We start from the raw sequence: 88,974 nt of genomic DNA, 5'->3' as shown, positions 1-88,974 counted from the left end.
TCACGGAAGATGTGCACCGCCTCGGACTCCAGCGCGTCCAGGTGCGAGAGGGCGTACGGAACCTCCGTGCCCTCCTCGGTCTCGGCGACGGTCGTCGTCATGCCAGTCCCCTCTCGGTGAGCAGCGCGTGGACCGCGGCCGCGGACTCCTGGACGGTCTGGTGCTGCGACTCGATGCGCAGGTCGGGCGACTCGGGCTGCTCGTAGGGGTCGTCCACACCCGTCAGCCCGGTCAGTTCGCCGGCCGCCTGCTTGGCGTACAGGCCCTTCACGTCCCGCACGGAGCACACCTCGACCGGGGTCGCGACGTGCACCTCGACGTACGGCGCCCCGCTGTCCTGGTGGCGCTTGCGCACCGCCTCGCGGCTGTCGGCGTACGGCGCGATGACCGGGACCAGCGCCTTGACGCCGTTGCGGGCGAGCAGTTCGGCGAGGAAGCCGATGCGCTGCACGTTGGTGTGCCGGTCCTCGCGGCTGAAGCCGAGACCGGCCGAGATGAACTCGCGGATCTCGTCGCCGTCGAGCACCTCGACGCGGTGGCCCTCCTCGCGCAGCCGGCCGGCCAGCTCGTACGCGATGGTGGTCTTGCCGGCACTCGGCAGACCCGTGAGCCAGACGGTGGCTCCGGTCGTCACCTGCAACTCCTCGGTCGTCGTCATCAGTGCAGCCCGCACTCGGTCTTGGCCCGCCCGGCCCAGCGGCCGGCGCGCGCGTCCTCGCCCTCGAGCACCCGGCGGGTGCAGGGGGCGCAGCCGACGGACGCGTAGCCGTCCATCAGCAACGGGTTGGTCAGAACGCCGTGTTCGGTGACATAGGCGTCCACGTCGTCCTGGGTCCAGCGGGCGATCGGCGAGATCTTGACCTTCTGCCGCTTCTCGTCCCAGCCGACGACCGGGGTGTTCGCCCGGGTCGGGGACTCGTCGCGGCGCAGTCCGGTCGCCCAGGCCACGTAGTTCCTCAGGCCCTGCTCCAGCGGCTGCACCTTGCGCAGCTTGCAGCACAGGTCGGGGTCGCGGTCGTGCAGCTTCGGGCCGTACTCCGCGTCCTGCTCGGCGACCGTCTGACGCGGCGTCAGCGTGATGACGTTGACGTCCATCACGGCCTCGACGGCGTCGCGGGTGCCGATGGTCTCCGGGAAGTGGTAGCCGGTGTCGAGGAACACCACGTCGACGCCGGGCATCGCGCGGGAGGCGAGGTGGGCGACCACCGCGTCCTCCATCGACGACGTCACGCAGAAACGCCTGCCGAAGGTCTCCGCCGCCCACCGCAGGATCTCCAGGGCGGAGGCGTCCTCCAGGTCGCGGCCCGCCTGCTCGGCGAGCGCCTTCAGGTCGTCGGTGGTGCGTTCTTCCGTCACCGCGGTCATGTCTGATCTCCCCCTGCTTCTGTGCGAAGGCCCCGGGCCAGCAGCCCGAGGAACTTCAACTGGAAGGCCCGGTTGCACGCGGCGCATTCCCACGCGCCGTGGCCCTGCTCGCCGGGACGCAGGTCCTCGTCGCCGCAGTAGGGGCAGTAGAAGGGGGCGGCCCGCTCGCTCACGACAGGGCCTCCTCGGACGCGCGCGCGGCCCAGGCCGCGAACCGCTCGCCGTCCTCGCGCTCCGCCTGGAACCGCTTCAGGAGGCGCTCGACGTAGTCGGGCAGCTCCTCCGAAGTGACCTTCAGGCCGCGCACCTTGCGGCCGAACCCGGCCTCCAGGCCGAGCGCCCCGCCGAGGTGCACCTGGTAGCCCTCGACCTGCTCGCCCTGGTCGTTGAGGACCAACTGCCCCTTGAGACCGATGTCCGCGACCTGGATACGGGCGCAGGCGTTCGGGCAGCCGTTGAGGTTGATGGTGATCGGCTCGTCGAAGTCCGGGATGCGGCGCTCCAGTTCGTCGATCAGCGACGAACCGCGCTGCTTGGTCTCGACGATGGCGAGCTTGCAGTACTCGATGCCGGTGCAGGCCATGGTGCCCCGCCGGAACGGCGACGGCTCGGCCGTCAGGTCCAGCGCGTCCAGGGCCTCCACCAGCGGCTGGACCTGCGCCTCCTCGACATCGAGGACGATCATCTTCTGCTCGACGGTGGTCCGCACCCGGTGCGAGCCGTGCGCCTCGGCCACCTCCGCGATCTTCGTGAGGGTGGTTCCGTCCACGCGGCCGACGCGCGGGGCGAAACCGACGTAGAAACGGCCGTCCTTCTGCCGGTGCACACCGACGTGGTCGCGCCAGCGGCCCGAGGGGTCGGCGGGCGCGGGGCCGTCGACGAGCTTGCGGCCGAGGTAGTCGTCCTCCAGGACCTGGCGGAACTTCTCCGGACCCCAGTCGGCGACGAGGAACTTCAGGCGGGCGCGGTTGCGCAGCCGGCGGTAGCCCCAGTCGCGGAAGATGCCGACCACGCCGGCCCACACCTCCGGGACCTCCTCCAACGGCACCCAGGCGCCGAGCCGGACGCCGAGCTTGGGGTTGGTGGACAGTCCGCCGCCGACCCACAGGTCGAAGCCGGGGCCGTGCTCGGGGTGCTCGACGCCGACGAAGGCCACGTCGTTGATCTCGTGCACGACGTCCAGCAGCGGGGAGCCGGAGATCGCCGTCTTGAACTTGCGCGGCAGGTTGGAGAACTCCTTGCTGCCGATGTAGCGGTCGTGGATCTCGTCGATGGCCCAGGTGCCGTCGATGATCTCGTCCTCGGCGATCCCGGCGACCGGCGAGCCGATGACGACACGCGGGCAGTCGCCGCACGCCTCGGTGGTGGACAGCCCGACGGCCTCCAGCCGCTCCCAGATCTCCGGCACGTCCTCGATGCGGATCCAGTGCAGCTGGATGTTCTGCCGGTCGGTGATGTCGGCGCTGCCGCGCGCGAACTCCTGCGAGATCTCGCCGATGACCCGCAGCTGCTGGGTCGTCAGACGGCCGCCGTCGATGCGCACCCGCAGCATGAAGTACTTGTCGTCCAGCTCCTCCGGCTCCAGCACGGCGGTCTTGCCGCCGTCGATCCCGGGCTTGCGCTGGGTGTACAGGCCCCACCAGCGCATCCGCCCGCGCAGGTCGCTCGGGTCGATCGAGTCGAAACCGCGCTTGGAGTAGATCGTCTCAATGCGTGTCCGCACATTGAGACCGTCGTCGTCCTTCTTGAACTGCTCGTTGCCGTTCAGCGGAGTGAAGTGCCCCGCGGCCCACTGACCCTCGCCGCGGTGACGGCTCACCTTGCGGCGGGAAGTCGCGGCGGCAGGGTTCTGCGGGGAGGCGGCCATGGTGATTACGTCCTTCGGGACAGGCGGAAAGCGGCTCTGGCCTGCGCGTACACGCGCATGGGCATACGTGCGCGTCTTTGCGCAGGGAAAGAGGAGATGTCAGAAGATGTCGGGCGGCTCTGAGCTGTCAGCTCGCCGGACAGATGGCGCTGGACATGCGGCCGAGGTCGACGTGCCGCCGACTCACCAAGGCAATTCCAGTTCCGGACATGACGGAAGCGTGGCATGGCGATCTGGACACAGTCCAGCTTCGTCCAAGATGCGGACACCCTTGTCCCGACAGGCGAGACAAGGGTGTCGTCGATCACACCGTGCGCGCGGACTCTTGTCCGCGCAGGTCAGACGCGGTAGGCGCCGGGCCACGGGCCGGGAGCGGCCACCTCGGCCTGCTCCTCGACCTTGGTGTCGAAGAGCTTGAAGCCCCTGCGCTGGTAGTTGTCCATGGCGTGCTCGCCGTCCAGGCTGCAGGTGTGCAGCCAGACCCGCTTGGTGCGGTCACGCCCCGGCCAGCGGTCGGCGAGGTCCCAGGCGCGGGCGGCGCCGTACGACAGCAGGTGCCCGCCGATCCGGCGGCCCCGGAAGGCGGGGATCAGCCCGAAGTGGACGATCTCCACGACCCCGTCGTCCTGCGCTTCCAGCTCCACGTACCCGGCGGGCGTGCCCCGGTCGTAGGCCACCCACGTCTCCACGCCGGGCCGCACCAGGTGCTCCTCCCACCGGCCGTACGTCCAGTCCAGCCGGTCGGTCCAGCGGATGTCGCCGCCGACCGAGGCGTAGAGGAAGCGGCTGAACTCGGGGGAGGGGACCTCGGAGCGCACGATCCGCACGTCTCCCTCGGGCGCGGAGGCCGGCAGGAGGTCGGTCGGGGCGGTCTGCTCCAGGGACCAGGTGGTCACGGGGATGTTCGTCATGCCAGCCAGGGAATCATCCGGCCCCGAGATCTGTCGATCTGCCCCGAGACGTGTCGACCACCCGGGAGCCCCGCCGATCGCCGCCGGAGCCCCGTCGATCACCGCTCGGAGCCCTTTCGGTCAATGCCCAGACCCCGCCGATCACCGCTCGGAGCAGCGTCGATCAATGCCCAGGCCCCTTCGGTTCAGCTCAGAGACCTGTCGATCGAGCTCAGCGGCAGTGCGTAGAGCATCTGCCCGGACTGCGACCACACCTCGCCGGTCTCCTCCCAGTAGGACAGGGAACCGGCCCGGCCGCTCCAGCAGCTGGTGGACTCGTCCGTGCCGCACTGGGTGGCCCGCGCGTCGCGGCTGTTCTGCCGCCACAGCGTGCCGTGTCCGGCCGGACGGTCCGCCGCGCGGTCGAGGTACCAGTTCGAGCCGTACGACAGGACGCCCGTGACGTCGGTCGTCTTCGTCTCGTACGCCCGGGACGCCGACGCCTCTCCGGCGGCGTCCGTGGCCAGCAGCCCGGCGCGCGCCGGGTCGGCGCTGAACGCGTAGCGCCACAGACGGGTGTGCCGGCCGCTGTCCGAGGGCACCCGCTCGCTCGCGACCAGACTGTCGGGCGCGGTGCTGCGGTCGAGGGAGATCGCCTCGGGGCGGGCGGCCCCGGCTGCCGGCCGGTAGGAGCCGATGGCCGGCAGCACGTACCGGTAGCCGTGGGCCGACCAGCCGCCGGGCACCTTGCCCACCTGTCCGCTGTCGACGGTGGCCCGCTGGACGCGGTGCAGGTCGTAGACGTACAGGCCGTCGGCCGTGGTGACCAGCAGCTTGCCCTGGTACCAGGTCATGCCGGACACGGCGGAGGCCAGCCCCCGGTAGTCGCGGCCGCCGTCGACGGGGACGGCGAGGAGGGCCCAGGTGTAGACGAGGTTGTCGGGGTCGTCGGCGTCGACGAAGGCGACCCGGGCCAGCCCCGGCGCGCCCGCCCTGCCGGAGTGGGCCCAGCCGGACAGCAGCACCCGGTGCTCGCCCCAGTGGCCGTCGTCGTCCGCGTCGCCCGAGGTGGTGACGGCGCCGGGCCGCCAGCCGCGGGTGTCGGCGGCGTCCCAGCAGTACGCGCGCGTGGCCGCCGGCTCGACGGGCAACGCGGCACGGTCGGCGGTGGTGCAGTCGGCCGGCGCGCGCAGGGAGTGGTCGGCGTCGTCCAGGACGGCGCGCACGCCGACCGGCCTGCCCATCTCGGAGGCGAGCCGGTCCAGCGTGGCCTGCGGCACCAGCTGCTCCCGCAGCCGGAACTCGCGGGCGGACGCGGCGAGGGTCTTCAACCCCCCGGGGTCCTTGCTGACCGTCGCCTGCGAGGCGCTGATCATCGTGGCCGCCGCGGTGAGCGCGAGCGCGGTCCCGGCGAGGAAAGCGCGCAGCGCTCGGCCCCGCTTCTGCCGGCGGTGCCTGCCACGTTGCTTCATAGGTCCTCCCGAGGCGAGCCAACTGCGTTCATTGGTCTGTGTGTTGACCAAAGGAGCAGGTGGGGTGGCCCGAAGAGGGATGCTACGGCAGTTCGGGGCGGTCCAGGGCGAAGACCCTGCAAATATGCGGAAGATGCTCCCTCGATGGCCCGCGTTGTCACTCGGAGGGAGCGGAGGGATACATTCCTGGCATGTCGCCCGGCGTTCGCCCGCTCACCACTGCCGGCGCCGTCGAGTGCGGCAACAGCTCCCGCGGGTCGTCCGGCAGCAGCACCTCGACGTCGGCGCTCTCGGCGAAGCGGTAGGGGCGGTGCTCCAGCAGACCGCCCAGGTAACGCCGTACCCGCGACATCTCGGCCCGCACCGTCACCGTACGGGCCGGGTCCCCGAACACGTCCTCGGCCAGGCCCGCCGCGCTGCGGCCGTCGCGGTGCAGGGCCAGCAGGTACAGCAACTCGGCGTGCCGCGGACTCAGTTCGTGGCTCCACGAGCCGGCGCTCCCGGACACCGTCACCGAGCCGCGGCGCGGCCGCGTCAGATCCAGGACGACCCGGGCGGCCACCCGCGGCACCGGCTCGTCCGAGACCCGGATCAACCAGCCCCCGGCCAGCGGCTCCACCGTGCACAGCCCGAACGGCGGCAGCCACCGGCGGCCCGCCGAGAGCGACGTGGGCAGGAAGGTCCGGCTCGTGTACGGCATCCCCGTCACCGCCGCCGTCCAGCCGTCCCGGTCCACCACCAGCGCGCGGCCGCCCACCCGGGCCAGCACCGGGGCCGCCACCGAGCGCAGCCGTTCCAGCGAGCCCAGATGCAGTTCGCGCAGCTTGGACTCGGCGAGCTTCGCCACCGAGTCGACCCAGGCGAGGGTGGCCGGGTGCATCGTCTCCAGCGGCCCGCTGACGTCCACGACACCGAGCAGCCGGCCGTCGCGCGGGTCCGTGATGGGCGCGCCGGTGCAGGTCCAGGAGGTCTGCGAGCGCACGAAGTGCTCGGAGGCGAACACCTGAACGGGCCGGCGGGCCACCACCGGGGTGCCGATGCCGTTCGTGCCGATGACGCTCTCCCGCCAGTCCGCGCCGATCTCGAAACCCGTCCCGTCGGCCTTGCGCAGCACCGGTGAGCTGCCCTCCCGCCACAGCACGCGGCCGTCGGCGTCGGCGATCACCATGATGTGGTGGGCGGTGTCCGCGACCGACAGCAGCCCCTCGCGCAGCACCGGCAGCACATGCCGGAGCTCCGAGGCCTCCCGGCGCCGCCGCACCTCCTCCTGGGACAGCAGCCCGGTGCGGAAGTCGTGGTCGGGGTCGACGCCGCTGCGCAGCATGCGTCCCCAGGACTGCTCGATCACCGGCCGCGGCGGGACCGGCGCCCGCCGCCCGGAGAGCGCGGCGGAGCGGACGTCGCTCAGGACCCGTGCCGCGCGGGCCGTGTCCACCACCGCGAGTTGCGTCACGTCCGTCGGCGAGAGTGCCACGGGTCCTCCCGGAGGAAACGTCCTGACTGTCCGTCCAATAGTGCCGCCGGTTCATGACGGACGGACACACTCCGGCCACAGACAGCAGCAAGTTGCAACCCCCTGCAACCCTGGTGAACGCTCCCGGACTGTTTGAATATTGAGCGACGCCGTCCCGAGCGGCGTTCGCGGCCTCGACCGGGCCAGTGCGGCGGGGGTGGTGCCGTGTCGGCGCAGCACCACCCCCGCCTTTTGCCTTCGGCGATTGGGCCGACCTCGCCCTGGGGGGGGCTTGGGTGGGTGAGGCCGACCTCTATTCCTGCGGCCGGGCTCTGTTCACCACCGACTTCAGGTTCAGGGTGTGGGGGAGGGTGCCGAAGGCCGCGCCGGCGTCGCCGCCCAGGCGGGAGGCGCAGAAGGCGTCGGCCACCTCGGGGGGTGCGAACCGGACCAGGAGCGAACCCTGCAGGACCAGGGCCAGCCGTTCCGTCAGGCGGCGGGCGCGGGCCTCGATCCCGTCCAGGTCGGCCAGGTCGGTCAGCAGGTTCTTGATCGCCTGGTCGAGGCGGTGGTCGGCGCCCCGGGCCCGGCCCACCTCCTGGAGGTAGGCGTTCAGCGCCGTCGGCTCCCGACGCAGGGCACGCAGCACATCCAGGGCCTGCACGTTCCCCGCGCCCTCCCAGACGGAGTTCAGCGGCGACTCGCGCACCAGCCGTGGCAGCCCCGACTCCTCGACGTAGCCGTTGCCGCCCAGGCACTCGGCGGCCTCGACGACGACGGGCGTGCACCGCTTGGTCACCCAGTACTTTGCGGCCGGCACCGCGAGCCGCAGCAGCGCCCGCTCCTGCTCGCCGCCGTCGTCCCAGGCGGCCGCGAGGCGCAGCGCCAGGACGGTCGCGGCCTCGGACTCCAGGGCGAGGTCGGCGAGCACGTTGCGCATCAGCGGCTTGTCGACGAGCTTGCCGCCGAAGGCCTCGCGGTACGTGCAGTGGTGCACGGCCTGTGCCACCGCCTGCCGCATCAGGCCGGCCGAACCGAGCACGCAGTCCAGCCGGGTCGCGGCCACCATGTCGATGATGGTGCGCACCCCGCGCCCCTCCTCACCGACCCGCCGCGCCCAGGTCCCGTCGAACTCGACCTCGGCGGAGGCGTTCGAGCGGTTGCCGAGCTTGTCCTTCAGACGTTGCAGCAGGAAGACGTTGCGGGAGCCGTCCTCCAGGACGCGCGGCACCAGGAAGCAGCTCAGCCCGTCCGGTGCCTGGGCCAGGACCAGGAAGCCGTCGGACATGGGCGCCGAGCAGAACCACTTGTGCCCGGTGAGCGTGTACGTCCCCTCCTCCGCGAGCGGGGTCGCGGCCGTCGTGTTGGCGCGTACGTCGCTGCCGCCCTGCTTCTCCGTCATGCCCATCCCGAACAGGGCACCGGCCTTCAGGCGGGCGGGCCGCAGCTCGCGGTCGTAGATCATGGACGTGAGCCGGGGTTCCCACGTGGCGGCGAGGTCCGGGTCGGTCCGCAGCGCGGGGACGGCGGCGTGGGTCATGGACAGCGGGCAGAGATTGCCGGCCTCGACCTGCGTCCACACCAGGAACGCGGCCGCTCTGCGCACATGGCCCGCCGGGCGGGCCCAGGCCGCGGTGAGTCCGGCGCCGACACCCTTGCCGAGGACGCGGTGCCAGGCCGGATGGAACTCGACCTCGTCGACGCGGTGGCCGTGGCGGTCGTGGGTGCGCAGCCGGGGCGGGTTGTCGTTGGCCTGGGCGCCCCACTCCTGCACCTGGGCGGACCCGGAGGCCCGGCCGAGAGCGGCCAGCTCGCCGTGGACCTCGTCGAGCAGGTCGGGGGAGACGTGCCGGTCGACGGCCTCGGTGAGCACGCGGTCGGTGGAGTAGACGTCGTAGCCGGTCAGCGGTGGGGGCTGGTTGGACACGGTGTGCGTGGTGCCTGCCATGCCGCGAAAGTACCCGCTCTCGGCGCCGGTCAGCACGACCCGGCCGGGAACATTCCGGTCAACGGGGACATGACAGTGACGTGGCCGGGGCGCGGCGCGGGTTTCCGGACGTGTTGCCCGGGGCCGGGGGATGAGCGCACGGCGACCCGCCGGATACCGTTAGGTCGTGCAGCCAGCAAGTGAGTCCTCGCCGCGGCCCTCCGGCCGTCTCCACCGGGCGCGTGCCCTCTACCGGAACGTCTCCAAGCGCAGGACCGCCTGGCTGCTGCTCAAGGACACCGTCAACTCATGCATGGAGTACCGCATCCTCGGCCTCGCGGCGGAGGCCGCGTTCTTCACGCTGCTGTCCGTGCCGCCGCTGCTGCTCAGCCTCATCGGCCTGCTCGGCTACGTCGACGCCTGGACCGGCACCGACAGCATCTCCAGCCTGGAGACGAACCTCCTGAACGCGTCGCAGACCGTCCTGTCCGAGAAGGGCGTCAACGAGATCGCCGTACCGATCCTGCACGACGTGATGAAGGGCGGCAGACCCGACGTCATCTCCATCGGCTTCCTGTTCGCCCTGTGGTCGGGCTCCCGCGCGGTCAACGTCTTCATCGACACCATCACCGTCATGTACGGCCTCGACGGCGTGCGCGGCATCGTCAAGACCCGGATCGTGGCGTTCCTGCTGTTCCTCGCGGCCCTGGTGATCGGGTCGGTCGCGCTGCCGCTGATGGTGGCGGGCCCGGACGCGGTGGTGCGGATCGTGCCGTGGTCGGAGACGCTGGTGCAGGTCCTGTACTGGCCCGTCGTCATCATCCTGTCGATCGTCTTCCTGACCACGCTCTACCACGTGTCCGTGCCCGTGCGGTCCCCGTGGATCGAGGACGTGCCCGGCGCCCTGGTGGCCCTGGCGATGTGGGTCGTCTGCAGCTTCCTGCTGCGCATCTACCTCACCAGCACCATCGAGGGCGCCTCCATCTACGGCTCCCTCGCCGCCTCCGTCGCCGTGCTGCTGTGGATCGGGGTCGGCGCCTTCGCCGTGCTCGTCGGGGCCGCGGTCAACGCGGCGATCGACCGGGTGTGGCCGGCGGCGGCCACGGCCGCGGCCCGCGCCGCCAACGAGCGGCTGCGCGAGGCCCAGCTGGCCGAACACGTGGCCCGCGCCGCGGCCGGACTCGACACCGACCCCGACGACCCCGACATGCCCTCGGAGTTCCCCGAGCGCTGGTCCCGCTTCCTGCCGCCGGAGGACGTGACCTCCCGCCTGCGCACCCACGTCAAGAGCACCCACCCGCCGCACAAGCCGGAGAGCCCCTGACGGCTCCCCGGGAACCGTCGGCCGCCTCCGCCGCGCGCGTCTACGCTGACCGCCATGGACGCCCTCGCAGGTCTGCTGCAAGGCCCACGCGCGCGTGGCGCCTTCATGATCCGGGCGTGTTTCGACCCGCCCTGGGCCGTGCGGGTGGAGGACCGGGCCCCGCTGACCGTGATGCTCCTGGTCCGCGGCGACGCCTGGGTCACGCCGGAGGCGGGGGAGCCGGTGCGGCTGCGGGCCGGTGACCTCGCGATCGCCCGCGGCCCCGACCCCTACACCTGCGGCGACGACCCCGGAACACGGCCGCAGGTGGTCATCCTGCCGGGGGCGGAGTGCAGCTATCCCGACGGGCGGTCGCTGAACGGCTCCATGGACCTCGGCGTGCGCACCTGGGGCGACCGGCCCGACGGCTCGGCCGTCCTGCTGATCGGCACCTACCTGTGGCAGGGCGAGGTCGGCGGACGGCTGCTGGACGCCCTGCCGCCCCTGCTGACGCTCACCTCCGGCATGTGGCCGAGCCCGCTCACGCCGATGCTCATGGAGGAGATCGTCCGCGACGAACCGGGGCAGGAAGTCGTCCTCGACCGGCTCCTGGACCTGCTGGTCATCACCGCGCTGCGGGCCTGGTTCGCCCGCCCCGAGGCGGCGGCGCCCGCGTGGTACCGGGCGCTGGGGGACCCGGTGGTGGGGCGGGTGCTGCGGCTGGTCCAGAGCGACCCCGCGCACCCCTGGACCGTGGCCGCACTGGCCGCCAAGGCCGGAGTGTCCCGCGCGGCGCTCGCCCGGCGCTTCACCGGCCTCGTGGGCGAACCCGTGATGACCTACCTCACCGGCTGGCGGCTCGCCCTGGCCGCGGACGCGCTGCGCGACACCGACGACACCCTGGAGGCGATCGCCCGCCGCGTCGGCTACGGCAGCGCCTTCGCCCTGTCCACCGCGTTCAAGCGGGTCCACGGCGTCAGCCCGCAGGAACACCGGCGGCGGCCGGCACCCGCGCGCGCGTAGGCTGGCGGGCGTGTACGAGGAGAGGCCCTGCCGGCTCGCCGGGGCGGTCGTGTGGCGCAACACCCCGGCCGAGGCCGGCGTGGGGCGGGTGCTGCCCGACGGATGCATGGACCTGCTCTGGCACGACGGCCGGCTGCTCGTCGCCGGACCCGACACCCGCGCCTACGTCACCGACGGCGCGCCCGGCCTCTGGACGGGCGTCCGCTTCTTCCCCGGGACCGCGCCCTCGATCCTCGGCGTGCCCGCGCACGAACTGCGCGACCGGCGTGTCGAACTCGCCGCACTGCGGCCCGCCGCGGAGGTCCGCCGGCTCACCGCACTGGTCGACGCGGCCCCCGAACCGGCCCTGGGCCTGGAGGAGTCGGCGGTACGGCTGGCCGCGGCCGCCGCACCCCCCGACCCGCTGCTGCGGCAGCTGGTCGCGGCCCTCGACGCGGGCCGTCCCGTCGGCCGGGCCGCCGACGAACTGGGTCTCGGGGCCCGGCAGTTGCACCGGCGGTCGCTGGTGGCCTTCGGGTACGGGCCCAAGACGCTGGCCCGGGTGCTGCGGTTGCAGCGGGCCGTGGGGATGGCCCGGGAGGGAGTGCCGTTCGCGGAGACCGCCGCCCGTGCCGGGTTCGCCGACCAGGCCCATCTGGCCCGTGACGTCAAGGAGTTGGCCGGGGTGCCGCTCGGCCGGCTACTGCGGGGGTAGCTGCGCGAACAGGTCGACGCCGTTGCCGTCCGGGTCGTGCACGACCGCGTACCGCTGGCCCCAGAAGGCGTCCCACGGCTTGAGCTCACCGTGATGACCGGCGCCGACGAGGTCCTCGTACAGCGTGTCGACCTCGGCGGGCGACGCGCACCGGAAGGCCAGCGCGATCCGCCCGCCGCCGCGTGGCGGGCGCCACCCCGGGTGGAAGGAGCGGATCGTCTCCTCCGTGTCCAGGGCGAGGGTCAGCCCGCCGGGCAGGTCGGCCTCGACGTGCGGCTGGTCCTCGGCGCCGTCGGGGAAGACGAGGCCCAGGCGGCGGTAGAAGGCGAGTGAGGCCGCCATGTCGGAGGCGACCAGGCCGATCACGGCGCATCGTGGAGTCATGCCGCCACCGTAGGCAGCGGACCGGACGGCGGTCTTGAAGGAATCGGACGTCAGGAGAAGGTGACGGGGCCGTGCGGGGTGTCCACGGTGAAGGTGAGGGCCACCGGGCCCACGGTCAGGGGGAGTTCGGCGCCCACGGCGGCCAGCAGAGGGCGGAGCTCGGCCGGGTCGGGGGCGCTCGCCGACAGCCGGAGCAGCGGGGTGACGGGCAGCCCCGAGGCGGAGGGGTGGACGGTGGACCCCCAGTCGATGAGGAAGGGCACCAGACCCGAGGGGTGCTGGGTGTCGCCGTCGGTCAGCCGCCACCGCAGGAGGGTGCCGTCGGGGCGGCGGCGGCTCATCGGGCGGATGGCGCCCGGATCGTAGCCGCGGGCCCGGGCGGCGGCGACCGCGGCGTCCAGGTCGGGCGGGCTGACGGCCCAGGTCACCGTCCGCGCGGCCGTCAGGTCGTCGACGGCGAACGGGCGCGGACCGCCCGGGTCGGTCTGCTCCTGGTCCGGCCCGATGATCTCCAGATAGCTGCAACCGCCCAGCGCCACCAGGAAGTTGCGCGTCCCGCGGCCCACGTGGGCGCCGCCGGGAGCGGGCGCGACGCCGGTGCGCCGCGTGAAGTCGGCGACCGTCGCCGCCAGGTCGGGGGTGGCGAGGACGAGATGGTCGAGATGCGCGGGAATGACGTTCATCGCAGTCGAGGCTAGACCCCTGGTCCCCGGTTAGGCTCGCGCCCATGGCCCCGCGACTCCTCGTCTACACGCGCACCGCCGACTACCGCCACGACTCCATCCCGGCCGCCGTCGCCGCCGTGCGCGCGCTCGATGATCTGGAGGTGGACCATAGCGAGGATCCCGCCGTCTTCGAGAGCCCCCTGCACCGCTACGCCGCCGTCGTGTTCCTCTCGACCAGCGGCGAGGTGCTCACCCCGGCCGGGCGGGAGCGGCTGGCCGCCTACGTCGAGGGCGGCGGAGGGTTCGCCGGGGTGCACGCGGCGGCCTGCACGGAGTACGACTGGCCATACTACGGCGCGTTGCTCGGCGCCCGCTTCGACCGGCACCCCGACCTCCAGCCGGGACGAGCCGTCGTCGAGGACCGCGCGCATCCGGCCACCCGGCACCTGCCCGCCGTCTGGGACTTCACCGACGAGTGGTACGACTTCCGCACCAACCCCCGTGACCGGGTACGGGTGTTGATGAGCGCCGACGAGTCGTCGTACGAAGGCGGCGGCATGGGCGCCGACCACCCGCTGGCCTGGTGCCGGGAGCAGGGCGCGGGCCGGGTGTTCTACACGGCACTCGGCCACACCGCCGAGGCCTACGCGGCGCCCGAGTTCCGGGAGCACCTGCGCGGCGGCATCGGCTGGGCGGGGCGGACGCTCACCGAGCCCTAGCGTCGTCGGCCGGCGTGCCGGGGCGGTCCAGGCGCCAGACCACGTCGACGCCGACGAGCGAGGGCGTCTCCGGCAGGGTCCGCTCGTGGCCGATCTCGGTGAACCCCAGACGGCGCGGAACCCTGGCACTGGCCGTGTTGGCCAGGTCGTGGGTGATCTCCACGTACTCCACGCCCGGCAGGGCGAACATCTCCGCGACCAGGGCGGCCGTCGCTCTCGTGGCGATGCCCCGGCCGGTGGCCGCCGGGTGCAGCCAGTACCCCATCCGCCAGCGGGCGGGCGCCTCCACGCGGTAGGTCTGGCACATGCCGACGAGCGTGCCGCCCTCGGCGATGGCGTAGTTGTACGCCTCGTCGGCCGCCCACTTCGACTCGGCCTTCGCGAGGAAGTCCCGGGTGGTCTCCTCGCCGTGCCGGGCGACCCAGCCCATCCAGGGACGCAGGTGGTCCACCGACTCCTCGATCAGCCTGAACGCCGGGGCGAAGTCGTCCTGCGTCCGCCAGCGTCGCAGCACCAGGCCGCCGCATTCGATGAACTGACTCGGTCGCTCCATGACAGCCATGATCGGTTCGCGGCACACGCCACCGCAACGGGCCCCGCGGCATCACCGGTCACGTCCGGGGCATCGGCGCGCGTGCCGTGCTCGCCCGCCGCACCAGCCGCGTCGACAACTCCGTGCGCGTCCCCTCCGGGCGGTCGCCCTCCATCATGCGGACCAGCAGATGCAGGGCCGTCGCCGCCATCTCCGACAGCGGCTGGCGCACGGTGGTGAGCGCGGGAGTGACCCAGCGGGACTCGGGCAGGTCGTCGAAGCCCACGACGCTGACGTCTTCGGGCACCCTCAACCCCCACTCGGCCAGCGCCTCGTACACCCCGAGCGCCATGCGGTCCGAGCAGACGAAGACGGCCGTCGGAGGCTCCCGCAGGTCCAGGAGGTCCAGCATGCGGCGGTGGGCGACGGACTCGTCGAACCCGGCGTGGCGGACGTACTCGGGACGGTGCCGCACGCCCGCCGAGGCGAGGGCCGAGCGGTAGCCGGCGACCCGCGCGCTGCTGCACATCTTGCGCTGATGCCCGGCGATCACCGCGATGCGCTCATGGCCGAGCGCCAGAAGGTGCTCGGTCGCCGTCACCCCGCCCTGCCAGTTCGCCGCACCCACCGACACGACACCCTGCGGCGGTTCCAGCACCGGGTCGATCAGGACGTACGGAATGCGGTGCTGGTCCAGCCATGCGTACTGCGACGGCGTCAGCTCGGAAAGGTTGAACAGCACCCCGGAGGAGCCGCGCGCGATCAGCTTGTCCAGCCAGCCGCGCTCCGGCCGCGCGCCCCGCGTCCGGGTCAGCCCCGCCGAGACCACGACCTCCAGCCCCGCGTCGTGCGCCGCCCCCTCGACGCCCTGAAGGATCGCGCCCGACCAGGAACTGTCGAGCGAGTGCACGACCAGGTCGACCAGGCCGGGCACCTTCGCCGCGTCGAACCGGGGCCTGCGGACGTAGCCGAGCCGGTCGAGCGCCTCCGTCACCCGCCGGCGCGTCTCCGGCGCCACGTCCTCGCGGCCGTTGACCACCTTGGACGCGGTCGGCACGGAGACCCCCGCCTCGCGGGCCACCACGGCCAGCGTCGGACCGGCGGCCACGCCGGCACTCCCCGTACGGACCATTGGGAACCACCTCTCCGGCCCGCCCGAGGGCCATGAAAAGTTTCGACAGGTGCACGGCAGTAAGCGCGGCAGTAAGCGCTTCCTACCCTAGGTTCGCGGGCTGGAGCGGGGAAGAGGGCGACTTCGCCAGGTCTTCACAGGCCCCGGCTTTCGAAACTTCGAACGCGGCGGCGGGCGAGGGGATCCGGAGGCGGTCGGGGCAGCCGGGCCTTCAGGAGCCCGGGGCGGCCGGGCCTTCCGATGGCCGCGACCGGCCTGGGCTCCCGTCCCGGCGCTCCCGGAGGTACCTCCTGCGGCCCCCGTATCGCCCTCCGCACCGGAATATCGCGGCGATCTGTGGTGCTGTGGTGTTACCGGTGCAGTGGCGCGGTGAGGAGGCTGGTGAGCCCATGACGGCAGAAATCCAGGCGGACCCCGTGGTGAGCACCCCGTACGGGGCGGTACGAGGTCGGTTCGAGCACGGCGTCGCGGTCTTCCGGGGCATCCCGTACGCCGCCCCTCCCTTCGGCCCCCGGCGGTTCCGGCCGCCCGTCCCGCCCGAGCCCTGGGACGGCGTCCGTGACGCGGGCGCCTTCGGACCGACGGCGCCGAAACCGCCGTACTCCGAAGCCTTCGCGACGTACCTCTCCGACCCCGTCGTACCGGGCGACGACTGCCTGAACCTCAACGTGTGGACGCCGGAGCCGGGCCCCGGAGCCCGGCTCCCGGTCCTGGTGTGGCTGCACGGCGGCGCCCTGACCAGGGGCTCGTCCGCCGTCCCCGTGTACGACGGGCGCACTTTCGCCCGCGACGGCGTGGTCTTCGTCTCGGTGAACTACCGGCTGGGGGTCGAGGGCTACGGACTGTTCCCGGACGCCCCCGCCAACCCCGGCCTGCGCGACCAGCTCGCCGCCCTGACCTGGGTGCGCGACGCGATCGCGGCCTTCGGCGGCGACCCGGACCGCGTCACCCTCGCCGGACAGTCCGCGGGGGCGATCAGCACCGGCGCCCTGCTGGCCGCCCCGCAGGCGCAGGGGCTCGTGCGACGGGCGGTCCTGCAGAGCGGGCCGCCCGAGGCGTTCGAACGGGACAAGGTACGGCGCATGGTGCGCCGCATGGCCGCCCGCCTGAAGATCCCCGCCACCGCCGCCGCCTTCGCCGACGTCGACCGCGAACTGCTGCTGCGCACCCAGGCCGAGGTGGGCCGGCTCAGCAGCCCCGTGCTCGGCGGCCCCTCCTTCGGCATCGTCGTCGACGGCGACCTCGTCCCGCGCGATCCGCTGGAGGCCCTCGTCGACGGCGACGCGGCCACAGGCGTCGACCTGATGATGGGCTGGACCGGCGAGGAGTACCGCCTCTGGCTCGTCCCCGGCGGCCTGCTGGAACGCGTGGACCGGCTCGGGGCCGTCGCCCTCGCCGGCGCCATGGCCCGCTGCCACTGCGGCACCGAGGTGCCCCGCGGCTACCGCGCCCTGCACCCGCGGGCCGGGACCGCCGAGATCGTCGGCCAGATGGTCACCGACCACCTGCTGCGCCGCCCCCTGCACCGCCTGGCCGACGGCCGCCCCGCGGGCTCCTGGGTCTACGAGTTCGCCTGGCCCTCAGGCGTGCCCGCCCTCGGCTCCTGCCACGCCCTGGAACTCGGCTTCGTCTTCGACAGCGGCGACGTACCCGAGTCCCGCAAGCTGGCAGGCGACGAGGCGCCGCAGGAACTGGCCGACGCGATGCACGGCGCGTGGGTGCGCTTCGCCGCCGACGGCGACCCCGGCTGGGAGGCCTGGGACGCGCGGCATCCGGTGCGGATCTTCGACGCCGGCGAGCCCCGCACGGCGTACGGCCCGCGCGACGCCGAACTGGCCCTGTGGGCCGGGGCCGGCGAACCCTCCGCCACGGTGGTGGCGGACCCGCCACCCGCACGGACGGCGGACCTGCGCGCGACGGTCCGACGGCTGCGGCGCTCGACCGGGGTACGGCGCGGCTGAGGCGGGCCCCGACGGCGTACCGGGGCAGCGGGCCGGCGTCCCGCCACGGCGTGAGCCCCGCCACGATGCCACCCTCACGACTCAGCACCGCCGCTCCTGGTGTCGGCGCAACTGCGGTCGCGCTGTTCCCGGCGTCAGCGCTGCCGATCCCGCCGTCCCAGGCGTCAGCGCAACTGCGTTCCCGCTGTTCCGGCGTCAGCGTCGGCGCGTTCGTGCCGTCCCCCGCTCAGCGCAGCCGGGATTCCGGCGTCACGGCGTCAGCGCCGCCGTGATCCCGGCGATCGCCTCCGGTCCCACCCGGCAGCACCCGCCGACCAGCCGTGCCCCCGACGCCCGCCAGCCCGTGACCTCCTCGGGCGTGAAGCTGGAGCGCCCGTCCCAGGCGCGGGCCCCGGCGTCCCAGGCCTCGCCGCTGTTGGGGTAGACGACCACCGGCTTGCCGGTGACGCGCGCGGCGGTGCGGACCGCGCCGTCGACGTCCTGCGGGGCGCAGCAGTTGACGCCCACCGCGATCACCTCGTCCACGTCGGCGGCCAGGGCGAACGCCTCCTCCAGCGGCTGCCCGGCGCGGGTGCGGTCGCCGTCCACGGTGTACGACAGCCAGGCCGGCACCCCGAGCCCCCGTACCACCCGCAGCAGCGCCCGCGCCTCGTCGGCGTCGGGGACCGTCTCCAGGGCGAGCACGTCCGGACGGGCCGCGGCCAGCACCTCGACGCGCGGCCGGTGGAAGTCGGCGAGTTCGTCCACGCTCAGCCCGTACCGCCCCCGGTACTCGGAGCCGTCCGCGAGCATCGCCCCGTACGGGCCCACCGAGGCGGCCACCCACAACGGCCGGGTGACTCCCTTCGCCGCCGCCCGCCGCGCCGCCTCACGTGCCGTCTCGACGCTCAGCGCGAGGAGTTCGGCCGCCTGCTCGCGGCCGATCCCGCGCTTGGCGAAGCCCTCGAACGTGGCCTGGTAGCTGGCGGTGATCGCCACGTCCGCGCCGGCCTCGAAGTAGGCGAGGTGGGCCTCGGTGATCGCCTCGGGCCGTTCGGCGAGCAGCCGCGCCGACCACAGCTCGTCGCTGAGGTCGTGCCCGGCGGACTCGAGCTGGTTGGACATGCCGCCGTCGAGGACGACGGTTCCGGCGGCGAGGGCGGCGGCGAGGGAGGTGTCGCTGGTCATGCCACGAGGCTAGGCGAACGGCCCCCGGCCGACCGCATGTGTCCAGTACATGAACACCTCGCCCAACATGTGGGACGGCGGGTTACGATCACGCCCTCCCCGACCTCCTGCACCTGGAACCACCATGACCGCCCCCAGCCCCATCGAGGCCACCGACCCGTCCGGCACCCCGGCGGCCCCCGCCCCGCGCCGCCGCACCTTCGGCCTGGCCGCCGCCACCGCCCTCGTGATGGGCAACATCATCGGCGGCGGCATCTTCGCGCTGCCCGCCGCCGTCGCCCCCTACGGCACGGTCAGCCTCCTCGCCTTCGCCGTCCTGTCGGTCGCCGCCGTCCTGCTCGCCCTGCTGTTCGGCAGGCTCGCCCGGCGCAGCCCCGTCACCGGCGGTCTGTACGTCTACCCGCGCGACGCCTTCGGCCCGTTCGCGGGATTCCTGTCGGCGTGGTCGTACTGGACCATGTGCTGGGTCAGCATCGCCGCCCTCGCCGTCGCGGTCGTCGGGTACGTCGACGTCCTGATCCCCCTGCACGGCGACCACGCCCTCGAAGGGGCCGTCGCCCTGGCCGCTTTGTGGCTGCCCGCCGCCGCCAACTTCGCCGGCACCCGCTGGGTCGGCGCGGTCCAGATCGTCTCCACGGTCCTGAAGTTCGTCCCGCTGCTGCTGGTGGCCACGATCGGGCTGTTCTTCGTCGACCCCGACAACTTCGGGCCGTTCAACGCCTCCGGCGACAGCACGCCGGGCGCGCTCGCCGCCGCGGCCGCGCTGCTGCTGTACAGCTTCCTCGGCGTCGAGTCGGCCGCGGTCAGCGCGGGCGAGGTGGAGGACCCCGAGCGCACCGTCGGCCGCGCGAGCGTCCTCGGCACCCTGGCCTCCGCGCTGGTGTACATCCTGGGCACCGTCGCGGTCTTCGGGCTGGTTCCGCACGACCGGCTGGTCGACTCCGGCGCGCCCTTCGCCGACGCGGTGAACGCGATCACCGGCGGCTCCTGGGGCGGCATCGCCATCGCGCTCGTCGCCGTCGCCTCGATCACCGGCTGCCTCAACGGCTGGATCCTGCTGGCCGCGCAGATGCCGTACGCCGCAGCCCGCGACGGACTGTTCCCGAAGCCGTTCGCCAAGGTCGGCAGGGGCGGTGTGCCCGGCTTCGGCGTCTGGGCGGTGGCGGTCCTCGGCACGCTCCTGATCGCCCTCAACTACACGGCGGGCCCGGACACCACCTTCCGCGTCCTCGTCCTGATCACCACGTTCACCGGCTGCGTGCCGTACCTGCTGTCGGCGGCGGCCCAGCTGTTCTGGCTCGCCCGGGGCACCCGGGAGCGGGTCCGCCCGGCGGGCCTGGTCCGCGACCTGGTCGTCGCGGCGCTGTCCTTCGCGTTCTCCTTCTGGCTGATCGCGGGCGCCGGTTACGCCGCCGTCTACCAGGGCGTGCTGTTCCTGTTCGCGGGCATCCCGGTGTACGTGTGGCTGCGGGGCCGCCAGCCGGAGGAGACCCCGGAGGCCGCGCGGGCCTGAGGGCCGGCCCCGCACCGCACACCGGCCGCCGCTCCACCGGAGGCGGTTGTCCCCGCCACCGCCGTTCCTCAATCGCCGCGTCCCGCCACCGCCGTTCCTCCATCCGCCGTGTCCCGTCACCGCCGTACCGCCGCCCGGCGGGTCCCCGTCGCCGTACCGCCGTCCGCCGTGTCCCCGCCGGCGGACGGCCGGCGCCGTGAGGCCGGGGAGCAGGCCGAAGAACCGGTGCCGCGACCAAAATCGTGAAAGCGCTTCCTGTCGGTCCCGTCAGACCCGTTGACCTCCCGGTTCCACACCCTTACCTTTTCGGCGTTCGTCATGGCAGATGTTGTTTGACATATCGAACATTCCCCCCGCGCCCCGAGAGGCAAGCCGTATGAGCCGCGATGACGACCTGCCCGCAAGCACCCCGCCCCCCACGCGCCGCCTGATGCTGAAGGGAGCCGCCCTCGCCGCGGGTGCCCTGGCGGCGGCCCCCGGGACGGCCGACGCAGCACCGAAGCCGAAGGCCGCCCCGTTCGTGAACCCGCTCGTCCGGCAGCGCGCCGACCCCTTCGTCCACCGTCACGCCGACGGCTTCTACTACTTCACCGCCACCGTCCCCGACTACGACCGCATCGTCCTGCGCCGCTCCCGCACCCTGAACGGCCTCGCGACCGCGGCGGAGTCGGTCATCTGGTCCAAGCACGCCACCGGTGTCATGGGCGCGCACATCTGGGCGCCGGAGATCCACCGCATCGGCGGCAAGTGGTACGTGTACTTCGCCTCCGCGCCCGCCGAGAGCGTCTGGGACATCCGCATCTGGGTCCTGGAGAACGCCGACCCCGACCCGTTCAGGGGCACGTGGGTGGAGAAGGGGCAGGTGAAGACCGCCTGGGAGACCTTCTCCCTGGACGCCACCACCTTCAGCCACCGCGGCACCCGCTACCTCGTCTGGGCCCAGCACGAGCCCGGCATGGACAACAACACGGCTCTGTGGCTGTCGAGGATGGCGAACCCGTGGACCCTGACCGGGCCTCAGATACGCCTGTCCACACCGGAGTTCGACTGGGAGTGCGTCGGCTACAAGGTCAACGAGGGCCCCGCCGTCCTCGCCCGCAACGGCCGCCTCTTCCTGTCCTACTCGGCGTCGGCCACCGACCACCACTACTGCATGGGCCTGCTCACGGCCGCCGCGGACGCCGACCTGATGGACCCCGCCACCTGGTCCAAGTCCCCGGTCCCCGTCTTCACCGGCAACGACACCACCAGGCAGTACGGGCCCGGCCACAACTGCTTCACGGTCGCCGAGGACGGTCGCAGCGACGTCCTCGTCTACCACGCCCGCCCGTACAAGGAGATCACCGGCGATCCCCTGAACGACCCCAACCGGCACACCCGGGTCCAGAAGCTCGGCTGGAACCCGGACGGCACCCCCGACTTCGGCATCCCCGTGGCCGACACGGCCGCCGACCGAAGCGAAGGAGAGTTGTGAGATGAGACGTGCCCACGCGGTGCTGCTCGCCCTCTGCCTGGGCCTGTTCGGCGCCCTCGCGACCGCGGGCCCGGCCCAGGCGGCCACCCTGACGATCACCAACGGCACCCAGTTCACGGATACTTCGGGCAACCCCGTGCACGCCCACGGCGGCGGGGTCATCAAGGTCGGCTCGTACTACTACTGGTTCGGCGAGGACCGCAACGCCGACAACACCTTCCGGTACGTGGACGCCTACCGCTCCACCGACCTGAAGAACTGGGAGTTCAGGAACCACGTCCTGACCCAGTCGTCCGCCTCCGAGCTGGCCACCGCCTACATCGAGCGCCCGAAGGTCATCTACAACGCCTCCACCGGCAAGTTCGTGATGTGGATGCACAAGGAGAACGGCGTCGACTACAGCCAGGCCCGCGCGGCCGTCGCCGTCTCCGACACCGTCGACGGCAGCTACACCTACCAGGGCAGCTTCCAGCCGCTCGGGCAGTACATGTCCCGGGACATCACCACCTACGTCGACACCGACGGCACCGCGTACATGGTCTCGGCGGCCAACGAGAACTACGACCTGCACATCTACCGGCTCACCGCCGACTACACGGCGATCGACAGCCTGGTCGCCAACCCGTGGCCGGGCGGCCACCGCGAGGCTCCCGCGCTGTTCAAGCGGGGTGGCGTCTACTTCATGCTCACGTCCGGAGCCACGGGCTGGAGCCCCAACCAGCAGCAGTACGCCACCGCGACCTCCCTCTCGGGCCCGTGGACGTCCTGGACGAACGTCGGCGACTCCACGGCCTACAACTCCCAGACGGCGTACGTGCTCCCCGTCACCGGCACCTCGGGCACCTCGTACCTCTACATGGGCGACCGCTGGGGCAACTCCTTCGGCGGCACGGTCAACGACTCGCGCTACGTCTGGCTGCCGCTGACGTTCCCGACCTCGACCTCCCTGTCCCTGTCCTGGTCCCCGGAGGTCGCGGTGGACACCGCCGCGGGCACGGTCGCCGGGACCGCCGCCACGTACAACACGCTCGTCGCCCGCAACAGCGGCAAGTGCGCGGACGTGCCGAGCCAGTCGCTGTGGCAGGGCGTCGCGATCAGCCAGTACACCTGCAACGGCGGCACCAACCAGAAGTGGTGGTTCAAGGACCTCGGCACCGGTTACTACGCGCTGATGGGCCGGGGGAGCTCCCTGTGCCTGCAGGAGAACACCTCCACCGTCACCCAGGAGAACTGCACCGGCGCCACCGCCCAGCAGTGGTCGGTGGTCACCTCCGGCTCCTACGTCACCATCAGGGCGCGCGCCACCGGCGAGTGCCTGGACGTGTCCGGCGCGTCCACCGCCAACTCCGCCGCGATCATCACCTACACCTGCAGCGGAGCCACCAACCAGCAGTGGACGCGCGGGACCTGAGGCGCCGTCGGGTCAGGGCAGCAGGTCGATCGCGTCGATCGACGTGCCGGCGCTGAGGAAGGACGTCGTCCCCGAACCGCTCACCACGTTGATCTTCAGCACGTTGTACTGGCTGGTGTCGGTGAGCCAGGCACTCGCCGGAACGCTGTAGGTGAACGTGTGGTTGTTGCCCCGGTAGGAGCCCACGGTCAGCGACCGGGTGCTCGGCTGGGAGGGCGGGGAGGGGATCGACGACGTCCAGTCGTTGACCGAGATCTGCGGCCGTCCGTTGGCGTAGGCCGTCGTCACGCCGATGCGCAGGGTGTGCGCGGCGGCGGCCTGGGCGGCCGTCAGCCTGAAGTAGACGAGGATGCCGCTGTTGACGTCCTTCCACAGATAGCAGGGGAAGGCGGACGTCTCGGTGCCGCTGCCGACGACGACGTTCCCGGTCCAGGACGCGGCCCGCACGTCGGACGGATGCGCGTACGTCATCAGGTCCGCGTTCTTGAACCCGCTCGGCGTGCCGTTCCACTCGCCGATGCGCCAGATCGCGCTCGCGTTGCCCGGGTCGTTGGAGGACGGGATCGCGAGGGTGTTCAGGGTGGTCGTGCCGCCGGCCGTGACCGTCACCGACCCCGTGTACACGGCGAGTTCGCTCTTGTAGACGGTCAGGGTGTACGTCCCCGGCAGGACGCCCCCGATGGAGAACCAGCCGTCCGAGGACCTGGCCGAACCCCAGTACTGCGCGGCCGGGTTGGCGAGCCCCACGGTGTACGGGAACGCCGTGTTGCGGCCGGTGATGCCGACCCCGGCCACCTTGCCGCGTCCGCTCGCCGCCACGTACCCGGAGATGCCGAGCGAATCCGCCCACGGGGTGGTGAGGTTGGCGTGGTAGAGCGAGGACGAGGGCGCGCCGCCGTCGGTGAAGGCGATGACGTACGGGCCCTGGAGGCCGAAGCGCTGGGCCTCCGTCTGGTTCTCGCCGTAGTAGAGGATCTCGTACAGGCCGCCGCCGTCGGCGCTCTGGTGGCGCAGCAGCGAACGGTAGAAGGGGCCGCCGGAGGCCTTCTCGTGGTTGGAGCGGACGACGTACAGGCCGACGCTTCCCGTGCTCCAGCCGATGCAGTCGTAGTCGATGACCCGGAGCCGGGAGTAGTGCTTGGAGCGGGTCTGCCCGTCGGACTTGGCGAAGACGTCCGAGGCCTCGACGGTGCTGGTCGTGTACGTGTAGGAGTCGGGTTCGTCGTTGAGGAACAGGCCCGCCCTGACGCGCACGATGTAACGGGTCGCGGAGACCGAGTCGTCGGCCTTGTTCGTCCACAGGTAGACGTTGTTCTCGCCGCTGCGGGCCGCGTAGTAGTGCTTGAGCGTGCCGTAGGCCACGGAGATCAGGATCGTCGAGCCGGACTGCCCGACCGTCACGGTGGAGGTGCCGAGGCCGGATTCGACGTGGGAGTTCTTGCCGCCGTAGCCCTGGTACTCCGTGCCCTTGTAGACCAGCGAGGTCAGGTCGCCGTTGGTCTTGCTGACCTTGAAGACGAGGTTCGCGCCGGTGTCGACGACGTAGTGGGAGCCGTCGTCGCTCCAGCCGAAGCCCGCGGCGGACGCGGACGGGGCGAGGGGTCCGGCGAGGGCCGCGGTGCCGGCGGCGGCCGCGGAGCCGAGGACGAAGGTGCGGCGGCCGACCGGTCTGTTCGCGGTGTCGGACATGGGGGTGCCTCCTTCGGAGGGCGGGTGGGGGTGCGGGTGAGTGTGAGGGTGACAGTTGAATCGATTTCGCGAAAGGGCTTTCACGGGTTGGTGGTCGACCGTCTTGGGAAAATGACCCAAAGGCTAGAAAGCGCTTGCCAATGGCGGTACGGTCCAGCCGCCGATCCTGTCGCCCCCGGTGTCCCGTCGGAGGAGTTCGCGAATGAGACGTTTCAGCCTCGCCGTGTCCGCCGCGCTGATCCTGAGCGCCTGCCTGACCGCCGTCCCCGCCCATGCGCACGACGGCCCCAGGGCCCTCGGCATCGACGACTGCACCGCCACCGCCTGCCACTTCGACGTCCCACCCGGCACCTACGACGTGCGGCTCCTGCTCGGCGGTGACGCGGACTCCAGCACCGCCGTCAGCGGCGAGACCCGGCGCTCCCTGCTCCCCGAGACGCCCGTCGCGGCAGGCGAGCGCGTCGCCCGCAGTTTCACGGTCGACGTCCGCACCCCGGAGGGCGAGCCGACCGGCCCCGACGGAACTCCCGGACTGGACCTGGCCCTTGGCGGCTCGGCCCCCGCCCTCGCGGACATCCGCGTCACCCCGGCCGCCCGGCACACCCGCCGGATCCTGCTGATCGGCGACTCCACGGTCTGCGACCAGCCCGCCGACCCCTACTCCGGCTGGGGCCAGCAGCTCCCGCAGTTCCTGCGCAAGGGCGTGTCCGTCGCCAACTACGCCGATTCCGGCGAGAGTACGGTCACCTATCTGGGGAACCCGCGGCTGTGGGGCACCGTCCGGCCACTGATTCGCCCCGGCGACCTGGTGCTCGTCCAGCTCGCCCACAACGACAAGACCACGGACGAGGCCACCTACAGAACCAACCTGGAAACGCTGGTGGCCGGGGTGAGGGACAAGGGCGGACGGCCCGTCCTGGTGACGCCGATCGTGCGACGGTGGTTCAATGCCGACGGCACCTTGAACAACGACACCGCGCTGCTCGTCAATGGTCTGGGTGTGGACCATCCGGCCGTCATCCGGTCGGTCGCGGCCGCGGAGCACGTACCGCTCATCGACCTGACGGCGAAGACGAAGGCACTGGTGGAATCCCTTGGTGTCGAAGGCTCCAAGGCGATCTACCTCTACAACGAGAAGAAGGACAACACCCACACCTCCGTGCACGGCGCCACCGTGTACGCGGGCCTTGTCCGCGACGAACTTCTCGCCCGGCATCTCGTGCCCAGGGGCACGGTGCGGGTGGGATGAGCCCCTGGGGCGTCCCGACCGGAACCGGGGCGCCCCAGGTCTCCCCCTCCGGAGCCCTGCCGGGCGCGCCCCGCGAGGGCGGTGAGCCTGAGTGCCGTGAGCCATGAGTGTGGTGATCCATGAGTGCCGTGAGCCGTGAGTGCCGTGAGCCGTGAGTGCCGTGAGCCGTGAGAGAGAGCCGATGCACCTGCCCCCCGCCGACCACGCCCGCAGCCCGTACACCGGTTACACCCGCGCCCACTGGGAGGCGGCCGCCGACGCCCTGCTCGCCGCGGTCGAGCCGTACGCCACCGAGGGCGGCGCCCTCTACCACCTCCCCGGCGACCGGCAGAGCTGGTCCGGCCGGCTCTCCGACGGCCTGGAGGGCTACGCCCGTACGCTGCTGCTCGCGGCCTTCCGCCGGGACGAGACCGCGCTGCAGCGCTACGCCGAGGGCCTCGCGGCCGGCACCGCGGGCGTGTGGCCCCGCGTCGAGGACCGCGGCCAGCCGCTCGTCGAGGCCGCGTCCGTCGCCCTCGCCCTGCGCCTGACCCGGCCGCTGCTGTGGGACCGCCTGGACGACGGCGTACGGCAACGGACGGCGGCCTGGCTGAGCGACGCGCTGACCGCCGAGGCGTGGCCCTGCAACTGGGAGCTGTTCCCCGTCACGGTCGGCGGATTCCTCGACGAGATCGGTCACGATACGGACGCCTCCCGCAAGGCGATCGAGCGCGGTCTGGCCCGGATCGAGGACTGGTACCTCGGTGACGGCTGGTACACCGACGGAGACGGCCGCAAGTTCGACTACTACAACGGCTGGGCGATGCACCTGTACCCGGTGCTGCACGCCTGGCTCGCGGACGATCCCCGGCTGCTGGAGCTGTACGGCACCCGGCTCTCGCGCCATCTGGAGGACTACGCCCGCCTGTTCGGCGGGGACGGCGCGCCGATGCACCAGGGCCGCTCCCTCACCTACCGCTTCGCGACGACCGCCCCGCTGTGGCTGGGTGCCCTGTGCGGCCGTACGCCGCTGTCGCCGGGCGAGACGCGGCGGCTGGCGTCCGGCGCGCTCAGGTACTTCCTGGACCGGGGCGCGGTCGACGAGCGGGGCCTGCTCACCCTCGGCTGGCACGGCCCCGACCCGGCGGTCCTGCAGGGCTATTCCGGTCCTGCCTCGCCCTACTGGGCGAGCAAGGGCTTCGTCGGCCTGCTGCTGCCGCCGGACCATCCGGTGTGGACGGCCCCCGAGGAGCCGGGACCGGCCGAGCGGGCCGACGCGGTCACGCCGGTCGGACCCCCCAACTGGCTGGTGCAGTCGACACGTTCGGACGGTCTGGTGCGCCTGCACAACCACGGCAGCGAGGACGTCCGCTACGACCCCTACTACACGCGGCTGGCGTACTCGACCGCGACGGCGCCTTCCTCCTCGTCCGACAACAGTGTCTTCGTGGGGGACGACCCGAGCCGGACGGGGATCGAGCCGCTGGGCGTCGGCGAGGGCTGGGCCGCCTCCCGGCACACGGCCGGCACAGGCGCGCGGGTGACCAGTGCGGTGCTGGCGCGCGGGGCCGTGGAGGTGCGGGCGCACCTGGTCTCGGGGGCCGCGCCGGGTACGGCGGTCCGGGTGACCGGCTGGCCTGCGGCGCAGCCGGGGCCACGGGCCGAACTGCTGCCCGCGGTCGGCCTGTCGGAGACGCTGACCGGCGTCACCGGCGACGGCGACACCCTCTTCGTCGCCCTGGCCCGGCTCACCGGCGAGGCGGATCCGCCGCCGCTGGCCGAGACGGTCGACGTACGGGCCGACGGGGCACACGAGTTGACGGTGCGCTGGAGCGAAGGGCCCGAGCTGCGGGTGGTGTTCGGCCCTAAGGGGGTCGAGATCGACGCGGGGTGATCCGGCGGGTCCGCATCCCGTCGCGGGGTGATCCGGCCGGGCCCGAATCTCCGTTGCCCGGCTCGGGCCCCGCGTCCGAGAATCCCTCCCATGACTTCCGCCATCCGCCACACCACGTTCGACTGCGCCGACGCCTACGCTCTCGCCGGCTTCTGGTCCCAGGTGCTCGGTCACCCCTTGCGCCCGGAGGACCGGCCCGGAGACCCCGAGGTGCTGATCGTGGGGGCGGGCCTGCTGTTCATCACCGTCCCGGAGGCCAAGGCCGTCAAGAACCGCGTGCACCTCGACCTGCAGCCGCAGGACCGCACCCGCGACGAGGAGGTCGACCGCCTGCTCACGCTCGGCGCCACCCTCGTGGACGACCACCGCAAGCCGGACGGCACGGGCTGGGCCGTGCTCACCGACCCGGAGGGCAACGAGTTCTGCGTCGAGCGCAGCGCGGCGGAGCGCGCCGGCTGAACACGGGGCATCGGGCATGCACCGTGCCGTCCGGGTGAACGGCCGCGTGTCCACACTTCGGCGGGCGCCGAAGCGAGCGGCGCCTACCGTTCCCGTATGACCGACAGCCCGCGGGTGACCGAGCCCCACGCCGATGCGGTGGGCCGGCCTTCCCCGACCGCCTTCGCCGCCCTCCACCACGCCGCCGAGCCCCTGTTCCTGCCCAACGCCTGGGACCACGCCTCGGCGACCGCCCTCGCCGCGCGCGGATTTTCCGCGATCGGCACGACCAGCCTCGGCGTCGCCGCGGCCGCCGGTCTGCCGGACGGCGCCTCCGCCACCCGGGACGAGACGCTCCGGCTGGCCCGTGTCCTGGGCGCCGGGCCGTTTCTGCTGTCGGTCGACGCGGAGGACGGGTACAGCGAAGATCCCGCCGCGGTGGGGGAGTTCGCGCGCGACCTGGCCGCCGCCGGAGCCGTCGGCATCAACCTGGAGGACGCTCTCGGGCCGGTCCGGCGGCACGCCGACAAGATCGCCGCCGTCAAGGCCGCGGCGCCCGGCCTCTTCGTGAACGCCCGCACCGACACGTACTGGCTCGGGGAGGGCGGCGAACGCGAAACCCTGCGACGACTCGACGCCTACCAACAGGCGGGCGCCGACGGCGTGTTCGTGCCCGGCCTCACCGACCCCGGCACCATCGCCGCCGTGGTGCGGCGCGTCGGGGTCCCCCTCAACATCCTCTACTCGCCCGACGGCCCCAGCGTCCCTCACCTCGCCGACCTCGGGGTGCGCCGCGTCAGCCTCGGCTCACTGCTGTACCGGCGTGCGCTGGGAGCTGCCCTGGAGACGGTGGCGGACATCGGAACCGGCCGCCGGCCGCTCGGGCCGGCACCGTCGTACGCCGAGGTCGACGGCCTGAGCCGGCACGGAACGCCCACCGGCACCGCGCGCTAGGCGGTCAGCGGCCCGCGCCGTTCGTCCGCAGACCCCCGCGCTCCGTCGTGTCGGCCCAGCGTCTTTACGAGCCGGTCCGCGAACGCGACGGGATGCTCGCCGGCCCCGACATGCCCTCCGGGGAACTCGACGAAGCGGGCCCCGGTGCGATCGGCGATGAACTCGGCCGTGCGGTGCAGGAGTTGTCCACGCGAGTCGGACCCGGCGGCGAGGGTGAGCCGGTCCGGGACGCCGGCCAGGGCCGCCAGATCGGGAGTGTAGGAGGTGAAGCCCCGTACGACGTGGGCGAGGAAGAGGGCCATCGGGCTCGCCAACTCCTTCTCCCTGCTCAAGGGCCGGCCCGGGACGGCGGCGCCGGGCTCCTGCCCCGTCAGCGCGGCGCCGAGCCGGGCGGCGGCCGCCTGCGGGCCGGCGGCACGGTAGGTGTCGTACACCTCCTGGAATACGGCCCGCTGCCGCGCCCCGTCCGGCAGGACCCCCACGCACGGCGGCTCGTGCGCGACGACGTGCCGCAGCCGCTGCGGATGGCGCGTGAGCAGGTCGAGCGCGGCGATCCCGCCGGAGCTGAAACCGAGCACGGACGCCGACTCCCACTCGGGCAGCACCTCTTCGAGCACCCGGGACGCGCCGTCGCTCCACTCCTCCACCCGCTGATCGGCGACCGGCTCGCCGAGCCGGCCGTGCGCCAGCCCGAGCGGGTCGTACGTCACCACGGTGAATCGCTCCGCGAGGACGTCCGTCATCGGGCCGAGCCCCATCGGGTGCCCGGCCCCTCCGGGGACGACCAGCAGGACGGGTCCCTCGCCTCGCCTGTCGTAGTGCGGTTCAGTCATCGTCGTGGGTTCCTTCCCGTGGCCAGTGTTCGAGGGCGATGTGCAGGGCGTCGACCGCCTTGTCCCAGGACCTGCGCACATCGCGCGGGGCACCGAAGCCGCCGCTCGCCTCCAGGGCGCAGTAGCCGTGGAAGGTGCTGCGCAACAGGCGCACGGCGTCGGTGAGATCGGGTTCCTCCAGGCCGTAGGCGCGGAGCATGCCGTAGGTGATCTCGGCCGTGCGGCGCAGTTCGGGGGAGTCGGCGACCAGGGACTGGTCGATACGGATCTGGGTGGCCGCGTATCGTCCGGGACGCTCCAGCGCGAACTCCCGGTAGGCGCCCGCGAAGGCGGCCAGCGCGTCCTTCCCGGCACGGCCCGCCACCGCCGACGCGATGCGGTCGATCAGCTCGCCGCCGGCCAGGAACGCCATCCGCGTCCGCAGATCCTGAAGGCTTCTGACATGTGAGTACAGGCTCGCGTCCCTGACCCCGAAGTGCCGGGCCACGGCGGACAGCGTGACGTTCTCGAACCCCACCTCGTCGGCGAGGTCGGCGGCGGCCGCGGTGATGCGCTCCGCGGTGAGACCGGCCCTGACCATGACGTCCAGCCTTTCCTAGAGATCCTAGGAAAGAGCCTAGCTATCCGAGGTTGCCGTCGGCCACCGATTAATCGCGCCCGGGCGACGGAGGGCTTGGAGCTCGCCGACCGCCGCACGCACATGTCCCGGATCCCGTCCGGCACCGGCGCACCGCCACACCGGTCGCCCCTCTGCCTCGCCCAGGTGCATGCCGAGGTTGTGCACCGTGCACACCGGCCAGGCCCGCCGCAGGCGTTCGGTCACCGTGTCCTGCGCCGCCTCGGCGACGTCGGCGAGGACGGCGCGCGGGTCGTCCCGGGTCCCGGCGCCGGTCCGGGGGAGCTGGTTGCCCCACCAGGTACCGTCGGCGAGGGCGACGTACACGTCCTCCGGCTCGCCCTCTTCCCAGGACGCCAGTGCCATCAGCCGGAGCGGCTCCCGCTCGGGCAGCGTCGCGGCCAGGTCCCGGTTGACCAGAGCCAGGGCCTCGTCCAGGGCCGGATGCTCGCCGGGCTCGACCCGGCGCGGCTCGAACTCACTGACAGGCGGACGCATGCGGGTCATGCCCTACCAACTTCCCCGGCAGAAGAACGAGTTGATGTGCGGACCAGATACCGCAGCGCCGACCGTGCCGCGTTGGCTCCGCACATGCCGTGGGCGCCGGCGCCGGGGGGTGTGGCCGCCGAGCAGATGAACACGCCCGGTACGCCGGTGCTGTACGGGTCGAGGGTGAGGCGCGGCCGGAGCAGGAGCTGGGAGGTGGTGTTGGCGCCCGTGACGATGTCCCCGCCGACGTAGTTCGGGTTGTACGCCTCGAACTGGGCGGGCGAGCGGGTCACCGTGGCGACGATCCGGTCCCGGAAGCCCGGTGCGAAGCGCTCGATCTGCCGTACGACCGCTTGTGTGGCGTCCCCGTCGTAGCCGTGCGGCACATGGGCATACGTCCACACGGGATGGACGTCGCCGTCGGACCGGCTCGGGTCCGCCAGGTACTGCTGGCCGACCAGCACGAACGGCCGCTGCGGCATCCGCCCGGCGCAGACCTGCCGTTCCACCTCGGCGACCTCCTCGAACGTGCCGCCCAGATGGACGGTCCCCGCGCGTCGCGCCGCCTCGTGGGTCCACGGCACCCCGCCCTCGACGGCGAAGTCCACCTTGAAGGCGCCGGGACCGTGCCGGTAGCGGCGGTAGGCGCGGGCCACCCGGGCCGGCAGCCGGTCGCCCAGGATGTCCGCGACCGCCCGCGGCGCGGTGTCGAACAACACCACGTTCGACGGCGGGAGTTGGCTGTGCGAACGTACGTGGACACCCGTTTCGACCCGGCCGCCCAGCTCGGTCAGGAGCGAGGCCAGCGCGTCCGTGATCGCCCGTGAGCCGCCCTCGGCCACCGCCCAGCCGTACCGGTGCCCGGACGCGACGATCGACAGACCGATCGCCGCGGTCGCGGGCCGGTTCAGCGGCCGGAAGGCGTGGGCGGCCACTCCGCCGTAGAGGGCCCGGGCCGTCGTGGTGCGCCACAGTCCGGCCACGGTCGCTGCGGGCAGCAGGGCGGTGGCCCCGAAGCGGGCCAGCAGCAGCGGATGGCGGGGCATGCGGGCGAGCGGCCCCATGATGCCGTCGGCCAGCGCGTCGAAGCCGTCGGCGAGCGGGCCGAACAGCCGCCGCCACCGGGGCCCGTCGACCGCGCCGAGCCCGTCGGCCGTCTCGTGGACGGACCGGCGCAGCACCCCGGCCTCGCCGGAGTCCAGCGGATGCACGCAGTCGATCTCCGGCAGACGCCAGCGCAGGCCGTGCCGGTCGAGACCGAGCTCGCGCAGGAAGGGCGAGCCGACGGCCATGGGGTGGGTGGCGGAGCAGTGGTCGTGCAGCAGGCCCGGAGTCAGCTCGCTGGTGCGCGTGCCGCCGCCGATCGTCGCGGCCGCCTCCAGGACGGTGACGTCCACGCCCGCGCGGGCGAGGAGGACGGCCGCCGCCAGTCCGTTGGGACCGCTGCCCACCACGACGGCCGTACTCATGCAACTCTCCTCGCCGGGACCGGACGGATCGAAGCCTCCGCACAGGGATCGTAGGCGGCGGCCCGCGTTCTGCCCGTCATCCGCGGCCACCGCCGGGAGCCGTCAGCCGTTCACTCCCGTGTAGTGGTCCAGGCTCCACCGCCACAGGAGCCTCGCGGCGAGGTAGGCGAGCACTCCGAGCAGCGGGGAGGCGGCCGCCAGCCAGTACGGCACACCCGTGTCGTGGCCGTGTCCGGTGAGGACGGCGGCGGGGAAGTAGGCGACGAACGCCAGCGGGAGGCCGAAGGTGAGCAGGCCGCCGACCGCCTTGGGCAGGACGTTCAGCGGGTAGCTGCCGAAGGTGCCGAGCAGCTCCTCCAGCCAGCGGCCCCAGTAGCCGGCGGCCGGGAAGCGCAGCGAGGCGCAGGCCACCGCCGTGAACAGGGCGGCCTCCAGCAGCATGCCGCCGATCAGGCAGACCACCAGGTAGGTGACGCGGCCCGCCGTCCAGTCGAGGTGACTGCGGCCGAGGGCCCCGGCCATCAGTCCCGCGGCCACCGTCAGGTCGCCGATCGCGTTGGTGGGGAAGTACTCGAGCTGCACCTGGCGGTGGACCGGCAGCGGCCGCACCAGATAGATGTCGATCTTCCCTTCCTGGACGAACCGGCCGATGCCGTGCATCCGCCCGAGGAAGAGCACGAACAGCCCGTGCGCCAGCATCCGCGTCGCCGGGATCAGCAGGACCTCCGAGCTGTCCCAGCCGCCCATCCCGCTGAACCGGGCCAGCAGCACGGTGGCGAACACGATCACCGACACCTGCCAGATCGCGCCGATCGCGATGTTCAGCAGGAACTCGACCCGGTACTCCATCTGGGCGCGGATGTTCAGCCGCGTGATGCGCCACGCGGTGCGGACGGCGTGCACGGTCGTCAGCCTCCCTGGGAGATGACACGACGGGCGGCCCGCCGCCACAGGAACCGGGTGAGCAGGAACAGCAGCACGGCCCAGGCGGCCTGGATCGCCAGCTGACCGGCCGCGTCCGCCGGCCGGATCCGCCCGACGTACAGGGACAGCGGCACGCTGAGCGTCGCCTGGAAGGGCAGGAACGCGCTCATCGCGCGGAACCAGCCCGGGAAGAACCACAGCGGCGCGTACACCCCGGACAGCAGGTTCTGGGCGAAGACGAGGATCAGCATGGCCGCGTTGTTGCGGAGGGTCCAGAAGCACATCTGGTCCAGCAGGAGCATCACGAAGTACAGGACCAGCTGGCCGAGCAGCAGGCTGACCACGAACACCCCGGCCACCAGGGCCGACTCCGGCGGCCGCACCACCCCGGTCGCGAGGCACACCGCGTACCCGGCGAGCGCCCAGGCGGCGCCGTAGACCTGCTCGCCCAGGGCCCGCAGCGCGTGGTAGCGGGCGGGCGGCAGCGGGCGCAGGTACCAGTAGACGATGGTGCCGAAGTGCATGTGCTGCAGGACGGTGTCCCGGCCCGCGTACTGGTCCAGCTCCCGCAGCCGCGAGGCCAGTACGGCCAGCACGGCGTACGAGACGGCCTGGTCGCGGCTGAGCCCCGCGGTGGGACCGGCGTGCGCGTACAGGCCGTTCCACAGCGAGGCGACCAGGACCACCTGGACGACCAGCCGGACCAGGGCCGCCGTCATCCGGGGCGGGGCGTGCAGCTCGCCGAGCGGGGTGACGCGGGCGGCCCGCCAGGCGTGCAGGACGGCCATCTCAGGCCTCCTCGACGGCGGGGCCGGCATGGACGTAGGCGGCCCGCATCACGTCCTCCAGGTCCGCCTCGTCGATGGCGACGTCCGTCACCTCGTACCGCTCGATGACCGCCTTGAGGGCCTGGTGGACGGTCGGCGCGCCGGAGCCGTCCGGGCCGAACACGGCCCTCGGGCCGTCCCTGCCGAGCAGCGCGATGCCCGGCAGCGGTACGACGGCGGCGTGGGCGTCGGCGAGCGTCACCCGCACCTGCCAGGTCGAACCGTAGGTGCGGCGGATCTCGTCGAGGGTGCCGTCCAGGACGAGCCGGCCGTGGTTGACGAGCACGACCCGCTCGGCGAGCCGCTCCACCTCCGTCATGTCGTGCGTGGTCAACAGGACGGTACGGCCGCGCTGTTCGACCTGGTGCCGCAGGAACTCCCGCACCTGTTCCTTGACCACCACGTCCATGCCGATGGTCGGCTCGTCCAGGAAGACCACCGGAGGGTCGTGCAGCAGGGCGGCTGCCAGGTCGCAGCGCACCCGCTGGCCCAGCGAGAGATGCCGCACCCGGGTGTCCCAGAACGCCGACAGCTCCAGCAGGTCGTCGAACTCCCGCAACCGGGCGGCGTGTTCGGCGCGTGGCACCTCGTAGATGTCGCGCAGGATCGCGAACGACTCCCGCACCGGCAGATCCCACCACAGCTGAGTGCGCTGCCCGAACACCGCGCCGATGTTACGGGCGTTGCGCTCCCGCTCCTGGTAGGGGACGACGCCCGCGACCCGGGCCTCGCCCGCGGTCGGGGTGAGGATGCCGGTGAGGATCTTGATGGTGGTGGACTTGCCGGCGCCGTTCGGGCCGAGCAGGGCGAGGAGTTCGCCCGGGGCCACGTCGAAGGTGATGTCGCTGACGGCGTACTTGGTGACCCGCTCGGGGTCGATCAGGGATCTGAGCGCCCCCGCGAAACCGGGACGGCGGACGGTGGAACGGAAGGCGCGGGACAGTCCCCGCACCTCGATGCTGCCGCTCAATCGACGGACCTCCGGGTGAGTCGGATCAACCACGCGGTCGCCACGAGCGAGGCGGCGGAGAGCAGGGCGAGCAGCCAGGGGACCGCGTGGATGCCCGAGGCCTCGATGCCCGCTCCCAGCAGCGGGGGAGCCGCCACTCCGCCGATCATCGACGCGGCGATGACCCAGGCGCCGGCACGCCTGGCCTGGGGAAGCGCCCTGTTCAGCCAGGGCAGCCCGGTCGGGAAGACCGGCGCGATGAACAACCCGACGCCCGCGTACGCCACCGGCGCCGCCCCCGCCACCAGCGACAGCAGCAGGCACGCCGTCATGCCGGCCGCGCACAGGGCGAGGATGCGCTCGGGGGAGTGCCGCAGGGCGACCGGCACGACGAGGAACCGGCCCGCGGTCAGCATCAGCCAGTACACGGACGTCGCCGAGGCGGCCACGGTCGCGCTGTAGCCGACGGTCTCCAGATGGGTGGGCTCCCAGCCGCCGACGCCCGCCTCGACGGCGACGTTGAGGACGTACAGGACGAGGAAGCCGGTCAGGACACGGGACAGGACCGGCGACCCGGCCTTCGGCTCCTCCGGTTCGGCGGGGTGCGTGCGCACGCCACTCGTGCACAGCGCCAGCACTCCGGCGAGGACGGCGCAGCCGCCGAAGGCGTACGCGTAGTCGCCGGGCCCGGCCCACGCCACCACCGCCGGCCCCAGGACCGCCCCGATGCCGAAATGGGCGTTGAGGACGTTCAGCATGGCCGTGGAGCGGTGGCCGAAGCCGACCGCGAACAGCTGGTTGAGGCCGTAGTCGATGCCGCCGAAGCCCAGGCCGCCGAGGAAGGCGGCGGCCAGCGCGACCGGCCAGGCCGGGGCCAGCGCGAAGCCGGCGGCGCCCACCGCCATCAGCGCGTAACTCGCGGACAGCAGGGCCCTGTTGCTGATCCGGGCGTGGATCGCGTTGAAGGCGAGGACGCCGGCCACGCCGCCCGCGAAGTGCAGGCTCAGGCCGAGGCCCGCGCCCGAGGGCGACAGGCCGAACTCCTCGCGCAGGCCCGGGACCGCGGGCCCGAAGAGCGCCTGGAGCATGCCGATGAGGACGAACCCGACGCAGGACGCGACCGCGGCCGGCCGGCTGAACAGCCGTCCGGCCGCGCCGGACCGCACTTCCGTGTCCGTCACCCGGTCTCCCCCGCAGAACGTCCGGCCGGGCCACGACGGCCACCGGCGGCGCCAGGCTATGACCCGCCGGAGCTGTTCGACAAGGGGTTAAAAAATGGGCCTTACGAAGCGGTCTCCCCCAGGACGTCCCGCACGAACGCGTTGCTGAACTTCCCCGCCGGGTCCAGCTCCCGTGCCAGCGCACGGAAGTCCCCCAGCCGCGGATACCGGCTGCGCAGCACGCCCGCCGGCACGGTGAACACCTTCCCCCAGTGCGGCCGCGCGTCGAAGCCGTCCAGGGCCTCCTCCACCCGCCGCACCACCGGGAGCACGGCCGCCGTGTCCTCGATCCAGGTGAAGTGCAGCGCCACGGTGTCGCGTCCGTACGCGGGGCTCAGCCACTGCGCGTCGGCGGCCACCGTCCGCACCTCGCAGGTCTGCAGCACGGGCGCGACCGTCGCGCGGATCGCGTCCACGGCGTGCAGCGCGTCGAGGGCGCAGGCCCTGGGCAGCAGGTACTCCGACTGCAGCTCGGCGCCGCTGCTCGGCACGAACTCCGCCCGGAAGTGCGGCAGTCGCTCGTGCCAGGGCCCCGGCACCCCGAACTGCTCGGTGCAGTTGACCGCCGGCATGCCCGGCACGGGATGCAGTTTCTCGGTGGCGGGCACCGCCCACGGGAAGTCCGGCAGCGGCTGGTCGGTGCGCCGCTTCAGCCACACCTGGCGGAAGCCCGGCTCCCGCCAGTCGGTGAACAGGCTCACGCTGTACGCGGCCGCCGCGACCGTCTCGAAGTCCAGCCCCGCGAGCGGCAGTTCGGTGAACAGGTGCTGCTCGACCCGGTACGACGGTTCGAGGTCCAGGGTCAGGGCGGTGACGACACCCAGGGCGCCCAGCGAGGTCACGGCGCCGTCGAACCGCTCGTCGCCCCGCCCCACGGTGAGCGTCGACCCGTCCGCCGTGACGAGTTCGACCTCGCGCACCGCCGACGCCAGCGAGCCGTTGCCGACGCCCGAGCCGTGCGTGCCGGTCGCGACCGAGCCGGCCACCGAGATGTGCGGCAGGGACGCCATGTTGGGCAGCGCGAGCCCCTGGGCGTCCACCGCGCGCGCCAGCTCCGCGTACCGGACGCCGCCCGAGACCCGTACCGTACGGGCCGTGGTGTCCACGTCGATCACCGGCGGCAGGGCGGCGATCGAGAGCAGGACGCCGTCCGCGCCCGGCTCGGCGATCTCGTTGAAGGAGTGCCCGCTGCCCAGCACGCGCACCGCGGAGCCGCCGGCCACGAGCGCGCCGAGCGCGTCGAGCGAGTGGGGGCGGTGCAGCTCCTTCGCCGTGTAGGTGATGTTGCCCGCCCAGTTGGTGACCGTCTCCGTCATCCCTGCCGTCCCTCCCGAGAAGTGTGTGCACGTTGACCCTCTCATTCGCCGCCGCCTACCGTGGAGAGCGTTTTCTACAACTTCCTCGCGAAGCCGGAGGGCCACCCCCTTGTCCCAGCGTCCCCGGGCCCTGTTCGCCATGACCGCGGGCAATCTGCCGCTCGTCTTCCCGCCGCGGGTGCTGGCCCGGCTCCGCGAGGCGGTGGACGTCGACCCGGACCTGATCGCCGAGGACTTCACCGCGGCGGGCGTGCGCGAGGCGCTGGCCCGCACCGAGATCCTGGTCACCGGCTGGGGCTGCCCCCGCCTGGACGCGGCCGTCCTCGACGCGGCGCCCCGGCTGCGGGCCGTCCTGCACTCGGCGGGCTCGGTCAAGGGCTTCACCACGCCGGAAGTCTGGCGGCGCGGCATCGTGGTCTCCTCGGCGGCCGACGCCAACGCGATCCCGGTCGCCGAGTACACCCTCGCGATGATCCTGCTGGCCGGGAAGGACGTCCTCGCCGCCCGGGAACGCCTGCGCGCCGAACGGGGCCGGCACGGCTGGGGCGTCGTCCCCGGCATCGGCAACCACGGCCGCCGCGTCGGCGTGATCGGCGCCTCCCGCATCGGCCGCCGCGTGATCGCCCTGCTGGCCCCCTTCGACCTGCGCGTGAGCCTGACCGACCCGTACGTCACCGAAGGCCGGGCGGCCGAGCTCGGCGTCCCGCTGCTGCCGCTGGACGAGCTGCTGCGCACCTCGGACATCGTCACCGTCCACGCCCCCGACACCCCGCAGACCCGCCGTCTGCTCGGCCGTCGCGAACTCGCCCTGATGCCCGACGGCGCGACCCTGATCAACACCGCCCGCGGCGGTCTGGTCGACCATGACGCCCTCCTCGAGGAGGTCCGCACCGGGCGGCTGAACGCCGTCCTCGACGTCACCGACCCCGAGCCGCTCCCGGCCGACTCGCCCTTCTACGACCTCCCGGGCGCCTTCGTCACCCCGCACCTCGCCGGTTCCCAGGGCAACGAGCTCGCCCGCCTCGGCATGACGGTCGCCCAGGAGGCCGCCCGGCTGCTCGCGGGTGAGGGACTCGCCCATCCCGTGGACCCGGGGGTGCTGGAGCGGGAAGCCTGAGCAGGTCTCCTGCGGATGTCGTAGCGAATTCGGTGCTGCGCAGAGCTATCCGCATATATCTAGCGTTCCAGTTGCGATATCGGTAGCTTTTCGCCGCATGACGCGCGAATCGCTTCCGGAGACCGACCTCACCCGGCACCGCCGCCTGCGCGAACAGGGCAGCCTCGACCGTGCCGACCTCGACGCCGTCCTCGACGCGGGGTTCGTCTGCCACCTGGGTGTGGTGGTCGACGGCCGGCCGCTGGTGGTGCCGACGGTCTACGGCCGCGACGAGCGGCAGCTCTACCTGCACGGTTCCGTGGCCAGCCGCAGCCTCGCGGGCGGCACCCCGGTGTGCGTCACCGTCACCCACGTGGACGGGCTGGTCCTCGCCCGCTCCGTCTTCGAGCACGGCGTCAACTACCGCAGCGCCATGATCCACGGCGAGGCCCGCAAGGTCACCGACCCCGAGGAGAAGCTGACCGGGCTGCGGCTGCTCACCGAGCACGCGGCGCCCGGCCAGTGGTCGTACGCCCGCCGCCCCAGCCGCAAGGAGCTCGCCGCCACCACGCTCCTCGCCCTCTCCCTCGAACAGGCCTCGGTGAAGATCCGCACCGGGCCCCCCGACGACGGCGACGGCCCCGACGCGGAGCTGGGCCTGTGGGCCGGCACCCTGCCGCTGACCTCGGCCTGGGACACCCCGGTGCCCGACCCGCTGCTGCCGCCCGGCCGGCCGATACCAGGACACATCGCGCGCCGTGAGGGGGCCCGCCACGGCTGAGCGCCGGGCGGGGGCATACGGTGGGGAGTCGAACGCCTGAGCCGGGAGGAGAGTGGGGATGGGCAGCCGTACCGCACTGGTCGAGGATCTGATGGAGCGGTTTCCGCAGGTACCGCGGGAAGCCGTCTTCAAAGAGGACCTGCTGCGTGGTGGTGTGGCCTTCGACCCCTCCGCGCTCAGCGACAACGAGGGCGGCGAGGTCAAGCCGAAGTCGTACTTCATCTTCTCCTTCGACCACGGCACCCTGCCCGAGCTCGGCGAGGCCGCCCTGCGCCGGCCCCCGGAGGAGATCATCCTCACCGGCGGCCCCTACGACCTGCGCCGCACCGTCGTCTCCGTGCGCGTGAACCCGTCCTCGCCGTACCGCGTCGCCGCGAACGACGAAGGGGTGCTCGGCCTCTACCTCGACGGCAAGCGCATCGCCGACGTCGGCGTGCCGCCCATGCCCGAGTACTACCGGCACAAGCTGTCCAACGGGAAGTCGGTCATGGAGGTCGCCCCGACCATCCAGTGGGGCTACCTGATCTACCTCACCGTCTTCCGGGTCTGCCAGTACTTCGGCGCCAAGGAGGAGTGCCAGTACTGCGACATCAACCACAACTGGCGCCAGCACAAGGCGGCCGGGCGGCCGTACACGGGCGTCAAGGACGTGGAGGAGGTGCTGGAGGCCCTGGAGATCATCGACCGGTACGACACCGCCAAGGCGTCCACCGCCTACACGCTCACCGGCGGCGCGATCACCAAGACGGTCTCCGGGCGGGACGAGGCCGACTTCTACGGCCACTACGCCAAGGCCATCGAGGAGCGCTTCCCGGGCCGCTGGATCGGCAAGGTCGTCGCACAGGCGCTGCCCAAGGACGACGTGCAGCGGTTCAAGGACTACGGCGTGCAGATCTACCACCCCAACTACGAGGTGTGGGACGAGTATCTGTTCAAGATGTACTGCCCGGGCAAGGAGCGGTACGTCGGCCGGGACGAGTGGCACCGGCGCATCCTGGACTCGGCGGACGTCTTCGGCGCGCGCAACGTCATCCCCAACTTCGTGGCGGGCGTGGAGATGGCCGAGCCCTTCGGGTTCAAGACGGTCGACGAGGCGATCGACTCGACCACCGAGGGCCTGCGCTTCTTCATGTCGAACGGCATCACGCCCCGCTTCACCACCTGGTGCCCCGAGCCCACGACGCCGCTCGGCAAGGCCAACCCGGCGGGCGCGCCGCTGGAGTACCACATCCGGCTGCTGCAGGCCTACCGGCAGACCATGGAGGACTTCGGCCTGTCCTCGCCCCCCGGCTACGGCCCGCCCGGACCCGGCCGTGCCGTGTTCTCCGTCAGCTCCTTCATGGACAGCCTTCCGGCGCGGGAGACGACGGACGAGAGCGCGGAGGAGACGGCGGAGGTCTGAGCGAACCTCTGGGCACGGTGAGTCGAAGCGTGGTCTCCTTGCGTACATGAGGCGGGAGTTGTGGCCCGGCGGCGGTTCCACAGGGGTCTGTCAGGACAACTGAACACAGCGCTTGTCAGTTGTGAGAAAAACGTGAAAGGCTCCTGCCCTGCCGCGAGGTTCCCCCCAACTCCTTTGCCGTCATGGTGAGTTGACCTCGCTTTCAATGCAGGAGACCCATGCCCGACCTGCCGACCCCGAAGGACGCCGCCGAGGCCGCGCTGTTCTCCGAGTGCTGGGACGCGGTGCTTTCCTACGCCGACCTGTGCACCGCCGGCGCCACCGCTGCCACACAGCTGGCCTCGGAGGCGTTCGCGCTCGGTATACGCGAGGTCCGCGACACGGAGAGCGGACCCGTCGCCCGAGGCACCGGCCGCCGCTCACCCCGACTGCCCATGATCCCGCTGCTGTTGACCGCCGTGCGCAGCACGGCGGCCGACTGGGAGGAGAGCGGACAGGGCGACGACCTCGACCCCGACCTGCGCCTGTGGCTGAACTCCGAGAAGGCCACGCGCTACACGGGGCCGCCGCTGCAACGCCCGCTCGCCCTGCGCGCCCTGCGCGACCTGCAGGACGCGGACGCGACACTGCTGTGGCTGGCCGAGGTGGAGGCACTGCCGCACTCCGTGGTGGCCCGCCGGCTCGGCCTCGACCCCGCGCTCGTCGGCGAGGAACTCACCGAGGTACGCCGCCTGTTCCGCGACCGCTGCCACCGCGCCCACCTCGACACGCCGCTGGACGCGAACTGCCGCAGCTACGCCCGCCTCCTCGACGCGGTCACCCGCTCGCCCGGCGCCGACATCCCCGCCGACCTCTCGCGCCACCTCGCCACCTGCGTGGACTGCGCCGAGGCCGCCGCGTGCTTGCGCCCGCACGGCGGCGGACTCCCCACCGCCCTCGCCGGCGGCGTGATCGGCTGGGGCGGCCTCGCCTACCTGGAGCGCCGCCGACGCGCCGCCGAGGTGCGGCTCGGCGCCGGGCGCCCCGACCCCGCCGAGGGCGAGAACGGCGAGCCCAAGTCCGGCGCGGACCGGGCGCGCACCGTGCGCAACGGCCTCCTCGTCGCGGCCGTCCTGGTCTCGTTCCTCGCGCTGGCCGTGTCCCTGATGCCGTTCGGCGGCGCGGACGGCGACATCACGGCGGGCGACACCCCGTCCGACAGCAGCCCCGTCGCCGCCCCCCGCCCCTCCCCGCCGCCCGTCACCTCCTCCCCGAGCAGCGCCTCGCCGTCCCCCACCACGACCGTGTCCGGGGCGAAGGGCGGCGACGACGGCAAGCCCGACCCCGAACCCCAGGGCACGTCGTCGTCCGCCGCGGGCGGCGGCGGTGCCACCGTGAAGGAAGCGGCCACCTGCACGGTCGGCTACGACCTGGTCAACGAGTGGCCCGACGGCTTCCAGGCCACCGTCTCCGTCACCACGACGAAGGCGCTGACCAACTGGAGCGTCGGCTGGTCCTTCAAGGACGGCCAGCAGGTCGGCCAGATGTGGGACGCCACCGTCGCCCAGACCGGCGACCGCGTCACGGCGACCGCCGCCGACTACAACAAGGCCGTCCCCGCACGCGGCACGCTCTCCTTCGGGTTCCTCGCCTCCTGGAAGACCAAGAACTCGCCGCCCTACGACTTCACGCTGAACGGGCACCCCTGCGAGAAAACCGGTTGACGGGACACCGGCGCGGCGGGCTACTGTTGCGCCGGTTCGAGGAACGACCCTGAACCGAGGAAAGAGGAGGTGTTGACCGATGGCTGTCTTTGCGACGAGCGCTGCCCGCATCCAGATCATCACGTCCACCTCCGTGGCCGCCGGCTGACCTCACCGAACCTGTCGCCGGGGCCTCCCTTGTGAAGGGTCACCCTTGACTTCCCGTTCTGCTTTCTCCGCTTCTGCTTTTTCCGCGCTCGCTCCCTACGGCTGGGACGAGGCATGGGCGGACACGTTCGCCCCGTACGCCACCGAAGGACTGCTGCCCGGACGCGTGGTCCGGGTCGACCGCGGCCAGTGCGACGTGGTCACCGCCGACGGGGTGCTGCGCGCCGACACGGCGTTCGTCACCCCGCACGACCCGCTGCGGGTCGTGTGCACCGGCGACTGGGTCGCCGTCGAACCGGGCGGCAACCCCCGCTACGTCCGTACGTATCTGCCGCGCCGCACCGCCTTCGTGCGCTCCACCTCCTCCAAGCGGTCCGAGGGGCAGATCCTCGCCGCCAACGTCGACCACGCCATCGTCGCGGTGTCGCTCGCGGCCGAGCTCGACCTCGGGCGCATCGAGCGGTTCCTCGCGCTGGCCTGGGAGTCGGGCGCCCAGCCGCTCGTCGTCCTCACCAAGGCCGACCTCGTGCCGGACGCGGTGACCCGGGCCCACCTGGTCCAGGACGTGGAACTGTCGGCGCCCGGCGTGACCGTCCTGCCGGTCAGCGCCGTGGACGGCGACGGACTCGACGTCCTGCGCGCCGCCGTCGGCGACGGCACGACCGTGCTGCTCGGCCAGTCCGGCGCGGGCAAGTCCACCCTCGTGAACGCGCTCGTCGGCGCCGACGTGATGGACGTCCAGGCCATCCGGGACGTCGACGGCAAGGGCCGCCACACGACGACCACCCGCAACCTGCTCGCCCTGCCCGGCGGGGGAGTGCTCATCGACACGCCGGGACTGCGCGGCGTCGGCCTGTGGGACGCCGAGAGCGGCGTCGGGCAGGTCTTCGCCGAGATCGAGGAACTCGCCCAGCAGTGCCGCTTCCACGACTGCGCGCACGGCGCCGAACCGGGCTGCGCGGTACTGGCGGCCGTGGACGCCGGGGAACTCCAGGTACGACGGCTGGAGAGCTACCGGAAGCTGGTCCGCGAGAACCAGTGGATCGTGGCCAAGACCGACGCCCGAGCCCGCGCGGAACTCCGCCGCGACTGGAAGCGCAAGGGCGCGGAGGGCAGGGCAGCCATGGAACTGAAAAGGGGCCGCCGCATGTGAGGGGCGCGCGGTGCCTGGGTGGCGCACGGGGTGCCCTTCCCTGGCGGGGTGCATCTCCTGAAGGGGGTGCCCCTCCCGGGCGCCCCCCGCCTGGCCGACGGCCGGCCGGGGCGGTGCCCCAGACGCACCCCGGGCGTACAGGACTGAGCGGGGCGCCGTTCCTGGGCGGGGCGCCCTCTCCGAGCGGGACGTCTTCCCCTGGCGGGGCGCGCTCTGCCGGCGGGGCGCCTTCCCCTGGCGGGCGCCCTTCCCAGCGGGGTCCGGTTTCTGATCCGGGCGTCCTTCCCGAGTGGGACGGAGTTCCCGGGCCGGGCGGCGTTCCCGGGTGGGGCGCCCTTCCCGGCGGGGTCCGGTTTCTGGTCCGGGCGTCCTTCCCGAGTGGGACGGAGTTCCCGGGCCGGGCGGAGTTCCTGCGTGGGGCTCCCTTCCCGAGCGGACGCTTTCCCCGGGCCGGGGCGCCCTTCCCGGCGGGGTCCGGTTCCTGATCGGGGCGTCCTTCCCGAGTGGGACGGAGTTCCCGGGCCGGGCGGAGTTCCTGCGTGGGGCTCCCTCCCGAGCGGACGCTTTCCCCGGGCCGGGGCGCCCTTCCCGGCGGGGACCGGTTCCTGATCCGGGCGTCCTTCCCGAGTGGGGCGGAGTTCGTGCGCGGGGTGCCCTCTCTGGGGGGGCGCCTTTCCCGAGCGGGGCCCTCCCCGGGCGGGCGCCCTTCCCAAGCGGGGCGCCCTTCCCGGGCGGGCGCCGTTCCCGGCGGGGTGCAGTTGCTGTACCGGGCGCGCTCTCCCGGCCGGCCCCCGCCTGGCCGGTAGGGGGGCCGCCTCAGACGCACCCCGGGTGGCCATGGCCGTGCGGGGCGTGGGTCTCGGGCTGCCCCGCGCCCGGTGGGTGTCGTGTCTGATTTCCGCCAGCCTTGTGCTTTCCGTGCGGCGCACACTGGATGCGTGATGGACGAGGACACCAGGTACGAGGCCGTGCGGAGCCGTGACGCGCGGTTCGACGGCGAGTTCTTCTTCGCCGTCGAGACGACCGGCATCTACTGCCGTCCCAGCTGCCCGGCCGTGACCCCGAAGCGCCGCAACGTCCGCTTCTACGCCACGGCCGCCGCGGCCCAGGGCGCCGGCTTCCGGGCCTGCCGCCGCTGCCGCCCGGACGCCGTGCCGGGATCCGCCGACTGGAACGCCCGCGCCGACGTGGTGGGCCGCGCCATGCGGCTGATCGCGGACGGCGTCGTCGACCGCGAGGGCGTCGCAGGGCTCGCCGGGCGGCTCGGCTACAGCGCCCGCCAGGTGCAGCGGCAGCTGACCGCCGAGCTCGGGGCCGGACCCGTCGCCCTGGCCCGGGCCCAGCGGGCGCACACCGCGCGGGTGCTGGTGCAGACGACCGACCTGCCGATCACGGAGATCGCGTTCGCGTCGGGCTTCGCCAGCGTCCGGCAGTTCAACGACACCGTCCGCGAGGTCTACGCCTCCACACCGAGCGAGCTGCGGGCCGCGGCGCCCCGGCAGCGGGGCCGCCGCCCCGCCGCGGGAATCCCGCTGCGGCTCGCCCACCGCGGCCCGTACCAGACCGGCGCCGTCTTCGACCTGCTCGCCGAGGAGGCCGTTCCCGGCGTGGAGGAGGTGAGCGGGGAGCGCGGCCGCCGCACCTACCGTCGCACCCTCCGCCTCCCGCACGGCACGGGCGTCGTCGCCGTCGGCGAACGGCCGGGCAGGTCCGGGTCCGCGTCCGCCGCGCACCCCGGCGGCTGGCTGGAGGCCCGCCTGCAGCTGACCGACCCGCGCGACCTCACCACCGCCGTCGGCCGGCTGCGCAGGCTGTTCGACCTCGACTCCGACCCGTACGCGATCGACGAGCGGCTCGGCGCCGACCCACGGCTCGCCCCCCTCGTCGCCGCCCGCCCGGGCCTGCGCTCGCCGGGCGCAGCGGACGCGGACGAGGCGGCCGTACGGGCCCTGGTGGGGCCGCGGACGAGCGAACGGCTGGTACGGCGGTACGGCAAGGCCCTCGACTCGCCCACCGGCAGCCTCACCCACCTCTTCCCCGAACCGGCCGTCCTCGCCGAGGCCGAACCCGACGGCACCCTCGGCGCCCTCACCGCGGCCCTCGCCGACGGCGCCCTGCGTCTCGATCCGGGCGCCGACCGCGACGAGGCGCACGCCGCCCTGCTCGCCCTGCCCGGCATGGACCCCGCCGCCGTCGCCGCGATCCGCACCCGCGCACTCGGCGACCCCGACGTCGCCCCGCCCGGCCCGGACGTGCCCGACACCTGGCGCCCCTGGCGCTCGTACGCCCTACGACACCTGCGCGCAGCAGGAGAGTTGGACTGAACCGCGATGACCACCCTGTGGACCCGTGTCGACAGCCCCGTCGGCGCCCTGCTGATCACCGCCGACACCACCGGAGCCCTGACCTCCGTCTCCGTTCCCGGGCAGCGGAACGGCCGTGAGCCGGCGCCGGACTGGCGGCACGAACCGGCCCTGTTCCGTGACGCCGAGGAACAGCTCGGCGCCTACTTCGCCGGGGACTTGAAGGACTTCCGGCTGCCGTTCAGCACCGCGGGAAGCGAGTTCCGGGAGCGGGTGTGGGCCGCCCTGGACTCCGTCCCCTACGGCGCCACCACGACGTACGGCGAGATCGCCGCGCGGATCGGGGCGCCCCGTGCGGCCGTCCGGGCCGTCGGCGGCGCGATCGGCGCCAACCCGCTGCTCATCGTGCGGCCCTGCCACCGGGTGATCGGCGCGAACGGCGCCCTGACGGGCTACGCGGGCGGCCTGGAACGCAAGGTGCGACTGCTCACCCTGGAGGGATGCCTCTAGGCCCCGTGGCCCGTCAGCCGTGGAGCACCGCGCCCAGCCACACCCCGGCGATCAGCAGGCAGGTGAACAGCTCCGCCAGCACGCTGGAACCGCCCGAGCGCATCGCGGTGCGCAGGGCCGCCATGGCCTCGCCGTGCCCGCCCAGACGCCGGCGCTCACCGAGATAGATGCCGCCCATGAAGCCGGGGATCGCGCCCAGCACGGGCAACAGGAGGAAACCCAGGAACGCGCCGGCACCCGCGTACACGCCCATCCGCGCCGTCGCCCCGGCGGCCCGCAGCCGCCGCGGCGGCAGCGCCCAGCGCACGACCTGGGAGAGCAGCAGCGCGACCGTGGTGCCGACCAGGACCCACCAGGCGAGCGGCCGTGGATCCTTCAGGGCCCACCACAGGATCGCGGCCCACACCAGCCACGACCCCGGCACCCCGGGCACCAGCACCCCGCACAGGCCCAGCAGAAGGACCAGGCCGACCAGCACGAGGTCCCACACTCCCATGAGCCCAGGGTGCCCGAGCCGCGCCGCATGTGCCGGTCAGGGCCGGTCCCGGGTCACCCAGCCCCGCTCGTAGGCATGCCAGCCCAGCTGCAGCCGGGTCGTCGCGCCGGCCAGCTCCATCAGCCGCTTGACGCGCCGCTGCACGGTCCGCAGCCCCAGATCCAGCTGTTTCGCCACGCTCACGTCGGTCAGCCCGGCCAGCAGCAGGGACAGCACCTCCAGATCCGTGGCGTCGGGGCCGTCCGGCTCCCGCTCGGTGACCCCGGCCGCCCCGAACCGCAGCGGCAGCGCGTCCCGCCACACCGACTCGAACAGCCCGGACAGCAGCTGGAGCAGCCCGCTCGCGTGCACCACCAGCGCGGCGGGCTCCGCGGCGTGGGCGAGCGGCACCAGGGCCAGCGAACCGTCGGCCACCACCAGCTTGGTCGGCACCCGGTCCACCACCCGCACCTCCTCGCCCCGGCCCAGCGCGGCGGACAGCTCCGTCATCCCGTCCGGCAGGTCCAGCACCGACCGCTCGACCACCACCCGGTAGCGCACCCCGCGGCCCGCCGCCTGCTCCTCGGCGTCGTTCTCCATCCCGGAGACGACGGAGGGGCGGCCGGTGACCAGCGCGCACACCTCGTCGCTCGCCCCCAGCTGCATCTGCAGGAACCGCTGGGCCACCGCGCCCGCACCGATCACCACCTCGACCAGATCCTGCACGGCGGGCTCGGCGGCGGCCGACCGGTACTCCTCGGCGAGCAGCGCGGCCGCCAGTTCCGCCTTCTCCAGTTCGTGCCGCTGCTGGGTGAGCAGCGCGCCGAGCGCCACGCCGGGCGGCGCCGCGACCCACCGTCCCGGCCGCGCCGACGACTGGGCGGCCAGCCCGTGCCGCTCCAGCCGCCGCAGCGCGAGTTCGGTGTCGTGCTCGCCGAGCGTCAGCCGCCGGGCCAGATCCGGTACGTCGGCGGCGCCCACCGACACCAGCGCCCGGTACGCCGACTCGTGCGTCTCGTCCAGTCCCAGCACTGCCAGCATGCGGTGTCGTCCCTCCCCGGACCCAAGCCCCTCGGGTCGCGCGTGGCGGAAACCGGCCACGGCGCGAACCCGCCTCGGCACATCATCGCCGTACCGCCCGTCACTCTGCCAAGGTGGCGGCACGACCCTGTCGGCCCCGCCCGCCTGCGGCGGAATCCCGGGCCGACGCACAGCTCGTCTCCAGGGAACCGGGTCACACTCGGTTCCGGTCCGACCGGATCGGGACGTGATCCGGTCATCCACAACGTGATCCGGGCCCGTGAGCGTGCCGTCGGCGCACCGCCGGCACGCAGGGGATCCGGGCCCGGGTCACCCCGGTGGTCGCCGGGCGGCTCTCCCGTGGGGGGTGGAGCCGCCCGGCGACTTCCCCCGCACTCGCGTTCGACGGCTCACTCGACACGCCGTTCGACGCGGCGTGCCGTGCGGCATTTTCCCCATGCCCCGTTTTCATCCGGCCCCGGCGGTGGACAATTAGGGGCATGAGTCAGCAGGGGGGAAGGCCCACCGGGCACGACGACGACTGGTGGGGACAGCTGTACGACGACTCCACCGAGGACACGGGGCCCACCCCCGCGGCCGACACACTGGACGACCGGTTCGCCTCGGCGGCGGGAGCGGTGCACGCCGGGGCGGGGGAGCGGGGCGAGGACACCGATCCCGGGGCGGGCCCAGGGGTTCCGCAACAGCGGTCCAGGAGCACCGAGACACCACCTCCCGAACAGCCTCCGTCCAGCCGGACCTCCACGGCTGTCGGCACGGCGCTCCCCCCTCCGCCCGAAGCCCCCGCACCGCCGCCTCGGCCGCCGGCGGGCCCGGCCCCGGGGACCCGGGCCCAAGACATCCCACCCCCGCCACCGGCCCAGGACGACTCCGCGCACCCGCCCCACCCGGCCACCCACCTGGACCTCCCCGCCTTTGCCCCGCCCCCCGTCGACTACGTGGGCTCCGGTCCGCCGACCTACGACGCCGAACCCACCGCGCTGCCGCCCGCCGACCCCGACGACCTGGACGACCTCGTCGCCGACACCGTCCTCGACGGGGCCCGCTACGGCGCCTGCACGCTGCGCGCCGCCTCCGTCCGCGGCGACTCCGCCCGCTACCGGGGCGAGCCCCGCCGCGACTCCCTCCTCACCGCCCGCTTCGGCACCGCCGAACACGCCCTGGTCCTCGTCGCGATGGCCACCGGCGCCCGGGCCACCCCCGGCGCCCACCGCGCCGCCGCCGAGGCCTGCCACTGGATCGGCCGGGCCGTGGGCCGCAGCCACGCCCGGCTCGCCGAGGACATCCGGGCGGGCCGTCGCGGCGACCTCAAGTCCGGCCTGCACCGCCTCACCGACCGCAGCCTCGGCAAACTCCGCGCCAGCGCGGCCGAACAGGGCATCGACCCCGAGGAGTACGCGGCCACCCTGCGCTGCCTGCTGCTGCCCGCGGACCCCGAGTGCCGCACGCGCGTCTTCTTCGGCGTCGGGGACGGCGGACTGTTCCGCCTCAGGGACGGCGACTGGCAGGACATCGAACCCCGCGTCACCGACGCCACCGGCGAACCGGTCGTCGGCTTCGGCTCACTGCCGGCCGAGACCCCCGAGGGCGACCGCCTGACGATGGACCTGGGCATCCCGACGCCCCCCAGCCCCTACGAACCCGCCCCGCCGCCGCCCCGGGAACCCTTCCGCTTCCGCGCCTCCATCGCCCACCCGGGTGACACACTCCTGATGTGCACCGGCGGCCTCGCGGAACCCCTGCGCGGCGAACCCGACCTGTGCCGCTATCTGACGGGCCGGTGGTCCGGCCCCACCCCGCCGGGGCTCGCCGCGTTCCTCGCCGACACCCAGGTCCGGGTCAAGGGATACGCGGACGACCGTACGGCCGCCGCCGTTTGGGAGGCGTGACGCGGGCGGTTGTGAATTCATGTACCCCGTAGGGATCTGTCGGAGACCGAAGGGGCAGACAGCACCATGGCCAAACAGAACGTCGCCGAACAGTTCGTCGACACCCTCGTCCGAGCGGGAGTCAAGCGCCTCTACGGCGTCGTCGGCGACAGCCTCAACCCCGTCGTGGACGCCGTGCGCCGCAATGCCGCCATCGACTGGGTGCACGTCCGCCACGAGGAGACCGCCGCCTTCGCGGCCGGCGCCGAGGCCCAGATCACCGGGAAGCTCGCGGCGTGCGCCGGCTCCTGCGGCCCCGGCAACCTGCACCTCATCAACGGTCTGTACGACGCCCACCGGTCCATGGCGCCCGTGCTCGCCCTCGCCTCGCACATCCCCTCCAGCGAGATCGGCCTCGGCTACTTCCAGGAGACCCACCCCGACCGGCTGTTCCGCGAGTGCAGCCACTACAGCGAGCTCATCTCCAGCCCCAAACAGATGCCGCGGCTGCTGCAGACCGCCATCCAGCACGCCGTCGGGCGCTCGGGCGTCGCCGTCGTCTCCCTTCCCGGCGACATCGCCGACCAGCCCGCCCCCGAACGGGCCGCCGAGAGCGCGCTGGTGACCTCCCGGCCCACCGTCCGGCCGGGCGACGCCGAGATCGACAGGCTGGCCGACATGATCGACCGCGCCGAGAAGGTCACCCTCTTCTGCGGCAGCGGCACGGCCGGCGCCCACGCCGAGGTCATGGAGTTCGCCGGGAAGATCAAGTCACCGGTCGGACACGCCCTGCGCGGCAAGGAGTGGATCCAGTACGACAACCCCTACGACGTCGGCATGAGCGGTCTGCTCGGCTACGGCGCCGCCTACGAGGCCACCCACGAGTGCGACCTGCTGATCCTGCTCGGCACCGACTTCCCCTACAACGCCTTCCTGCCGGACGACGTGACGATCGTCCAGGTCGACGTCCGGCCGGAGCACCTGGGCCGCCGCTCGAAACTCGACCTCGCCGTCTGGGGCGACGTGCGCGAGACCCTGCGCTGCCTGATCCCGCGGGTGAAGGAGAAGACCGACCGCCGCTTCCTCGACCGGATGCTGAAGAAGCACGCGAACGCGCTGGAGGGCGTCGTCAAGGCCTACACCCGCAAGGTCGACAAGCACGTCCCCATCCACCCCGAGTACGTGGCCTCCGTCCTGGACGAACTCGCCGACGACGACGCGGTGTTCACCGTCGACACCGGCATGTGCAACGTCTGGGCCGCCCGTTACATCTCACCCAACGGCCGCCGCCGGGTCATCGGCTCCTTCTCGCACGGCTCCATGGCGAACGCCCTGCCGATGGCGATCGGCGCCCAGTTCACCGACCGCGGCCGGCAGGTGGTGTCGATGTCGGGCGACGGCGGATTCTCCATGCTGATGGGCGACTTCCTGACGCTGGTGCAGTACGACCTGCCGGTCAAGGTCGTCCTGTTCAACAACTCCTCCCTCGGCATGGTGGAGTTGGAGATGCTGGTCGCCGGGCTGCCCTCCTACGGCACCACCAACAAGAACCCCGACTTCGCGGCCGTGGCCCGCGCGTGCGGCGCCCACGGGGTGCGGGTGGAGAAGCCCAAGGACCTCGCCGGGGCCCTGAAGTCCGCCTTCAAGCACAAGGGCCCCGCCCTGGTCGACATCGTCACCGACCCCAACGCCCTGTCGATCCCGCCGAAGATCAGCGCCGAGATGGTGACCGGGTTCGCCCTGTCGGCGTCGAAGATCGTCCTGGACGGCGGAGTGGGACGCATGCTCCAGATGGCCCGCTCCAACCTCCGCAACGTGCCCAGGCCCTAACTGTCGTACGGGACCCAGGCGCGCTCGCCGGTCTCGTTCGTGCCGTACCAGTAGCGCGGCAGGTCCGCGATGCCGGTCGTGTGGAACGGGCGGCCGTGGTCGTCGATGCGGATCGTGCCCTTGCGGCCCTGGGAGGACCAGTCGAGTTCGAGGTACCAGCGGGCGTCGTGGGCGCGCGTCGTCGCGTCCACGAGCAGCACCTCGGGGTCCTGGGCGGAGACGCGGTAGGGGAAGTGCACGGCGGGGAGGGTGTGTGCGCTGTCGGCGCCGGCCGCCGGCCGGGCCACGGGGCGGTCGGCGTCGAGGTTCACGGTGAAGCTGCGGGGCGTGAGCTCGCCGCCGCAGCCCTGGTCCGTCGCGTAGGAGTTGCCGGTCAGGGGCTGTCCCCGGCCGACGATCCGTACCCGCAGGGCCTCCAGGACGACGGCCGTCGACGAGCGCCCCTGCACGGAGACCTGCACCAGGGTCTGCCGCCCGTGCACCGCGCCCTGGGTCGCCGCCCAGGTCCCGGCGTCCTGCTGGACCGGGGGCGGGGGCACCTCGGCGGGCGGCTTGTCGATGACGTAGTCGTGACCGCAGCCTCCCTGCCACACCTGGGAGTCCACGGTCCAGGCGAGAGGAAGCCCGGTGGCCCGCTCGCCGGTTCCGCTGGGACCGCCGCCCGCGGAAGGCGAGGCGCCGGACTTCTTCCCGGCCCCGGGCGACGGACTACCGGGGGCCGCGGTGGAGGAGGAGCCCGCCGAAGGCTTGGGCGGGCGCCACGGCGCACCCGGCGCCGTCGTCCCGGGCGCCGTCATGCCGCGCGGAGTCCGCGCCCGCGGAGACCCGTCGTCCGACAGGGCGGACAGACCGCCCAGCGAGGCGAGCAGCACGCATACGCCCCCGACGGACACCAGCATCCGCCGCCGCCGGTACCAGCGACGCGGCCCGGCAGCAGGCCCGGGTGCGGGCTCCGCCCCGCCCGCCGGACCGGCGTCCTCCGCGACGGCCGGCTCATCCGTCGGCGTCGGCGTCGACCCCGTCGCCGCAGCCGTGCCCTCCGCGGCCTGCGTGCCCTCGGAGCCCTCCGCGTCCTCCGGTGCGCCCACCCCCGTCGGCCGTGGGCGCTGGCGCGCCGCCACCGCGCGCAGCCACAGCCGGTGCAGTTCCAGGCGTTCCTCCGGTGTCGCCTCGCAGAACGCGGCGAGGCGCTCCACCGGGGCGTACTCCTGCGGTACCGCCTCTCCCGCGCAGTAGCGGTGCAGCGTGGAGGTGTTCATGTGCAGGCGCCGGGCCAGGGAGCCGTAACTCCGGTCCGTACGGTCCTTCAGCCGGCGCAGCAGCGCCGCGAACTCCTCGACCTCGTCCCCAGCCGACACCGTTCCCCCGTCGTCGCGTCGCGTCCCCGTATCCCAGGCACTTCCTGTACCTGCACGTCAGATGGGCTGGGATGGTTCCACCACCGCCGAACGGGCGGCGGGCGTTGCGCCGGCCCGCCGGGACAGCCGATGCTCTTGGTGTCGCACCGACCAGGGCCGGACCGACCAACCGCCGTCGCGGCGACAGCCCACACCCATGTACTCACTCACGGGGGACACCCATGCCCAAGCGCACCCGAGCAGGTGTGCTCGTCGCACTCGCCGCCGCGGGCCTCGCCGCAGGCACCGCACTCGCCCAGCCGGCGGGCGCCGTCACCAAGGCACCCGGCTTCCTGGCCGCCGCCGATCTTCCGCCGCACCTCACGTCGTCCTGGACGGCCGGCAAGGTCACCGCCGGCCTGCCGGAGACGGTGGAGGCGGACCGCTGCCTGGGGAAGGTGCTGAACGACGACCGGGGCTCCTGGCACCGGGAGTTCCGCACCGACCTCGACGCGCACGCCGTCCAGGTCAGCGTCGAGTCGTCGACCACCGGCGCGGCGAAGGGACGCGTCGCGCGGCTGGACAAGGACATCAGGTCCTGCGCGGCCCGGACCGAGAAGGCCGACCCGGACCTGAAGGTCACCTTCAAGGACTACGGCACCCTGCCCGTGGAGGAGGGCGCCCACCTCTACGGCCTGCACACCGAGACGTCCTACGGCGCCACCGACGTCCGTCTCCTCGCGGTCGGCCGGGACGGCCGGACCGTGACGGTCGTCGACTGGGGACGCATGGGCGGCTTCAAGGACGCCCCGGTGAAGGCGTTCAAGAAGACGGCCACCAAGGCCGTCGAGAAGCTCCACTGACCGCGCCTACCGCACCGACCGCACGCATCGCAGACACCGCACACACCGCACACTTCGAAAATCGGGGAACTCACATGAACAGCAGGACCCGCACCGCCCTGTCCGCCGGCGTCCTCGCCGTCGCCCTCGGTCTCGGCGCCACCGCCCAGGCCTCCGCCGGCGCCCCGCGCAGCGTCAGCGGCAAGTCGTCGGACAACCTCACCCGCGTCGCCGACTTCTACGGCTCCTACATCGACGCGGTGACCGACGAGGACAGCGGCAGCCTCGGCCAGGCCCTGCGCGCCCACGCCCTCACGCCCGCCTTCCAGAAGCAGCTGGCCGCCTGAGAGGACCGGGAGCACGCCGACGGCGTCCTGCGCGCCCAGAACGTGCCGCTGGCCTGGAAGGTCACCGACAACGGCACCGCGAGGAACCACACGGAGGCCGTCGTGACCCTCACCTGGAGCCGCAACAGCACCACCAAGGTGTACGTCGACGTCACCCGCGACACCCACAAGATCTACCGCATCGGCGCGAAGGCCCTGGGCGCGAAGTAGTCGCCCGGCCGGCGACCGCACCCGAGGATCGGGCGGCCGCGGCGCGGAGGTCCACCGACCCCCGCGCCGCGGCCGTTCCTGCATGTCGGGCCGGGACGTCGGCCGGGCGCGTAGGTGCGGAGCCGGGTGGCACGGAGCCGTCGGCGGCTCCTTCGGACGCGGACGGACCCGATCGCCTCCGCTCATGGAAGAGACCGCCCAGAGACGACGGCGAGGGCGCCGCGGTCCCCGCGCGGTGCGCCCCTGAGCGGGCCGCCCGCGTCGCCGTACGGTTCGGGCTTCCGTCACCCGGTGGCGACCAGCGGATTCCGGCCACTTTCACGAGCGGCGGCGGGACGGCCGCGCGGGCGACGGGGCTCGGGGCCGGATCTTCGTCGTCCGAAGGACGGTTCGCGCCCCGCGCGGACCATCTGCCACAGGGTTTCGTCATGTACGGCGGCCTCGGCAGACCGGCATCGGCAGATGGGGCGATCCGCGGCGGTCAGGACGTTGGCCGGGCGCGTAGGCGCGGAGCCGGGTGGCACGGAGCCGTCGGCGGCTCCTTCGGACGCGGACGGACCCGATCGCCTCCGCTCATGGAAGAGACCGCCCAGAGACGACGGCGAGGGGAGGGCCCCGCGGTCCCCGCGCGGTGCGCGCTCTTGCGCGGGCCGCCCGCGTCGCCGTACGGCAGGCCGTCGGCCTCGGCACCCGGCCCGTCGCCCGGGACGCCGGCAGCACCGCTCCGACCTGGGCTTTCGGCAGGCCGTACCGGCAGCGAAGCTCGCACGGGTGGCCGGCGGCGTCCGCTCCGCCCCTCGCACGGACAGGACCGGCCTTTCGCGCGCACCGCGGTGCACGGGACACGCGAACTGGCTGATGGCACGTTCCGGACGCTCTTCCCCGCGTGCGTGGCCGCCGTGCGCGGCGGTGGCGTCCCCGCCCGGACGGTCCCGGCGCCTTCCTCCGAAGGGTCCCCGCACCCGGCCGTGAGGAGCACAACCGTGGCCGAACACCTGATCGTCGATGATTCGACATGACTGGCGCGTGTGGCATGGGGCATGGATCCCGTGAACGTGTTCGACAAGGAGGGGAACCGACATCGGCACGCGGGCGGGGGTCATGAAGAGGCAGGCACGAGGGGGCGGTCCCATGGCGATCGGGGCCTCCTCGGCTCAGACGGTGGAGGAAAGGGCGGACGGCGTCCCGGCACCGGACCAGCCATCGCAGCTACGGCAGAGACTCGGACGGGCGGACCTGAAGGCGGTACCCGAGGCGCGCAGGGCACTGCGCGAGCTGTTGCGGCACTGGGGCAGGCCCGGACGGTCGGAGATAGCGGAGCTGCTCACCAGCGAACTCGTCACCAACGCACTCATCCACACCGACCGGGACGCGGTACTCACCGCGACCGTGGGTTCCCACGGACTGCGGGTGGAGGTGCGGGACTTCGTGGCCCGCAGGCCGCGGCTGCGGGTGCCGGTGGCCGACGAGGGTACGCACGGCAGGGGCCTGGTCCTGGTGCAGTCACTGGCGGACGCGTGGGGGGTGCGGGCGCACGGGGTGGGCAAGGCCGTGTGGTTCGAACTCGGCGCGGAGGCCGCGTGAACGGGGAGGGGGCGTGGCCCGCAGGCCACGCCCCCTCCCCATGACGGCCGTCTCTAGCCGAACTGCTGCTCGAGGTCCTTGAGCTTGCGCTCCAGGGAGTCGAGGCGCGGCAGGGCCATTGTGTCGTCCTCCGCGGTGAGGTCGACGGTCACCGGGTCAGAACCGCCCTTGCGGACGGGCTGCAACGAGGGACGCTGGCGTACGGGCAGCTCCGGCGCCGATATGGCAGGCTCCGCGGTGGCCTGGGCGGAGGCCCGCTCCAGGGCCTGCGGCTCGGGCCGGCCACGGCCGACGAACCCGCGGTGGCCGCGGCTGATCGCCTTGAGCTGGGCGCGCTCCAGGCGGTCCGCCTCGCGGCGGCGCAGCCGGTTCTCCTCCTTCTGCCGCTTGTCCTCGCGGACCTCCTCGACCGCCTCGTCCAGGCTGCGCACACCCTCCAGGAGCATGAGCGACCAGGCCCTGTAGGTCTCACGGGGAGCCCGGAGCCAGCGGACGATACGGATCTGCGGCAGCGGACGCGGCACCAGGCCCTGCTCGCGCAGGGCGGCACGGCGGGTCTGCTTCAGTGCGCGGTCGAACAGGACGGCCGCCGACAGGGACATGCCGGAGAAGAACTGCGGCGCGCCCGCGTGGTCGATGCCCCTGGGCGCGTGCACCCAGTTGAACCAGGCCGCGGCGCCCGCGAACGTCCACACCAGTATCCGGGAGCCGAGGGCCGCGTCACCGTGGCTGGCCTCGCGCACCGCGAGCACGGAACAGAACATGGCCGCGCCGTCCAGACCGAACGGCACCAGGTACTCCCAGCCGTCGGTGAGGCCGAGGTTCTGCTGGCCGAAGCCGACCAGGCCGTGGAAGGAGAGCGCGGCGGCGACCGCCGCACAGCAGAACAGCAGCACGTAGGAGGCGGTGGCGTACAGAGCCTCCTTGCGCCTGCGGCGCTCCTCACTGCGCTCCCACGAGTCGTCCTTCGCGTGCTCCCCGCCGGACCGCTTGCTGCGCGCGAGCACCGCCACCGCCGCCAGCATGCCCAGGAGCAGTACGGCGCCCGGAAGCAGCCAGTTCAGCGATATGTCGGTCAGTCTCATCTAGGGGTCCCTTGCATTGGGATAGGGCGTAACGCCCGCCATAGTGGCCCAATCCCACCGGCCCTCAGGGGGTTTCGGGGCAAGAGGCCGCCAAGGAGGTGCAAGGGGATGCCCAGGGCGGCGTTCTGCTCGAACTGCCGCTTGAGGGGCGGGAGTTGAGTTCGAATAAGACTACCCGTACGGATGGTTCTTCGGGAAGTTCCTGCGCCAAGTGAGGAAGTTGTGAAGTACCTGTAACCGAAGGGGCGGTCTCGTTGCGGTGATCTTACGGGACCGGCGCGGAGGTTGCGCCTCCGGGGGTCCCAACTGGCGTCCGCTCCCGACGGCTTGGCCGCCCGGTGAGCGCCAGGTGACCCGGCGCCTCTCGCGGGATGGTGCCTCTCCCGACCGGAATGGATGGCAAGGTAAGCCTTGCCTGATTCGGGATGGTCGGGATTTGAACTGACGGCTTGTGCGCTTATGGTGCTTGACGGACGAGTAACAACCCGCCGTAATGACCCCAAGTACCGACACGTCCGGAGGAGGACCCGTGAGGCAGAGCGCGCAGGGCTCGGCACGGACGGGTGTCCCGCAGGCCGGCGCGGACGTGCCCAGGGTGCCGCCGCAGCCGGCCGCGGCCGACGTCGACCGGGAACGGGGCATCGCCGCGGGCGGGGGCGCGCGCGGCGAGCACACGCACAGTGAGCAGCCGATCACCGGACCGCGTCAGGTTCAGCGGGCCTCGGTACGGGGCCAGATCCTCTCCGCGCTGCGCACCGCCCTGGTGACCGGCGAGCTGCGGCCCGGCGAGGTGTACTCGGCGCCGGCCCTGGGCGAGCGCTTCGGCGTCTCCGCGACACCGGTGCGCGAGGCGATGCAGCAGCTCGCGCTGGACGGCGCGGTCGAGGTGGTGCCCAACCGCGGCTTCCGGGTGGTGGAGCGCGGCACCCGGGAACTGGCCGAGCTGGCCGAGGTGCGGGCGCTGATCGAGGTGCCGGTGATGCTGCGCCTGGCCCGTACGGTCCCGGTGGAGTGCTGGGCGGAGCTGCGCCCGCTCGCCGAGGCGACGGTCCGCGCCGCGTCCTCGGGCTGCCGGGCGACGTACGGTGAGTCGGACCGCACCTTCCACCGGGCGATGCTGGCCCTGTCCGGCAACGAACAACTCGTCCGCATCGCCGACGACCTGCACCGCCGCGCCCAGTGGCCGCTGGTCGGGGCACCGGCGTCGCGCGGCCGCGCCGACCTGGTGGCCGACGCGGCGGAACACGCGGCACTGCTCGACGCCCTGATCGCCCGCGACCTGGACGTGGTGCGGGCGCTGGTGGGCGAGCACTTCGCGGGAGCGGCCCGCCGGCGCTGAACCGCCGTGGGCCGTGCGGGAGTTCCCACCGACCGGAGCCCCCGCACGTCCCGTCCGCGAGGCGAGGGGTCAGTCGTCCCCGTCGCCCGATCCCTTGGCGGTCTTCGAGTAGCCGTCGTGCCAGGCGGCCTTCGCGCCGGAGTCACCGATGCGGTACACGTCCACGACCGCCCCGGCCGCCACGACGACCGACAGCACCGCCGCCGCGATCCGCACGACCGACGCCGACCGGTTGCCCGTCTGCTCGGACGACGAGGTCCGCCGGGTCGTCCACCACACCGCGGCCGCCAGCACGAACAGGCCCAGGGCCCAGGGCAGCAGCCCGTCGCCGAGTTCCGCGTGCCGCCGTACCAGGGCGTCGCTGCCCACGTGCTCCTCCAGCCACTCGCCGGCGCTCGTGGTCAGCGGCACGCTCGCCAGCGTGACCAGCGCGAGCACCGGCAGGGCCACACCCATGCGGCGCGCGACGGAGGGCCACACGGCGCTCGCCACGACCGCGATGGCGGTCAGTGGCACGAGGACGACGACGAAGTGCACCAAGAGGACATGTGCGGGCAAGCCATTGACGAGGCTCATCGAGAGGCTCCTATGAGGGGGTTGGGCGCGCCACACTGGCACAGCAACCTCTCAGCTTCCTCTCAGTGACCTCTAGGGCGTGTGTCGAAAGTCCCGCCTGCCCCGCGGCGCCTGGCACGCGCGCTCGCGGCGTTGCCGAAACGCCCGAATAGCTCCGCTATTAGGGCGCTCCGGCGCCTTGCGATCGCACGCACCAGACGCCGCGGGGCCCGCCCTTCGGGCGGACGACGGGACTTTCGACACACGCCCTAGGCCAACGAAATCACGCCTCAGGCCGTCGCCGCGTCCGGTGCCGGGGGCGCCAGCTGCCGTGCCAGCCATGTCGGTACGCCGCCCAGCAGCCGGAACAGCCGTCGGGCCTCCTCCCGCAGCCGGGACGCCTCCGGTTCCGTCTCCGCGTCGGCCAGCGACACCAGGGCGGGCGCCGTGCCCACGAGGTAGCCCAGCTCCTCGCGGATGCGCAGCGACTCGGCGAACCCGTGCCGCGCCTCCGCCAGCTCCCCCTCCCGCAGGTCGAGGCCCGCGAGATGGCGCCAGGTGAAGGACAGCAGCAGGGGATCGGAGTGGGCGGTGGCGCCGGCGTGCGCACGGCGGTACGCGGCCCGCGCGGCCTGCGGGGAGCCGGTCAGGTTCTCGGCGATCAGCCCGCGCCGGAAGTCCAGCAGCGGCCGCCCCGCCGCCCCGGGCGCGATCAGCGCCGCCGCCCGCCCGAGCGCGGCCCGCGCCTCGTCGGCCCGGTCGCGCACGGAGTGCAGCGTCGCCGCGTACGCCAAGTACCCGCGTTCACAAGCGGCCGCGCCGCGCTCGTCGTCGGTGTGGGCGAGGGCCTCCGCCGTACGCAGCGCGTCCTCGGCCGCCTCCCAGCCCTGCTCCGTGTACAGGCACTTCTCCACGAGGAGCGCCGCTCTCTGCAGCGCGGAGCCGGCGGTGACCGGCTCCAGCAGTGCGGCCGCGTCGACCCAGCAGGCCCGTGAGCGCAGCCGCCATACCGCGGTCTGGAGGGGATCGTCACCTGCGGTCGTTCCGGTACCAGACATGGCGGTATGCGCCACGTTGCCCTCCCCGAGCACGCCATCGAGCCTTGGTTGGTGGCCGCATCTCAGCACGAATCCGGGCGCTCGGCCAAGGGGCTGGGTGAAGGATTTCACAAAGTCGTGGGACCCGGGCGGCACTTGGTGCCATTCGAGGCCCCCGGAGACGACTCTCAGCTCATGCGCAACGCCAGGAAGAAATCGAGCTTGTCCTCCAGCCGGGACAGGTCGCGGCCCGTCAACTGCTCGATCCGCCCCACCCGGTAGCGCAGCGTGTTGACGTGCAGGTGCAGCCGGGTCGCACACCGGGTCCAGGAGCCGTCGCAGTCCAGGAACGCCTCCAGGGTGGGGATCAGCTCGGCGCGGTGGCGGCGGTCGTAGTCACGCAGCGGGTCGAGCAGCCGCGCGGTGAACGCGCGCCGCACGTCGTCCGGCACGAAGGGGAGCAGCAGCACGTGCGAGGCCAGCTCCTGGTGGCCCGCCGCGCACACCCGCCCCGGTCGCGCGGCGGCGACCCTGCGCGCGTGCCGCGCCTCCTCCAGCGCCCCGCGCAGGCCCTCCGCGGAGTGCACGGCCGCGCTCACCCCGAGCGTGAGCTGCCCGTCGTCGTCGAGGCCGGCCGACAGCGGCTCCCGTACGGACTGCAGGAGCGCCTCGGCGAGGATCCCCGTCTCCGAGCCGTCGTGCTCGGCGGAGACCGCCGGCAGCGGGACGAGGGCCACGGCCTCCTCGCCGGTGTGCGCGACGGCGATCCGGTCGGAGGGCTCCGGGCCCGTCGCCAGGGGGTCGACGAGGATCTCCTCCAGCAGCGCCTGGGCGACCGGGCCTGCCTCGATGCCGGCGTCCTGCCACTCGACGCGGGCCACGACCACCTGCCAGTGCGGGGCGGCCCCGAGACCGGGCAGCAGGACCGGGGCGGCCACCCTGAGGCGGGCGGCGATCTCGGCGGGCGCGGCGCCCGTCTGGACCAGCTCCAGGACCTCCTGGGCGAGACGGCGCCGGACCGTGCGGGCGGCGTCCCGGCGGTCCCGCTCGACGGAGATCAGCTGGGTGACGCCCTGCAGCAGGTCGAGGCGCTCGGCGGGCCAGTCGCCCGCGTCCGCCTCGACGGCCAGCAGCCAGTCCGACAGGACCGTCTCCCGGACGTCCCGGGCGGCCTGCGGGGACCGTCCGCTGCTGCGGATCGGAAAGAGCGAGTACGTCGTCTGGCCGGCGCTCAGCCGGTGCGGTCCGCGGCGGCCGGTGCGGGTGGCGGCGAGGTGCTCGGCGGCCAGCTCGGCGCAGACCTCGGCGGGCAGGGCGGGCCCGGCCGCCTTGGAGCCCGCGATGAGCCGGCCGGTGGGGGACAGCACCCAGGCTCTGAGGTCCAGGTCGGAGCCGAGCAGGTCCAGGACCACGTCCGGGCCGCCGCCGGCCGGACCGGAGGTCATCATCCGGCGGTGCCGGTCGACGACGGCCGCGAGGTCCCCGGCGCGCTCGCCGCTGACCTGCCGCACCACGTGCTCGGTGATCGTCGCGAACGCCACCGACTCGTGCACCGCGAACAGCGGCAGCCGGTTGCGGGCGCAGGCCAGCACCAGGTCCTCCGGCACGTCCCCGAGCTCCGCCTCACCGGCCGCCAGGGCGGCCACGCCGGCCTGCACGAGGAGGCGTACGAACGGCTCCGAGTCGTCCGCGTCGCGCCGCCAGGCCAGCCCCGTGAGCACCAGCTCGCCGCCCGACAGATAGCGGCTCGGGTCCCGGAGGTCGGTGGTCATGACGCCCCGTACGGTGCGGTCCAGCTCGTCCTCGCCACCGAGCAGCCTCAGGCCCAGCGCATCGGTGTCCAGAAGTGCGCGCAGCCGCATTCTCGTCGCCGCCGTTCTATGTCTCGAAATCTACGATGAATCCAGAGGGTGGCCGGAGGGAGAAGTCCGCCGGACGGCGCGGTAGCCGCACCCTTCGGTCGCCGGGCTGTCTCCTGCGTTTCTACAGGAAAACAGGGAGGTAACTGAGTGCCTCCGTTCATACGAATCTACAAGATGCCCGCCCTGGCCAGCCAACTCCTTCATGGTTTCCGTGACTGACCCCCATGGAGTACCGAGCTGTGTACTGACCCCACTCCGCGTGAACTGCATATGAACGAGCCGGTCCCGCCGCACCGGAAGTGGCTCAAATCCGTTCCACCCACGAGACGAAGAAGAGAGCCGGTCATGGACTTCCTTCGCCCCGCCAGCTGGGAGGAGGCGCTCGCCGCGAAGGCCGAGCACCCCACCGCTGTGCCCATTGCGGGCGGCACCGATGTGATGGTCGAGATCAACTTCGACCATCGGCGGCCCGAGTACCTGCTCGACCTGAACCGCGTCGCCGACCTCACCGAGTGGGAGGTCGGCGAGGACACCGTGCGTCTCGGGGCCTCCGTCCCGTACACGAAGATCATGGAGAACCTGCGCGCCGAGCTGCCGGGCCTCGCCCTCGCCTCGCACACCGTGGCCTCCCCGCAGATCCGCAACCGCGGCGGCGTCGGCGGCAACCTCGGCACCGCCTCCCCGGCCGGCGACGCCCACCCCGCCCTGCTCGCGGCCGGCGCCGAGGTCGAGGTCGAGTCGGTGCGCGGCACCCGCCTGATCCCGATCGACGCGTTCTACACCGGTGTGAAGCGCAACGCCCTCGCCGCCGACGAACTCATCAAGAGCGTGCACATCAAGAAGGCCGACGGCCCGCAGCAGTACTCCAAGGTCGGTACGCGCAACGCGATGGTGATCGCCGTGTGCGCCTTCGGTCTCGCCCTGCACCCCGAGACCCGCACCGTCCGCACCGGCATCGGCTCGGCCGCCCCCACCCCCGTCCGGGCGAAGGCCGCGGAGGAGTTCCTGAACGCGGCGCTCGAGGAGGGCGGTTTCTGGGACAACGGAAAGATCATCACCCCGTCGGTCGCCAAGCAGTTCGCGGAGCTGTGCTCCGGTGCCTGCAACCCGATCGACGACGTCCGCGGCACCGCGAGCTACCGCCGCCACGCGGTCGGAGTCATGGCCCGCCGCACGCTGACCTGGACCTGGGAGTCGTACCGCGGCGCCCGCCGCCACACCGAGGGAGCTGCGTGATGCGGGTCAACTTCACCGTCAACGGACGTCCGCAGGAGGCCGACGACGTCTGGGAGGGCGAGTCCCTGCTGTACGTGCTGCGCGAGCGCCTGGGTCTTCCCGGTTCCAAGAACGCCTGCGAGCAGGGCGAGTGCGGCTCCTGCACGGTCCGCCTGGACGGCGTGCCCGTGTGCTCGTGCCTGGTCGCGGCCGGGCAGGTCGAGGGCCGGGACGTCGTGACCGTCGAGGGACTCGCGGACTACGCCAAGGCACGGTCGTGCGGCACCTCCTGCGGCACCTCGCTGGACGAGGCCAAGGGCTGGCAGGCCCGGGGCACCGACTCGCAGACCGGCGAGGGCACCGAACTGGCCCCCATCCAGCAGGCGTTCATCGACGCCGGCGCCGTCCAGTGCGGCTTCTGCACCCCCGGCCTGCTGGTCGCCGCCGACGAGATGCTGGAGCACAACCCGAACCCGACCGACGCGGACATCCGCGAGGCGCTGTCGGGCAACCTGTGCCGCTGCACGGGCTACGAGAAGATCATGGACGCGGTCCGCCTGGCGGCCGCCCGGCAGGGAGAGGCGGTCTGACCATGGCTTCCCCCAGCGGAACCCCCACGAAGATCACCCAGGGTTCGCAGACCAAGGGCGGCATCGGCGAGTCCACGCTCCGCCCCGACGGCACCCTCAAGGTCACCGGCGAGTTCGCGTACTCCTCCGACATGTGGCACGAGGACATGCTCTGGGGGCAGATCCTGCGCTCCCCGGTCGCGCACGCCGAGATCCTCTCCATCGACACCGCCGAGGCGCTCGCCACGCCGGGCGTGTACGCGGTCCTCACCTACGACGACCTGCCGACCGAGGTGAAGAACTACGGCCTGGAGATCCAGGACACCCCGGTCCTCGCCCACGGCAAGGTACGCCACCACGGCGAGCCGGTCGCCCTCGTCGCCGCCGACCACCCCGAGACCGCCCGCCGCGCCGCGGCGAAGATCAGGGTCGACTACCGCGAGCTGCCCGTCATCACCGACGAGGCCTCCGCGACCGCGCCCGACGCGATCCTCGTCCACGAGGGCCGCGACGACCACCACATCGGCCATGTCCCGCACCCCAACATCGTGCACCGCCAGCCGATCGTCCGCGGCGACGTGGAGGCGGCCCGGGCGCGGGCCGACGTGATCGTCGAGGGCGAGTACACCTTCGGCATGCAGGACCAGGCGTTCCTGGGCCCCGAGTCCGGCCTCGCGGTCCCGGAGGAGGACGGCGGCGTCCACCTCTACATCGCCACCCAGTGGCTCCACTCCGACCTGCGCCAGATGGCGCCCGTCCTCGGCCTGCCCGAGGACAAGGTGCGCATGACGCTGGCCGGCGTCGGCGGCGCCTTCGGCGGCCGCGAGGACCTGTCGATGCAGATCCACGCCTGTCTGCTGGCCCTGCGCACCGGCAAGCCCGTCAAGATCGTCTACAACCGCTTCGAGTCCTTCTTCGGGCACGTCCACCGCCACCCGGCCAAGCTGTACTACGAGCACGGGGCGACGAAGGACGGCAAGCTCACGCACATGAAGTGCCGGATCGTGCTGGACGGCGGCGCCTACGCCTCCGCCTCCCCGGCCGTCGTCGGCAACGCCTCCTCCCTCTCCGTCGGCCCGTACGTCGTCGACGACGTCGACATCGAGGCCATCGCCCTCTACACCAACAACCCGCCCTGCGGCGCCATGCGCGGCTTCGGCGCGGTCCAGGCGTGCTTCGCCTACGAGGCGCAGATGGACAAGCTGGCGAAGAGGCTCGGCATGGACCCGGTGGAGTTCCGGCGGCTCAACGCCATGGAGCAGGGCACGCTCATGCCCACCGGGCAGCCGGTCGACTCCCCGGCGCCCGTCGCCGAACTCCTGCGCCGCGTCAAGGCGATGCCCATGCCGCCGGAGCGCCAGTGGGAGTCCAGCGAGGGCGCGGACGTACGGCAGCTGCCCGGCGGCCTGTCCAACACCACCCACGGCGAGGGCGTCGTACGAGGTGTCGGCTACGCGGTCGGCATCAAGAACGTCGGCTTCTCCGAGGGTTTCGACGACTACTCCACCGCCAAGGTCCGCATGGAGGTCGTCGGCGGCGAGCCCGTCGCCACCGTGCACACCGCGATGGCCGAGGTCGGCCAGGGCGGGGTCACCGTCCACGCCCAGATCGCCCGCACCGAGCTCGGCGTCGCCCAGGTGACCATCCACCCCGCCGACACCCAGGTGGGCTCGGCCGGTTCGACGTCCGCCTCCCGGCAGACCTACGTCACCGGTGGCGCCGTGAAGAACGCCTGCGAGCTGGTGCGCGAGCGGGTGCTGGAGATCGGGCGCCGCAAGTTCGGCACCTACCACCCCGCGTGGGCGACCGCCGAGCTGCTGCTGGAGGGCGGCAAGGTCGTCACCGACGGCGGAGAGGTCCTCGCCGACCTCGTCGACGTCCTGGAGGGCGAGGCCGTCGAGGTCGAGGAGGAGTGGCGGCACCGCCCCACCGAGCCCTTCGACCTGCGCACCGGCCAGGGCAACGGCCACGTCCAGTACTCCTTCGCCGCGCACCGCGCCGTCGTCGAGGTCGACACCGAGCTCGGCCTGGTCAAGGTGATCGAGCTGGCCTGCGCCCAGGACGTCGGCAAGGCGCTCAACCCGCTGTCCGTCGTCGGCCAGATCCAGGGCGGCACCACCCAGGGCCTGGGCGTGGCGGTGATGGAGGAGATCATCGTCGACCCGAAGACGGCGAAGGTCAGGAACCCCTCCTTCACGGACTACCTGATCCCCACGATCCTCGACACGCCGACCATCCCCGTCGACGTGCTCGAACTCGCCGACGACCACGCGCCGTACGGGCTGCGCGGCATCGGCGAGGCTCCCACCCTGTCGTCGACCCCGGCCGTCCTCGCGGCGATCCGGAACGCGACGGGCCTGGAGCTGAACAGGACGCCGGTACGGCCCGAACACCTGACCGGCACGGCGTAGCACATCTCTCCGGGCGGCACGGGAACGTCACATTCCGACGTGCCGCCCGGAGCAACCAGTTCGTTCGTCTCGGGCCGTCCCCCGGGTCGTGCGGCCGCAGCACCTTCCCAAATCCCGCATCACTCAGAGCAGTTCGCGGGTGCCCCTTTGAACCTTGGGAGTAGGCCCACATGACCCAGCAGTCACTGGAGCCGCAGACCGTCTCGGAGGACGCGGGCGAAGGAACCCGCGTCCCCGCCGGACGGTCGTGGCTCGACCGGTACTTCCACATATCCCGGCGGGGATCCACCGTTCCGCGCGAGGTCCGCGGCGGCGTCACCACCTTCATGGCGATGGCGTACATCCTCCTGCTCAACCCCCTGATCCTGTCCGGCAAGGACGTGGCGGGGGACACGCTCGACCAGAAGGCCCTGATCACCGCCACCGCGTTCGCGGCGGCACTCTCCACCCTGCTGATGGGCTTCGTCGGCAAGGTCCCGCTGGCCCTGGCCGCCGGCCTGTCCGTCTCGGGCGTGCTGTCCTCGCAGGTCGCCCCGCAGATGACCTGGCCGCAGGCCATGGGCATGTGCGTGATGTACGGCGTGGTCATCATGCTGCTGGTCGTCACCGGACTGCGCGAGATGATCATGAACGCGATCCCGCTCGCGCTCAAGCACGGCATCACGATGGGCATCGGCCTGTTCATCGCCCTCATCGGCTTCTACAAGGCCGGCTTCGTGCACCAGGGCAAGGCCACCCCGGTCACCCTCGGCCCGGCGGGCGAACTCGCGGGCTGGCCGGTGCTGTTGTTCGCCGGCACCCTGCTGCTGATCTTCATGCTGCAGGCCCGCAACATCCCCGGCGCCATCCTCGTCGGCATCGTCAGCGGCACGATCGTCGCCGCGATCCTCAACGCGGCCGGCGTCATCGACCCCCGGCAGTGGGCCAACGGCGCCCCCGAACTGCACGGCAGCGCCGTGTCGATGCCCGACTTCTCGCTCATGGGGCACGTCGAGTTCGGCGGCTGGGGCAAGGTCGGCGCGATGACCGTCGGCATGATCGTCTTCACCCTGGTGCTCGCCGGGTTCTTCGACGCGATGGCCACCATCATCGGCGTGGGCACCGAGGCGAAACTGGCCGACGACAAGGGCCGGATGCCGGGGCTGTCGAAGGCGCTGTTCATCGACGGCGCGGGCGGCGCGATCGGCGGGGTGGCCGGCGGCTCCGGCCAGACCGTCTTCATCGAGTCGGCCACCGGCGTCGGAGAGGGCGCCCGTACCGGACTGGCCTCGGTGATCACCGGCCTGTTCTTCGCGGCCTGCCTGTTCTTCACCCCGCTGACGGCGATCGTCCCGCAGGAGGTCGCGTCCGCCGCCCTGGTGGTCATCGGCTCGATGATGCTGATGAACGCCCGGCACGTGGACTGGGCCGACCGCGCGACCGCGATCCCGGTCTTCCTGACCGTCGTCGTGATGCCGTTCACCTACAGCATCACCGCCGGTGTCGCCGCGGGTGTCATCTCCTACACCGCCATCAAGGCCGCCCAGGGCAAGGCCCGCGAGATCGGCGCCTTCATGTGGGGCCTGACGGCGATCTTCCTGGTGTACTTCGCGCTGAACCCGATCGAGAGCTGGATGGGCGTGCACTAGGCGCCCGGGGAAACCCGCTCTCGTCCACGCCCTCCACCCAACCCCCGAAGGAGACCGACAGATGCTGGACATCGCCGAGGAGCTGAACCGGTGGGTCGAGCAGGGCCGCGACTTCGCCGTGGCCACCGTGGTGGCCGTCGGCGGCAGCGCCCCGCGCCAGCCGGGTGCCGCCCTCGCGGTGGACGGCGACGGCACGGCGATCGGCTCGGTGTCCGGCGGTTGCGTGGAGGGCGCCGTCTACGAGCTGTGCCGGCAGGCGCTGGACGACGGGGAAACCGTCCTGGAGCGCTTCGGCTACAGCGACGAGGACGCCTTCGCCGTGGGCCTGACCTGCGGCGGCATCATCGACGTCCTCGTCACCCCGGTGCGGGCCGGCGATCCCGGCCGCCCGGCGACCGCGACCGCGCTGGCCGCCGCCGCACGAGGGGAGGCGGCGGCGCTGGCCCGGATCGTCTCCGGGCCGCCCGAGCTGCTGGGCCGCGCCCTGGTGGTGCGGCCCGACGGCTCCCACGACGGCGGTTTCGGCGCCCATCCGGAGCTGGACCGCACGGTCGTGGGCGAGACGGCGGCCTTCCTGGACGCCGGGCGGACAGGCACCCTGGAGATCGGAGAGCAGGGCTCTCGTTGCGGAGCACCGCTCACGGTCCTCGTGGAGTCCTCCGTCCCCCCGCCCCGGATGATCGTCTTCGGCGCCATCGACTTCGCGTCGGCGCTGGTCCGCGTCGGCAAGTTCCTGAACTACCACGTGACCGTGTGCGACGCCCGCCCCGTGTTCGCCACCCGCGCCCGCTTCCCGGAGGCCGACGAGATCGTCGTCGAATGGCCCCACCGGTACCTGGAGCGCACCCCGGTCGACGGCCGTACCGTCCTGTGCGTCCTGACCCACGACGCCAAGTTCGACGTCCCCCTGCTGCAGCTCGCGCTGCGCCTGCCGGTGGCCTACGTCGGCGCGATGGGCTCCCGCCGCACCCACCTCGACCGCAACGAGCGGCTGCGCGAGGTCGGCGTCACCGAGCTGGAGCTGGCCCGGCTGCGGTCGCCGATCGGCCTCGACCTCGGCGCCCGCACGCCGGAGGAGACGGCCCTGTCGATCGCCTCCGAGATCGTCGCCGAACGGCGCGGCGGCAGCGGCGTGTCCCTGACCGGCGCACACACCCCGATCCACCACGACCCGACCGCGGCACCCGCGCGCCGGATCGGCTCGGTGGCCTGAACTCCCGTATCCCGCAGAGCCGTCGGGGCCGTCACCGCGTCCTGCGCGGCCGTCACCGCATCCGCAGGAGCCGGTTCGCCGCCCGCCCGAACATCAGCCGGGCCGACTGTTCCAGCAGCGGGTCGAAGAGGCCCGGCAGGAACCGGACCGCCAGTTCCTCCCGCCACACCACCCGGGCCCGCCCGCCCGGCCCCGGCCACACCTCGATCTCCGCCCAGCCCCGCACCACCCGGCCGCGCTTCACCAGGCGGCAGATGCCCGGCTCCTCGTCGGTCGGCGGGCGCCACACGGTGACCTCCATCCGGTCGTCGAAGGCGAGCGGGCCGATTCCGGAGCGGGCCACGAAGACCGTGCCCTCGCCCGTCGGTGCCGGCGTGAGCACCGAGACCCGGGTCAGCGGGACCACCTCGCCGTGCCGGGGCCAGTCGGTGAGGCGGCGCCAGGCCTCGGGCGGGGAGAGCGGCGCCGTGCGTTCGAGCAGGAAGTTGACCACGTGCCGATCGTAGGGAATCCCGGCTGCTCACAGCGCACTTGGTGGGCGCGTCACGCACTTGGCCCAGCGCGCGGGTCACGAGGAGTCGCGGAGGCTCAGCCGTACACCGGCACGAGCACCCCCACCAGCAGCAGCGACAGGGCGACCTCGATCGCTCCGACCACCGGCACCGGCACCCGGCCCAGCGCCGGCACGACCAGGGTCCGCAGCAGGCAGAGCGCGAAGAAGGCGGCGACCCAGGGGGACAGGAAGCACGCCACGACCAGCGCCCCCGCGTGGTACGCCCGCGAGGCCCGCAGGTACGTGCGGCTGTCGCGCTCGCGGATCATGGTCTTGACGTGGAACACCGTGCCGGCGAAGTAGAGCAGGCAGACCAGGGCCGGCCGCCATGCCTGCCCGACCGTGCCGCCCCCGAGCAGCACGGCCACCGGGAGCATCCCGCAGGCCGGCACCACGGCGGCCAGTCCGTTGAGAAGGGCCCGCTCCCGGTTGTGCCGGGCGTACCAGCAGTTGACGGCCAGGAACGGCAGCGCGCAGGCCGCGGCGAGCAGCAGCCAGGGCGCGTGCACGACGAGCGCCAGAGCGAGCGGCAGCAGGGCGGCGGCGAAGGTCAGGGCGGGGCGGACGTGCCGTGCGGCAGCTTTCGGATTGCGCGAGAGGCGGTCGAGCCGCAGCCACTGCTGGAGGTGGTACGCGGCGAGGTAGCCGAGCAGCCAGGCGGGCAGCAGGACGGCGTCCCAGGGCGTCGGCGTGGCGATCAGCATGCCCGCGAGGAACGGCGCCACCAGCATCGCCCAGGCGCCGTGCTGCTGCGGAAGCCAGCGCCGTACGGCACGAGAAGCCATGCTGTCCATCCCCTTCCCGGCCGTACGGACGTGGCTCCCTCAGCCTGTCACCGGGCGGCCGCGGCACCCGGGTGCGTTGGTCCCCTTCCGCCGGGACCAAGGTCCTTCTCGCCCCCGTCCGGACACGACGGGGGGCCCGGAGAGGCCTCCGGTGCGCCCGGGCATACTGGCGCGATGCCGTCCGTCCGAGAGCCCCGGTCACCGGGCCCCGTCCCGCCGGAACCCGTCACCGCGGACGCGCCGGGCGAGATACCGCGTCCCCTGCTCACCCAGTCCTGGCTCGACCTGACCTTCCTGCACTGGGCCGCCGACCCGGCCGACGTCGCCGGACTCCTGCCGCCGGGCACGGTCCCCGACACCCTGGACGGCGTCACCTACGTCGGCCTGGTCGCGTTCCGGATGCACCGCGTGGGCTGGCTGCACCTGCCCGGCGTCCCCTACCTGGGCACCTTCCCGGAGACCAACGTGCGGCTGTACTCGGTGGACCGGCACGGGCGGCGCGGGGTGGTGTTCCGCTCGCTCGACGCCTCCCGGCTGATCCCGGTGGCCGTGGGCCGGCTCGGCTTCCGGATGCCGTACCTGTGGTCCCGCATGGCCGTGGAGAGGACGGTGGGCCCGGACGGCGACACCGTCACCTACACCAGCTCCCGCCGTCTGCCCGGCCCGCGCGGCGCGCACAGCCGGATCACCGTACGGGTGGGCGAGCGCATCGCCCGGCCGACGGAGCTGGAGCACTTCCTGACCGCCCGCTGGGGCATGCACGCGGCGTTCTTCGGCCGGCCGACGTACCTGCGCAACGCCCACCCCCGCTGGCCCCTGCACCGGGCCGAGCTGCTCGAGTGCGAGGAGGACCTGGTGGCCGCCGCCGGCCTTCCCGCGCCGGTGGGCGAGCCGGTGAGCGTCCTGTACTCCCCGGGCGTCCCGGCCCGCTTCGGCCGCCTCTCCCGCCCCGCGGGCATCCCCACACCCTAGGCCTGCCGCCCCGAGAATTCGGGCGGCCGACGGCCCCGCGTCCGCCGGCCAGGCCTTGGACAGTGCCGGTATCCATTACCCCCGGGATACGGCCTTGTGTACGAATTGGTGCACTCTGCCTGGCGGTGGGCGAGGCTCCGGCGGACGATGGTGGTGCTGACCGGAACCAATCTCCAAGGGGGCCGACATGGCTGTGGAAATCCCTCCCCTGGTGAAACCCTCCAGGCTCAGAAGTCGCGGGGGTCTCCTGGGCGAATGCCTATCGGAGTTCCTCGGGACGTTCGTCCTCATCTCCTTCGGATGCGGTGTGGTCGCCATGGCGGTCGCGGCACTGCCCGGATCCGGCCGAACCTCGGGACCCACCACGATCTTCGTCGGGGTGGGGGACTGGCTCCTCATCACCTGGGGCTGGGCCATGGCGGTCGTCTTCGGCATCTACGTCGCCGGCGGCGTCAGCGGCGCCCACCTCAACCCCGCCGTGACCCTGGCCTTCGCGGTGCGCCGCAAGTTCGCCTGGGCCAAGGTCCTGCCCTACTGGGGGTCCCAGCTCGTCGGGGCCTTCACCGGGGCGGCGCTGGTCTACGGCGTCTACCACAACGCGATCGGCGCCTTCGACGGCGCCATGAAGGGCCCGAAGACCAACGGCCACACACTGGCCTCGTTCTCGATCTTCGGCACGTTCCCGGCGCCGTACTTCCACGGCGGGATCTGGGGGCCACTGATCGACCAGATCGTCGGTACCGCCTTCCTGGTGATGCTGGTCGTCGCCCTGATCGACATGCGCAACACGGCGGTGCAGGCGAACCTCGGACCGCTGCTGATCGGCTTCGTGGTGGCCGCCATCGGCATGTCCTTCGGCGCGAACGCGGGGTACGCCATCAACCCGGCCCGTGACTTCGGTCCCCGCCTGTTCACCTGGATCGCGGGATGGAAGGAGCTGGCTCTGCCAGGTTCCTTGTCGGGTGCCTTCAGCGCCTACTGGTGGATCCCGATCGTCGGGCCGCTGATCGGCGGCGTCATCGGTGTGCTGGTCTACGACCTGTTCATCGGGGACGTCCTGAACGTGCGCGACAAGATGGGCGAACTGCCCGAGCCGGGCCGGACGCGTCCGGTGGTGGAGGAGTAGACCGGTGAGACACGCGCTCCGGGTGCCGGGCCCGCCGAGCCCGGCACCCGGACCGTCGGGCTCTCGCACCCTGGGACCACCCGCTCAGTGGTGTCCAATCCTGCTGCTCCGGGCGACGAGCTGTTGTGGTGCAGCGTCTCGGTGGAGCAGGTCAAACAGTTGACGTCCGGCGGCGGAGTCCCGCAGAGCTAGCAGATTCTCCGCGACGGATCCGGCCCGCGCCCCGCGGGGGACCAGGGACAGAACCTCCTGGAGGGCGCGGGTGCCGATTGCGTGGTCGTCGTAGGCGTCCGGGGCATCGAGGAAGGTTAGGGCTGCTGCCGCCAGCACTCCTGGCACATCTCTGCGCCCTGATCGCAGTCCGTTTCGGAGTCTTAGGCTCGCCTGTTGGAGCTGATCAGGGTGGCGCAGTGCGACCAGGGAGGCGAGTGTGGCGCCGCCGAGCTCCGGGAAACCATCGTGGATCAGGGCGTGCACCACGGCCGTTGGCTCGGTGCTGCCGTGATCCTCGGATCGTGAGACGGTGGCCTGTTCTGCAAGCGTGGCGCTGCACACCTGAAGCCGCAGTCGGGGCGGGGGATAGGCGCTGACGCTGGCGACGTCCCTGGTGGTGGCAAGCGCGTCGGCCAGTGTCCGCGCGTACGCCTCCCCGCAGGCGAGCGTTGCGCACACGTCAGCGAAGACTTCACCGAGCCAGGGTTCCCACACCGAGACACGTTCCGCTGGAAGGCCCGTGCGTTCCCGCAAGCGGGTCAGCAGCGGTTCGGCCAGATCCAGGTCGTCCTCGATGTGGTGACCGGTTTCGTGGGCGGCGGCGAGTAAGGAGGGAAGGTGATGGCTCGCGGACCAGGGGATGCCGATGAGGGGGAAGGGCAGATGGCGGCTGGCTCTGCGTCCGGTCAGGGTGCGTTGTGCTCCCGAGGGCAGCAGGTCCTCGAAGTCGCTGCCGCGGGCGGTGGCGAAGGGTACCGGGTGGCGGGCGAGGAAGGTGAGCGGCGGTTCCCTGAGGGGCGATGAGGGGTCGGTTGCGGCCTGTCGTACGGGTTCGTAGATCGCCCATGCCAACTCGTCTGCCGCATCCAAAAACTGCTTGTACTGCGGTATGTGTCGGACCGTCAGCTTGGTGCGGAAGAAGTCCCACAGGTGGTGCAGGTCGAGGACGAGCTCCGGCGCCCTATCTAGACGCTCGGCTGCGGGCAGGCTTCTTAGCTGTTCGAGCGCGGTTGCGACGACTCGCACCGCGCTCTCGATCTGTGACTGGTGCTTCTCGAGTGGGCCTCGCGCCGTGGCGGCTTCCTTCCAGTCCGTGAGCTCCTGCTCAAGTCCCGTAAGGAGGTGGCGCACCTCGGCTTCACGTCGGGTGCGAAAGCCCGCGTCGAGGGCAAGGGGCTGGATGTCCGGTCCGTCTGTCACGGGTGCGTGGCCTCCGCCTCGGAGACGCGGAGCGTGGCCGGGCTGGCAAACAAGGAGACGCAGAGCCGTTCGAGGTTGTCCTCTCCCCAGTTGGCGGTGAGGACGGCAGGGTCGGTGTGCCCGCGCAGATCCGCGAGGAGGCGCAGTAGCGGGATGTCCGCCCGCAGGGCCCGTGCCAGAAGGTCGGTCTGTGGTTTGCGCGTGCCGCGCAACAGGCCGATGCCCAGAACGGAAGGAGCGTGTCCCGAGGAGAACAGGTTCGCTGCGAATAGATTGCGCAGCACCAGCTGGAGGGGAATGTCGGCCGGTGAACCGGGCCGCGGCGGGTCGAGAACGACCAGGGGCTGTGTGCCGGGTTCGAACTGCTTGAGCCATGCAACGAGCTGTTCCGGCTCGAGGTCGCCACCCGTAGCGGTCCGGTTCAGCCGCTCGCTGTGACTCAGCTCGGCCGCCGACAGGTCGAAGCACGGGTTGATGCCGCCAGCCAGGCGCAGCGGGGCGCTGATGTGGATGACGGCCGGTGGGTCCTGCAGCTTCGGCAGAACGCGAAGTGAGCGGGCCTCATGCGTTGCGAAGCCGTGGGCGTGATACGCGCCGAGCACCGCACGTGACGTCGGAGCCGATACGGAGGCAGCATACGATTGGTTGTCGTAGGTTGGGTCGCAGGCGAGGACGAGCGCCTGTGGGCGGGATCGGGCCCTGGCCCGCTCGCGCGACCTTCGGACGAGCTCCGTCGCCGCCGCCGGAACCGCCCCGGCCGACAGGACGGCGGCTGGCAGGGCGGCGATTACCCCGACAACGAATCCCGTCAAAGCCGCGTGAGTAAGGTGGCCCCATCGGCCGTCGATGACCAGTTTGGTCTTCGTTTGCGCATTCAAAGCTGCCTGGACTGCGCGGACGTCGGCGGTCTCGGCGGCCTCGGGAAGAGTGCGGTACGGCGGAAGACGGTGTTCGATGAAGGCAAGTTCCCACGGGAACGCATGCGCCAGGATGTCGTCGACCTGTAGCCGCATCGCCTGAAGCGGCGGGATCCCCCGGCGCTGGCGGCGCAGAGAACCGGAGTTGGCGGATGTGAGATCGCGCCAGTTGGCGGACAGAGCGTAGGCGGTGGGTAGGGGGGCGCTTGTCACGCGGAACGAGGTGTCCACGCGGTACACGTCTTCGTGCTCCGATGCTGTGTCACCGAACGAGGACGGGACGCTCGGGCGTTCCCCCTCCTGCCGGTAGCCGAGAGTGGCAGACATGCGTGTCGCGATCTGAAGGGTCGCCTCGTCGTCGTTGGCCATGGCGATCGACCGCAGGACGAACTGGTTCCAGAGGGAGGGCTGCTGAACGAGTCCCAGCTGTTCTGAGGCGTCGTGCAGCAGTGCGCGTTTCTGTTCGGTGCCCTTCTCGGTGAGGGCCAGCAGCCACAGCGCGGTCGCCCGCATGAGCGGCGACTCCGATGCGGCGACAGTGCAGAGCGAGCGGCTGAGCCGGCGTTCCGGGACCCCGTTGAATCGGATTTGGGCCTGTGCCCAGCGCCACTTGGCCATCGGTTCGGAGCCTTCGGCAGCCTCGCATAGTCCCCCGTGTGCCTGCGTCATGAGGCGGGTCGCTTCCGTGTGCCGCCCCGACACCCGCTCGAACTCCGCCAGCCGGGTCAGCCGCACATACCGGTCGACCGTGGCGGGTCCCGCGTCGGCAAGGGGGGAGAAGAGCGGCCGGAGCAGCTCGAGTTCGGGAAGCGGATCACCTTCAGGAGCGCCGCATCGGGACAGCCCGTCGAGGGCTGCCAGGCGTGCCTCCGGCGGTTGCACGTCGGCCAACGCCTCTGCCAAAGCGCTGGCTCGGCCCGGGGCGGCGAGCACGGCGGCGACGCCCCCGTCGAGCAGGTCCTTTCGCGACCTCAACGGAATGCTGAGCAACGAGGGATCCGGGACGTCGAAGGTCCGAAAAGCCAGGTCGTGCCACAGCAACGCCGCCGCGACAGTGTGTTCCCCTGCTGTATCCACCTCCTGCAGGTGCTGGAGGGCCTGCGCGGCCCGGCGGAGGTCGCCGAGGTGGTAGGTGAGGAAACGCGCGTACAGGAGCAGACACTCCGGATGGCCGTCCTGGTAGCCGAGATCGCTCCACAGGGCGGTGGCCCGGGCGAACGACCGCTCCGCGCTGTCCACGGACAGAACCTCGCCTGAGAGGAGGCCGCGCCGCATGGCGATGTCGGCCAGGTACCGGTACCGGGTCGAGTCGTGGATGTCCGATTGGGCGATCCGGTCGGCCTGGTCCAGCGCCGCGAGGGCGAGACGAGAGCGGCCGAGCATCGCGTAAGCTTGTGCTTCACGTTGGCGGGCTTCGATGCGCTCCGGCGCCGAGGCCGTCTCTGGGCCTTTGCGGTCGAGTTTTCGCAGGGCGTCCAAGCTCTTGGTGACGTCGAAGGCCAGGAGATGTGCGCCGGCCAGTGACAGCAAGGCCCTGTTGTAGACCGACGGAGCCTGCGTGCCGCTGTGCCTGGAGGCAGTCTGTGGCACCTGGGTACGGAGGTTGATGGCCTCGTCGACGCGGCCGCGGTCCTCGAGGCTCTGGGCGAGTTCCAACGAGATGAGCGCCTCGTTCTGCTCGTCACCCCGTGTCCGTGCCGTCTCCATGGCACTGCGATAGGTGGATTCGGCGTCCGGGTCGCTCAACTGGTCCTGCACCCGCGAGAGAATGATCTGCAGCTTCTCCCGGGTCCAGTCGGTGAGCTCGGTCTCTAGGGCCGACTGGACCAGTTCGGCAGCCTCATCGAGTCTGCCGCGGCCGAACAGGGCGATGGCGCGAAGGTGGAGCGCCGTCTCGCGGTGTCTGGGTGAGGTAGATCCCTGCTGCAATTGGTCGACGAGCGCCAGGCGGCGTTCGACCTCATTCAGGGCCGGGTCCGAGGGGTTGACCACGGGGGAGTTGAGATAGCGGTGCGCGACCGTCCCTGCGACGGCCAGATGAGCGCCCATGACCGCCGTCAGTTTGATGAGCGGCTCCCCGTCCGCGCGGATGCGGGGTCGTCCCCTCTCCAGGTATTCCTCGCCGAGGACTTCCTCGGCGAGTTCTCGCGCCTTGTCGGGCGGCTCCGTCGTGCCCGCTTTGAGGAGAGCCTCGCTCCACACCTCTTCCGCCGCGGGATCCCCAGCTTGGAAACGGTGATACGTCGCTTCCTTGGTGCAGACGACCCATTGCTCAGGGCGTGCCTCGGCCAATCCCTCGAAGTGCGCGACGAACGCGTGGTGCAGCTCGCCGTACACTTGGTGGCCGGAAATCAGTAGGCGCATCGGTGCCAGCACGTTCGCATGGAATACGACGGTGCTGTCGTCACCAGGCTGTCGTGACACCCAGGAAGAACTGCCCGCGTAGTCGAGAAGCCGTTGCCAGGAGCGTTCCAGGTCATCGTCGGTGGGTTCGGCTGCGGCGAACGGGAAGACGTCTTCGCTGCCCCGCAGATGGTGGTTGTCCTTGCGCGGGTCGTCTGCCTCGGACGTGTCGGTGATGCCTCTGGCCAGCCAGGGGCGCATGACGGTGAACACGTCCTCCTTGCGCAGGCGGCGCGGGATCACGCCGTAGCGCAGCAGCCAGCGCACCGCGGGATCGTCGATCCGGCGGACCACCCGGTCGATGAGGTAGCGGACGAGCGGCTCGTCGCACGCCTCGAGCTCCGCCGCGGTGATGTACGGGTCGTGTTCGACGAGGTCGGCGAGCAGGGCCAATGCGAAGGGCAGACCGCGCGCCTTTCGCACAGCGGTGCGGACCAACTGGGGGTTCCTGATGCCTCGCACGTCCGTAAGGTAGGTGCGCGCCTGGCTCATGGTGAACGGGCGCACCTTCATGTGCTTGACCTGGTGCTTCCGCAAGCTTCTGAGCCCCTTGGGGAGCCGGGTGCGCAGGTTGTAGCGGCCGGCGAGGATGAGTCGGAGCCCTGGGCAGAGATCCAAGAGGGCGGAGAACATGCGCAGCAGGCGTTCCGCTTCTGCCTGGCCGTGGAGCAGGAGTTCCTCGAGCGTGTCGATGACCAGGACGGCCGGGCGACCGGCGACGGCGAGGTTCAGCCGGTTCGCGAAGCCGGCAACGAGCTCCGCCTCGATCGCGTATGTGTCGAGGCTGTCGATAGTCGCGGCGGCTTCGCTGCTCGGATTGGAGGGCATGCGGTCGAGCAGGACGCGGTGGACGCCGTAGCCGGCGGTCAGGGACTCGAAGGGACGACCGGACAGCCGGCGGCCGAACTGATCGGCCATCTCCAGCAGCAGGAGCCAGGGATGCCGTCCGACCGCGTTTGGGTTGACCACATCGAAGTCGATCCGGGCACAAGGCACGTCGCGCGGTGCCGGTACGCAGTACCGGGATACGAGCCATCGCAACTGCATCGTCTTGCCCGCGCCTCCCGGTGCGTACAGCTGCCACACCTGCTGTTCTCCAGCGAGTAACTGCTCTGCGTCAAGAAGGAGCTCGGTGGGCTTGAGGAACTGCGCTGAGCGGGCGAAGTCGGCGGCCCAGTGGTCGCGCGCGCGCACGTATCCGGCTCGGTCCAAGGCGAGTTCGGAGATGTCGGGAGGGAGGTAGGGGAGGCGGTCGGGGTCGCCGAGCGCGTCGACGAGGTCTTGGCAGGCAGCGAAGTCGCGTCGCCGGTCAGCCGCGGTGAACTGGTCGTGGAAGAGGGCGAGCGCATCCTCGGCAGAAGGCAGCAGCAGGTGCCGTACTGCTTCGGCGTGGTCTCCTTCAGCGAGTCGCTGGTCGGCGATCCTGCGTTCGAGACTGAGGAGTGCAGCGGGCGCGGCCTGAGTGCCGGTGCCGGTACCGATCCAGTCGAGAAAGTAGGAGGTGCGGTCCTGCTCCGAGAGTGTGTACGTCCGATGGAGGCCACCCGCCGGTTGGATCGCACGCTCATGGAGCAGTTCGACCAGGCCTGGTGCGTCACCGTCTCCGTGTTCGGCCGCCGTGGGACCGAGCACGGCCTCGTACAGGGTGGCGTCGAATGTGCGGGCCACGGCACAGACACGCAGCGCAGGCGCCCAGTGAGGCGGCCGCTGGGAGCGGGCGATGGCCTCGAGGCTCTCACCGGAGGCGAGGCGGCGAGTGATCTCCGCAAGGGCGTCCGTCATCGCAGGACCCCCTGTTGCGCTCTGGCCGTCCGCCACTGCGGCAGGACCTGAGTAAGGTGCTCGAAGGTCTCGACGCCGAAGTGCGGGGCCATGAGCCGGCTGATGCCCTCCAGCGCCTGCTCCATCCGTTCGTCGAGTGGAACGCCGAGGCGACGCGCGTACGCCCGGGAGAGTCGCATGAACTGGGCGCTGTCAAAGTCGCCGACGCTCACCCTCCCCAGCATGTGCGAGTCGCTGTCGGGCAGGACATCGCTCAGCCATGTGTCGGGGGCGACGATGATGAGTCGCAGCGGGGCGGCGTGGCCGTAGGCGATCGGTCGCACCATCAACTTGTACAGGATCTCCGTGAAGGCTCCGGGCATGACGCTCTCGGCATGGTCGAGAGCCAGGACGAGAGGCTGCCCCGCAGTGGCGGTCCGTAGCGCGTGGACAAACGCGTCCACGACAATAGCCTTGCGTTTGTCGTAAGGGTCGCCTATCTCGTCGTTGAACGGCAGCCACGCGTCTTCCGCGGGCTCCAGCTCGGCGCCCGGCAGAGCGGAGGCGCCTGCCAGGTGGTTGAGTACGGCGTTGAATTTGCCGAAGGCGGTCTCAGGCAGCTGGCACAACTGCTCGGGGGATGTCGCCTCCTGGCGGATCAGCCGTAGTGCCGAGAGCCAGTCTTTGTGTCGGACGCGGCTGCCTGCCGTGGGTACGTCCGCCGGGGCGACGAGGGGCGCCTTGAGGTTGACCGAGACGACGTGGTGCCCGCGCAAGAACCATGTGACGAGGCACCAATTGGTGAGCCACGTCTTGCCGGTTTTCGCGCTGTTGGTCTGGGAGTGACCGCCGATCACCAGCACGGGACGATCTGCGCGGCTCGGCGTGAGGGCGGGATCATCCAGCGCCCACCAGGCCAGCCGCCGCTCCTCGGAGCGTCCTACGAACCGTTTGAGTTCGACGTACTGCCTGCAGCGGCGGATGTCGTCGACCGAACTGTTCGGCGGGAGCGAGGAGTCGATGGGCAGCACCAGATCAGGGGCGCACCGGGTGAGGAGCACCGGAAGAGACCACGATCCGCTGTTCGCCTGGTGTCTGGCGAGGTGGGAGCGGGCGGCGGCCACAGCGTCGTCCAACGGGCGCGCGTGCCCCAGCTCCTCGTAGAACTTCGCGGAGAAAGCCACGGCCGCGTCCGAGTCCATGTCGTCCTGCATCGAGATGACGGCCTTCGTGCCCGCATCTAGGAAAGCGTGCGCCATGCCGCCTATCCAGTCGGCGGGATCAGCCTTGCCCGAGTGGCAGGCGTTGAGAACTACTAGCAGCGGATGCCAGTGGGTGAGGTCGGCGATCGCCTCCGCGGTCAGCTCCCAGTCGGCCGCCCCCTCGTGTGCCGGCACGAAGACGAGCACGGGACTGCCTGCCCCGGGGCGTGGCATGCCGTGGCCGATGAAGTGCACGATGTGCGGACGCAACCTGTCGATACGTTCGGCGAGTTCGGTCGCGTCGCGGGGCGCGTCGAGCACCTCCAGGTGGGTGCGGCCCGGATGCTCTAGGGCGCCGGAGATCGTGGCGAGCTCCTGCTCGGCCAGGAGCCGGTCGTCGTGGGGAGGATTACATACGACGAGGAGAGCCCGCAGGGGGCCGAGTTCCCGGACTTCGGCGATTGGAGAATCATCGGCGACGCCGCGTCTCCAGCGCAGTTCCGGCCTGCGCCAGAGCCATTGGCCCTGATGGCGGAGCAACTCCCAGGGCAACGGACGCAGCTCCGGTGCCTCGATATCCATGCGGATACGCAATGGCCGGCGCGGTGTCGCGCGGGAGCGTAGTTCTGTCCATACGGTCCCGAGGTCCCCGTCGAGGAGTGCGGAGAACAGCCGCTCGCCTGCCTGCTCGCGGTCGTTCTCGCCCACGCCCCGGTCGAAGACCTTCGTGAGTTCCTCGACCCTGCCCAGATCCCCCAGCGGAGCCGTCGTCACAGGGCCGCCGTCCACCGACAGCCGTATGGTGTGCCCTGGCTCGTCCTCGGTGCCGGCGACAAGCTGTAGTTCCACCTCTACGGGGGCCTTCACCCTGCCGCCCGTCATGCCGGCTCCGTCAACCCTTCGGCGGGCTGCTCGTCCACCGGCACCGTCTCGAGCACGACCTGCGGGTCGTCCTGTGCTTCCTCCAGCAGCACCGGCGGTACGGGCACGGGGGCAGCGCCCCGGCCTGGCTGGCGGGGGCCGTAGTCCTTGGTGACTTTGCCGAACCAGTTCTTGCGGAGGCGGACGACCCGGAAGAAGGGAGTGCTGTCGGTGCCGAGCCATTCCAGGCCGATACGGCGGCGCCCGGTGATGCTGGCCCGGCTCGCCAGGTCGGCCAGGCCCAACTGGGCCTGGCCCGCGCCGGCCTGAAGGCGTAGTTCGACGACGGCTCCTGCCTCCGCGGCCGTAAGAACGGTGCCGCAATCGGCGGATACCACGTCCGTCACTGCAAGGAGGGTGCCGTCCCAGTCGTCCCAGCCGCGGCGCACCAGAGCGGCGGCCAGACTCCGTACGTCGGAGACACCGCTCTCGGTCAGCCCGCGGTAGACGACGAGGGCGGCGTCGCCCTTGTCGAAGGTGACCTGTGCGCCGAAGTCGGCGACTGCGAGCGCTTTGAATCCGTCGGCGGCGACGCCGGCCGCCTTGAACTTGACGGACGCTGAGCCCTGTGTGTCGTAGGTGTAGTTGTTGTGGGGTGTGCCGGGGCGGGCGGTGAAGGGGACGCCGCGGTCGGAGAGAACGCCGGCGGGACGAACCCCACCGTCCGCGTTCTCCAGCACCTGGCCCAGCTCGACGCGCCTGGATAGGGGCCAGGTCACCCACCAGCCCTTCCACACGTCGTTGACGGCCCGACGGTACAGGCTGTATGAGTCCTTCATGTCGTCCCCCGCGTTATGCCCGTGCTCTTCGCGCAGCGTACAGCGGTGAGTAGTCGCTGGGTGACCCTTCCGGCAACTCCGCTGTCCGTGGCCGGTGACTTGGCGAAGTGCGCGGCGACTCGGCCGCGGTAACTGGGAATCACCGCGGCGGTACTGTCTCGGACACAGCGACCGCCTCAATGCGGCGGCCAACGTCGTTCGGCAGGAATGCGACGGTCAACTTGAACTTCTGAGTCACTTCGTGCCCAACGTCGGTGGCAAGGGGCGTGCTGCGCCGACGCCTGTCCAGGCATGCTGTCCAGGCCTGGCGTGCAGCGGCCTGACCGGTGGCTTCCCCCGCCCCCATGCGGGCAGTCCATAGCGGCTCGGTAGGGGCTGCGACCCGCTTGCGGGATGGTGCGAGCCAGGGCACTGCGTGCTCGTGCGCCTGGTTGCTCAGAGCCAGTCCCGGCGCTTGAAGATCACGTACAGGCCGCCGCAGATGACCCCCATCAGCCCGATGGCGAAGGGATATCCGAAGCTCCAGCTCAGCTCGGGCATGTGGCGGAAGTTCATGCCGTAGATGGTGCCGACGAGGGTGGGCGCGAAGAGGATCGCCGCCCACGAGGAGATGCGCTTGATCTCCTCGTTCTGCTCGAACCCCGCCTCCGCCAGCGCCCGCATCTCCGCGTTCTGCTGCTGGGTCACCAAGGTCGCGTTGACGGTGAGGATCTCGGTGAGGGCCTGCCGGAAACCGTCGACCCGCTCGCTCGTATGGGTGACGTGGTCGGCGACGTCCCGCAGATAGCGCTGGAGCTCCTCGTCGGTCTCGTACTTGGCGAAGCCCGCCATCAGACCGTGCAGCATGCCCACCAGGGGACGGGTGGCGCGCTGGAACTCGACCATCTCGCGGGAGAGTTCGTAGATCCGGCGGGAGACCTCGGGATCGCCGCGGAAGACCTCGGTCTCGATCTCGTCGATGTCGTTCTGCACACCGGCGACGACCGGGACGTACCCGTCGACCACCGCGTCGAGTATGGCGTACAGGACCGCTTCCGGTCCGAGTCGCAGCAGCTCCGGCGACTGCTCCATACGGTGGCGCACCGCGGACAGGTCGGGGGCCGCGCCGTGCCGCACCGTGATCACGAAGTCGGGGCCGACGAAGACGTGCAGCTCGCCGAAGTCGACCTCCTCGGGGGCGTCCAGATAGCGGGCCGCCCGCAGCACGACGAACAGCGTGTCGCCGTAGCGCTCCAGTTTCGGCCGCTGGTGGGCCTCCATCGCGTCCTCGACGGACAGCGGATGGAGATCGAACTCGGCCGCCAGGGAGAGCAGTTCGCTCTCGGTGGGGCGGGCCAGGCCGATCCAGGCCATCCCGGACCGCGCCTCGCGCAGCTCCCGGAACGTTTCGGCGAGGGTGGCCGGCGAGGAGACGCGGACGCCGTCGCGGTACAGGGCCGCCTGGACGACGCTGGCGACCTCGGCCGTCTCCGGGGCCGCGGACGCGGGCGAGGGGGGCGCGGTCTCGGCGGGCGGGGGCTGCGGAGTCGTCAGGGCGCGGCGCAAGACGGACTTCACGGAGTTTCTGGGGGCCGGACGGGCGCGTCGCTCGGACATGCGGCTGCCTCCCGGGTCGAACCTGCGGCTGCGTGATCCTGGGCAGGATATACGGGGCAAACGACGCCGGGGTGGCGGAAGCCCGCCGGATTCGGTGAGAGTCGCGGACAGATCCTGTCCGCAAGCCGGACTAGCGTGCCCGACATGACCAGGACGACTCCCGCCCGCACCCGGCGCGCCCCGAGGGCGAGCGCCGCCGATGCCCCCGTGCTCGGTCCCCGCGCCCTGAACCGGGCGACCCTGGCCCGGCAGCTGCTCCTGTGCCGGGCCCCGCTGACCGTGGCGGCCGCCGTCGGCCATCTCCTGGGGCTCCAGGCGCAGAACGTGAAACCGCCCTACTACGCGCTCGCCGGCCGCCTCGACGGCTTCGCCCCCGAGCACCTCTCGGAGCCGATGGCCGCCCGCGAGATCGTCCGCATCGTCACGATGCGCTCGACCATCCACACCCACACCGCCGACGACTGCCTCACCCTGCGCCCTCTGGTGCAGCCCGCCCGTGACCGCGAACTCACCCAGTTCCGCAAGGGCCTCGTGGGCGTGGACCTCGGCCGCCTGGCCGCGCTGGCCCGCGACCTCGTCGAGGCCGAGCCCCGCACCATGAGGGAGCTGCGCGAGGCGCTGGCCGCCGAGTGGCCCGAGGCCGACCCGCAGGCCCTCGGCGTCGCCGCCCGCTGCGCTCTGCCCCTCGTCCAGGTCACCCCGCGGGGCCTGTGGGGCAGCAGCGGGCAGGTCGCCCTCACCACCGCGGAGCACTGGCTGGGCCGCCCCGCCGGGCAGGCGCCCGCGCCCGACGCCGTGGTCCGGCGCTACCTCGCCGCCTTCGGCCCCGCCTCCGTCAAGGACATGCAGACCTGGGCCGGTCTGACCCGCCTGCGGGACGCCTTCGAACGGCTCCGCCCCGAGCTGCTCACCTTCCGCGACGCCGCCGGCACCGAGCTCTTCGACCTGCCCGACGCCCCGCGCCCCGACCCCGACACCCCGGCCCCGCCCCGGTTCCTGCCCGAGTTCGACAACCTGCTCCTCTCGCACGCCGACCGCACCCGCGTCGTACCGCCCGAGTACCGGGGCCGCAGCTGGACCGGCAACACGGCGCACCGCACCTTCCTCGTCGACGGCTTCCTCGCCGGGGTGTGGAAGCCGGAGCGGGACGCCCTCGTGATCGAGCCCTTCGGCCGGCTCACCAGGACCCAGCGGGCGGACCTGGCCGACGAGGCCGCGCGGATGTCGGCGACCCTGCACCCGGGGACGCCGTACGACATCCGCTTCGGCACGGTGATCCGGTAGCCCTCCGTCCGCTCAGGGGAACAAGGCCCCCGGCGTCCCCTCTAGAGTCGGGCCATGGAACTGCGGCAGCTCACCTACTTCGTCACCGTCGCCGAGGAGCTGCACTTCGGGCGGGCGGCCGAGCGGCTGCACATCGTGCAGTCCGCGGTGAGCATGCAGATACAGCGTCTGGAGCGGGAGCTGGGCGCCGAGCTGTTCGACCGCACTCCGCGCCGGGTGCGGCTGACGGCGGCGGGGGAGCGGCTGCTGCCCAGGGCGCGGGAGGTGCTGGCCGCCGCGGACCGGGCCCGCGCGGCCGTCGCCCCGCCTCCCGGGCTCAGGATCGGAACCAGTACGGGCATGGGCGCCCACCTGGACCGGGTGCTCGCGGCGTTCGCCCGCCGTGCGCCGCAGGTACCGGTGGAGCTGTTCTCGCTCCCGGCCGCCGAGCGACTGGCCCGGGTCGCCGGAGGGCAGCTGCACGCCGCGTTCGTACGGTCCGTCGACCCCGTCCCCGGCGTCCGCGTGCTGCCGCTGTGGCCCGACCCCCTGGTGGCCGCCCTGCCCGCCTCCCATCCGCTCGCCGGCCGGGCGGAGATCGACCTCGGGGAACTCGCCGAGCTGCCGCTGAGCCTGACCGAGCGGCGCAACAACCCCGCCCTGGTCGACCTGGTCGTCGGCGCCTGCCACGAGGCCGGCTTCCAGCCGCTGCCCGGCCCGGCGAACGGCTCCCTGCAGGACACCCTCGCCACCATCGGCAGCCGCCCCGGCTGGACGGTCGTCTACGCCTCCCACGCGCGCGTGCTGCACAGCCCGCGGGTGGCCTTCGTCCCGTTCCGCGCCCCGGGCCTGGCCCTGTCGACGGGCCTGGCCGTGCCCGTCTCCTCGCCCGTCCCGCACCTGGACACCCTGCTCCTGGCCTGCGGCGATCACGAGAGCTGATCGCTGCGGTCGCCTTCTGGCCCTTGGTCGCGAAGGCCCGGCGCGATGGACTGAACCCACCCGAAGGAACACGCACATCAAGGGAGTTCAGTCATGCCGATCGTCACCGTCCAGCAGGGCCCGCGCGACCCCGAGCTCAAGCGGGAGCTCGTGCGGCGCGTCACCGACGCCTTCGTCGACGCCTACCGGATCCCGCCGGAGACCGTGCAGGTCTGGATCCACGAGGTCCCGGCGGACAGCTGGGGCGCCGCGGGCACGCTCACCGCGGACAAGTAGCGCGCCCATGGATAGGGGGCGCTGCGAGCTGCTCGTGGTAGCTCGCAACGCCCCCTGGTCTCTCCCTGAGGGATGCTCAGGAAATCTTCCGGGGCTAGGAGTTCACCTGCGCCGTCACCAGGCTGGAGAAGGTGGTCAGCCGGGTGTAGACACCCGGGTAACCCGCCTCGGCGCAGCCGTTGCCCCAAGAAGTGATCCCTGCCAGGACGCCCCCGATGAGCAGGGGACCGCCGCTGTCGCCCTGGCAGGTGTCTGTGCCGCCGGAGGTGTATCCGGCGCAAACCATGTCGGACTGCACGAAGTCCGAACCGTAGGAGCTCTTGCAACTGGAGTCGGACACGATCGGGACGGTCGCGGTCCGCAGCTGGTTGGAGGAGCTGCCGTTCTCCGACGTGGTGCCCCAGCCGAGGATCCGGGCGGTGGTGCCGGCCGCGTACACCGAGGTGTCGGAGGAGGAGACGTACTTCGCCGTGGTGTACGGCATCGACGTCGAAAGCGTGAGGACGGCGACGTCGTCGCCGTTGGTGGCGTCCGTGTAGGACGGGTTGATCCAGATCTTGCTGACCCGGCTGACCGTGCCGTTGGTGCCGCTCAGGTAGGTGCGGCCGCCGACGACGCGGACGCTGCTGGTGGTCTCGCCGACCATGCAGTGCGCCGCGGTGACCACCTTGGTCGCGGACACCAGGGTGCCGCCGCAGAACTGGTTCTGCGAGGCGTCCGTGATCTGCATCATGAACGGATAGGCGGTCGTCGTGGTCGTGGTACCGCCGACGATGGGCTGGGGGGCGGCGACAGCGGTGGGGGCGCTGATCAGTGCCGTCGTTGCGGCCGCAGCGGCCGCCGCCACCACGGCGGCGGTCTTTCTTGCGCGGTCGATCCCGAACATGAGTCTCCTCAGTGGGGGTTGCCGGTGGGGTTCGCGCGGGTGCTGTGGGGGGTGCTGCACGGGGGTCGCGGGACCGACCCCCGTATGCCCGGGCGAGCGGCACGTCCCAAAAACTAGGACCCGGCGCACCCTCGTCCCAATGAGGGAACCCCCTAGCGGGAGTTGGGCAGGGAAAACCCTCGGTCGCCGCTCAGTAAAGCCGGGCGAACCTCACTTCGTACGGCGCCCCGCCGCCAGTCGGACGATATCCACCCGGGAGCGGATGCCGAGCTTGCGGTAGACCCTGGTGAGGGTCGCCTCGACCGTCTTGACGCTGATGAACAGACGCGCGGCGATCTCGCGGTTGGTCGCGCCCTCCATGACGAGCGCGGCGACCTGACGCTCCATCGAGGCGAGGCCCTCCAGGCCCTCTGACGCGGCAGCGGGGGGATTCGGTTCCACCCGCCCCGCGACCGCCGCCGCCTCGGCCTGGCGCAGCCACGGCAGCGCCCGGCAGCGGCGGAAGAGCCGGGCCGCCTCGTCGTACGACGTCGGGCCGGGCCGGCCCCGGTGCAGTCCGGCGAGCGCGAACGCGGCGCGGGCCTCCTCCAGGCCGTAGCCCAGCCGGGCCAGCCGGTCCTGAGCCGACGTCAGCTGGGCGACGGCGGCCTCCTGGTCGCCGCGCGCGGCGCGCACCAGCGCCTCGGCCCGGTCCAGCACGGCGAGCATGCTCTCCCGGCCCAGCCGCAGCGCGTGCGCGCGGGTCTCGTCGACGACCCGCTGTGCCTCGTCGAGCTCCCCGATGCGCACGAGGGCCTCGGCGAGGTCCCCGTGCCAGCGGCCGCGGGCCGGATCGGTGATGCCGAATCCGTTCTCCAACTCCCGCACCCGACGCAGGGAGGCCACCGCCCCCTCCGCGTCGCCCGCCACCAGCTGGGCCTGGCCGAGCGCGGTCAGACCCCGCGAGATGTACATCTGGTCCCCGGCCTGCTCGGCGAGTTCCACCGCCTCCCGGCCCAGCTCCAGCGCCCGCTGCACGTCCCCGCCGGCGGCCTCCGCGAGGGAGGCGAGCACGGCGGAGGGCATCTCGCCGATCCCGGAGTCGCGGGCCAGCCGCATGCTCTCGCGGGCCAGGTCGAGGGCCCGCCCGCAGTTGCCGGAGCGCAGTTCGGTGTCGGCGAGCAGACGCACGAAGTGCACCTCGCTCTCGACCATTCCGCGCCGGCGCACCTCGCGCAGCAGCCCGCTGACGGTGGCCCGGGCGTCGGGCAGCTCGTCGCTCATGATCAGCCAGCGGTAGCGGGCCATGCCGGCGCCGTTGTGATGGCAGGTCACCTGCGGGTCCTGCGGCTCCATCAGGGCACGCTTGATGGTCTCGGGGGCGGCCGGGTGGCCCATCAGGGCCTCGGTCTGCGCCTGGAAGGACAGCGCGAGGAGCTCGGTGCGCCGGTCGCCGGCCCGGGCCGCCAGCTCCGCCGCGTGCGCGGCCTCCTCGCGGCCCTTGGCGAAGTCGCCCTCGACGACCAGGCCCCGCCAGGCCAGCTGGTAGTGGACCAGGGCGAGCAGCCGGGGGTCGTCGCCGGCGTCGGCGAGCACCTGCGGGTAGACGGTGTCGACCTCGCCGAGCGCCTGCCCGGCCGCCTCGATGACCACCATCCAGGCCCGCACCCGGTCCTCGGGCGAGGTGGCCCGGGTCAGCACCTCGCGGGCGATGTCCCGGGCGAGGTCCACCTCGCCCGCGGTGATCGCGTCCTCGGCGGCCTGCAGCCGGCGCCGGTCCGGTGCCGGCCCGTCGTCGGCCGGGGTGTGCAGGGCGGCGAGCAGTCCCAGCGAGGCGGCCGCCGACGGGGCGCCGCGGT

General features: G+C 72.3%; 74 protein-coding genes and 2 pseudogenes. 35 read left to right on the top strand and 41 right to left on the bottom strand.

Annotated elements, in window-relative coordinates; translation table 11 throughout:
- The 10 genes and pseudogenes from M8J74_RS25055 to M8J74_RS25015 form a co-directional block, all read right to left on the bottom strand.
- Window positions 1-101: pseudogene (locus M8J74_RS25055) on the bottom strand (sulfate adenylyltransferase subunit CysD); the annotation flags it as partial.
- The gene (gene cysC / locus M8J74_RS25050; protein WP_058928077.1) at window positions 98-634 is read right to left on the bottom strand and encodes an adenylyl-sulfate kinase; all 537 of its coding nucleotides are present in this window, start codon (window positions 632-634) and stop codon (window positions 98-100) included. The gene cysC and the pseudogene M8J74_RS25055, both read right to left, overlap by 4 nt.
- A 23-nt stretch (window positions 635-657) precedes the next feature.
- Complete coding sequence (locus M8J74_RS25045; RefSeq protein ID WP_249838611.1) at window positions 658-1,365, bottom strand: phosphoadenylyl-sulfate reductase; 708 nt, start codon at window positions 1,363-1,365, stop codon at window positions 658-660.
- Entirely contained in the window at window positions 1,362-1,538 is a 177-nt protein-coding gene (locus M8J74_RS25040; RefSeq protein ID WP_107416064.1) for a hypothetical protein, read from the bottom strand. Before M8J74_RS25040 ends, M8J74_RS25045 begins: the two co-directional genes overlap by 4 nt.
- A complete protein-coding gene (locus tag M8J74_RS25035; protein ID WP_249838610.1) occupies window positions 1,535-3,232 on the bottom strand; it encodes a nitrite/sulfite reductase in 1,698 nt (565 codons plus the stop codon). Before M8J74_RS25035 ends, M8J74_RS25040 begins: the two co-directional genes overlap by 4 nt.
- 127 nt (window positions 3,233-3,359) lie before the next feature.
- Entirely contained in the window at window positions 3,360-3,443 is an 84-nt protein-coding gene (locus M8J74_RS45040; protein ID WP_309486338.1) for a putative leader peptide, read from the bottom strand.
- Window positions 3,444-3,570: 127 nt separating this feature from the next.
- Window positions 3,571-4,143, bottom strand: a complete 573-nt coding sequence (locus M8J74_RS25030) for a GNAT family N-acetyltransferase (protein ID WP_249838609.1) — start codon at window positions 4,141-4,143, stop codon at window positions 3,571-3,573.
- 185 nt (window positions 4,144-4,328) lie between these two features.
- Entirely contained in the window at window positions 4,329-5,594 is a 1,266-nt protein-coding gene (locus M8J74_RS25025; protein ID WP_249838608.1) for a hypothetical protein, read from the bottom strand.
- Between the two features lie 157 nt (window positions 5,595-5,751).
- Window positions 5,752-7,068 (bottom strand): GAF domain-containing protein, encoded by a 1,317-nt coding sequence (locus tag M8J74_RS25020; protein WP_249838607.1) that lies wholly within the window; start codon window positions 7,066-7,068, stop codon window positions 5,752-5,754.
- A gap of 292 nt (window positions 7,069-7,360) precedes the next feature.
- Window positions 7,361-8,995: an acyl-CoA dehydrogenase family protein gene (locus tag M8J74_RS25015; protein ID WP_249838606.1), complete on the bottom strand. Its 1,635-nt coding sequence runs from the start codon at window positions 8,993-8,995 to the stop codon at window positions 7,361-7,363.
- A 166-nt stretch (window positions 8,996-9,161) separates the two neighbouring features.
- On the opposite strand from M8J74_RS25015, the gene M8J74_RS25010 reads away from it, so the two are divergent.
- Genes M8J74_RS25010 through M8J74_RS25000 form a run of 3 tightly spaced genes read left to right on the top strand, consistent with a single transcriptional unit; the run spans window position 9,162 to window position 11,994 of the window.
- The gene (locus M8J74_RS25010; protein ID WP_058922326.1) at window positions 9,162-10,298 is read left to right on the top strand and encodes a YihY/virulence factor BrkB family protein; all 1,137 of its coding nucleotides are present in this window, start codon (window positions 9,162-9,164) and stop codon (window positions 10,296-10,298) included.
- A 54-nt stretch (window positions 10,299-10,352) separates the two neighbouring features.
- Window positions 10,353-11,300 (top strand): AraC family transcriptional regulator, encoded by a 948-nt coding sequence (locus M8J74_RS25005; RefSeq protein WP_249838605.1) that lies wholly within the window; start codon window positions 10,353-10,355, stop codon window positions 11,298-11,300.
- Between the two features lie 10 nt (window positions 11,301-11,310).
- The gene (locus M8J74_RS25000) at window positions 11,311-11,994 is read left to right on the top strand and encodes a DUF6597 domain-containing transcriptional factor (protein ID WP_249838604.1); all 684 of its coding nucleotides are present in this window, start codon (window positions 11,311-11,313) and stop codon (window positions 11,992-11,994) included.
- On the opposite strand, the gene M8J74_RS24995 is transcribed toward M8J74_RS25000, so the two are convergent.
- Both M8J74_RS24995 and M8J74_RS24990 read right to left on the bottom strand, forming a co-directional pair.
- Complete coding sequence (locus M8J74_RS24995; protein ID WP_249838603.1) at window positions 11,980-12,378, bottom strand: VOC family protein; 399 nt, start codon at window positions 12,376-12,378, stop codon at window positions 11,980-11,982. The two genes, M8J74_RS25000 and M8J74_RS24995, sit on opposite strands and share 15 nt — an antisense overlap.
- Window positions 12,379-12,428: 50 nt before the next feature.
- On the bottom strand, window positions 12,429-13,061 hold the full coding sequence (locus M8J74_RS24990) for a VOC family protein (protein WP_249838602.1): 633 nt from the start codon (window positions 13,059-13,061) through the stop codon (window positions 12,429-12,431).
- 44 nt (window positions 13,062-13,105) lie between these two features.
- On the opposite strand from M8J74_RS24990, the gene M8J74_RS24985 reads away from it, so the two are divergent.
- Window positions 13,106-13,762 carry a ThuA domain-containing protein gene (locus M8J74_RS24985; protein ID WP_249838601.1) on the top strand — a complete coding sequence of 219 codons (657 nt, stop codon included), beginning with the start codon at window positions 13,106-13,108 and terminating at the stop codon, window positions 13,760-13,762.
- Here the strand turns inward: M8J74_RS24985 and M8J74_RS24980 are convergent.
- Both M8J74_RS24980 and M8J74_RS24975 read right to left on the bottom strand, forming a co-directional pair.
- Window positions 13,749-14,315 (bottom strand): GNAT family N-acetyltransferase, encoded by a 567-nt coding sequence (locus M8J74_RS24980; protein ID WP_249838600.1) that lies wholly within the window; start codon window positions 14,313-14,315, stop codon window positions 13,749-13,751. The genes M8J74_RS24985 and M8J74_RS24980 overlap by 14 nt on opposite strands.
- A gap of 58 nt (window positions 14,316-14,373) precedes the next feature.
- The gene (locus tag M8J74_RS24975) at window positions 14,374-15,426 is read right to left on the bottom strand and encodes a LacI family DNA-binding transcriptional regulator (RefSeq protein WP_249838599.1); all 1,053 of its coding nucleotides are present in this window, start codon (window positions 15,424-15,426) and stop codon (window positions 14,374-14,376) included.
- A gap of 389 nt (window positions 15,427-15,815) precedes the next feature.
- Between M8J74_RS24975 and M8J74_RS24970 the strand changes: the two genes are divergently transcribed.
- The gene (locus tag M8J74_RS24970) at window positions 15,816-17,387 is read left to right on the top strand and encodes a carboxylesterase/lipase family protein (RefSeq protein ID WP_249838598.1); all 1,572 of its coding nucleotides are present in this window, start codon (window positions 15,816-15,818) and stop codon (window positions 17,385-17,387) included.
- Window positions 17,388-17,636: 249 nt separating this feature from the next.
- Here the strand turns inward: M8J74_RS24970 and mmuM are convergent, their stop codons facing one another.
- A complete protein-coding gene (gene mmuM / locus M8J74_RS24965) occupies window positions 17,637-18,554 on the bottom strand; it encodes a homocysteine S-methyltransferase (RefSeq protein WP_249838597.1) in 918 nt (305 codons plus the stop codon).
- Between the two features lie 124 nt (window positions 18,555-18,678).
- Here mmuM and M8J74_RS24960 point away from each other — a divergent pair, with 124 nt between their 5' ends.
- The 3 genes from M8J74_RS24960 to M8J74_RS24950 all read left to right on the top strand — a co-directional run bounded on the left by M8J74_RS24960 (window position 18,679) and on the right by M8J74_RS24950 (window position 22,952).
- Complete coding sequence (locus M8J74_RS24960; RefSeq protein WP_249838596.1) at window positions 18,679-20,067, top strand: APC family permease; 1,389 nt, start codon at window positions 18,679-18,681, stop codon at window positions 20,065-20,067.
- Between the two features lie 376 nt (window positions 20,068-20,443).
- Window positions 20,444-21,541, top strand: coding sequence for a glycoside hydrolase family 43 protein (locus M8J74_RS24955; RefSeq protein WP_249838595.1), 1,098 nt, complete (start codon window positions 20,444-20,446; stop codon window positions 21,539-21,541).
- 1 nt (window position 21,542) lies between these two features.
- Window positions 21,543-22,952 (top strand): RICIN domain-containing protein, encoded by a 1,410-nt coding sequence (locus M8J74_RS24950; RefSeq protein WP_249838594.1) that lies wholly within the window; start codon window positions 21,543-21,545, stop codon window positions 22,950-22,952.
- Window positions 22,953-22,964: 12 nt separating this feature from the next.
- On the opposite strand, the gene M8J74_RS24945 is transcribed toward M8J74_RS24950, so the two are convergent.
- Window positions 22,965-24,641, bottom strand: coding sequence for a rhamnogalacturonan lyase B N-terminal domain-containing protein (locus M8J74_RS24945; protein WP_249838593.1), 1,677 nt, complete (start codon window positions 24,639-24,641; stop codon window positions 22,965-22,967).
- A gap of 202 nt (window positions 24,642-24,843) precedes the next feature.
- On the opposite strand from M8J74_RS24945, the gene M8J74_RS24940 reads away from it, so the two are divergent.
- The 4 genes from M8J74_RS24940 to M8J74_RS24925 all read left to right on the top strand — a co-directional run bounded on the left by M8J74_RS24940 (window position 24,844) and on the right by M8J74_RS24925 (window position 29,155).
- Complete coding sequence (locus tag M8J74_RS24940; protein WP_249838592.1) at window positions 24,844-25,890, top strand: rhamnogalacturonan acetylesterase; 1,047 nt, start codon at window positions 24,844-24,846, stop codon at window positions 25,888-25,890.
- Between the two features lie 181 nt (window positions 25,891-26,071).
- Window positions 26,072-27,763, top strand: coding sequence for a DUF2264 domain-containing protein (locus tag M8J74_RS24935; protein ID WP_249838591.1), 1,692 nt, complete (start codon window positions 26,072-26,074; stop codon window positions 27,761-27,763).
- Between the two features lie 90 nt (window positions 27,764-27,853).
- Window positions 27,854-28,222, top strand: a complete 369-nt coding sequence (locus M8J74_RS24930) for a VOC family protein (RefSeq protein ID WP_249838590.1) — start codon at window positions 27,854-27,856, stop codon at window positions 28,220-28,222.
- A gap of 96 nt (window positions 28,223-28,318) precedes the next feature.
- The gene (locus M8J74_RS24925) at window positions 28,319-29,155 is read left to right on the top strand and encodes an isocitrate lyase/PEP mutase family protein (RefSeq protein WP_249838589.1); all 837 of its coding nucleotides are present in this window, start codon (window positions 28,319-28,321) and stop codon (window positions 29,153-29,155) included.
- Here the strand turns inward: M8J74_RS24925 and M8J74_RS24920 are convergent.
- The 9 genes from M8J74_RS24920 to M8J74_RS24880 all read right to left on the bottom strand — a co-directional run bounded on the left by M8J74_RS24920 (window position 29,152) and on the right by M8J74_RS24880 (window position 37,798).
- Entirely contained in the window at window positions 29,152-29,988 is an 837-nt protein-coding gene (locus tag M8J74_RS24920; RefSeq protein ID WP_249838588.1) for an alpha/beta fold hydrolase, read from the bottom strand. The genes M8J74_RS24925 and M8J74_RS24920 overlap by 4 nt on opposite strands.
- Complete coding sequence (locus M8J74_RS24915; protein WP_249838587.1) at window positions 29,981-30,568, bottom strand: TetR/AcrR family transcriptional regulator; 588 nt, start codon at window positions 30,566-30,568, stop codon at window positions 29,981-29,983. Before M8J74_RS24915 ends, M8J74_RS24920 begins: the two co-directional genes overlap by 8 nt.
- 36 nt (window positions 30,569-30,604) lie before the next feature.
- Window positions 30,605-31,111 carry a hypothetical protein gene (locus M8J74_RS24910; RefSeq protein ID WP_249838586.1) on the bottom strand — a complete coding sequence of 169 codons (507 nt, stop codon included), beginning with the start codon at window positions 31,109-31,111 and terminating at the stop codon, window positions 30,605-30,607.
- Window positions 31,108-32,562 (bottom strand): phytoene desaturase family protein, encoded by a 1,455-nt coding sequence (locus M8J74_RS24905; RefSeq protein WP_249838585.1) that lies wholly within the window; start codon window positions 32,560-32,562, stop codon window positions 31,108-31,110. The genes M8J74_RS24910 and M8J74_RS24905 overlap by 4 nt, the downstream gene beginning before the upstream one ends.
- Window positions 32,563-32,664: 102 nt before the next feature.
- On the bottom strand, window positions 32,665-33,411 hold the full coding sequence (locus M8J74_RS24900; RefSeq protein WP_283948563.1) for an ABC transporter permease: 747 nt from the start codon (window positions 33,409-33,411) through the stop codon (window positions 32,665-32,667).
- A 59-nt stretch (window positions 33,412-33,470) separates the two neighbouring features.
- Window positions 33,471-34,274: an ABC transporter permease gene (locus M8J74_RS24895; RefSeq protein WP_058922306.1), complete on the bottom strand. Its 804-nt coding sequence runs from the start codon at window positions 34,272-34,274 to the stop codon at window positions 33,471-33,473.
- Between the two features lies 1 nt (window position 34,275).
- Window positions 34,276-35,283: an ABC transporter ATP-binding protein gene (locus M8J74_RS24890; protein WP_249838583.1), complete on the bottom strand. Its 1,008-nt coding sequence runs from the start codon at window positions 35,281-35,283 to the stop codon at window positions 34,276-34,278.
- Entirely contained in the window at window positions 35,280-36,443 is a 1,164-nt protein-coding gene (locus tag M8J74_RS24885; protein WP_249838582.1) for an MFS transporter, read from the bottom strand. The genes M8J74_RS24890 and M8J74_RS24885 overlap by 4 nt, the downstream gene beginning before the upstream one ends.
- Before the next feature lie 101 nt (window positions 36,444-36,544).
- On the bottom strand, window positions 36,545-37,798 hold the full coding sequence (locus tag M8J74_RS24880; RefSeq protein WP_249838581.1) for an FAD-binding protein: 1,254 nt from the start codon (window positions 37,796-37,798) through the stop codon (window positions 36,545-36,547).
- A 109-nt stretch (window positions 37,799-37,907) separates the two neighbouring features.
- Here M8J74_RS24880 and M8J74_RS24875 point away from each other — a divergent pair, with 109 nt between their 5' ends.
- The 7 genes from M8J74_RS24875 to M8J74_RS24845 all read left to right on the top strand — a co-directional run bounded on the left by M8J74_RS24875 (window position 37,908) and on the right by M8J74_RS24845 (window position 46,893).
- Complete coding sequence (locus tag M8J74_RS24875; RefSeq protein ID WP_249838580.1) at window positions 37,908-38,915, top strand: hydroxyacid dehydrogenase; 1,008 nt, start codon at window positions 37,908-37,910, stop codon at window positions 38,913-38,915.
- A gap of 97 nt (window positions 38,916-39,012) precedes the next feature.
- Window positions 39,013-39,675, top strand: coding sequence for a pyridoxamine 5'-phosphate oxidase family protein (locus tag M8J74_RS24870; RefSeq protein ID WP_249838579.1), 663 nt, complete (start codon window positions 39,013-39,015; stop codon window positions 39,673-39,675).
- Window positions 39,676-39,733: 58 nt separating this feature from the next.
- On the top strand, window positions 39,734-41,077 hold the full coding sequence (locus M8J74_RS24865; RefSeq protein WP_249838578.1) for a radical SAM protein: 1,344 nt from the start codon (window positions 39,734-39,736) through the stop codon (window positions 41,075-41,077).
- A 218-nt stretch (window positions 41,078-41,295) separates the two neighbouring features.
- Complete coding sequence (locus M8J74_RS24860) at window positions 41,296-42,780, top strand: cellulose-binding domain-containing protein (protein WP_249838577.1); 1,485 nt, start codon at window positions 41,296-41,298, stop codon at window positions 42,778-42,780.
- A 193-nt stretch (window positions 42,781-42,973) separates the two neighbouring features.
- On the top strand, window positions 42,974-44,080 hold the full coding sequence (gene rsgA / locus M8J74_RS24855) for a ribosome small subunit-dependent GTPase A (protein WP_249838576.1): 1,107 nt from the start codon (window positions 42,974-42,976) through the stop codon (window positions 44,078-44,080).
- A gap of 941 nt (window positions 44,081-45,021) precedes the next feature.
- Window positions 45,022-46,404, top strand: a complete 1,383-nt coding sequence (locus M8J74_RS24850) for a DNA-3-methyladenine glycosylase 2 family protein (RefSeq protein WP_249838612.1) — start codon at window positions 45,022-45,024, stop codon at window positions 46,402-46,404.
- Between the two features lie 6 nt (window positions 46,405-46,410).
- On the top strand, window positions 46,411-46,893 hold the full coding sequence (locus tag M8J74_RS24845; RefSeq protein ID WP_249838575.1) for a methylated-DNA--[protein]-cysteine S-methyltransferase: 483 nt from the start codon (window positions 46,411-46,413) through the stop codon (window positions 46,891-46,893).
- A 13-nt stretch (window positions 46,894-46,906) separates the two neighbouring features.
- On the opposite strand, the gene M8J74_RS24840 is transcribed toward M8J74_RS24845, so the two are convergent.
- Together M8J74_RS24840 and M8J74_RS24835 are read right to left on the bottom strand one after the other, a co-directional pair.
- A complete protein-coding gene (locus M8J74_RS24840) occupies window positions 46,907-47,389 on the bottom strand; it encodes a DUF456 domain-containing protein (protein WP_058922296.1) in 483 nt (160 codons plus the stop codon).
- A gap of 36 nt (window positions 47,390-47,425) precedes the next feature.
- Window positions 47,426-48,409: a helix-turn-helix transcriptional regulator gene (locus M8J74_RS24835; RefSeq protein WP_249838574.1), complete on the bottom strand. Its 984-nt coding sequence runs from the start codon at window positions 48,407-48,409 to the stop codon at window positions 47,426-47,428.
- A 479-nt stretch (window positions 48,410-48,888) separates the two neighbouring features.
- On the opposite strand from M8J74_RS24835, the gene M8J74_RS24830 reads away from it, so the two are divergent.
- Complete coding sequence (locus M8J74_RS24830) at window positions 48,889-50,298, top strand: PP2C family serine/threonine-protein phosphatase (RefSeq protein ID WP_249838573.1); 1,410 nt, start codon at window positions 48,889-48,891, stop codon at window positions 50,296-50,298.
- 66 nt (window positions 50,299-50,364) lie between these two features.
- Window positions 50,365-52,107, top strand: coding sequence for a pyruvate dehydrogenase (locus tag M8J74_RS24825; RefSeq protein WP_249838572.1), 1,743 nt, complete (start codon window positions 50,365-50,367; stop codon window positions 52,105-52,107).
- Here the strand turns inward: M8J74_RS24825 and M8J74_RS24820 are convergent.
- The gene (locus M8J74_RS24820) at window positions 52,104-53,465 is read right to left on the bottom strand and encodes a transcriptional regulator (protein WP_249838571.1); all 1,362 of its coding nucleotides are present in this window, start codon (window positions 53,463-53,465) and stop codon (window positions 52,104-52,106) included. The two genes, M8J74_RS24825 and M8J74_RS24820, sit on opposite strands and share 4 nt — an antisense overlap.
- Window positions 53,466-53,686: 221 nt before the next feature.
- Between M8J74_RS24820 and M8J74_RS24815 the strand changes: the two genes are divergently transcribed.
- From M8J74_RS24815 to M8J74_RS24805, 3 genes and pseudogenes are all read left to right on the top strand, one after another.
- Window positions 53,687-54,307 carry a hypothetical protein gene (locus tag M8J74_RS24815; RefSeq protein ID WP_249838570.1) on the top strand — a complete coding sequence of 207 codons (621 nt, stop codon included), beginning with the start codon at window positions 53,687-53,689 and terminating at the stop codon, window positions 54,305-54,307.
- 74 nt (window positions 54,308-54,381) lie between these two features.
- Window positions 54,382-54,843, top strand: a pseudogene (locus tag M8J74_RS24810) (hypothetical protein).
- A 1,131-nt stretch (window positions 54,844-55,974) separates the two neighbouring features.
- Window positions 55,975-56,427, top strand: a complete 453-nt coding sequence (locus M8J74_RS24805) for an ATP-binding protein (RefSeq protein WP_249838569.1) — start codon at window positions 55,975-55,977, stop codon at window positions 56,425-56,427.
- Between the two features lie 53 nt (window positions 56,428-56,480).
- Here the strand turns inward: M8J74_RS24805 and M8J74_RS24800 are convergent, their stop codons facing one another.
- A complete protein-coding gene (locus tag M8J74_RS24800) occupies window positions 56,481-57,512 on the bottom strand; it encodes a DUF2637 domain-containing protein (RefSeq protein WP_249838568.1) in 1,032 nt (343 codons plus the stop codon).
- A 529-nt stretch (window positions 57,513-58,041) separates the two neighbouring features.
- Here M8J74_RS24800 and M8J74_RS24795 point away from each other — a divergent pair.
- Window positions 58,042-58,851 (top strand): GntR family transcriptional regulator, encoded by an 810-nt coding sequence (locus M8J74_RS24795; protein WP_249838567.1) that lies wholly within the window; start codon window positions 58,042-58,044, stop codon window positions 58,849-58,851.
- A gap of 69 nt (window positions 58,852-58,920) precedes the next feature.
- On the opposite strand, the gene M8J74_RS24790 is transcribed toward M8J74_RS24795, so the two are convergent.
- The 3 genes from M8J74_RS24790 to M8J74_RS24780 all read right to left on the bottom strand — a co-directional run bounded on the left by M8J74_RS24790 (window position 58,921) and on the right by M8J74_RS24780 (window position 62,305).
- Window positions 58,921-59,427 (bottom strand): DUF2231 domain-containing protein, encoded by a 507-nt coding sequence (locus M8J74_RS24790; RefSeq protein WP_249838566.1) that lies wholly within the window; start codon window positions 59,425-59,427, stop codon window positions 58,921-58,923.
- 269 nt (window positions 59,428-59,696) lie between these two features.
- Window positions 59,697-60,479, bottom strand: coding sequence for a hypothetical protein (locus M8J74_RS24785; RefSeq protein ID WP_249838565.1), 783 nt, complete (start codon window positions 60,477-60,479; stop codon window positions 59,697-59,699).
- Window positions 60,480-60,631: 152 nt separating this feature from the next.
- A complete protein-coding gene (locus tag M8J74_RS24780; RefSeq protein WP_249838564.1) occupies window positions 60,632-62,305 on the bottom strand; it encodes a PucR family transcriptional regulator in 1,674 nt (557 codons plus the stop codon).
- Between the two features lie 345 nt (window positions 62,306-62,650).
- Between M8J74_RS24780 and M8J74_RS24775 the strand changes: the two genes are divergently transcribed.
- From M8J74_RS24775 to M8J74_RS24755, 5 genes are all read left to right on the top strand, one after another.
- Window positions 62,651-63,541, top strand: coding sequence for an FAD binding domain-containing protein (locus M8J74_RS24775; protein ID WP_249838563.1), 891 nt, complete (start codon window positions 62,651-62,653; stop codon window positions 63,539-63,541).
- Complete coding sequence (locus M8J74_RS24770) at window positions 63,541-64,110, top strand: (2Fe-2S)-binding protein (protein ID WP_249838562.1); 570 nt, start codon at window positions 63,541-63,543, stop codon at window positions 64,108-64,110. Before M8J74_RS24775 ends, M8J74_RS24770 begins: the two co-directional genes overlap by 1 nt.
- A gap of 2 nt (window positions 64,111-64,112) precedes the next feature.
- The gene (locus M8J74_RS24765; RefSeq protein ID WP_249838561.1) at window positions 64,113-66,500 is read left to right on the top strand and encodes a xanthine dehydrogenase family protein molybdopterin-binding subunit; all 2,388 of its coding nucleotides are present in this window, start codon (window positions 64,113-64,115) and stop codon (window positions 66,498-66,500) included.
- Between the two features lie 170 nt (window positions 66,501-66,670).
- Entirely contained in the window at window positions 66,671-68,128 is a 1,458-nt protein-coding gene (locus M8J74_RS24760; RefSeq protein WP_058922283.1) for an NCS2 family permease, read from the top strand.
- A gap of 61 nt (window positions 68,129-68,189) precedes the next feature.
- Entirely contained in the window at window positions 68,190-69,341 is a 1,152-nt protein-coding gene (locus M8J74_RS24755; RefSeq protein WP_249838560.1) for an XdhC family protein, read from the top strand.
- Window positions 69,342-69,393: 52 nt separating this feature from the next.
- Here the strand turns inward: M8J74_RS24755 and M8J74_RS24750 are convergent, their stop codons facing one another.
- Complete coding sequence (locus M8J74_RS24750; protein ID WP_249838559.1) at window positions 69,394-69,834, bottom strand: SRPBCC family protein; 441 nt, start codon at window positions 69,832-69,834, stop codon at window positions 69,394-69,396.
- 95 nt (window positions 69,835-69,929) lie between these two features.
- Window positions 69,930-70,679 carry a YwiC-like family protein gene (locus M8J74_RS24745; protein ID WP_249838558.1) on the bottom strand — a complete coding sequence of 250 codons (750 nt, stop codon included), beginning with the start codon at window positions 70,677-70,679 and terminating at the stop codon, window positions 69,930-69,932.
- Between the two features lie 174 nt (window positions 70,680-70,853).
- On the opposite strand from M8J74_RS24745, the gene M8J74_RS24740 reads away from it, so the two are divergent.
- Window positions 70,854-71,651: a YqjF family protein gene (locus M8J74_RS24740; RefSeq protein WP_249838557.1), complete on the top strand. Its 798-nt coding sequence runs from the start codon at window positions 70,854-70,856 to the stop codon at window positions 71,649-71,651.
- A 187-nt stretch (window positions 71,652-71,838) separates the two neighbouring features.
- Window positions 71,839-72,777 (top strand): MIP/aquaporin family protein, encoded by a 939-nt coding sequence (locus tag M8J74_RS24735; protein WP_249838556.1) that lies wholly within the window; start codon window positions 71,839-71,841, stop codon window positions 72,775-72,777.
- An 84-nt stretch (window positions 72,778-72,861) separates the two neighbouring features.
- On the opposite strand, the gene M8J74_RS24730 is transcribed toward M8J74_RS24735, so the two are convergent.
- From M8J74_RS24730 to M8J74_RS24710, 5 genes are all read right to left on the bottom strand, one after another.
- Window positions 72,862-74,190: a hypothetical protein gene (locus tag M8J74_RS24730; RefSeq protein WP_249838555.1), complete on the bottom strand. Its 1,329-nt coding sequence runs from the start codon at window positions 74,188-74,190 to the stop codon at window positions 72,862-72,864.
- On the bottom strand, window positions 74,187-79,292 hold the full coding sequence (locus M8J74_RS24725; protein WP_249838554.1) for a tetratricopeptide repeat protein: 5,106 nt from the start codon (window positions 79,290-79,292) through the stop codon (window positions 74,187-74,189). The genes M8J74_RS24730 and M8J74_RS24725 overlap by 4 nt, the downstream gene beginning before the upstream one ends.
- Complete coding sequence (locus M8J74_RS24720; RefSeq protein WP_249838553.1) at window positions 79,289-81,355, bottom strand: CHAT domain-containing protein; 2,067 nt, start codon at window positions 81,353-81,355, stop codon at window positions 79,289-79,291. The genes M8J74_RS24725 and M8J74_RS24720 overlap by 4 nt, the downstream gene beginning before the upstream one ends.
- Window positions 81,352-82,173 carry a hypothetical protein gene (locus M8J74_RS24715; RefSeq protein WP_249838552.1) on the bottom strand — a complete coding sequence of 274 codons (822 nt, stop codon included), beginning with the start codon at window positions 82,171-82,173 and terminating at the stop codon, window positions 81,352-81,354. The genes M8J74_RS24720 and M8J74_RS24715 overlap by 4 nt, the downstream gene beginning before the upstream one ends.
- Before the next feature lie 435 nt (window positions 82,174-82,608).
- Window positions 82,609-83,769 (bottom strand): magnesium and cobalt transport protein CorA, encoded by a 1,161-nt coding sequence (locus M8J74_RS24710; protein ID WP_249838551.1) that lies wholly within the window; start codon window positions 83,767-83,769, stop codon window positions 82,609-82,611.
- 144 nt (window positions 83,770-83,913) lie between these two features.
- On the opposite strand from M8J74_RS24710, the gene M8J74_RS24705 reads away from it, so the two are divergent.
- From M8J74_RS24705 to dmpI, 3 genes are all read left to right on the top strand, one after another.
- Entirely contained in the window at window positions 83,914-85,053 is a 1,140-nt protein-coding gene (locus M8J74_RS24705; protein WP_249838550.1) for a winged helix DNA-binding domain-containing protein, read from the top strand.
- Window positions 85,054-85,107: 54 nt separating this feature from the next.
- Entirely contained in the window at window positions 85,108-85,974 is an 867-nt protein-coding gene (locus tag M8J74_RS24700; protein WP_249838549.1) for a LysR family transcriptional regulator, read from the top strand.
- A 93-nt stretch (window positions 85,975-86,067) separates the two neighbouring features.
- Window positions 86,068-86,250, top strand: a complete 183-nt coding sequence (dmpI, locus tag M8J74_RS24695) for a 4-oxalocrotonate tautomerase DmpI (protein WP_058922274.1) — start codon at window positions 86,068-86,070, stop codon at window positions 86,248-86,250.
- Window positions 86,251-86,344: 94 nt separating this feature from the next.
- Here dmpI and M8J74_RS24690 read toward each other — a convergent pair whose 3' ends face one another.
- Together M8J74_RS24690 and M8J74_RS24685 are read right to left on the bottom strand one after the other, a co-directional pair.
- On the bottom strand, window positions 86,345-87,136 hold the full coding sequence (locus tag M8J74_RS24690; protein ID WP_058922273.1) for a S1 family peptidase: 792 nt from the start codon (window positions 87,134-87,136) through the stop codon (window positions 86,345-86,347).
- 210 nt (window positions 87,137-87,346) lie between these two features.
- Window positions 87,347-88,974: helix-turn-helix transcriptional regulator (locus M8J74_RS24685; RefSeq protein WP_249838548.1), on the bottom strand; the 1,628-nt coding region annotated here is incomplete at its 5' end.

The sequence above is a fragment of the Streptomyces panaciradicis genome, from assembly GCF_023516615.1.
GTDB classification, from domain to species: domain Bacteria; phylum Actinomycetota; class Actinomycetes; order Streptomycetales; family Streptomycetaceae; genus Streptomyces; species Streptomyces panaciradicis.
This window is presented reverse-complemented; position numbering and strand designations above follow the sequence as displayed.

Coding starts and splice junctions, on each gene's coding strand:
- M8J74_RS25045 (WP_249838611.1), bottom strand. CDS start 1,365: ATGACCGCGGTGACGGAAGAACGCACCACCGACGACCTGAAGGCGCTC.
- M8J74_RS25035 (WP_249838610.1), bottom strand. CDS start 3,232: ATGGCCGCCTCCCCGCAGAACCCTGCCGCCGCGACTTCCCGCCGCAAG.
- M8J74_RS45040 (WP_309486338.1), bottom strand. CDS start 3,443: ATGTCCGGAACTGGAATTGCCTTGGTGAGTCGGCGGCACGTCGACCTC.
- M8J74_RS25030 (WP_249838609.1), bottom strand. CDS start 4,143: ATGACGAACATCCCCGTGACCACCTGGTCCCTGGAGCAGACCGCCCCG.
- M8J74_RS25025 (WP_249838608.1), bottom strand. CDS start 5,594: ATGAAGCAACGTGGCAGGCACCGCCGGCAGAAGCGGGGCCGAGCGCTG.
- M8J74_RS25015 (WP_249838606.1), bottom strand. CDS start 8,995: ATGGCAGGCACCACGCACACCGTGTCCAACCAGCCCCCACCGCTGACC.
- M8J74_RS25005 (WP_249838605.1), top strand. CDS start 10,353: ATGGACGCCCTCGCAGGTCTGCTGCAAGGCCCACGCGCGCGTGGCGCC.
- M8J74_RS24995 (WP_249838603.1), bottom strand. CDS start 12,378: ATGACTCCACGATGCGCCGTGATCGGCCTGGTCGCCTCCGACATGGCG.
- M8J74_RS24990 (WP_249838602.1), bottom strand. CDS start 13,061: ATGAACGTCATTCCCGCGCATCTCGACCATCTCGTCCTCGCCACCCCC.
- M8J74_RS24985 (WP_249838601.1), top strand. CDS start 13,106: ATGGCCCCGCGACTCCTCGTCTACACGCGCACCGCCGACTACCGCCAC.
- M8J74_RS24980 (WP_249838600.1), bottom strand. CDS start 14,315: ATGGAGCGACCGAGTCAGTTCATCGAATGCGGCGGCCTGGTGCTGCGA.
- M8J74_RS24975 (WP_249838599.1), bottom strand. CDS start 15,426: ATGGTCCGTACGGGGAGTGCCGGCGTGGCCGCCGGTCCGACGCTGGCC.
- M8J74_RS24970 (WP_249838598.1), top strand. CDS start 15,816: ATGACGGCAGAAATCCAGGCGGACCCCGTGGTGAGCACCCCGTACGGG.
- mmuM (WP_249838597.1), bottom strand. CDS start 18,554: ATGACCAGCGACACCTCCCTCGCCGCCGCCCTCGCCGCCGGAACCGTC.
- M8J74_RS24960 (WP_249838596.1), top strand. CDS start 18,679: ATGACCGCCCCCAGCCCCATCGAGGCCACCGACCCGTCCGGCACCCCG.
- M8J74_RS24955 (WP_249838595.1), top strand. CDS start 20,444: ATGAGCCGCGATGACGACCTGCCCGCAAGCACCCCGCCCCCCACGCGC.
- M8J74_RS24950 (WP_249838594.1), top strand. CDS start 21,543: ATGAGACGTGCCCACGCGGTGCTGCTCGCCCTCTGCCTGGGCCTGTTC.
- M8J74_RS24945 (WP_249838593.1), bottom strand. CDS start 24,641: ATGTCCGACACCGCGAACAGACCGGTCGGCCGCCGCACCTTCGTCCTC.
- M8J74_RS24940 (WP_249838592.1), top strand. CDS start 24,844: ATGAGACGTTTCAGCCTCGCCGTGTCCGCCGCGCTGATCCTGAGCGCC.
- M8J74_RS24935 (WP_249838591.1), top strand. CDS start 26,072: ATGCACCTGCCCCCCGCCGACCACGCCCGCAGCCCGTACACCGGTTAC.
- M8J74_RS24930 (WP_249838590.1), top strand. CDS start 27,854: ATGACTTCCGCCATCCGCCACACCACGTTCGACTGCGCCGACGCCTAC.
- M8J74_RS24925 (WP_249838589.1), top strand. CDS start 28,319: ATGACCGACAGCCCGCGGGTGACCGAGCCCCACGCCGATGCGGTGGGC.
- M8J74_RS24920 (WP_249838588.1), bottom strand. CDS start 29,988: ATGACTGAACCGCACTACGACAGGCGAGGCGAGGGACCCGTCCTGCTG.
- M8J74_RS24915 (WP_249838587.1), bottom strand. CDS start 30,568: ATGGTCAGGGCCGGTCTCACCGCGGAGCGCATCACCGCGGCCGCCGCC.
- M8J74_RS24910 (WP_249838586.1), bottom strand. CDS start 31,111: ATGACCCGCATGCGTCCGCCTGTCAGTGAGTTCGAGCCGCGCCGGGTC.
- M8J74_RS24905 (WP_249838585.1), bottom strand. CDS start 32,562: ATGAGTACGGCCGTCGTGGTGGGCAGCGGTCCCAACGGACTGGCGGCG.
- M8J74_RS24900 (WP_283948563.1), bottom strand. CDS start 33,411: ATGGAGTACCGGGTCGAGTTCCTGCTGAACATCGCGATCGGCGCGATC.
- M8J74_RS24895 (WP_058922306.1), bottom strand. CDS start 34,274: ATGGCCGTCCTGCACGCCTGGCGGGCCGCCCGCGTCACCCCGCTCGGC.
- M8J74_RS24880 (WP_249838581.1), bottom strand. CDS start 37,798: ATGACGGAGACGGTCACCAACTGGGCGGGCAACATCACCTACACGGCG.
- M8J74_RS24870 (WP_249838579.1), top strand. CDS start 39,013: ATGACGCGCGAATCGCTTCCGGAGACCGACCTCACCCGGCACCGCCGC.
- M8J74_RS24865 (WP_249838578.1), top strand. CDS start 39,734: ATGGGCAGCCGTACCGCACTGGTCGAGGATCTGATGGAGCGGTTTCCG.
- M8J74_RS24860 (WP_249838577.1), top strand. CDS start 41,296: ATGCCCGACCTGCCGACCCCGAAGGACGCCGCCGAGGCCGCGCTGTTC.
- M8J74_RS24850 (WP_249838612.1), top strand. CDS start 45,022: ATGGACGAGGACACCAGGTACGAGGCCGTGCGGAGCCGTGACGCGCGG.
- M8J74_RS24845 (WP_249838575.1), top strand. CDS start 46,411: ATGACCACCCTGTGGACCCGTGTCGACAGCCCCGTCGGCGCCCTGCTG.
- M8J74_RS24840 (WP_058922296.1), bottom strand. CDS start 47,389: ATGGGAGTGTGGGACCTCGTGCTGGTCGGCCTGGTCCTTCTGCTGGGC.
- M8J74_RS24835 (WP_249838574.1), bottom strand. CDS start 48,409: ATGCTGGCAGTGCTGGGACTGGACGAGACGCACGAGTCGGCGTACCGG.
- M8J74_RS24830 (WP_249838573.1), top strand. CDS start 48,889: ATGAGTCAGCAGGGGGGAAGGCCCACCGGGCACGACGACGACTGGTGG.
- M8J74_RS24825 (WP_249838572.1), top strand. CDS start 50,365: ATGGCCAAACAGAACGTCGCCGAACAGTTCGTCGACACCCTCGTCCGA.
- M8J74_RS24815 (WP_249838570.1), top strand. CDS start 53,687: ATGCCCAAGCGCACCCGAGCAGGTGTGCTCGTCGCACTCGCCGCCGCG.
- M8J74_RS24805 (WP_249838569.1), top strand. CDS start 55,975: ATGGCGATCGGGGCCTCCTCGGCTCAGACGGTGGAGGAAAGGGCGGAC.
- M8J74_RS24800 (WP_249838568.1), bottom strand. CDS start 57,512: ATGAGACTGACCGACATATCGCTGAACTGGCTGCTTCCGGGCGCCGTA.
- M8J74_RS24790 (WP_249838566.1), bottom strand. CDS start 59,427: ATGAGCCTCGTCAATGGCTTGCCCGCACATGTCCTCTTGGTGCACTTC.
- M8J74_RS24780 (WP_249838564.1), bottom strand. CDS start 62,305: ATGCGGCTGCGCGCACTTCTGGACACCGATGCGCTGGGCCTGAGGCTG.
- M8J74_RS24775 (WP_249838563.1), top strand. CDS start 62,651: ATGGACTTCCTTCGCCCCGCCAGCTGGGAGGAGGCGCTCGCCGCGAAG.
- M8J74_RS24770 (WP_249838562.1), top strand. CDS start 63,541: ATGCGGGTCAACTTCACCGTCAACGGACGTCCGCAGGAGGCCGACGAC.
- M8J74_RS24765 (WP_249838561.1), top strand. CDS start 64,113: ATGGCTTCCCCCAGCGGAACCCCCACGAAGATCACCCAGGGTTCGCAG.
- M8J74_RS24760 (WP_058922283.1), top strand. CDS start 66,671: ATGACCCAGCAGTCACTGGAGCCGCAGACCGTCTCGGAGGACGCGGGC.
- M8J74_RS24755 (WP_249838560.1), top strand. CDS start 68,190: ATGCTGGACATCGCCGAGGAGCTGAACCGGTGGGTCGAGCAGGGCCGC.
- M8J74_RS24745 (WP_249838558.1), bottom strand. CDS start 70,679: ATGGCTTCTCGTGCCGTACGGCGCTGGCTTCCGCAGCAGCACGGCGCC.
- M8J74_RS24740 (WP_249838557.1), top strand. CDS start 70,854: ATGCCGTCCGTCCGAGAGCCCCGGTCACCGGGCCCCGTCCCGCCGGAA.
- M8J74_RS24735 (WP_249838556.1), top strand. CDS start 71,839: ATGGCTGTGGAAATCCCTCCCCTGGTGAAACCCTCCAGGCTCAGAAGT.
- M8J74_RS24725 (WP_249838554.1), bottom strand. CDS start 79,292: ATGACGGACGCCCTTGCGGAGATCACTCGCCGCCTCGCCTCCGGTGAG.
- M8J74_RS24720 (WP_249838553.1), bottom strand. CDS start 81,355: ATGACGGGCGGCAGGGTGAAGGCCCCCGTAGAGGTGGAACTACAGCTT.
- M8J74_RS24715 (WP_249838552.1), bottom strand. CDS start 82,173: ATGAAGGACTCATACAGCCTGTACCGTCGGGCCGTCAACGACGTGTGG.
- M8J74_RS24710 (WP_249838551.1), bottom strand. CDS start 83,769: ATGTCCGAGCGACGCGCCCGTCCGGCCCCCAGAAACTCCGTGAAGTCC.
- M8J74_RS24705 (WP_249838550.1), top strand. CDS start 83,914: ATGACCAGGACGACTCCCGCCCGCACCCGGCGCGCCCCGAGGGCGAGC.
- M8J74_RS24700 (WP_249838549.1), top strand. CDS start 85,108: ATGGAACTGCGGCAGCTCACCTACTTCGTCACCGTCGCCGAGGAGCTG.
- dmpI (WP_058922274.1), top strand. CDS start 86,068: ATGCCGATCGTCACCGTCCAGCAGGGCCCGCGCGACCCCGAGCTCAAG.
- M8J74_RS24690 (WP_058922273.1), bottom strand. CDS start 87,136: ATGTTCGGGATCGACCGCGCAAGAAAGACCGCCGCCGTGGTGGCGGCG.